The sequence below is a fragment of the Methylobacterium brachiatum genome, from assembly GCF_900113845.1.
GTDB lineage: Bacteria > Pseudomonadota > Alphaproteobacteria > Rhizobiales > Beijerinckiaceae > Methylobacterium > Methylobacterium brachiatum.
This window is the reverse complement of record NZ_FOQW01000010.1, coordinates 113850-225623: the sequence shown is the minus strand read 5'-3', so window position 1 is coordinate 225623 and position 111774 is coordinate 113850. Positions and strand designations below refer to the sequence as shown.

The 111774-nt window shown below is 70.4% G+C and carries 103 protein-coding genes and 2 pseudogenes (2 of these 105 running past the window's edge); 50 read left to right on the top strand and 55 right to left on the bottom strand.

Going from position 1 to position 111774, the window contains the following annotated elements:
* Together BMZ47_RS15265 and BMZ47_RS15260 are read right to left on the bottom strand one after the other, a co-directional pair.
* Positions 1-121: the 5' portion of a glycosyltransferase family 2 protein gene (locus tag BMZ47_RS15265; protein WP_091863263.1), read on the bottom strand. It extends 821 nt beyond the left edge of the window; the window shows 121 of its 942 coding nt (coding positions 1-121); its start codon is at positions 119-121; its stop codon lies off the left edge, out of view.
* Entirely contained in the window at positions 118-1599 is a 1482-nt protein-coding gene (locus BMZ47_RS15260) for a lipopolysaccharide biosynthesis protein (RefSeq protein ID WP_244536825.1), read from the bottom strand. The genes BMZ47_RS15265 and BMZ47_RS15260 overlap by 4 nt, the downstream gene beginning before the upstream one ends.
* Positions 1600-1739: 140 nt before the next feature.
* Between BMZ47_RS15260 and BMZ47_RS15255 the strand changes: the two genes are divergently transcribed.
* Entirely contained in the window at positions 1740-2351 is a 612-nt protein-coding gene (locus BMZ47_RS15255) for a serine acetyltransferase (RefSeq protein ID WP_007566300.1), read from the top strand.
* A gap of 50 nt (positions 2352-2401) precedes the next feature.
* Entirely contained in the window at positions 2402-2974 is a 573-nt protein-coding gene (locus BMZ47_RS15250; protein ID WP_230366689.1) for a serine O-acetyltransferase, read from the top strand.
* A gap of 22 nt (positions 2975-2996) precedes the next feature.
* Here the strand turns inward: BMZ47_RS15250 and BMZ47_RS15245 are convergent, their stop codons facing one another.
* The gene (locus BMZ47_RS15245; protein WP_244536824.1) at positions 2997-4190 is read right to left on the bottom strand and encodes a DUF1972 domain-containing protein; all 1194 of its coding nucleotides are present in this window, start codon (positions 4188-4190) and stop codon (positions 2997-2999) included.
* Between the two features lie 24 nt (positions 4191-4214).
* On the opposite strand from BMZ47_RS15245, the gene BMZ47_RS15240 reads away from it, so the two are divergent.
* Positions 4215-4952 carry a class I SAM-dependent methyltransferase gene (locus BMZ47_RS15240; protein WP_091863260.1) on the top strand — a complete coding sequence of 246 codons (738 nt, stop codon included), beginning with the start codon at positions 4215-4217 and terminating at the stop codon, positions 4950-4952.
* A 13-nt stretch (positions 4953-4965) separates the two neighbouring features.
* Here the strand turns inward: BMZ47_RS15240 and BMZ47_RS15235 are convergent, their stop codons facing one another.
* From BMZ47_RS15235 to BMZ47_RS15215, 5 genes are read right to left on the bottom strand one after another with little or no spacing between them, the layout of a single operon-like run.
* Entirely contained in the window at positions 4966-5898 is a 933-nt protein-coding gene (locus BMZ47_RS15235) for a glycosyltransferase family 2 protein (protein WP_091863259.1), read from the bottom strand.
* Positions 5895-7409 carry an O-antigen ligase family protein gene (locus tag BMZ47_RS15230; RefSeq protein ID WP_091863258.1) on the bottom strand — a complete coding sequence of 505 codons (1515 nt, stop codon included), beginning with the start codon at positions 7407-7409 and terminating at the stop codon, positions 5895-5897. Before BMZ47_RS15230 ends, BMZ47_RS15235 begins: the two co-directional genes overlap by 4 nt.
* Entirely contained in the window at positions 7406-8044 is a 639-nt protein-coding gene (locus BMZ47_RS15225) for a CpsD/CapB family tyrosine-protein kinase (protein ID WP_091863257.1), read from the bottom strand. The genes BMZ47_RS15230 and BMZ47_RS15225 overlap by 4 nt, the downstream gene beginning before the upstream one ends.
* Positions 8041-9615: a Wzz/FepE/Etk N-terminal domain-containing protein gene (locus tag BMZ47_RS15220; RefSeq protein WP_091863256.1), complete on the bottom strand. Its 1575-nt coding sequence runs from the start codon at positions 9613-9615 to the stop codon at positions 8041-8043. The genes BMZ47_RS15225 and BMZ47_RS15220 overlap by 4 nt, the downstream gene beginning before the upstream one ends.
* A complete protein-coding gene (locus tag BMZ47_RS15215; protein ID WP_091863255.1) occupies positions 9612-10784 on the bottom strand; it encodes a polysaccharide biosynthesis/export family protein in 1173 nt (390 codons plus the stop codon). Before BMZ47_RS15215 ends, BMZ47_RS15220 begins: the two co-directional genes overlap by 4 nt.
* Before the next feature lie 554 nt (positions 10785-11338).
* Here BMZ47_RS15215 and BMZ47_RS15210 point away from each other — a divergent pair.
* From BMZ47_RS15210 to BMZ47_RS15190, 5 genes are all read left to right on the top strand, one after another.
* Complete coding sequence (locus tag BMZ47_RS15210; RefSeq protein ID WP_091863254.1) at positions 11339-12442, top strand: helix-turn-helix transcriptional regulator; 1104 nt, start codon at positions 11339-11341, stop codon at positions 12440-12442.
* Between the two features lie 152 nt (positions 12443-12594).
* Positions 12595-12795 carry a hypothetical protein gene (locus BMZ47_RS15205; RefSeq protein WP_007566321.1) on the top strand — a complete coding sequence of 67 codons (201 nt, stop codon included), beginning with the start codon at positions 12595-12597 and terminating at the stop codon, positions 12793-12795.
* A 284-nt stretch (positions 12796-13079) separates the two neighbouring features.
* A complete protein-coding gene (locus BMZ47_RS15200) occupies positions 13080-13289 on the top strand; it encodes a hypothetical protein (RefSeq protein ID WP_007566324.1) in 210 nt (69 codons plus the stop codon).
* Between the two features lie 154 nt (positions 13290-13443).
* A complete protein-coding gene (locus BMZ47_RS15195) occupies positions 13444-13974 on the top strand; it encodes a GNAT family N-acetyltransferase (protein ID WP_091863253.1) in 531 nt (176 codons plus the stop codon).
* A gap of 211 nt (positions 13975-14185) precedes the next feature.
* A complete protein-coding gene (locus tag BMZ47_RS15190; RefSeq protein ID WP_007566328.1) occupies positions 14186-14800 on the top strand; it encodes a DUF2147 domain-containing protein in 615 nt (204 codons plus the stop codon).
* Positions 14801-14816: 16 nt separating this feature from the next.
* On the opposite strand, the gene BMZ47_RS15185 is transcribed toward BMZ47_RS15190, so the two are convergent.
* Positions 14817-16040, bottom strand: coding sequence for a serine hydrolase domain-containing protein (locus BMZ47_RS15185; protein WP_091863252.1), 1224 nt, complete (start codon positions 16038-16040; stop codon positions 14817-14819).
* A 58-nt stretch (positions 16041-16098) separates the two neighbouring features.
* A complete protein-coding gene (locus tag BMZ47_RS15180) occupies positions 16099-16608 on the bottom strand; it encodes a DUF427 domain-containing protein (protein WP_091863251.1) in 510 nt (169 codons plus the stop codon).
* Between the two features lie 119 nt (positions 16609-16727).
* On the opposite strand from BMZ47_RS15180, the gene otsB reads away from it, so the two are divergent.
* Together otsB and BMZ47_RS15170 are read left to right on the top strand one after the other, a co-directional pair.
* The gene (otsB, locus tag BMZ47_RS15175) at positions 16728-17471 is read left to right on the top strand and encodes a trehalose-phosphatase (protein WP_091863250.1); all 744 of its coding nucleotides are present in this window, start codon (positions 16728-16730) and stop codon (positions 17469-17471) included.
* A 132-nt stretch (positions 17472-17603) separates the two neighbouring features.
* Positions 17604-18611, top strand: coding sequence for a glucokinase (locus BMZ47_RS15170; RefSeq protein WP_091863249.1), 1008 nt, complete (start codon positions 17604-17606; stop codon positions 18609-18611).
* A 49-nt stretch (positions 18612-18660) separates the two neighbouring features.
* Here BMZ47_RS15170 and BMZ47_RS15165 read toward each other — a convergent pair whose 3' ends face one another.
* Positions 18661-20133 (bottom strand): MFS transporter, encoded by a 1473-nt coding sequence (locus BMZ47_RS15165; protein ID WP_007566341.1) that lies wholly within the window; start codon positions 20131-20133, stop codon positions 18661-18663.
* A 159-nt stretch (positions 20134-20292) separates the two neighbouring features.
* On the opposite strand from BMZ47_RS15165, the gene BMZ47_RS15160 reads away from it, so the two are divergent.
* Together BMZ47_RS15160 and BMZ47_RS15155 are read left to right on the top strand one after the other, a co-directional pair.
* A complete protein-coding gene (locus BMZ47_RS15160; protein ID WP_007566343.1) occupies positions 20293-20583 on the top strand; it encodes a hypothetical protein in 291 nt (96 codons plus the stop codon).
* 81 nt (positions 20584-20664) lie between these two features.
* Positions 20665-21606: a 2-hydroxyacid dehydrogenase gene (locus tag BMZ47_RS15155; RefSeq protein ID WP_091863248.1), complete on the top strand. Its 942-nt coding sequence runs from the start codon at positions 20665-20667 to the stop codon at positions 21604-21606.
* 213 nt (positions 21607-21819) lie between these two features.
* On the opposite strand, the gene BMZ47_RS15150 is transcribed toward BMZ47_RS15155, so the two are convergent.
* Positions 21820-23799 carry an acyl CoA:acetate/3-ketoacid CoA transferase gene (locus tag BMZ47_RS15150; RefSeq protein WP_091863247.1) on the bottom strand — a complete coding sequence of 660 codons (1980 nt, stop codon included), beginning with the start codon at positions 23797-23799 and terminating at the stop codon, positions 21820-21822.
* A gap of 430 nt (positions 23800-24229) precedes the next feature.
* Between BMZ47_RS15150 and BMZ47_RS15145 the strand changes: the two genes are divergently transcribed.
* Entirely contained in the window at positions 24230-26191 is a 1962-nt protein-coding gene (locus BMZ47_RS15145; protein WP_091863246.1) for a cytochrome C oxidase Cbb3, read from the top strand.
* Positions 26192-26210: 19 nt separating this feature from the next.
* On the top strand, positions 26211-27056 hold the full coding sequence (locus tag BMZ47_RS15140) for an oxidoreductase (protein WP_091863245.1): 846 nt from the start codon (positions 26211-26213) through the stop codon (positions 27054-27056).
* Positions 27057-27289: 233 nt separating this feature from the next.
* Here BMZ47_RS15140 and BMZ47_RS15135 read toward each other — a convergent pair whose 3' ends face one another.
* The 9 genes from BMZ47_RS15135 to urtA all read right to left on the bottom strand — a co-directional run bounded on the left by BMZ47_RS15135 (position 27290) and on the right by urtA (position 36257).
* Positions 27290-27859 (bottom strand): ClpP family protease, encoded by a 570-nt coding sequence (locus BMZ47_RS15135; RefSeq protein ID WP_007566353.1) that lies wholly within the window; start codon positions 27857-27859, stop codon positions 27290-27292.
* A gap of 57 nt (positions 27860-27916) precedes the next feature.
* On the bottom strand, positions 27917-28972 hold the full coding sequence (locus tag BMZ47_RS15130) for an aliphatic amidase (protein WP_007566355.1): 1056 nt from the start codon (positions 28970-28972) through the stop codon (positions 27917-27919).
* A gap of 249 nt (positions 28973-29221) precedes the next feature.
* The gene (locus tag BMZ47_RS15125) at positions 29222-29539 is read right to left on the bottom strand and encodes an FmdB family zinc ribbon protein (RefSeq protein ID WP_091863244.1); all 318 of its coding nucleotides are present in this window, start codon (positions 29537-29539) and stop codon (positions 29222-29224) included.
* A gap of 86 nt (positions 29540-29625) precedes the next feature.
* Positions 29626-30855: a formamidase gene (gene fmdA / locus BMZ47_RS15120; RefSeq protein ID WP_091863243.1), complete on the bottom strand. Its 1230-nt coding sequence runs from the start codon at positions 30853-30855 to the stop codon at positions 29626-29628.
* Positions 30856-31084: 229 nt separating this feature from the next.
* Entirely contained in the window at positions 31085-31849 is a 765-nt protein-coding gene (gene urtE, locus BMZ47_RS15115; protein WP_244536823.1) for an urea ABC transporter ATP-binding subunit UrtE, read from the bottom strand.
* Positions 31850-31851: 2 nt separating this feature from the next.
* A complete protein-coding gene (gene urtD, locus BMZ47_RS15110) occupies positions 31852-32637 on the bottom strand; it encodes an urea ABC transporter ATP-binding protein UrtD (protein WP_091863242.1) in 786 nt (261 codons plus the stop codon).
* Between the two features lie 7 nt (positions 32638-32644).
* A complete protein-coding gene (gene urtC / locus BMZ47_RS15105) occupies positions 32645-33817 on the bottom strand; it encodes an urea ABC transporter permease subunit UrtC (protein WP_091863241.1) in 1173 nt (390 codons plus the stop codon).
* 10 nt (positions 33818-33827) lie between these two features.
* The gene (gene urtB / locus BMZ47_RS15100; protein WP_007566366.1) at positions 33828-34754 is read right to left on the bottom strand and encodes an urea ABC transporter permease subunit UrtB; all 927 of its coding nucleotides are present in this window, start codon (positions 34752-34754) and stop codon (positions 33828-33830) included.
* 234 nt (positions 34755-34988) lie between these two features.
* Positions 34989-36257, bottom strand: coding sequence for an urea ABC transporter substrate-binding protein (gene urtA / locus BMZ47_RS15095; protein WP_007566368.1), 1269 nt, complete (start codon positions 36255-36257; stop codon positions 34989-34991).
* Between the two features lie 255 nt (positions 36258-36512).
* On the opposite strand from urtA, the gene BMZ47_RS15090 reads away from it, so the two are divergent.
* The 4 genes from BMZ47_RS15090 to BMZ47_RS15075 all read left to right on the top strand — a co-directional run bounded on the left by BMZ47_RS15090 (position 36513) and on the right by BMZ47_RS15075 (position 41584).
* Positions 36513-39887, top strand: a complete 3375-nt coding sequence (locus BMZ47_RS15090; RefSeq protein ID WP_091863240.1) for a hybrid sensor histidine kinase/response regulator — start codon at positions 36513-36515, stop codon at positions 39885-39887.
* Complete coding sequence (locus BMZ47_RS15085) at positions 39880-40800, top strand: response regulator transcription factor (protein ID WP_091863239.1); 921 nt, start codon at positions 39880-39882, stop codon at positions 40798-40800. The genes BMZ47_RS15090 and BMZ47_RS15085 overlap by 8 nt, the downstream gene beginning before the upstream one ends.
* Before the next feature lie 172 nt (positions 40801-40972).
* Positions 40973-41185: a hypothetical protein gene (locus tag BMZ47_RS15080; protein WP_082316903.1), complete on the top strand. Its 213-nt coding sequence runs from the start codon at positions 40973-40975 to the stop codon at positions 41183-41185.
* A 33-nt stretch (positions 41186-41218) separates the two neighbouring features.
* A complete protein-coding gene (locus BMZ47_RS15075) occupies positions 41219-41584 on the top strand; it encodes a DUF6894 family protein (protein WP_007566376.1) in 366 nt (121 codons plus the stop codon).
* 7 nt (positions 41585-41591) lie between these two features.
* Here the strand turns inward: BMZ47_RS15075 and BMZ47_RS15070 are convergent, their stop codons facing one another.
* Positions 41592-42035 carry a DUF488 domain-containing protein gene (locus tag BMZ47_RS15070; protein WP_039903617.1) on the bottom strand — a complete coding sequence of 148 codons (444 nt, stop codon included), beginning with the start codon at positions 42033-42035 and terminating at the stop codon, positions 41592-41594.
* Positions 42036-42237: 202 nt separating this feature from the next.
* Between BMZ47_RS15070 and BMZ47_RS15065 the strand changes: the two genes are divergently transcribed.
* Complete coding sequence (locus BMZ47_RS15065) at positions 42238-43119, top strand: glycoside hydrolase family 25 protein (RefSeq protein ID WP_091863238.1); 882 nt, start codon at positions 42238-42240, stop codon at positions 43117-43119.
* A gap of 136 nt (positions 43120-43255) precedes the next feature.
* Positions 43256-44068 carry a Crp/Fnr family transcriptional regulator gene (locus BMZ47_RS15060; RefSeq protein ID WP_091863237.1) on the top strand — a complete coding sequence of 271 codons (813 nt, stop codon included), beginning with the start codon at positions 43256-43258 and terminating at the stop codon, positions 44066-44068.
* A 12-nt stretch (positions 44069-44080) separates the two neighbouring features.
* On the opposite strand, the gene BMZ47_RS15055 is transcribed toward BMZ47_RS15060, so the two are convergent.
* Positions 44081-44467 (bottom strand): VOC family protein, encoded by a 387-nt coding sequence (locus BMZ47_RS15055; RefSeq protein ID WP_091863236.1) that lies wholly within the window; start codon positions 44465-44467, stop codon positions 44081-44083.
* Positions 44468-44672: 205 nt separating this feature from the next.
* Here BMZ47_RS15055 and BMZ47_RS15050 point away from each other — a divergent pair, with 205 nt between their 5' ends.
* Positions 44673-45611: a DnaJ C-terminal domain-containing protein gene (locus BMZ47_RS15050; protein ID WP_007566381.1), complete on the top strand. Its 939-nt coding sequence runs from the start codon at positions 44673-44675 to the stop codon at positions 45609-45611.
* A 126-nt stretch (positions 45612-45737) separates the two neighbouring features.
* Positions 45738-46562, top strand: a complete 825-nt coding sequence (fabI, locus tag BMZ47_RS15045) for an enoyl-ACP reductase FabI (protein ID WP_007566382.1) — start codon at positions 45738-45740, stop codon at positions 46560-46562.
* Here the strand turns inward: fabI and BMZ47_RS15040 are convergent.
* Both BMZ47_RS15040 and BMZ47_RS15035 read right to left on the bottom strand, forming a co-directional pair.
* On the bottom strand, positions 46559-47713 hold the full coding sequence (locus BMZ47_RS15040; protein ID WP_091863235.1) for an AAA family ATPase: 1155 nt from the start codon (positions 47711-47713) through the stop codon (positions 46559-46561). The genes fabI and BMZ47_RS15040 overlap by 4 nt on opposite strands.
* Before the next feature lie 15 nt (positions 47714-47728).
* The gene (locus BMZ47_RS15035) at positions 47729-48721 is read right to left on the bottom strand and encodes a polyphosphate kinase 2 family protein (RefSeq protein ID WP_091863234.1); all 993 of its coding nucleotides are present in this window, start codon (positions 48719-48721) and stop codon (positions 47729-47731) included.
* A gap of 99 nt (positions 48722-48820) precedes the next feature.
* On the opposite strand from BMZ47_RS15035, the gene BMZ47_RS15030 reads away from it, so the two are divergent.
* The 4 genes from BMZ47_RS15030 to BMZ47_RS15015 all read left to right on the top strand — a co-directional run bounded on the left by BMZ47_RS15030 (position 48821) and on the right by BMZ47_RS15015 (position 55519).
* Entirely contained in the window at positions 48821-49408 is a 588-nt protein-coding gene (locus tag BMZ47_RS15030) for a histidine phosphatase family protein (protein ID WP_007566387.1), read from the top strand.
* A gap of 194 nt (positions 49409-49602) precedes the next feature.
* On the top strand, positions 49603-53685 hold the full coding sequence (locus tag BMZ47_RS15025; RefSeq protein ID WP_091863233.1) for a Pls/PosA family non-ribosomal peptide synthetase: 4083 nt from the start codon (positions 49603-49605) through the stop codon (positions 53683-53685).
* A gap of 418 nt (positions 53686-54103) precedes the next feature.
* Positions 54104-55252, top strand: a complete 1149-nt coding sequence (locus tag BMZ47_RS15020; protein WP_091863232.1) for a GGDEF domain-containing protein — start codon at positions 54104-54106, stop codon at positions 55250-55252.
* A gap of 60 nt (positions 55253-55312) precedes the next feature.
* Positions 55313-55519, top strand: coding sequence for a SlyX family protein (locus BMZ47_RS15015; protein ID WP_007566394.1), 207 nt, complete (start codon positions 55313-55315; stop codon positions 55517-55519).
* Positions 55520-55561: 42 nt separating this feature from the next.
* On the opposite strand, the gene BMZ47_RS15010 is transcribed toward BMZ47_RS15015, so the two are convergent.
* Both BMZ47_RS15010 and BMZ47_RS15005 read right to left on the bottom strand, forming a co-directional pair.
* Positions 55562-56995, bottom strand: a complete 1434-nt coding sequence (locus BMZ47_RS15010) for an NAD-dependent succinate-semialdehyde dehydrogenase (protein ID WP_091863231.1) — start codon at positions 56993-56995, stop codon at positions 55562-55564.
* A gap of 122 nt (positions 56996-57117) precedes the next feature.
* The gene (locus tag BMZ47_RS15005; RefSeq protein WP_007566399.1) at positions 57118-57906 is read right to left on the bottom strand and encodes a class II glutamine amidotransferase; all 789 of its coding nucleotides are present in this window, start codon (positions 57904-57906) and stop codon (positions 57118-57120) included.
* Between the two features lie 321 nt (positions 57907-58227).
* On the opposite strand from BMZ47_RS15005, the gene BMZ47_RS15000 reads away from it, so the two are divergent.
* Complete coding sequence (locus BMZ47_RS15000; protein ID WP_007566401.1) at positions 58228-58620, top strand: response regulator; 393 nt, start codon at positions 58228-58230, stop codon at positions 58618-58620.
* 380 nt (positions 58621-59000) lie between these two features.
* Here BMZ47_RS15000 and rpsU read toward each other — a convergent pair whose 3' ends face one another.
* Complete coding sequence (rpsU, locus tag BMZ47_RS14995) at positions 59001-59336, bottom strand: 30S ribosomal protein S21 (RefSeq protein ID WP_007566403.1); 336 nt, start codon at positions 59334-59336, stop codon at positions 59001-59003.
* A 322-nt stretch (positions 59337-59658) separates the two neighbouring features.
* On the opposite strand from rpsU, the gene BMZ47_RS14990 reads away from it, so the two are divergent.
* Positions 59659-60705 (top strand): threonine aldolase family protein, encoded by a 1047-nt coding sequence (locus tag BMZ47_RS14990; RefSeq protein WP_091863230.1) that lies wholly within the window; start codon positions 59659-59661, stop codon positions 60703-60705.
* Positions 60706-60770: 65 nt separating this feature from the next.
* Here BMZ47_RS14990 and BMZ47_RS14985 read toward each other — a convergent pair whose 3' ends face one another.
* A complete protein-coding gene (locus BMZ47_RS14985; RefSeq protein ID WP_091863229.1) occupies positions 60771-61958 on the bottom strand; it encodes a DUF1501 domain-containing protein in 1188 nt (395 codons plus the stop codon).
* A complete protein-coding gene (locus BMZ47_RS14980; protein ID WP_091863228.1) occupies positions 61955-63478 on the bottom strand; it encodes a DUF1800 domain-containing protein in 1524 nt (507 codons plus the stop codon). The genes BMZ47_RS14985 and BMZ47_RS14980 overlap by 4 nt, the downstream gene beginning before the upstream one ends.
* 190 nt (positions 63479-63668) lie before the next feature.
* On the opposite strand from BMZ47_RS14980, the gene BMZ47_RS14975 reads away from it, so the two are divergent.
* Positions 63669-65282 carry a peptide chain release factor 3 gene (locus BMZ47_RS14975; protein ID WP_007566411.1) on the top strand — a complete coding sequence of 538 codons (1614 nt, stop codon included), beginning with the start codon at positions 63669-63671 and terminating at the stop codon, positions 65280-65282.
* 357 nt (positions 65283-65639) lie between these two features.
* Here the strand turns inward: BMZ47_RS14975 and BMZ47_RS14970 are convergent, their stop codons facing one another.
* Both BMZ47_RS14970 and BMZ47_RS14965 read right to left on the bottom strand, forming a co-directional pair.
* Complete coding sequence (locus BMZ47_RS14970; RefSeq protein WP_007566413.1) at positions 65640-66098, bottom strand: response regulator; 459 nt, start codon at positions 66096-66098, stop codon at positions 65640-65642.
* 8 nt (positions 66099-66106) lie between these two features.
* Entirely contained in the window at positions 66107-66574 is a 468-nt protein-coding gene (locus tag BMZ47_RS14965) for a BLUF domain-containing protein (RefSeq protein ID WP_007566415.1), read from the bottom strand.
* Positions 66575-66872: 298 nt separating this feature from the next.
* Here BMZ47_RS14965 and BMZ47_RS14960 point away from each other — a divergent pair, with 298 nt between their 5' ends.
* From BMZ47_RS14960 to BMZ47_RS14940, 5 genes are all read left to right on the top strand, one after another.
* Positions 66873-68264, top strand: a complete 1392-nt coding sequence (locus BMZ47_RS14960; RefSeq protein ID WP_091863227.1) for a flagellar hook protein FlgE — start codon at positions 66873-66875, stop codon at positions 68262-68264.
* A 34-nt stretch (positions 68265-68298) separates the two neighbouring features.
* On the top strand, positions 68299-70233 hold the full coding sequence (gene flgK / locus BMZ47_RS14955; RefSeq protein ID WP_091863226.1) for a flagellar hook-associated protein FlgK: 1935 nt from the start codon (positions 68299-68301) through the stop codon (positions 70231-70233).
* A gap of 2 nt (positions 70234-70235) precedes the next feature.
* Positions 70236-71837, top strand: a complete 1602-nt coding sequence (locus BMZ47_RS14950; RefSeq protein WP_091863225.1) for a flagellin — start codon at positions 70236-70238, stop codon at positions 71835-71837.
* A 102-nt stretch (positions 71838-71939) separates the two neighbouring features.
* Positions 71940-72200, top strand: coding sequence for a hypothetical protein (locus tag BMZ47_RS14945; protein ID WP_091863224.1), 261 nt, complete (start codon positions 71940-71942; stop codon positions 72198-72200).
* Between the two features lies 1 nt (position 72201).
* A complete protein-coding gene (locus tag BMZ47_RS14940; protein WP_091863223.1) occupies positions 72202-72531 on the top strand; it encodes a hypothetical protein in 330 nt (109 codons plus the stop codon).
* Positions 72532-72539: 8 nt separating this feature from the next.
* Here the strand turns inward: BMZ47_RS14940 and BMZ47_RS14935 are convergent, their stop codons facing one another.
* The 3 genes from BMZ47_RS14935 to BMZ47_RS14925 all read right to left on the bottom strand — a co-directional run bounded on the left by BMZ47_RS14935 (position 72540) and on the right by BMZ47_RS14925 (position 74580).
* On the bottom strand, positions 72540-73013 hold the full coding sequence (locus BMZ47_RS14935; RefSeq protein ID WP_050733131.1) for a hypothetical protein: 474 nt from the start codon (positions 73011-73013) through the stop codon (positions 72540-72542).
* Positions 73000-73359, bottom strand: a complete 360-nt coding sequence (locus tag BMZ47_RS14930; protein ID WP_007566429.1) for a rod-binding protein — start codon at positions 73357-73359, stop codon at positions 73000-73002. Before BMZ47_RS14930 ends, BMZ47_RS14935 begins: the two co-directional genes overlap by 14 nt.
* A gap of 81 nt (positions 73360-73440) precedes the next feature.
* Positions 73441-74580, bottom strand: a complete 1140-nt coding sequence (locus tag BMZ47_RS14925) for a flagellar basal body P-ring protein FlgI (RefSeq protein WP_091863222.1) — start codon at positions 74578-74580, stop codon at positions 73441-73443.
* A 242-nt stretch (positions 74581-74822) separates the two neighbouring features.
* Here BMZ47_RS14925 and BMZ47_RS14920 point away from each other — a divergent pair, with 242 nt between their 5' ends.
* Positions 74823-75251 carry a flagellar assembly protein FliX gene (locus BMZ47_RS14920; protein WP_091863221.1) on the top strand — a complete coding sequence of 143 codons (429 nt, stop codon included), beginning with the start codon at positions 74823-74825 and terminating at the stop codon, positions 75249-75251.
* 116 nt (positions 75252-75367) lie between these two features.
* Here the strand turns inward: BMZ47_RS14920 and BMZ47_RS14915 are convergent, their stop codons facing one another.
* Entirely contained in the window at positions 75368-76864 is a 1497-nt protein-coding gene (locus BMZ47_RS14915) for a helicase HerA domain-containing protein (protein ID WP_050733128.1), read from the bottom strand.
* Positions 76865-77029: 165 nt separating this feature from the next.
* On the opposite strand from BMZ47_RS14915, the gene BMZ47_RS14910 reads away from it, so the two are divergent.
* On the top strand, positions 77030-78277 hold the full coding sequence (locus tag BMZ47_RS14910; RefSeq protein ID WP_091863220.1) for an Hsp70 family protein: 1248 nt from the start codon (positions 77030-77032) through the stop codon (positions 78275-78277).
* 7 nt (positions 78278-78284) lie between these two features.
* Here the strand turns inward: BMZ47_RS14910 and BMZ47_RS14905 are convergent, their stop codons facing one another.
* Together BMZ47_RS14905 and BMZ47_RS14900 are read right to left on the bottom strand one after the other, a co-directional pair.
* Positions 78285-78728 carry a type II toxin-antitoxin system VapC family toxin gene (locus BMZ47_RS14905; protein WP_091863219.1) on the bottom strand — a complete coding sequence of 148 codons (444 nt, stop codon included), beginning with the start codon at positions 78726-78728 and terminating at the stop codon, positions 78285-78287.
* Positions 78725-78979 (bottom strand): type II toxin-antitoxin system Phd/YefM family antitoxin, encoded by a 255-nt coding sequence (locus tag BMZ47_RS14900; RefSeq protein WP_007566439.1) that lies wholly within the window; start codon positions 78977-78979, stop codon positions 78725-78727. Before BMZ47_RS14900 ends, BMZ47_RS14905 begins: the two co-directional genes overlap by 4 nt.
* Positions 78980-79235: 256 nt before the next feature.
* On the opposite strand from BMZ47_RS14900, the gene BMZ47_RS14895 reads away from it, so the two are divergent.
* From BMZ47_RS14895 to dksA, 3 genes are all read left to right on the top strand, one after another.
* Positions 79236-80609: an MBOAT family O-acyltransferase gene (locus tag BMZ47_RS14895; RefSeq protein ID WP_091863218.1), complete on the top strand. Its 1374-nt coding sequence runs from the start codon at positions 79236-79238 to the stop codon at positions 80607-80609.
* A gap of 2 nt (positions 80610-80611) precedes the next feature.
* The gene (locus tag BMZ47_RS14890; RefSeq protein WP_091863217.1) at positions 80612-81628 is read left to right on the top strand and encodes a hypothetical protein; all 1017 of its coding nucleotides are present in this window, start codon (positions 80612-80614) and stop codon (positions 81626-81628) included.
* A gap of 171 nt (positions 81629-81799) precedes the next feature.
* On the top strand, positions 81800-82219 hold the full coding sequence (gene dksA, locus BMZ47_RS14885) for an RNA polymerase-binding protein DksA (RefSeq protein ID WP_007566446.1): 420 nt from the start codon (positions 81800-81802) through the stop codon (positions 82217-82219).
* Between the two features lie 134 nt (positions 82220-82353).
* Here the strand turns inward: dksA and BMZ47_RS14880 are convergent, their stop codons facing one another.
* The 3 genes from BMZ47_RS14880 to BMZ47_RS14870 are packed head-to-tail and all read right to left on the bottom strand — an operon-like array spanning position 82354 to position 85230.
* Positions 82354-84066 carry a pilus assembly protein gene (locus BMZ47_RS14880; RefSeq protein ID WP_091863216.1) on the bottom strand — a complete coding sequence of 571 codons (1713 nt, stop codon included), beginning with the start codon at positions 84064-84066 and terminating at the stop codon, positions 82354-82356.
* On the bottom strand, positions 84050-84697 hold the full coding sequence (locus tag BMZ47_RS14875) for a TadE/TadG family type IV pilus assembly protein (protein ID WP_091863215.1): 648 nt from the start codon (positions 84695-84697) through the stop codon (positions 84050-84052). Before BMZ47_RS14875 ends, BMZ47_RS14880 begins: the two co-directional genes overlap by 17 nt.
* Positions 84691-85230 carry a TadE family protein gene (locus BMZ47_RS14870; RefSeq protein WP_091863214.1) on the bottom strand — a complete coding sequence of 180 codons (540 nt, stop codon included), beginning with the start codon at positions 85228-85230 and terminating at the stop codon, positions 84691-84693. The genes BMZ47_RS14875 and BMZ47_RS14870 overlap by 7 nt, the downstream gene beginning before the upstream one ends.
* 308 nt (positions 85231-85538) lie before the next feature.
* Between BMZ47_RS14870 and BMZ47_RS14865 the strand changes: the two genes are divergently transcribed.
* Positions 85539-85955, top strand: coding sequence for a hypothetical protein (locus BMZ47_RS14865; protein ID WP_091863213.1), 417 nt, complete (start codon positions 85539-85541; stop codon positions 85953-85955).
* On the top strand, positions 85952-86422 hold the full coding sequence (locus BMZ47_RS14860) for a hypothetical protein (protein ID WP_091863212.1): 471 nt from the start codon (positions 85952-85954) through the stop codon (positions 86420-86422). The genes BMZ47_RS14865 and BMZ47_RS14860 overlap by 4 nt, the downstream gene beginning before the upstream one ends.
* A 4-nt stretch (positions 86423-86426) precedes the next feature.
* On the opposite strand, the gene BMZ47_RS14855 is transcribed toward BMZ47_RS14860, so the two are convergent.
* The gene (locus tag BMZ47_RS14855) at positions 86427-87698 is read right to left on the bottom strand and encodes an NAD(P)/FAD-dependent oxidoreductase (RefSeq protein WP_091863211.1); all 1272 of its coding nucleotides are present in this window, start codon (positions 87696-87698) and stop codon (positions 86427-86429) included.
* A gap of 150 nt (positions 87699-87848) precedes the next feature.
* Here BMZ47_RS14855 and gltX point away from each other — a divergent pair, with 150 nt between their 5' ends.
* The gene (gene gltX, locus BMZ47_RS14850; RefSeq protein WP_091863210.1) at positions 87849-89189 is read left to right on the top strand and encodes a glutamate--tRNA ligase; all 1341 of its coding nucleotides are present in this window, start codon (positions 87849-87851) and stop codon (positions 89187-89189) included.
* A gap of 3 nt (positions 89190-89192) precedes the next feature.
* Here the strand turns inward: gltX and BMZ47_RS14845 are convergent, their stop codons facing one another.
* The 4 genes from BMZ47_RS14845 to BMZ47_RS14830 form a co-directional block, all read right to left on the bottom strand.
* Positions 89193-90479, bottom strand: a complete 1287-nt coding sequence (locus BMZ47_RS14845) for a hemolysin family protein (protein WP_091863305.1) — start codon at positions 90477-90479, stop codon at positions 89193-89195.
* A 445-nt stretch (positions 90480-90924) separates the two neighbouring features.
* On the bottom strand, positions 90925-91692 hold the full coding sequence (locus tag BMZ47_RS14840; RefSeq protein WP_091863209.1) for a class I SAM-dependent methyltransferase: 768 nt from the start codon (positions 91690-91692) through the stop codon (positions 90925-90927).
* Positions 91693-91708: 16 nt separating this feature from the next.
* Positions 91709-92917 carry an MFS transporter gene (locus BMZ47_RS14835; RefSeq protein WP_091863304.1) on the bottom strand — a complete coding sequence of 403 codons (1209 nt, stop codon included), beginning with the start codon at positions 92915-92917 and terminating at the stop codon, positions 91709-91711.
* Between the two features lie 131 nt (positions 92918-93048).
* Positions 93049-93645, bottom strand: coding sequence for a TetR/AcrR family transcriptional regulator (locus BMZ47_RS14830; RefSeq protein WP_091863208.1), 597 nt, complete (start codon positions 93643-93645; stop codon positions 93049-93051).
* A 136-nt stretch (positions 93646-93781) separates the two neighbouring features.
* On the opposite strand from BMZ47_RS14830, the gene BMZ47_RS14825 reads away from it, so the two are divergent.
* Complete coding sequence (locus BMZ47_RS14825; protein WP_244536822.1) at positions 93782-94963, top strand: MFS transporter; 1182 nt, start codon at positions 93782-93784, stop codon at positions 94961-94963.
* Positions 94964-94972: 9 nt separating this feature from the next.
* Here the strand turns inward: BMZ47_RS14825 and BMZ47_RS14820 are convergent, their stop codons facing one another.
* Both BMZ47_RS14820 and BMZ47_RS14815 read right to left on the bottom strand, forming a co-directional pair.
* Entirely contained in the window at positions 94973-97030 is a 2058-nt protein-coding gene (locus tag BMZ47_RS14820; RefSeq protein WP_091863206.1) for an OmpA family protein, read from the bottom strand.
* 77 nt (positions 97031-97107) lie between these two features.
* Entirely contained in the window at positions 97108-98175 is a 1068-nt protein-coding gene (locus BMZ47_RS14815; RefSeq protein WP_091863303.1) for a DUF2865 domain-containing protein, read from the bottom strand.
* A 159-nt stretch (positions 98176-98334) separates the two neighbouring features.
* Between BMZ47_RS14815 and BMZ47_RS14810 the strand changes: the two genes are divergently transcribed.
* Entirely contained in the window at positions 98335-98850 is a 516-nt protein-coding gene (locus BMZ47_RS14810; protein ID WP_007566473.1) for a CreA family protein, read from the top strand.
* A 22-nt stretch (positions 98851-98872) separates the two neighbouring features.
* Here the strand turns inward: BMZ47_RS14810 and BMZ47_RS14805 are convergent, their stop codons facing one another.
* Entirely contained in the window at positions 98873-99220 is a 348-nt protein-coding gene (locus BMZ47_RS14805) for a hypothetical protein (RefSeq protein ID WP_050733113.1), read from the bottom strand.
* Between the two features lie 309 nt (positions 99221-99529).
* Here BMZ47_RS14805 and cysS point away from each other — a divergent pair, with 309 nt between their 5' ends.
* Both cysS and BMZ47_RS14795 read left to right on the top strand, forming a co-directional pair.
* Positions 99530-100912 (top strand): cysteine--tRNA ligase, encoded by a 1383-nt coding sequence (cysS, locus tag BMZ47_RS14800; protein ID WP_091863302.1) that lies wholly within the window; start codon positions 99530-99532, stop codon positions 100910-100912.
* An 85-nt stretch (positions 100913-100997) separates the two neighbouring features.
* Positions 100998-101771 (top strand): trypsin-like serine protease, encoded by a 774-nt coding sequence (locus BMZ47_RS14795; RefSeq protein WP_091863205.1) that lies wholly within the window; start codon positions 100998-101000, stop codon positions 101769-101771.
* A gap of 126 nt (positions 101772-101897) precedes the next feature.
* On the opposite strand, the gene ctrA is transcribed toward BMZ47_RS14795, so the two are convergent.
* On the bottom strand, positions 101898-102599 hold the full coding sequence (gene ctrA, locus BMZ47_RS14790) for a response regulator transcription factor CtrA (RefSeq protein WP_007566477.1): 702 nt from the start codon (positions 102597-102599) through the stop codon (positions 101898-101900).
* 419 nt (positions 102600-103018) lie between these two features.
* Between ctrA and fliI the strand changes: the two genes are divergently transcribed.
* The 3 genes from fliI (at position 103019) to BMZ47_RS14775 (ending at position 106185) form a co-directional block, all read left to right on the top strand.
* A complete protein-coding gene (fliI, locus tag BMZ47_RS14785; RefSeq protein WP_091863204.1) occupies positions 103019-104371 on the top strand; it encodes a flagellar protein export ATPase FliI in 1353 nt (450 codons plus the stop codon).
* A gap of 149 nt (positions 104372-104520) precedes the next feature.
* Positions 104521-104928, top strand: coding sequence for a flagellar export protein FliJ (gene fliJ / locus BMZ47_RS14780; protein ID WP_007566480.1), 408 nt, complete (start codon positions 104521-104523; stop codon positions 104926-104928).
* Positions 104929-105123: 195 nt separating this feature from the next.
* Positions 105124-106185 (top strand): lysylphosphatidylglycerol synthase domain-containing protein, encoded by a 1062-nt coding sequence (locus BMZ47_RS14775; protein ID WP_091863203.1) that lies wholly within the window; start codon positions 105124-105126, stop codon positions 106183-106185.
* An 85-nt stretch (positions 106186-106270) separates the two neighbouring features.
* On the opposite strand, the gene BMZ47_RS28980 is transcribed toward BMZ47_RS14775, so the two are convergent.
* From BMZ47_RS28980 to flhA, 4 genes and pseudogenes are all read right to left on the bottom strand, one after another.
* A complete protein-coding gene (locus BMZ47_RS28980) occupies positions 106271-106441 on the bottom strand; it encodes a hypothetical protein (protein ID WP_244536821.1) in 171 nt (56 codons plus the stop codon).
* Positions 106442-106447: 6 nt separating this feature from the next.
* Positions 106448-106717, bottom strand: a pseudogene (locus BMZ47_RS29330) (hypothetical protein); the annotation flags it as partial.
* Between the two features lie 107 nt (positions 106718-106824).
* Positions 106825-107292 (bottom strand): annotated as a pseudogene (locus BMZ47_RS29325) (IS110 family transposase); the annotation flags it as partial.
* Positions 107293-107727: 435 nt separating this feature from the next.
* Positions 107728-109890 carry a flagellar biosynthesis protein FlhA gene (gene flhA / locus BMZ47_RS14765; protein ID WP_091863202.1) on the bottom strand — a complete coding sequence of 721 codons (2163 nt, stop codon included), beginning with the start codon at positions 109888-109890 and terminating at the stop codon, positions 107728-107730.
* A gap of 192 nt (positions 109891-110082) precedes the next feature.
* Here flhA and BMZ47_RS14760 point away from each other — a divergent pair, with 192 nt between their 5' ends.
* Complete coding sequence (locus BMZ47_RS14760; RefSeq protein ID WP_007566486.1) at positions 110083-110649, top strand: hypothetical protein; 567 nt, start codon at positions 110083-110085, stop codon at positions 110647-110649.
* A gap of 63 nt (positions 110650-110712) precedes the next feature.
* On the opposite strand, the gene BMZ47_RS14755 is transcribed toward BMZ47_RS14760, so the two are convergent.
* Positions 110713-111774: the 3' portion of a KpsE/RkpR family capsule polysaccharide export protein gene (locus BMZ47_RS14755; protein WP_091863201.1), read on the bottom strand. The gene runs 180 nt beyond the window's last position; the window shows 1062 of its 1242 coding nt (coding positions 181-1242); its start codon lies off the right edge, out of view; the stop codon is at positions 110713-110715.

Genomic DNA, 111774 nt, shown 5'->3' with positions numbered 1-111774 from the left:
AGACCACGATCTCGAACGGGACGTCGGTCGTCTGCCGATCGAAGGCCCGCAGGCACAGGCGCAGCGTATCGGCGCGGTTGTAGGTCGGGATGACGACCGAGAGCACGGGGACGTCGCTCATGACGAAGCTTCCGGGATCGACAGGGCAAGGGGATCGGTGGGCGGATCGGCGGGGGCGCGCCGGCGCAGGCACAGCCACGCGGCCGCCGCGGCGGAGAGGCCCGCGGCGGCCGGCACCGTGAGCGGCACGAGCGCCGCCGGGCCGGCGGCCCAGACGAGGGCCGTGACGAGGCCGGGCCCCAGCACGGTCGGTACGTCTGCCAGGGCCAGGGGCGGTCCCGCCTCCCGCCAGAAGGCGTGGGCGACCACCGCCAGCATCGCGACCTCGGCGAGGAGTGCGGCCCAGGCCGCGCCGAGCAACGGATCGAGGGGGATCAGCACCGCGCAGGCCGCCAGGTTCGTGGCGCAGGCCGCCGCGCTGCCGCGGACCGCGAAGCCGGTCCGGCCGAGCGGCACGAGCCCGGCGAACAGGACCGTGGCGGCGATCAGCAGGGCGCTCATGGCGGCCGCGATGCGCAGGACCGGCGCCGCGGCGGCGAAATCCGGTCCGAAGACGAAGCGGACCAGGGGCTCGGCGACGGCGCAGGCCGCCACGGTCCCGGCGATCGCTGTTGCGAGGATCAAAGTCAGCGCCGGGCGCACGCTGGCGCGGAGGCGGTCGGTGCCGGCTCGCGGCCGGCCTGCCTCGAGGGGCCCGACCGCGCGTCCGAAGACCGGCACGAGCGGGGCGCACAGGGTGATCGCCACCGCGGCGCCGAGCTCGAAGAACCGGAAGCCGGCGGTGAACTGACCGAGCTCGGCCGCGCCGGCCAGGGCCGCCAGCATGATCAGGCTGATGCGGCCGTTGAGCGAGCCGAGCGCGTTCGAGACGCCGACGCCCGCCGCGGCCCGAATGGTCGCCCAGCCATGCGCCACGGAGGCGGGGCGCACGGGTACGAGCCGGGCCGCCAGGACGAGGCCGACCGCGCCGTAGACGATGCCGGAGGTCACCGCGACGACGCTCAGCGCTGCCTCTGGCCATTGCAACCAAAGCGCGAGTGCCGTGCCACCGACCAGGGTTGCTGCGTTGGCCAGGGACGGCCAGACCGACCAGCCGGGCCGGCCGCAAACCTGGAACAGGGAATCGAGAAAGCGCGCGGCCGCCAGCGGCATCAGCACGGCCGCGAGCCCCAGGGCCGGCCGGATCTCAGCGGGCAGGAGCGGCAGGGCGCCGAGCAGCAGCGCCCCGGTGGTGACACCGAGGAGCAGGCGCGCCGAGATCATGCGGCCGAACTCGACCGCGCGCATCTCCGGCGCCCCGGCCCCGAGGCGCGCGCCGAAGGTCAGCGTCGTGCCGAAATCGGCGGCGATGAGCGCCACCGCCAGCACCGCCAGGGCGAGCCCGTAGCGGCCGAGCGCCTCCGGGCCGACAGCATGGCCGACCATCACGAAGGCGGCGAAGCCCGCGGCCAGATAGACGCCGCGCCCGGCGGCCTGCCCGAGCAGATTGGCGCCGTAGCGCAGGCCGCCGGTGCGACCCCGTCCACGCAATCGATTCACCAACCGGTACATCTCTCGGTGAAGCCCTGCTGAAATCCGCGACCTACGATTGCATCGTGGCAGGCTGCGTATGGCTTGCAACCGCATCTTCAATTTATGGTTGCAGAGATAGAGCGTCTGAGGAAACCGGAGGACTGCGTATGTCCGAGCGCGCCGAGACTGCAGCCCGAGGGATCCACCTCGCGGGCGCATCGGGATCCGCTGGGGAGCGACGGCCGAGCTGGGCGCAGATCCGCGCCGCCCTGGCGGCGGACCGCGCGCACTGGCATCGCCGGGGTCACGGCTCGGCGACCCTGCGCCGGGGCTATCACGCGGTCTGGCTCTACCGGCTGTCGCGCTACAGCCACGAACGCGGCTGGCGGATGGCGGCCTGGCTGCTGTGGCTGGTCAACGGCTGGTGGACCGGCGCCGACATCCCGCCCTCGAGCCGCATCGCCGGGGGGTTGTTCCTGCCCTATCCCCACGGTGCCGTCATCGCCGGGGCCGTGGGGCACGATGTGGCCTTCGGGCTCCAGGCCTCGATCGGCGGCCTGCTGAAGGAGCCCGATCAGGATATCGGCGGCGGTCCGGGCCTGCCGGTGCTGGGGGACGGCGTGGTGCTGGAGGCCGGCGCGATCGTGCTCGGCGCGGTGCTTGTCGCCGACCGGGCTCGGATCGGCCCGCGCACCATCATCCTCAAGGATGTCCAGATCGGCGAGACGGTGATGCCGCAGCCCTGGCGTCCCCTGCCGGGTCGCGGGGCCGCCGCGTGACCGGCGCCGCTTCGACCACAGAGGCGGGCGGCCCTCCCGCTGCGACCGGGTTGGCGGAGCTGCGTCGCCTCCTGGCGGCGGATTTCGCCCGCGTCCTGCGCCAGACAACCGGCGGCAAGCCGACCTCGCGGCTGCGCCGCCTGATGCACCTCACCCTGCCGGCGATGCAGGTCGCGATCTGCCACCGCACCGCCCATCTGCTCTACGGCCGCGGCTGGCGGCGCTCGGCTGCCCTGGTCTCCGACCTGTCGCTGCGGCTGACCGGCGCGAGCCTGCATCCGGGCTCGTCGATCGGTCCCGGCCTGTTCGTGCCGCATCCGGCCCGGGTGGTGTTCTGCGCCAGCGCGGGGACCGACCTGATCCTGCTACCCGGGACCCTCGTGGGTCCGCGGGACTGGGTGTTCCCCGGGCAGCCGTTTCCGGCGGACGCGCCGCGCCTCGGCGACGGGGTGGTGGTCGGCGCCCACGCCGCCATTCAGGGCGCGGTCACGGTCGGCGCCGGGGCGACGATCGGGATCGGCGTCTGCACCCTGCGGGACGTGCCGGCCGGCACCGTGACGATGCTGGCCCAGCGGCAGATCCGCAGCCTCCAGGCGGGGCCGGAGGGCGCCGATGCAGCCTAGCCCGGAACAGCCGGTCCGGCGCTCAGGCCGGCCCGTGCTCGTGCCGGCGCAGCGCCTCCCGGCCCCGGCGGGCGGCCCGCCGGGACGGGAGCTGGCGCCGGAGCACGTCCTCGTAGGCATCGAAGATGCCGCGCCAGCCGAAGGCGTCGGCGTGCCGCTCCCGGGAGGCTGCCGACAGGGCGTCGAGCCGGCTCGGCGCGGCGCGCACGAGGTTCAGGATGCCCCGGCGCAGCTCGGTCTCGTCGCCGAAATAGACCGCGCCGTCGCCCGCCACCCAGCGGTTGAACGGATTGTCGTGGGCGAGGATCGGGGAGCCGGCGCCGAGCGCCTCGACCAGCGACGGGTTCGTCCCGCCGACGGTGTGGCCGTGGATGTGGAAGCGGGCATGCAGCCGCAGGGCCGCCACCCGCTCGGCTTCGTAGATCGCGCCGGCGAAGATCACGTCGGGGCCGCCCGCGGCCTTCACGACCCGGTGGTAGGGATCGGACTCGATCAGCTTGCCGAGCACGACCAGAGGCAGGCCGGGGCGGATCTCGCTCCAGGCGCGCACGATCTGGAGCACGAGGTTCTCGGGCACCACCCGGGCGATCAGCAGCCCGTAATCGCGCGGGCGCACCTTCAGGTCGGCCAGCGGGGCGGTCGATGCCTCCAGCACCGGGTCGGCGCCGTACGCGATGGTGGTGATCCGCTTCGCCGAGGTGTTGCGGGCGAGGTGCCGGGCGATCTCCGGATGGTCGGCGACCAGATGCGTGGAGAACAGGCTGCCGAGGCGCTCGTTCAGCCAGAACCACGCCTTGGCGGGCTTCGACCACCGGTCGCGCTTCCACTCGATCCCGTCCATGTTCATCACGCTGCGCTTGCCCGTGAGCCGGTACAGGATCGAGAACGCGGCGGTGTTGTAGCCGAGGACCAGCGGCAGGGCCGGCCGGAACGCCGCCTTCAGCGTGCATTTCAGGTCGAACACGATGGTCGCGAAGGCGCCGTCGCCGCGGACCGCCACCGGGATCAGCGCGATGCCGCGCCAGACGCTCGGCGGGGTCGGTTTGCCGACCTGGCAATAGACCTCGACCCGCCAGCCCCGCTCGACGAGCTCCAGCGCCAGGCGTTCGGCCAGCGTCTCGAATCCCCCATGCGCGGCCGGCACGCCGCGGGTGCCGAGGATCGCCACGGCCGGACGCCCGTCCGGCTCGCCCCCCTTCACAACCACCGCGCGCACCGCGCCGTCAGAGGAGCCTGAAGAATGGTCACCGTCGAACAGCGCCTGTTCCGGGAGATGGGCGCCGGGGGTTATTCCCGGCAGGACCACCGGATGGAGTACATCGTCCGCGTCAACGCGCTGCTCCGGCCGGATATGCGGGTGATGGAGTTCGGGGCCGGGCGCGGCAAGTGGAGCGATGACCCGGTTCCACTGCGCCGGCACCTCGGCGACTTCCGCGGGCGCTGCGCCCACGTCATGGCCTGCGACGTGGACGAGGCGGTCCTCGAGAACAAGTCGGCCGACGAGGTTCGGCTGATCGGTCACGACGGGATCCTTCCATTCCCGGACGCGAGCTTCGACCTGATCTCGGCGTTCTCGGTCCTCGAACATATCGAGCATCCCGAGGTCACCGCGTCCGAGCTCGGCCGGGTCCTCGCCCCGGGGGGCTGGCTCTGCGCCTGGACGCCCAATCGCTGGGGCTATGTCGGGGTCGGCGCGCGGCTCATCCCGAAGCGGCTGCACGCGCAGGTCCTGCGCTGGGTCGAGCCGCGGCGGGTCGAGATCGACTCGTTCGTGCCGCTCTACACGATGAACACGGAGGCGGCGCGGAAGCGGCTTTTCCCAACTGATCGGTTCGAGCACTTCACCTACAGTTTTGACGGGCAGCCGTTCTATCATGGCGAGAACATCGTCCTGGGCAAGTTCTGGGAGCTGCTGTTCCGGCTGACGCCGGGTCCGTTGAAGGGCTATCACATGGTCTTCATCCGCAAGAAGGCTTGATGCCGGTGTGAAGTCAGCTTCGAAGACTGCGCAGGTGGGCGGAGAACCTGCGCATGTCTTCGGCCTTCCGGGCCAGTTCCGGCTGCCGTTTCAGCCGGCCGGCGAGCCCGTAGGCCAGTGCCCGCAGGGTGAAGCCGAGTTGCAGCGGGCCCGAGAAGAAGGCCGGCGAGGACAGGAGCCGGCCAGCATTGCGCAGGCGGTAGATTCCGGCCAGCCCGTCGAGCCACCGGGCCGAGCGCGTGCCCGCCGATCCGCCTTGGAGATGGACGACCGCGATCCCCGGCAGGTAGGCGACCCGCCAGCCGGCATCGCGCAGCCGGCAGCCCCAGTCGACATCCTCGCCGTAGAGGAACATCGGGCTCTCCAAGCCGCCGATCGTCTCGATCGCCGCCCGGCGCATCAGCACGAAGGCGCCGCAGACCCAGTCCACGTCGAGGGCGGCGCGACCTCTGGCCTGTCGGCTCGCCAGGTAGAGGCCGCGCAGGCCGAAGCGCCCGGACAGCCCCGCGGCATGGACCAGGGTCGAGAGCGGGCGCGGCTCGTAGCCGGCATCGCCGACCTGGTGCCGGCCGTCCGGGAAGGTCAGCCGGGGCCCGACCGCGCCGACATCCGGATGCGCGTCGAGATGGGCCAGCGCTGTAGCCAGCGCCTCCGGGTCGCGCAGGAACGCGTCGGGGTTGAGCAGCAGGATCGTGTCGCCTTGTGCCGCCGCCAGGGCCACGGCGTTGCCGCCCGCGAAGCCGTGGTTGGTCCGCTCCGCGATCAGCCGCACCCAGGGGAAGCCGCGGGCGACCCGCTCCGGCGTCCCGTCGGACGACGCGTTGTCGACCAGGATCACCTCGTAGGGACGGTCGATTCGGCTGGCCGCGAGGAGCTGCAGGCAGGTCTCGATATCGGCGCCGGCGTTGTAGGTGACGATCAGGACGCTGAGGCGGATGCCGCTCATGGTCCGTATCCTTCCCGATACCGTTCGGCCGCAGCCCGTCTCTGCGCCGCCCGCACGCCCGCGATCAGGCCGAGGCCGGTGTAGAGGAGCTCGGCGATGCCGAGATTCAGGCGGAAGCCCGGGTCGACGAGCCCGTGCAGGAGATGGGCGATCAACCCGATCGCGCACGCGGCCGCGATGGCGGCGAGGGGATCCCCCACCGGCGCGCGCCAGGCCGCCCGGAAACCCCGGACGATGCCGACCAGGAAGACCAGGGCGAAGGCCGCGTAGCCGACGATCCCGACCTCGGTGAGGATCAGGATGTGCAGGTTGTGCACCACGTGGTTCGAGCGGTCGAACAGGCCGGTGAGGCGGGACAGGCCGGTCTGGTCGAGCACCGCGAATTGATTGCCGAAATTGTTCAGCCCGACGCCGAAGATCGGGAATTGCGCGAACAGCGCCAGGGCAGCCGCGTTGAGCGGCCCGCGCTGGGCCGCCGAGCCGCCATCGTCCGCGGTCAGGCGCTCCCAGACCAGCGGCCCGGCATAGATCGCGCCGATCCCGGCCACCACGACGAGCAGCGCGAACACGATCAGGCTCGCCCGGGAGAACAGCCGGTCCCGGTAGACCAGCAGGATCACCAGGGCGGCCGAGAGCGGGTAGGTCAGCCAGGAGGCGCGCGACAGGGTCAGCACCACGCCGACGACGGCCGAGCCCGCTCCGGCCGCCCCGACGAGGCGCAGGAGCTTTGGGCCCCGCGACAGGGCGAGGGCCAGGGCGAGCGGCCAGACGAACTCGTAATAGTAGCCGAGGATGTTCGGGTGGACCTTCAGCCCGCCGGCCCGGCGCTGCGCGGTGAAGTTGATGTTCTCCTCGACGATCTGCTCCTCGCCGAGCACCGAGAGGCCGAGTTCGGAGCCGGAGACGTATTGCAGCCCCGCCACCGCGGTCTGCACCAGGCACAGGGCGCAGATCGCCAGGGCCAGGGTGCGGATATCGGTGCCCGACAGGTTCGAGACCGCGACCGAGACCAGGAGGAGGCCGAGGAATCGCCAGGCATCGAACCACAGATAGGCGGTGTCGGTGGCATTGCTGAGGGAGAGCAGGCCGGCGATCAGGAATCCGAGCTGGGTCAGCACGAGCGGCCGGTCGAGGCGCAGGCCGGGGACGCGCTCGCCGATGCCGGTCAGCTTGGATAGGATCAGCGTCAGCGCCACCAGGAGGGCGACGCTGACCGTCAGCCCGGCCCCGCCGCCGATGCTCGGCAGGTATTGGCCGACCGCCTCGAAATGCTGGAAGAAGCTGACATCGAGCTTCACCGTCAGGCCGACCGCCAGGGCGACGAGCAGCAGGGGCGTCAGGCGGTACCGCTGTCCGGCGATCAGGGCGCCGACCCCGCCGAAGGCCGCCGCCAGACCGACGACCGCGAATTTCAGCGGCGCCGCGCTCAGCGCCACCGCACCCGCCGCCGCGGCGAGGCCGAGCCCGGCGACCGGCAGGGCACGGAGCGCGCGAAGCGGGGCGCCGCTCATCCGAGCCACCGGTACAGCCATTTCGGGATCGGCCGCCGGGTGCCGTTGAGGACGATGCCGAGCGGTGCGCCGCCGGCGGCCTTGAGGTCGGCCAGCGCCCGCTGCGCCACGGCGCGCCGGGTGCGCTCGGCGCCGATCACCACGACGAACCCGTCCACGAAGGGCGAGAGCGCCGCGGCGTCGCCGATCTCGGTGATCGGCTCACAATCCAGGATCGCGAGGTCGAAGCGCTCGTCGACCAGTGCCAGGAAATCCTCGACCCGGCCGTCCTCCAGGGTCGCCCGCCGGATCGCCGCCGGGTTGCCGGCCGGCACGACGCTGAGGCCATCGGCCACCGGGTGGACCCCCAGGCTCGGCGCGACATCGCCCGCGATGATGTCGGCAAAGCCCGGCCGGCCGACGAGGCCGAAGGCGTCCGCGAGGGACGGCCGCGACCAGTTCGCCTCGATCAGCGCGGCGGTGCGGCCGCGCCGGGCATAGGCGCCGGCAAGCTCGCGGGCGAGCGTGCTCACCCCCTCGCCGGGCTGGACCGCGGTGATCCCGACCCGGCGGAGCCGGGTCTCGTGGCGGCTGAGCTGGACGAGTGCCGGCTCGAGCACGGCCGGGTCGATCATCGGGGCATGGGCGGCGATCATGCGACGGCTCCACCGAAACGCGGCCGCCGCTCGGCGCTCGTGCGCAGCGGAACCGCCGCCAGGACCGGCACGCGCAGCGAGCGCGCGACCTCGGACGGGCTGCGATAGGTCTGGGCGAGGATCTCCGCGAGCGCCACGTAGGCCAGGGCGGCGAGCAGCCCGAGCCCGGCCGCCAGGCCGAGGATCAGCGGGCGGTTCGGGCCGGAGGGCAGCCGCGGGGGCACGGCGCGCGCCACCAGCGCGGAGGAGGTCACGGCCTGCGCGTCGAGCCCGGTGCCGGTGCGCAGGGCGTCGATCCGCTTCTGGGTGTCGGTGATCTCGTCGGTGAGCAGGCCCTTCTGTTGCACGAGCCGGCCATAGGCCAGGGCCGCGTCGCTCTGGCCGATGGCGGCCTTGCGGCGGCTGGCCTCGATCCCCGTGATGGTCTGGATCTTCTCCGCCAGCACCGCGAGGCGGGCCGTGTCGGCGGCGATCAGCGCCTGGTACTTCTGCCGGGTCAGGGCGGTGAGATCCCGGTCGAGGCTCACGAATTCCGGCGCGGTCGGCCGGAACCGAACGGCGAGCTCGGCCCGCTTGGTCCGGAGATCGGCCCAGCGCGTGTCGAAGGCCGCCACCGTCGGGTCGGCGTCGGGGGGCGTCGGCTGCCAGCGGTCGGGGCCGGTCTCGCGGGTGCGCTTGAGCCGGGACTCGACGCCCTCGCGCTCGATCTGGGCCGCCGACTTCTGGCGGGCGAGGTCCGAGAGGGTGCCGAGATCGTTCTGCTGCTCGATCTCGAAGCTCGCGGTGTTGTTGCCCTTCAGGGATTTCGCCAGCTGCGTGTCGATGGTGGCGAGGTCGGCCTGCGCCCGCTCCAGCTTGCTCTGGTAGAAGGCCGCCGGGGTCTCGTCGGCGTACACCTCGACGTGGCGGCGCTTGTAGGCGTCGAGGAGCCGGTTCAGCGCCTGGGCCGCGAAGGTCGGGTCGGTCCAGGTGAAGCCGGTCAGGATCACGTCCGTCTCCTTGACGAACACCACCTTGAACGAGGCGAGATAGGCCTCGAACAGCTTCTCGTCCGGGCTGAGATGGCGCAGCAGGCCGAGCGCCTCGAAGGGGATGCGGACCGTGTCGACCACCCAGGTCTTGACCGCCTTGGCCCCGCGCATGGCGACGCGGCCCTGGTAGATCAGCCAATCCATCCACTCCTCGGGGGGCGGCCCGAGATCGCCGACCGGGGTGATCGCCTTCAGGGCCGCGAACTCGCCGCGCACGATGCTCGGGTCGCGCAGGATCTCGACCTCGTTGTTCACGTTCTGCGCGCGCTCGGAGAACATGTAGTTCTGGTTGGCGCCGCCCTGGACCGGGGCGGCGGCCTTCTCGCGGCCGAGACGGATGATCAGCTTGGCGTCGGCCGTGTATTCGGCCGGCGTCAGCAGCAGGTAGATGCCGGCACCGAGGATCGCGGCCGCCAGGATCAGCAGCGCCGGCCGGATGTGCCGGAACAGGGCCGCCAGGGCGTCGCGGAGATCGAAGGCGCTATCCGCGACGGCGTCGGGCGCGGTCCGGTCGAAGCGGGACAGGTCGGACTTCGTCACGTCCCGGACCTCACGGTGGCGCTGGTGGAGGTGTTGGCGGACGGGCCGGTGATGTAGTTCACCCCGAAGCCGGTGCCGTTGAAGAGCAGGATCTGGCGGACCACGAGGTCGACGGCGCGGGCGGTCTTGGCCAGCAGCGAGGGCGGCACGTAGACCGTGGCGTTCGGCGGCACGATGATCGTGTCGGCGAGCCCCGGCTGGCCGATATCGACGATGCGGACGCTGCCCGCGGCTTCGGCGTCGAACCGGATGATCCGCACCGCGTCGCCCGCGGCGGTCGGCAGGATGCCGCCGGCCGAGCCCAGGACCTGCGCCAGGGTGCGGGCGCCCTGGAGGGTGACGGGACCCGGGGCCCGGACCTCGCCGAACACCATGGTGTTGGCCGGCACCAGGCTCGCGAGCCGCACGCTCGTGCTCACCGTGGCGAGCTGGCGGTGGTAGGCCGCCGTGAGGTTGCCGGCGAGCTCAGCTACGGTCTTGCCGGCGGCCTGGACGGGGGGCACCATCGGCAGGTTGATCTTGCCGTCCGGCTCGATCGCCAGCACCTTCACGCGGCCCATATCGGCCCGCTGGGTGAGCTCGCGGAAATCATCGGTCACGGTGCGGAACTTGCGCAGCATGATCGTGACGACCGGGTCGATCAGCACGTCGTCGTAGGTGCTCTTGATCAGCGCGGCCGCGGCCTCGGGCGACAGCCCGGCGACCTTGATGCCGTTCTTGCCCGGCAGCGAGATCCGGCCGTCCGGGCGCACCAGCACCGTACGGTTGTATTCCGGGTGGGTGCGGAAATCGACGTCGAATTCGTCGCTCGGGTTGAGCCGATAGGTCGGCTGGACCACGCTCGAGTCGATCAGGAACGACACTTCGAGGTTGTCGCCGACATTGAGCCGGTAATTGGCCAGGCCCAGGCGCATGGTGCGCCCGACCTCCTCCTGGGCGGCCGCCACCACGGCGGGCGGGAGACCGTCGGGGATCGAGCCGGTCTGCGTCACGTCCGGGCCGGACCGCGCGGATGACGGCGACTTGCCGGACATGCAGCCGGTCAGCAACGGGGCGCAGGTCAGGACCGCCAGCGCGGCGGTGCGACCTCGCGGATGATCCGCGATGCTGGATGCCCGGGAGACGCGCCGGGTCGCCGCGGCAAGGAACGCAGACAGGAAAAACGCCATCGACCTTCAGCCGCACCATGCTCGACTGCGCCCGTCCGATGACAACCCGTGATCGAACCGCGCAGAGCGATACAATCGACGGGTTTGGTTAACGACGCTTGAACCCGGCCCGCCAGAACTCTATCAGAAGTTGTGAAGGCGGCCCTGTGGCAAAATGCGGAGTCGCAGAGCGCGGCTGCCGCAGCCGGAGGGACCGCATCGGGCGCCGCGACGTCGCTTCGGCGATGCCCGCACAACCCCCAGAATAGCGATTGCGGTTGCGCCCCCGCCGCGCCTCCAGAAACCGCTCCGCCAAAGCGTCGCGGATCTCGCTGACGGGCGGCTCGCGCGCGGAATGCCGCTGCGCCGAAATCAACATTCGACGCAGCCGCGGATTTTGCGGTGAACTGTCGATCGCGCGGGTTTCGCAATCTACAGCGCTAGCTCTTCAAGTGCTTGCTTGCGATTGATGGTTTGATTAGCTGGGGTATCGAGCGAATCGCCGCCGATATGCTGATGAGGCCGGGGCGATGCGGTCCTGATCGCCGGTATCCGCCGGCCCGGAGTCGAGCGCCATGCCCGGCCTGAATCCCGCGCTGTTCGCCCGCCTCCACGACGACCTGGAGGCGGGCTTTCAGGAGGATCTGGAGGAGGCGGTGGTCGATCCGGCGCGCTGGCCGGACCTGATCGAGCGGGTCTCGCTGGCCTCCGGAAGCGAAGGCGCGCTGCTTCTGCGGACCGATCGGACGGCGCTGAATGCGCTCACCACGGCGTCGCTCGCCGAGTCGTCGAAGCGCTATTTCGAGGAAGGCTGGCACCGGGAGGATCATCGGTTCCGCGGCCTGCCGATGATGCGCGCCCGGGGCATCGCGGTCGACCAGGATTTCACCACACCCGACGAGATCGCGCGGCTGCCGTTCTATCAGGACCTACTCGCCTCCAGCGGCCTGCGCTGGTTCGCCGGGGTCGGCTTCGAGGTGAAGGGGCGGCTCTGGTGCCTGGCGCTCCAGAGGACGGTGGCGCAGGGTCTGTACGAACCGCACGAGCAGGCGCGCCTCGCCACCCTGTCGCCGCTGCTGCGGCGCGCGGGCCTTCTCACCGCGATGATCGAACAGGCGCGGCTCGCCGGACTGGCCGAGGCCTTCGACGTGATCGCGCGCGCCGCCATGATCCTCGATTCCGAGGGCCGCGCCCTGCGCTGGAACGCCGCGTTCGGGGCCCTGTTCGGTCCCGACCTGAAGCTCGCGGGCGGCCGCCTCGCCGTCGAGGAGGGTGAGGCCGCCCGGCAGCTCGAGGCGCTGTCGCGACCATCCGGCCGGGCGCCGATTTCCGCGATCGTGGTGGCGCGCCGCGACGCCGCGCCGATCGCAATCCATGTCGTGCCGCTCGTCGGCCCGACCCGCGGCCTGTTCGCGGGCGCAAGCACCTTGCTGATCGCCAGCGTTCCAGGGAGCGCGCCGGTCCCCGCGGCCACCATCCTTCAGACCGCGTATCGCCTGACCCCCGCGGAAGCGCGCCTCGCTCAGACCCTGTCCGGCGGCCTCACCCTGGCCGAGGCGGCGAGCCGCTTCGCGATCACCGCCGCCACCGCGCGGTCGCAGCTGAAGGCGATCTTCGCCAAGACCGGCGCGACCCGGCAATCGGATCTGATCCGGCTGGTCACCGGGCTCGCCCGCTAGAGTCACGCGATCGATCGGGATGCGGATGCCGGCGGGATCCCACGGCCCGGCGCGATCCAGGCATCGCCGCACCCTGCGGTACGGCGGCGGAGCGCCGGGGGAACGTGTCGGGTCGTGCAGCCGTTTGCAGGGACACGAATGGAGTGAACACGATGACCTATCGGATCGCACTGGCCTCCGCGCTGACCATCGGCGCTCTCGTCGTCGGCGCGCCCGCCGAGGCGAAGGGCTGTCTCAAGGGGGCGGTGGTCGGCGGTGTTGCCGGTCACATGGCCGGGCACGGCAAGATGGGCGCCGCCGCCGGCTGCGCCGTGGGTCATCACCGGGCCAACAAGAAGGACAAGCAGGGCTGATCGCGCCGTCCGATCCACCGCTCGCGCCGCATCCGGCGGGGGCGGTCATCCGAGACGACGCACGGCCTCGTGAAGCCGGGTCCCCGATCGGGGCCCGGCTTCACGCATTTTAAAAGCCGGTGTTTCGCTCACCGAGACCGACCGAGGCCGATCAGGGAGCGGGGGCGGGGCCGCATCGGGCCGAACCCTTGACCCTTCATTGGAGTTGTTCTAATTAACAACTGTGAGCAGGCGGCCAGCCTTTTCGGTCGCCTCCGAAGCCTTCACGACGACGGAGAGATACGATGACCGGTACCGCGAACGCCGCCTGCGAGAGCTGCCGCTTCTTCGACGATCACAAGCTCAACGGCGCCCAGGCGCAGGGCGACGAGGGTCTCTGCCGCTTCAACCCGCCGGTCAGCCAGCCGGCCCCGCAGTCGAAGGGTCTGTGGCCGGTGGTCGCGTCCCAGGATTGGTGCGGCCACTTCACCGCCGAGATGACCGCCGCCGAGTAATCGGAGCAGGCCACGTCGATTGCGGGACGGCCGAGCGTCCATCCCCGCGCCGTCCGGCCCGGCGATCGATCCATCTCGAAATGCGCGCGATCACCCGGCCCCACGGGGTGGTCGCGCGCATTGCCGTTCGGGCCGGCGCACGTATGCTTGCGCCGTGACCCACACGATTCGTCCCGCCACCGAGGCCGACATCCCGGCCATCGCAGCCATCTACGACGAGGCCGTCCGCACCAGTACGGTGAGCTTCGAGCTGGAGCCGCCGGGCGTCGCGGAGATGGCCCGCCGCTTCGCGCTCCTGCGGGAGGGCGGCTTCCCGTATCTCGTGGCCGTCGGGAACGGTACCGTTGCCGGCTACGCCTATGCCGGACCCTATCACCAGCGCGCGGCCTACCGATCGACCGTCGAGGATTCGATCTACGTGGCGCGCGCGGCCCGGGGCGCGGGCGTCGGGCGGGCCTTGCTCACGGCCTTGATCGCCGAAGCCGAGCGGATCGGCGCCCGGGCGATGATCGCGGTCATCGCGCAGAGCGATACGGCGGCCTCCGTCGCGTTGCATGCCGGCCTCGGCTTCACGCCGGTCGGCACCCTGGTCGGCGTGGGCTACAAGCACGAACGCTGGCTCGACGTCACCCTGATGCAGCGCGCGCTCGGACCCGGCCGGAGCACGAAGCCGACGCGCGTCTGAACCGCCAGGCGCCGCAACGAAGACTATCCAATACCTCTCAGCCCTAGGCTGCGCCGTCATGATGCGGACAACTTCGCGCGAGAGACGGCGGGCAGGACGCGCAAGCCGCCGGGTTGTCGACCCGGCGAGAGCGCGATGACGCGAGCGAGGGGGCCTTCCGCACGGCGGGCGGTCCTGGCCTCCAGGGCTCGCGAGGCAGGGGAGTTCGGGTATGACGATGTCTTCGATCGGTCGGCGGTTCGCGCCGCTCGCGGCCTTGGCGCTGGCCGCGCTGTCGGCTCCGGCGCATGCGGCGGCCCCGGCCGACCCCAGCGGCACCTACCTGACCGAGGACGGCCGCGCCCGCGTCCGCCTCGAGAAGTGCGGGCCGGCCAACGACCGGCTGTGCGGCTACGTGGTCTGGCTGAAGGTCCCGCTCAACGACAAGGGCGAGCCGCGGGTCGACTTCAAGAATCCCGATCCGAAGAAGCAGGCGCGCCCCTCGCTCGGCCACCAGCTGATCATGGGCCTGAAGCCGAATGCCGACGCCCATTACGAGGGCAAGATCTACAATTCCGAGGACGGCAAGTCCTACGACGTCACGATCTGGACGGATGCCCCCAACGAGCTGACCGTGCGGGGCTGCCTGATCGCCTTCCTGTGCAAGTCGCAGACCTGGAACAAGGTCGTCGACCTCGCCCCCGGCCAGCTCGCCGGCCCGACCAACGGCCCGAACGGCCCGCGCAGCGACCCGGAATTCGCCACCGGGTCGCCCAAGCCCACCGCCAAGGCGGGCGCCAAGGCGGCGCCGAAGCCGGCCGCCGCGGATGCCCCCGCCGCGCAATGAGCCGGGACGGCGGCCCTCAATCGTCGAGGGCCGCGTAGGTCAGGACGCGCAGCTCGCGCCGGATCGGCAGCGCCGAGGACGGCACGAGCTGCGTCATGAGCACGACCGAGAGATCCTCGGCCGGATCGACCCAGAAGGCCGTCGAGGCCAGGCCGCCCCAGGCGACCTCGCCGGGCGTGCCGAGGATCTGGGCCCGGGCCGGGTCGAGCATCACCGAGAAACCGAGGCCGAAGCCGATCCCGGTGTAGGAGGTCTCGGCGAAGCGCGGCGTGCCCATGGAAGCGAGATCCCCCGTCAGGTGGTTCGCCAGCATCAGCGCGACGGTCTTGCGGCCGAGCAGCCGGTTGCCGTCGAGCGTGCCGCCGTTGAGGATCATCCGGCAGAAACGCTGGTAGTCGGCCGCCGTCGAGACGAGGCCGCCGCCGCCGGAGGCGATGGCCGGAGGCCGCGCGAAGCTGGTTTCCACGGAATCGTCGAACAGTTTGAGCTGCCGCGCCCGGTCATACGTGTAGGTCGCGCAGAAGCGCGGCATGAGCTCCGGCCGGACCTGGAAGTCGGTGTCGACCATGCCGAGGGGCGCGATGACCGCCTCGCGCAGGTACTGGTCGAAGGGACGGCCGGTGAGCGCCGCCACGTACTGGCCGAGCACGTCGGTGGCCACGCTGTAATTCCAGGCGCTGCCGGGTTGCGCGAGCAGGGGCAGCGCCGCGACCCGGCGGGTCATCTCGGCGAGGCTGCCCTCGCGGGCCAGGAAGTCGATCCCGTGCTCGCGATACTGCGCGTCGACGAGGGTCGCCTCCATGAAGCCGTAGGTCAGGCCGGCCGTGTGGGTGAGGAGGTCGCGCACGGTGATGCCCCGGCGCGCCGGCTCGGTCTCGATCTTCGACCGGTTGCCGCCCACGGCCACCCGCATCTCGGCGAAGTCCGGCAGCACCCGCGCGATCGGATCGTCGAGCTGGAACCGGCCCTGCTCGTAGAGCTGCATGACCGCCACCGAGGTGAGCGGCTTGGTCATGGAGTAGATCCGGGTCACCGTATCCAGGGTGAACGGGGTGCCCTGGGCGAGGTCGGCCTGCCCGCAGGCGCGGGCGAAGGCCACACGGCCCCTGCGCGCCACCGTGACCGACAGGCCGGCAAGCCGGCCCTCCGCCACAAGTCGGTCCATCCAGGGCGCGATCCGCGCGAGCGCGTCCGGGTTGAGCCCCGCGCCCGTCGGGTCGATCTCGGTCAGCGCGCTCATAGCGTCTCCTTCGGCCGGCAAGGCTCGATCCGGGACGATAGAGTGCGCAGGCGCGGCGTTACCAGCCCATCGTGCCGGGGCCGCCCTTGAACGGGCCGACAATCCCGGGCGTGATCCAGCCGCCGTAGAAGGTGCCGGGCTGGGGCGTGACCCGCGCGTCGCCGACGAAGCAGGCATCCATCGGCAGCGCGTAGAACGCGACATAGCCCGCGATGGCGTCGAAACCCTGCGTCGGCTCCGGGTAGGACCAGGCGGCGCTGGGCGCCAGCCGGTCGCCGCCATGCACATCGAACAGCACGGCCTGTCCCTTCCATTCGCAGATGCCGCCCCGGCGCGGTCCCGAGAGGACGCCGGCGCTCACGTCGCCCGGCGGCAGGTAGTAGGTCGGGGGATGGGCCGTCTCCAGAACCCGGTAGCCGGCTTTCGATTCCGCGATCACCGCGCCGCCGAGGATCACCCGCAGCGTTTCGGCGACGCGCTCCAGCCTGGGCGGCCGCGGATAGTCCCAGACACTCTCTTGGCCGGGCTGGATCGGTTCGGGGACGGGGCGTGCGAGCGGACGGGCCATTATGAAGCCGGCGTATATCGTATCCACAATGAACGCTAGGTTGATGCCGGGCGCCGTTCCGCGAACGATCGTCGCGTGGTAGCCCGGCCCCCCAGAGTCACGGCCCGGGAAAGACCGCGATGGACATAGCCCTCTTCCTCGACTTCGACGGCACCCTCGCGGAGATCGCCCCGCGGCCGGACGCGGTGCAGGTCGAGCCCGGTTTGGTCGCAGACCTCGAGCGGCTGCGCGACCGGCTCGGTGGGGCGCTGGCTATCGTCACCGGCCGGCCGGTCTCGGTGATCGACGGGTTCCTGGCGCCTGCACGCCTCGACGCGGCCGGGCTGCACGGCGTCGAGCGCCGGGTCGGCGGGGCTTTGTCGGGCGGCGGCGCGGAGGATCATCCCGCGCTGCGCCGTCAGGTCGAGCGCCTGCATGCCGAGAGCCGGCCGCTGGCCAACGTGCTCATCGAGGACAAGGGCGCCTCGGTGGCGGTGCATTGGCGCCTCGCGAACGCCGAGGACGCCGCTCGGGCCGAGGCGCTGGTCAAGGACGCGGCCGAGGCCCTCGGGAGCGCCTATCGGCTCCAGCTCGGCAAGGCGGTGGGCGAGATCGTGCCGGCGCAGGCGACCAAGGCCCACGCGATCCGCGCCTTCCTGGAACAGCCCCCCTATGCCGGGCGCCGGCCGGTCTTCTTCGGCGACGACCGGACGGACGAGATCGCGTTCGCGTCGGTGAACGAGGATGGCGGCATCGCCGTCCGGGTCGGCGACGGCGACACCGTGGCGAGCCGGCGCCTGCCCGATCCGGCCGCCGTCCGCGCCCTGGTGCGAATGTGGGCCGAGGGCGGAAGGATCGACCCCGAGGCCCTGCCGCCGGCCTGAGCCCGCCCTATCCTTCGTGGAACGCCGGTCGGCACGCGACCTGCCTGGGGCATCATCCCGAACGGTGGCTGCCGGTGTTCGGAATACGATGCTGCACACACAGAAGCCCGCTCAGGAAAAGGCCTTTCGTCGATGTTCGAGTTTCCGGTTCTGATCGGTGACATCGGTGGCACGAACGCCCGCTTCGGTCTGATCACCGAGAAGGGCGCGGAGCCTCGGCTTCTCTCGCACGAGGCGACGGCCGAGCATCCCGATCCGTCCCACGCCATCAGGGCGGCTTTGGCCAAGGGCGGGGATGCCCTGCCGCCCCCGCGCTCGACCATCCTGGCGATGGGCGGGCGGGTCGACGGCCCCGAACCGCAGCTGACCAACGCGGACTGGCGGATCGGCGGCGAGCGCATCGCGAAGGATTTCGGTCTCTCCTCGGCGGTGGTGGTGAACGATTACGTGCCGGTCGCGGCCGGGGCTGCCGATATCGAGCCCCACGACCTCACGCCGGTCGGGCCCAGCCCGACGATTCCGGGGGGCGCCCGGGTCGTACTGGGGCCCGGCACCGGTTTCGGGGCGGCGGCCCTGGTGCCGTACGCGGCCCACCTCGCCATCGTCTCGACCGAGGCCGGCCACACCGATTTCGGCCCGACGACCGATTTCGAGGAGAAGGTCTGGCACGCGCTGGAGCGGGTCGAGGGGCGGATCACCGTCGAGGCGGTGCTGTCCGGGCCGGGCCTGGCGCGGCTGCACGCGGCGGTGGCGCATGTCCGCACCGGCCAGCCGCACGAGAAGATCGATCCGGCGGCGGTGACCGAGGCCGGGCTCAAGGCCTCCGATCCGCACGCCGCGGAGGCCTTGGAGCTGTTCGGGCGCCTGCTCGGCCGCGTCTGCGGCGACCTCGCCCTGACATTCCTGGCCACCAGCGGCGTCTATATCGGCGGCGGCATCGCGCCCCGCATCGTCAAGGTGCTGGAGGAGAGCGGGTTTCGCGAGGCGTTCGAGCGCAAGGCGCCCTTCGAGGAGATGATGCGCCAGATCCCGACCAGCGTCATCACGGTCCACGACCCGGCCTTCAAAGGCCTCGCCGCCCTCGCCAACGAGGGGCGGCGCTTCGTCTACCACGGGCAGGTTTGGCGGAAGGAGAGCTGACCAGATACCGTCAAGGCGGCCCAACGGCCGCCGTGACGGGCTTTGATCCTCACGCCGCCGCCAGCGGCTTCGACACGTCCTCCAGGGACTTGCCCTCCGCGGCCGTGCCCCAGATCCCGCCGACCACCGCGGCGATCAGCATCAGCGCGGCGCCGATCCCGTAGCCGAACAGGACCCAGTCCCGGGAGCCGGTCTCGACCAGGCTGCCGAACAGCAGCGGGCCGGAGACGCCGCCGATGCCGGTGCCGACCGCGTAGAACGCCGCGATGGCGAGCGCGCGGATCTCCAGCGGGAAGGTCTCGGAGACGGTAAGGTAGGCCGAGCTCGCCGCGGCGGACGCGAAGAAGAACACCACCATCCAGGCCGCGGTCTGCCCCACCGGCCCGATCACGTCGAGGCGGAACAGGAGGCCCACGGCGACCAGCAGCACCGCCGAGATGCCGTAGGTGAAGGCGATCATCTGGCGCCGGCCGATCGTGTCGAACAGCCGCCCGAGGAGCAGCGGGCCGAGGAACGAGCCGAGCGCGAAGGGCAGCAGGTACCAGCCGACGCTGTTGCCCGGCACGTCGTAGAACCGCTCCAAAACCAGCGCGTAGGTGAAGAACAGGGCGTTGTAGAAGAAGGCCTGCGCCACCATCAGGGCGAGGCCGACCATCGTGGCCAGCCGGTTCGTGACGAACAGGGCGTGGAACACCTCCGAGAGGGGGGTGTGGTCGCGGGTGCGGACCTTCATGCGCTTGGTCTCGTCGATCGGCGGCAGCGTGACCCCCGCATCGGTGAAGCGCTTCTCGATGCCGGTCACGACCCGGTCGGCCTCCGCGGCGTAGCCGTGGGTGGCGAGCCAGCGGGGGCTCTCGGGGATCCAGGTGCGTAGCAAAAGGATCACCAGGCCGATGGCGCCGCCGGTGAAGAAGGCGACGCGCCAGCCCCAGGCCGGATCGATCACCTCGGGCTTCAGCAGCACGATCGACATGAACGAGCCGAGCGCCGCACCGATCCAGAACGAGCCGTTGATGACCAGGTTGGTCCAGCCGCGGACCCGGGCCGGGACCAGCTCCTGGATGGTCGAGTTGATCGCCGTGTACTCGCCGCCGATGCCGGCGCCGGTGAGGAAGCGGAAGAAGCAGAAGCTCGCGACGTTCCAGGACAGGCCCGTGGCCGCGGTGGCGATCAGGTAGAGGGCGAGCGTGATGAAGAACAGCTTCTTGCGGCCGATCCGGTCGGTCAGCCAGCCGAAGCCGAGAGCGCCGGTCACCGCACCGACGAGGTAGCAGGAGGCTGCCAGCCCGACATCGAATTCCGAGAACGACATCGGCGCCTTGCGCAGGGCGCCGACCAGCGAGCCGGCGAGCGTCACCTCCAGCCCGTCGAGCACCCAGGTGATGCCCAAAGCCACGATGACGAGCACGTGGAAGCGGCCCCATGGCAGCCGGTCCAGCCGCGCGGAGATGTCGGTGTCGATGACGCGGCCGATCTCCGCGCGCTCGGGTGTCCCGGCGCTCCCCTCAACCTTGCTCGCCATGCCCGCGCATCCTCCCGATTCGTTCGTTTACCGTGCCTCAAGACCCGGCGTTTACCGCAAGACCAGACAGGTGTTGGGAACGGGTTGGGAATCGATTCGGTTCGATCCCGTCTTCATCCCCGGCAGGCAGAACGAGCGTGTCCACGCGGGTTCTCTGCCATGTCCTCCCCCTCACTGCGCTCCCGACCGTCGCGCCGGTATCGCTACGGCCTCCTCGCGGTCATCACCCTGGCCGGGCTCGCCACCGTACCCACCGAGGGCGCGGACCGGCATCTCGAGCGCCCGAAGCCGCCGGTCCCGATGGCGAGCGCCGAGCGCTGGCGCCTGCGACCCACCGAGGTGGCGGTGCCAGCCACCACCGGCAGCCTGCGCCGGCGCGCCGCGACCGCGATTCCCGAGGATCGGCGCAACGTCCGCCTCGTCTACCCGGCCCTCGTCGAGGCGCGCTGACTTGGCGAAACCGTCGCGAGCCGGCACAGCGCCTGCATCGCCCTGAGCGGGCGTGGCCCGGGACGCGTACGGAGTTCGAGGATGGCGGAGGTTGTCGCGCTGGTCGGGTGCAAGGGCCCGGCCCAGGAGGCGGAGTACCTGCAGATCCTCACGGCGGCGTTGCCCGGTGAGCGGCTCGTCCCGTTCCGCACCATGAACGAGGCCGAGCGCGCCCAGGCGCAGGTCGCCATCGTGGCAAATCCCGATCCCGCCGAGGTCGCCGCGCTGCCGGGCCTCGTCTGGGTGCAGAGCCTGTGGGCCGGCGTGGAAAAGCTCGTCGGCGCCTTCGACCGGCCGCTGCCGATCGTCCGTCTGGTCGACCGCGAGATGGCCCGCGCCATGGCCGAGGCGGTGCTGGCCTGGACCACCTACCTTCAGCGCGACATGCCGGCCTATGCCCGCCAGCAGCGCGAGCGGGTCTGGAAGCCGCATCCCTATCGCAAGCCCGCCGATACCCATGTCGGCCTGCTCGGCCTCGGGGCGCTCGGCACCGCGGCGGCGGAGCGGCTGACCGGGGCGGGGTTCTCCGTCACCGGCTGGAGCCGGACGCCGAAAACCATCGCGGGGATCGAGACCGTCCACGGGGCGGACGGCCTCGCGCCGATGCTCGGGCGCTGCGACATCCTCGTCTGCCTCGTGCCGCTCACCTCCGAGACCCGCGGCCTCGTGAATGCCGACCGGCTCGCGGCGCTCAAGCCCGGGGCGGCGCTGATCAACTTCGCCCGGGGCCCGATCGTGGTGACCGCAGACCTGATCGCGGCGCTCGATGCCGGCCACCTGTCTCATGCCGTGCTCGACGTGTTCGATGTCGAGCCCCTGCCGGCCGGCTCGCCGCTCTGGACCCATCCCGGCGTGACCGTGCTGCCGCACATCTCCGGCCCCACCGACATGGATTCGGCCGCCGCGACCGTGGCCGCCAACCTGCGGGAATACCGCAGCACCGGGCAGCCGCCGCAGGGCGTCGATGCCGGGCGGGGGTATTAGGGACTGTTTGGCGAGCGAGCATCTACCCCTCGACCTCATCCTGAGGAGCTTGCGTGTAGCGCAAGCCTCGAAGGAGCCCTCCGGCAGCCGCGCGATCCCTGGAGGCCTCCTTCGAGGCCTCCGCTGCGCTCCGTCACCTTAGGATGAGGGGGTTGGAATGGAGGAGGTGGGATCAGACAGAGGCCTCGATCAAGATGCTGACGCCTCGATGCCCTAAGCCGCCGAGGCGACCGCCGGGGAGATCCGCTTGCGCGCCTTCTTGTCGGTGCTGCCGAGGAAGGCCTGGGCCTCCTCCTTGCGCTCGAACACGTGAGGGGCGACGCCGCGCTTGGTCAGCGCCTCCTCCATCTTCAGGCGCAGGAACGCGCTGGTGACGTAGCGGGTCGTGGTCGCGTAGTAATTCGCCTGGAGATACTGGATCATCCCGGCGTAATCGTCGATCAGGTTCTCGTTGAGCCGGAAGCCGTCGTGGTTGATCACGGCGTTGACCCGCTGGCCGGCCTTGCGGCAGGCCTCGACGATGGTCATGCGCAGCTCGTCCATGTCGCTCTTCACCCGGCAATACCAGCCTTCGAGGTTGATGAAGAGGATGTTGCGCTCGCCGTCGTAGCTGATCCGCGAGGCCAGATCGAGATTGAGCAGATCGGAGAGCAGCTCCATCGGTTCGTCGCGGAAGATGCGCGGGTCCATCGGCACCGGATTGCGCACCACCGGCTTGAAATCCATGTGGGCGAGGATGTCGCGCTCGATGTCGATGCCCGGCGCCACCTCGATCAGCTCCAGCCCGTCGGCGGTAAGCTGGAAGACGCAGCGCTCGGTCACGTAAAGGACCGGCTGCGCCCGCTCCACCGCGTAGGGCCCCGAGAAGGTGTTCTGCTGGACCTGGGTCACGAACTTGCGCGCGCGGCCCTCGCTCACGATCCGGACCACGCCGTCATCGACGGCGATCTCCAGCCCGCCCGCCGTGAAGGTGCCGGCGAACACCACGGTGCGGGCGTTCTGCGAGATGTTGATGAAGCCGCCGCAGCCGTTGAGCTTGCCGCCGAACTTCGAGGTGTTGACGTTGCCGGCCGCGTCGCACTCGGCCATGCCGAGGCAGGTCATGTCGAGGCCGCCGCCGTCGTAGAAGTCGAACATCTGGTTCTGGTCGATGATGCAGTCGGCGTTGGTCGCTGCGCCGAAGCTCGATCCCGAGGCCAGCACCCCGCCGACCGCACCCGCCTCGGTGGTGAGCGTGATGTAGGGGGTGATCTTCTCCTCGTTGGCCACCGACGAGATGCCCTCCGGCGCACCGACACCGAGATTGACCACGCCGTTCGGCGGCAGCTCGAAGGCGGCCCGGCGGGCGATGATCTTGCGCTCGTTGAGCGGCATCCGCTTGATGCCGGTGACGGGGACGCGGATCTCGCCGGCCAGAGCGGCGTCGTGCATGACGCCGTAATTCATCCGGTGCATCTCCGGCTCGGCGACCACCACGCAGTCCACCAGGATGCCGGGGACGCGCACGTCCTTGGGCAGCAGGTAGCCGTCGTCGACGATGCGCTCGACCTGGGCGATGACGATGCCGCCGTTGTTGCGGGCCGCCATGGCCTGGGCCAGGCAATCGAGGGTCAGCGCCTCCTTCTCGTAGGACAGGTTGCCCGACGGATCGGCCGAGGTGGCGCGGATGAAGGCCACGTCGATCTTGGTGGCGGTGTAGAACAGCCACTCCTCGCCATCGACCTCCACCAGCTTGACGATGTCCTCCGTGGTCAGGGTGTTGACCTTGGCGCCGCCGTGGCGCGGGTCGACATAGGTCTGCAGCCCGACCTTCGAGAACAGGCCGGGCTGGCCTGCGGCGCAGGCCCGGTAGAGCTGCGAGATCACCCCCTGGGGCAGGTTGTAGCCGCGGATCAGGTTGTTCTGCGCGGCCTGCGCCACCTTCGGCATCCGGCCGAAATTGGCGGCGATCACCCGCGCGAGCAGGCCGTCGTGATGCAGGCGGCCGGTGCCGAGGCCTTTGCTGTCGCCCGCGCCCGCGGTCATGATCAGGGTCAGGCCGCGGGGCGATCCGGTCTCGACGAAGCGCTTCTCCAGGGCGGCGTGCAGCGCCTCCGGGATGCAGCTCTGGACGAAGCCCGTGGTGGTCACGACGTCGTTCACGCGGATCAGCGCGATCGCCTCGTCCGCCGTGATGACCTTGTTCTTCCTCATGAAGCCCACGATCCTCCCTCCGGCCCGGATGTCCGGCCGGCCTCGGCGCCGGCCGTCCCCGAACCTGTTATCGGCCGGCCGCCCGGCGCTGGAATAATTCCAGCTGCCCGATCAGCGACGTTTCGCCTGTCATCGCGGGTGCGCTGCAGCAAAGATTTGCGGCATTGCAGTCAATGCAGGTCGGCTACACCATGCTAACGCATAATCAGCCGACAATGCTGCTGAAAAAGTCTTTGGTGTGAGGTCAGAAAAATTACGCGGCCGCGCTGGATAAGGCCAACGCGTATCCGGCCCCCGTCGCCCACTGTCGAAACCGTGACAGCCAGTCCCGCCTTACGGCGTGAACCTCGGCGGCGAATCGCCGTTGATCGCCGGCCGTCGATCCCCGCATGCCTGCCGGGTGGCGGGCCGAGGCTATCGAAGACGATCCATGGGTTGGTCCCGCCGCATCCTCGTCACCGCCGGCCTCGCGACCGTCGCGGCCGGTGCCACGCTCGGCCTCGGCCGGTTCAGCTACGCGCCGATGCCGGACCGGGCGGACCTGCTCAACCCGGACCGTTACCCGATCCAGACCGCCTTCGACGTCCTCGGGCGCCGGGTCTCGCGCGCGGAGGCAGATCGGCTGAACGCCACCGAGGCGGGTCGCAAGGAGCTCTCGGCGGCCAGCGGCGCGGTGGCGATCGATCCCGCCATGGTCGAGCGCGGGCGGCAGGCCTTCTACCAGGAGACGTTCGGCAACGAGGTCTTCCTCACCGACGTGATGGGCATGCTCGACGGCGGGCTGACGCCCACCGCGGTGGCGCTGGCGGTAGCTAAGCTCGGCGGGCAGGGCACAACCAACCTTCAGGTCGCCCTGGCGCGCGACGTCCGCATCGGTGATCGGACCTACCGCACGGGCGAGCTGGTCCCGACCGGTCTCGACGTGCCGAAGGGCGGCGCCTTCATCATCGGGATCAAGACCTTCTCCGACCGCGGCCACCTGCGCATGGGCATCACCTGCGCCCTGTGCCACGCCGCGGTCGATCCCGGGACCGGCAAGGTCGTGGAGGGGGCGCCCAACACCGATCTCAATGCCGGGCTGCTGATGGCGCTGGCCAGGAATTCCTCCGCCTACTTCATGCATGCCAGCGTGCCGGAGGCCGACGCCAAGCCCGCGACCGAGCCCGAGCATACTGGCTCCACCGGCAAAGGGCCGGCCCTGCCGGACGCCGAGGCGGTCGAGGCCGCCACCAAGGTCCAGGTGGCGAGCTGGCCGCCGGGCAGCTTCGATTCCTCCGCCGACCGGGTGACCAACCCGACCTCGATCCCGTCGAGTTTCTCGGCCCATGGTGAGCCTTATAGCTGGAGCGGGCGCGAGGCCGTCGGGCCGTTCGCGGGCCTGTCCTCGCTCAACAACAACGTCCACGCCGCCAATTCCGATACGACCCAGCTCGCCGCCGCCGCACCCTGGCTGTTCGGTATGGATGCGGAGACCTATCTCGGCATCGTCCTGCGCGGGGCGGCGACCGAATCCTTCCGGTACCGGTCCGGCGGGTCCTGGACGCCCTCGGAGGTGCTGCGCAGCGTCGACCCCACGCCGGCCGCGCCGGGGCTCAACAGCTACGCGGTGCTGCCGACCTATCCGGCGACCAACTACGTGACCGACAACGGCCTGTTCACCTCGGTGCCCGGGGAGCCGGTCAACCACGCCAACAACGCCATGTCGGCGTTCCAGAATCTGCTCCACCCGCCCGCTGCCAAGCGGGATTCCGCCACGCTGCAGGCCGGGCGCGCGGTGTTCGAGAAGGCCGGCTGCGGCGGCTGCCATTCCGGGCCAGCGCTCACCAACCACCGGATCATTCCGGCCGCGGAGATCGGCACCGAGCCGACCCGGGCCAGGGCCGGCGCCAAGATGGAGGCGCGACTCTCGGCCCCCAGCCTGTTCGCCACCGACACGCCGTTCCCGCTGCCCGCCGACCCGGTGATCGTCCCGGTGCCGCTCGCGGGCGACACGCTCGCCCAGGTCCAACTCGCCTGGGGGCAGGGGGGAACCGAAGGCGGCTACAAGGTTCCGAACCTCGTGGGCTTGGCCTGGACGGCGCCCTACCTGCACGATTCCGGGATCGCGGTCGGCCCCGATCCGGCGACTCAGTTGGGCGTTCCGGGCACGCTCGCGCGCGGTATCGCCCCCGATCCGTCGAATAGCCTGCGCAGCTTGGTTGACCGGGACCTGCGGGCAAAGGTCGTCGCTGCGAACAAAGCCTCGGATACGGCGCGGATCGCGCGCGTTACCGGCGAGGGGCACGCCTACTGGGCGGATGCCGGCACCGGCGTCTCGCGCCGGGACCAGGATGCGCTGATTGCCTACCTGCTGTCGATCGATACGCTGACCGAGCCGGCGGCGACGCCCTGATCACGACGGAACGGATCCCATGCCAAACACCCAACCGGTCTGGTTCATCACCGGCTGCTCCACGGGCTTCGGCCGGGAGCTCGCCAAGCTGGTCATCGCCCGGGGCTGGCGGGCGGTGGTGACGGCCCGGGATCGAGCCAAGGTCGCCGACCTGGCGGAGGGCGCGACCGACCGGGTCCTGGCCCTGGCGCTGGATGTCACGGATGCGAGCCAGATCGCCCGGGCGGTGAGAGAAACATCGAAACAGTTCGGGCGGATCGACGTGCTGGTGAACAATGCCGGCTACGGCTACCAATCCTCGGTCGAGGAGGGCGAGGAGGACAAGATCCGCGCCCAGTTCGATGCCAACGTGTTCGGCCTGTTCGCCTTGACCCGCGCCGTGCTGCCCCTGATGCGGGCGCAGCGCGCCGGCCATGTCCTGAACGCGACCTCGGTGGCCGGCTTGGTCGGCTTCCCGGCCTCCGGCTACTACGCGGCGACCAAGCACGCTGTGGAGGGCTTTTCCGACGCGCTGGCCGCCGAGGCCGGGCCGCTCGGCATCAAGGTCACCTGCATCGAGCCGGGCCCGTTCCGGACCGACTGGGCCGGCCGGTCCCTGATCCAGACGCCCAGCACGATCCCCGACTACGCCGAGACCGCGGGCGCCCGCCTCAAGGCCACGGCGGAGAAGAGCGGCACCCAGGCCGGCGATCCGATCCGCGCCGGCGAGGCGATGATCCGGGTGACCGAACTCGACAACCCGCCGCGCCACCTCGTGCTCGGCGCCTGGGGCTACGAGGCGGTGACGAGCCGGCTCAAGCAGCGCCTGGCCGAGATCGAGGCGTGGCGCGAGACCAGCCTGGGGGCGGATTACCCGGAGGGGTGAGTTAGCCGCGACCGCAACATCGCGGTTGGGTCAGGATCGATACGGCTCGGGACGGATCGCTCGCCCCGAGCCGTCATCGCGCGCGCAGCGAAGCGACCCCGGGGCGGCGCGCGATTGTTGTACCTGGCGCGTCCCTGGGTTGCTTCGCTGCGCTCGCAATGACGGTGTGGGCTGTGGACTTCCGTCTTGCTGGCCGAGCTCGCATCCCGTGACGCGATCGCGGACAAGAGCTCTCAGATCACCGCCTCTATCAGGCCCCGCCGCTTCGCCTCCTGCGCCTCCAGGTACCAATTTGCGGGCGCCTTCTCCAAGACCTCGTCGAGGCTCACGTCCGAGCCCTGGATGAGGTTCGCAAAGCCCTCGTTCTGGATCACGATCGAGCACTCGATCTCGTGCAGGGTTGCCTTCACGGAGGCGATGCAGGTGGTCAGCGGGCCCTGGACCTGAAGCTGCTTGTTCATCTTGCGCTCGTGGATCATCAGCCGCGTGCCCCGGGTGAGGTAGCGGTTCGGCCGGGCGAAGAAGCTCATGAAGGTGGTGCCGGCCGAGTAGATCGCGGCCTTGCCCAGGAAGACGAAGCGGCGCTCCGGGCTCGTCTCGGTGTGGTAGCGGATGTCCTCGCCCATCATCCGGGCGACCTCCGGGTCGCCGCCCAGCGTCGAGAGTTCGATCACGACGAGGTCGCGCTCGGCGGCCGCAGCGAATTGGCGGCGGAACTCCTTGTACATGTCGTAATCGACCGGGCCGGACAGCAGCACGGCGGGGCTGCGGAACGCGGTCGGGTCGAGGGGCGTGGTGTCCATGGGGGTCCTGGGCGTTGCGCCGGCCTGCGCCCGAAGACGGGAGCGGGCCGGGGGAAATCATCGGACCGGGTCTGGCGCGCCCTGGCCCTTGCCGACGAACGGGATGCCCTCGATCGGGCATTCCTCGGTGCCGACGCTCTGGCGGGTAATGGCCCGAACGGCGTCGCGGGTTCCGTCGGGATCCTCGATCCAGCGCCGGTAGAACTCGTAGGGGCATTCCGACATCCCGTGCCGGTTCTCCTTCGAGTTGATCATGCCGGTATAGCCGCGGTGCAGCAGCTTGAAGAGGTGGTTCTCGGACTGGCCGTGGGCGCGGAAATCGCGGATCAGGAACTTCGAGAGCGCCGCGTACTGGATGCCCATCTCCTCCTCGCCGCACTCGCCGAGCGTCCGCCCGTCGAAGCCGATGATCGCGGAATGGCCGAAATAGGTGTAGACGCCGTCGAATCCGGCGGCGTTCGACACGGCCACGTAGGTGTTGTTGGCGAACGCCATCGCCTTCGAGATGACGATCTGCTGCTCTTTCGCCGGGTACATGTAGCCCTGGCAGCGGATGATCAGCTCGGCGCCCCGCATGGCGCAGTCGCGCCAGATCTCCGGGTAATTGCCGTCGTCGCAGATGATCAGGCTGATCTTCAGGCCCTTCGGCCCGTCCGAGACGTAGGTCCGGTCGCCCGGATACCAGCCCTCGATCGGCGTCCAGGGCATGATCTTGCGGTACTTCTGAACGATCTCGCCCTGGTCGTTCATCAGGATCAGGGTGTTGTAGGGCGCCTTGTTCGGGTGCTCCTCGTGGCGCTCGCCGGTGAGCGAGAACACGCCCCAGACCTTGGCCTCCCGGCAGGCGGCGGCGAACACCTCGGTCTCCGCGCCCGGCACCGAGGAGGCGGTCTCGTACATCTCGGCGGCGTCGTACATGATGCCGTGGGTCGAATATTCGGGGAAGATCACCAGGTCGAGACCGGGCAGGCCGGTCTTCATGCCGATGATCATCTTGCCGATTGCCTTGGCGTTCTCGAGCACCTCGGCGCGGGTGTGGAGACGCGGCATCTTGTAGTTGACGACGGCGACGCCGACGCTGTCCTGGCTGGACGAGATGTCTCCGTGCATCATGGCGTGATGTCCTTCCGCTGTTAGGCTCTCAACGCGCCGTTTCTTTACGCCGCAGGGGCACCGTGCCCTCACTCGAGCGGTGAAGGCCGCGACGGGCTCCCTCTCCCGTGCGGGAGAGGGTTGGGGTGAGGGATCAGCTCCGTCCGGAGAGGTCGCCCCCCTCACCCTGTCCCTCTCCCGCACGGGAGTGGGGACCGGCGCCGCGTTCGTGAGCGTGTGAGTTCGCAAGTTCGCGGCGGGGGAGGGGGATCAGTGGCTGATCATCCAGGGCCGTGCGCTCGGGAAGCTCTTGGCCGCGGCGGGGGCCGCATTCGTCTTCTTCGGCGCGCAGCAGCCGCAGCCGGCGCCATGGCCCGAGGAGCGCCGGGGCGCGTGCCGGCTGCGCTCATTGGTGGCGTGGGCGGCCCTGAGCCCGGCATCCATGCCGGAGATCCGCGGCGCGGTGAGGAAGGCCCGCTGGCAGGCCTCCCCGCAATCCGGGCAGGCGTGCGGATCCTTGAACTCCGCCATCGGCCGCATGGCGGTGAACGGCCCGCAGGCCGTGCAGGCGTAATCGTAGACGGGCATTTCGAGGCTCCCGGCGAAATGTAAGGGCGCGGGTTCCCTCTCCCGTGCGGGAGAGGGGGCAGGTCGCGTCCGTGACCGGCGGCAGATCAGAGATCCGGCGAGAGCGGCATCTGGATCGAGCCGTCGAGGAACTTGGTCGGTCCGTCGGCACCGGGATTGATGTCGAACTCGAAGATCTTGGTGGGAATCCACAGGGTCGCGCAGGCGTTCGGGATGTCGACCACCCCCGAGATGTGCCCCTGCACCGGCGCCGTGCCGAGGATCGAGTAGGCCTGCGCGCCCGAATAGCCGAACTTCTTCAGGTACTCGATCGCGTTGAGGCAGGCCTGCCGGTAGGCGATGTGCACGTCGAGGTAATGCTGGCCGCCGTGCTCGTCGACCGAGATGCCCTCGAAGATCAGGTGATCGTCGAATTTGGGCGTGATCGGCGACGGCTTGAAGATCGGGTTCTTGATCCCGTACTTCGCCATGCCGTCCTTGATCAGCTCGACCTTGAGATGGACCCAGCCGGCCATCTCGATGGCGCCGCAGAAGGTGATCTCGCCGTCGCCCTGGCTGAAGTGGAGGTCGCCCATCGAGAGCCCGGCGCCCGGCACGTAGACCGGGAAGTAGATCTTCGAGCCGCGGGACAGATCCTTGATGTCGCAATTGCCGCCGTGCTCGCGCGGCGGGACCGTGCGGGCGCCGGTGGCGGCGGCCGCGTCCTTCGCCTCGCCCGTCAGCCGGCCCATATGGGCGGTCGGCCCGAAGGGCAGGGTGGCGAGCGCCGGCACGCGGTCTGGGTTGGTGTCGTAGAGCGCCTTCTCGCGGGTGTTCCAGGTCTCCAGCATCTTCGGATCGGGCAGGCAGCCGATCAGGCCGGGATGGATCAGGCCGGGGAAGCGCACGCCCGGCACGTGGCGGGATTTCGTGAACATGCCCTCGAAGTCCCAGATCGACTTCTGGGCCTGGGGGAAGTGCTCGTCGAGGAAGCCGCCGCCGTTCTTCTTTGAGAAGAAGCCGTTGAAGCCCCACTGGCTCTCGGGCTTGGCGCCGATATCGAGTAGGTCGACCACCAGCAGGTCGCCCGGCTCAGCGCCCTCAACCCCGATCGGGCCCGAGAGGAAGTGGACGATCGACAGGTCGATGTCGCGCACGTCGTCGGCGGAATCGTTGTTCTTGATGAAGCCGCCGGTCCAGTCGTAGGTCTCGACGATGAAGTCCGCGCCCGGCTTGACGTAGGCGACCATCGGGATGTCCGGGTGCCAGCGGTTGTGCACCATGTCGTTGTCGTAGGCCGATTGCGTGAGATCGACCTTGATCAGCGTCTCGGGCATTTTTTATCACTCCCTGCTGCGATCTTGATTGCCAAGTCTTCACGGACGGCCGCACGGGATTGTCCGGCGCGACATGCCCCCTCTCCCGTTCGGGAGAGGGCTGGGGTGAGGGAGGAGAACCCTCCGGAGAGGGCACGCCCCTCACCCTGTCCCTCTCCCTCAGGAGAGGGGACCCGCGTCCGACCCGGGACCGGGCATTGCCTTCGCTGGCGTCGAAGCCGGCGGATCCTCACACCGACAGGAACCGGGCGACGGCCGCCTCGTCGATGCCGTCCCGCGGCGCCTCGTGGACGATGGCGCCGTTCTCCATCACGATCACCCGGTCGGCGACGTCGAGGGCGAAGCTGAGGACCTGCTCGGAGACCACGATGGAGAGGCCGCGGTCGTCGCGGATCTTCTTCAGCGTCCGGCCCATCTCGCGGATGATCGAGGGCTGGATGCCCTCCGTGGGCTCGTCCAGCAGCAGCACCTTCGGGCGGCTGGCGAGCGCCCGGGCGATGGCGAGCTGCTGCTGCTGGCCGCCCGACAGGTTGCCGCCGCGCCGGCCCTTCATCTCGAGCAGGACCGGGAACATGTCGTAGAGGTCCTGCGGTACCTTGCGGGCGCCGGTGACCGTCAGGCCCGTCTCGATGTTCTCCTGGACCGTCATGGTCGAGAAGATCATGCGGCCCTGCGGCACGTAGGCGAGGCCCTTGGCGACCCGGGCATGGCTCTTGAGCCCGGCCACCGCCTCGCCCTCGACCCGGATCGCCCCGGACTTGACCGGCACGAGGCCCATCAGGGTCTTCATCAGGGTGGTCTTGCCCATGCCGTTGCGGCCCATCACGGCGACGATCTCGCCGGGCGCCACTGAGAAGGTCAGCCCGTGCAGGACCTCGCTCTGGCCGTAGGCGGCGTGCAGGTCGTGGACGTCGAGGGCCGGGGCCACGTCCGGGATCGCGACGCGCGGGGGCGCCTTGGCGAGGGGCGGGTGCGCGGTCTGGAGCGACGCCATCGTCAATGTCCCAAATACACTTCGATGACCTTCGGGTCGTTCTTGACCCGCTCCATCGAGCCTTCGGAGAGGACCTTGCCCTGGTGGAGCACGGTGACCCGGTGGGCGATGTCCTCGACGAACTTCATGTCGTGCTCGATCACCAGCACCGAGCGGCCCTTGATGATCTGGTTGAGCAGCTCGGCGGTCTTGATCCGCTCGCCGACGCTCATCCCGGCCACCGGCTCGTCGAGCATCAGCAGCTCCGGATCCTGGATCAGCAGCATGCCGATCTCGAGCCACTGCTTTTGGCCGTGGCTCAGGAATTCGGCCCGCTCCCTGAGCTGGTCCTTCAGGAAGATCGTCTGCGCGATCTCGTGGATCCGGTCGCGGACCTCGGCGTCGCGCTTGAAGGTGAGGGCGCCGAACACCGAGCGCCCGCGGGGGAACGAGATCTCCAGGTTCTCGAACACCGTGAGGTCGTCGTAGATCGACGGCGTCTGGAACTTGCGGCCGACCCCGGCCTGCACGATCGCGCTCTCGGTGAGCTTGGTCAGCTCCTGGCCCTTGTACTTGATCGATCCGGCGCTGGCCCGGGTGCGCCCGCAGATCAGGTCGAGCACCGTGGTCTTGCCGGCGCCGTTCGGGCCGATGATCACCCGGATCTCGTCCGGGTCGACGTAGAACGACACGTCGTTGACCGCCTTGAAGCCGTCGAACGAGACGGTCAGCGCCTCGACGGCGAGGAGGTAGTCGGGCGGAGCCGCCTCGGCGCCGACCACGGGGGAGGAGAGGATCGCGGCGTTCATGACATTCTCACTCGGCCGGGGCGCTGTGGGGCGGGGCGATGGCGGACGGGGGCGCGCGCAGGCCCTTGACCCGGCGGGTCAGGCGCGGCTCGATCTGCTCGCGCCAGATGCCGGCGAGACCGTTCGGGAAGGCGAGCACCACCGCGATGAACAGGGCGCCGAGGCCGAACAGCCAGAGATCGGGAAAGCTCTCGGAGAAGCTGGTCTTGGCCCAGTTGACCAAGAGCGTGCCCCAGACCGCGCCGAACAGGGACAGGCGCCCGCCGACGGCGGCGTAGATCACCATCTCGATCGAGGGCACGATGCCCACGAAGGACGGGGACATGAACCCGACCTGCAGGGTGAACATCGCCCCGCCGATCGCCGCGAAGCCGGCCGCCAGGCAGAAGGCGAAGACCTTGAAGCCGGCCACCGAGTAGCCCGAGAACCGGACCCGGTCCTCCTTGTCGCGCATGGCGACCAGGATCCGGCCGAGCTTCGACTTCTTCACGTATTGCGCCGCCAGGATGCAGGCGATGAGCAGGCCGCCGTTGACGAAGTACAGGATCACCTTGGCGTGGTCGGTGCGGATATCCCAGCCGTGGAGGGTGCGCAGATCCGTGATGCCGTTGATGCCGCCGGTATAGCCTTGCTGGCCGACGATCAGGATCGTCAGGATCGCGGCGATCGCCTGGGTGATAATGGCGAAATAGGTGCCGCCGACCCGGCGCTTGAACATCGCGTAGGAGATGATCAGCGCGAACAGGACCGGGACCGCCACCACCAGGATCAGCGTCAGCGGCAGGCTCTTGAACGGCTGCCAGAACCACGGCAACGCGGTGATCTGGTTCCAGTCCATGAAGTCCGGGATGCCCGGAGTCGACTGAATTTTTGTATTTTCGACACTCGAAGCTTCGAGCTTCAAGTACATCGCCATGCAATAGCCGCCGAGCCCGAAGAACACTCCCTGGCCTAAGGACAAAATACCGGCATAGCCCCAGCAGATCACCAGCCCGAGGGCCACGAAGGCGTAGGTCAGGTACTTGCCGACGAGGTTGAGGCGGAAGCCGTCGAGGGCGAGTGGCAGGACCACCAGGATCACCCCGGCGAGCAGCAGCAGGCTCAGCCACTCCACCGGCTTCATGAACGGGTTGTCGTTGACGGTGACCGACTTGGTCAGGGTCTGGACCGGATTGGTCATCGGGAAATCCTCAGCGCCGGACCTTGAGGGTGAAGAGGCCCTGCGGCCGCAACATCAGGATGCCGACCACCGCGAGCAGGGTGATCACCTTGGCCATCGAGCCGGAGAGGAAGAACTCCAGGGTCGACTGGGTCTGGGAGATCGAGAAGGCCGACGCGATGGTGCCCAAGAGGCTCGCGGCGCCGCCGAACACGACGATCAGGAAGGTGTCGACGATGTAGAGCTGGCCGGAGGTCGGCCCCGTCGAGCCGATCATCGTGAAGGCCGAGCCGGCGACGCCCGCGATGCCGCAGCCGAGGCCGAACGTGTAGCGATCGACCTTCTCGGTATCGATGCCCACCGCCCCCGCCATGGCGCGGTTGGCCATCACGGCCCGGACCTGCTGGCCGAAGCGCGAGCGGAAGATCAGCAGGGCCACGCTCACGGTGATCAGGATGGTCACCGCCATGACGAACAGGCCGTTGACCGGGATCTCGATCGTGTCGGTGACCTGCACCGAGCCGATCAGCCAGGACGGCAATTCGACGCCGACCTCGCGGGCCCCGAAGATCGACCGGTAGGCCTGCTGCAGGATCAGCGACAGGCCCCACGTGGCGAGCAGGGTGTCGAGGGGGCGCTTGTAGAGGAACCGGATCAGGCTCCACTCCACCAGCATGCCGAGCGCCCCGGAGGCGAGGAACGCCAGCCCCATCGCGACGAAGAAGTAGACCGGGAACAGGGCCGGCAGGTAGCTCTGGCAGAAGGCCGAGCAGAGATAGGTGACGTAGGCCCCGAGGATCATGAACTCCCCGTGGGCCATGTTGATCACGCCCATCTGCCCGAAGATGATCGCCAGCCCCAGCGCCATCAGCAGGTAGACCGAGAACAGGATCAGGCCGGCAAAACCCTGCATGGCGAAGATCGCGCCGAGGTCGCCGAGGGAGTAGTCGCCGAGCATGTCTTTGTCTTCCGCTGCAGATCGGGGCGGAGGGCGAGCGTCCTCCGAGCGGATTGTTCGGTGCCGGTTCTGAAGTCCGCGACGGACTCCCTCTCCCGTTCGGGAGAGGGTTGGGGTGAGGGATGTGCCTTCTCCGGAAGGACCTGGTCCCTCACCGTGTCCCTCTCCCGCACGGGAGAGGGGACCCGCGTTCCATCCGGTGAGCGGCGGCGCGGACTGTGTGCGGGCCTGGGGCTACTGGTAGCCCTTAGGGAACGGATCCGGCTTGATCAGCTCCGGGCTGGTGTAGACGATCTCGAACTGGCCGTCGGGCTTGGCCTTGCCGACCCGGGTCTTCGACCAGAGGTGATGGTTCTCGTCGATCTTGACGTAGCCCTCCGGCGCGCCCTTGAATTCCAGGCCCGGCGAGGCCGCGACCACCTTGTCGACGTCGAAGGATCCGGCCTTCTCGCAGGCCATCTTCCACAGGAACGGGCCGAGATAGGCCGCCTGGGTGACGTCGCCGATGACCGTCTTCTCGCCCCACATCTTCTTGAAGGCGGCCACGAACGCCTTGTTGTTCTCGTTGTCGATCGACTGGAAGTACTTCATGCAGGCATAGGCGCCGGCAATGTTCTCGCCGCCGATGCCGTCGATCTCGTCCTCGGTGACCGAGATCGTCATCAGCACTTGCTTCGACAGGTCGATGCCGGCCGCCTTCAGCTGCTTGTAGAACGCCACGTTCGAGCCGCCGACCACGTCGGTGAAGATCACCTTCGGCTTGGTCAGCTTGATCTTGTTGATCACCGAATTGAACTGGGTGTGGCCGAGCGGGAAGTATTCCTCGCCGACCACCTTGCCCTTGAGCACGTTCTCGACGTGCTTGCGGGCGATCTTGTTCGAGGTGCGCGGCCAGATGTAGTCCGAGCCGATGAAGTAGAAGCTGTCGCCGCCCTTCTCCTTGTGGACCCAGTCGAGCCCGGCGAGGATCTGCTGCGTCGCCTCCTGGCCGGTGTAGAAGACGTTCTTGGACTGCTCCAGGCCCTCGTAGAAAGTCGGGTAGTACAGGAGGCCGTTATACTGCTCGAAGACCGGCAGCACCGCCTTGCGCGAGGCCGAGGTCCAGCAGCCCATCACGGCGGCGCAATGGTCGTTGACGAGAAGCTTCTTGGCCTTCTCGGCAAAGGTCGGCCAGTCGGAGGCGCCGTCCTCCTGGATGATCTTGATCTTGCGGCCGAGCACGCCGCCGGCCTCGTTGATCTGGGCGATGGCGAGCTTCTCCGCCTCCTGGGCGCCGGTCTCGGAGATCGCCATCGTGCCGGTGACCGAGTGCAGGATCCCGACCGTCACCTCGGTGTCGGTCACGGCGAGCCCGGTGGTGTTCACCGCCGAGGTGGGCGCGGCGGCCCAGGCGCCGCGGGGCATCAGGGCGAGGGCCGGTGCGCCGGCCAGACCCATCAGCAGCCTGCGCCGCAGCGGGGAGCGCAAGCCGTTCGTCGCGCCGGTCTCGGTGTCGTCAGCCATCGTGCCTGCCCTGGTTCGCGTCCGGGCCTCGAGAGGCGGCCCCGGATCGACCAGTCCAGGCTAGGTCTTCGGCTACGCTACGGCCTATACGATGTTTTGCGTATGGCCGTTCTCTTGCATCGGGCGCACCATCGCGGCGCAGAAGTCTGAGGGATCGTTGGAAGCGAGGGCGGAGAGCGTGGGCGGCGCCCGGGCGGCGGAGTGTGTCCGCGCGCGCGCGCGCGGACGAAGCCCCATGCGCCGGACCGGGCTGCGATGAGCGGTCCCCAGCGCATCATCCCGATCCGCCGGGACTACAACCGCTTCGTCGCCGACGAGACGCTGGAGGATTACGCCCTCCGCTTCACCGCCAAGAAGGCCCGGCGCTGGTCCGGCTTCCAGGTCGCTCAGACGGCGCTCGGCTCGGTCTCGTTCCTGGCGCTGGAGGCGATCGGCGGGACGCTGGCGCTCACGGCGGGCTTCCCCAACACGCTGGCGGCGGTGCTGGTCGTCGGCCTGATTATCTTCGCCACCGCGGCGCCGATCACGGTCTATGCCGCCCGCTACGGGCTCGACATGGACCTGCTGACCCGGGGCGCCGGGTTCGGCTATCTCGGCTCCACGGTCACGTCGCTGATCTACGCGAGCTTCACCTTCCTGTTCTTCGCCATCGAGGCGGCGATCATGGCGCTGGCGCTGCAGCTCTGCTTCGGGCTGCCGCTCGGCATCGGCTACCTCGTCTGCGCCGCCGCCGTGATCCCGCTGGTGGTCTACGGCATCCGGCTGATCAGCCGATTCCAGATCTGGACGCAGCCGCTCTGGGTGGCCTTGAGCCTGCTGCCGCTGGTCTTCGTGGCGGCCCAGGGCGCCGCGCCGCTTCACGCGCTCGCGGCGTTCCCGGGCCTCGACGGCGGCGGGGCGGCCTTCGACATCGGCCGGTTCGGGCTCGCCACCGGTGTGCTGCTGGCCCTGCTCGCCCAGGTCGGCGAGCAGGTCGATTTCCTGCGCTTCGTCCCCGAGCCGGCGGGCGAATGCGACTGGCGCTGGTGGCTGGCGGTGCTGTCGGGGGGCGCCGGCTGGATCGTGCCCGGCATGCTCAAGATCCTGCTCGGCGCCGGCCTCGCGGTCCTGGCGCTCGGGCACGGCGTCCCGCCCGAGCACGCCGCCGAGCCGACCCGGATGTACGCGGTGGCGTTCGGTTACGTGACCGGGGAGGGCGGCCGGGCGGCGCTCCTGCTCACCGGGCTGTTCGTCCTGGTCTCGCAGCTCAAGATCAACCTGACCAACGCCTATGCCGGCTCGATCGCGTGGTCGAACTTCTTCTCCCGACTGACCCACAGCCATCCGGGCCGGGTGGTCTGGCTGGTGTTCAACGTCGCCATCGCGGTGCTCCTGATGGAGCTCGGCATCGACAAGACCATCGAGAGCACGCTGCCGCTCTACGCCTCCGTGGTCTCGGCGTGGGTCGGGGCGCTGGCCGCGGATCTCGCGGTGAACAAGCCGCTCGGGCTCTCGCCCGAGGGCATCGAGTTCAAGCGCGCGCATCTCTACGCCATCAATCCCGTGGGGACCGGCGCCATGGCGCTGGCGCTCGCCCTCGGCGGCCTCGCCTATGCCGGCCTGCTCGGCCACGCGCTCCAGCCCTTCGCGCCGCTCCTGACCCTGGCCGCAGCCTTCGCGACGGCCCCGGTGATCGCCTGGGCGACGGGCGGCCGCTGGTACCTCGCCCGGATTCCGAAGCGGGATTGGGGGGCGGGCGAGGTCACCTGCCGGGTCTGCGAATTGCCGTTCGAGGGCGAGGACATGGCCCATTGCCCGGCCTACGACGCCCCGATCTGCTCCCTGTGCTGCTCGCTCGACGCCCGCTGCGGCGACCTGTGCAAGCCGCACGGCCGGCTGGAGGCTCAGGCACAGCAGACGCTCGGCCGAATCCTGCCCGGCCGCACCGCCGCCTGGATCGGCGCGCCGCTCGGGCGCTACCTCGCGGTCATGCTGACCCTCTGCGCGGTGATCGGCCTGATCCTCGGGATCGTGCATGCGGGGGCGACCATCGCGCATCCCGAGCATCGGGCGGTCCTGCGCACGGCGCTCACCAGCGTGTTCTTCATCCTGGTGGTGATCCTCGGCGTGGTCGCGTGGCTGTTCGTGCTCGCCCAGGAGAGCCGGCGGGTCGCCCAGGCCGAGACCATGCGCCAGACCGCGCTCTACGAGGCCGAGATCGCCGCCCACAAGCTCACCGACGCCAAGCTGCAGGAGGCCAAGGAGCGGGCCGAGGCCGCCAACCAGGCCAAGAGCCGCTACGTCGTCGGCATCAGCCACGAATTGCGCACGCCGCTCTCCACCGTGCTCGGCTACGCCCAGCTCCTCGAATCCGACCCCGCGATCCCCGCCCAGCGCCTCAACGGAATCCGGGTGATCCGGCGCAGCGCCCAGCACCTGTCCGGCCTGATCGACGGCCTCCTCGACATCTCGCGGATGGAGGCCGGGCGGCTCGAGATCCACCGGGACGAGGTCCGGCTGACCGAGTTCCTCGATCAGCTGGTCGACATGGTCCGGCTCCAGGCCCGGGAGGCGGGCCTCGAATTCCGGTTCTCCCGGCCGGAGATCCTGCCCGCGGTGGTCGCCACCGACGAGAAGCGCCTGCGCCAGGTGCTGCTCAACCTCCTGTCCAACGCGATCAAGTTCACGCCCTCCGGCACGGTCACGCTGGACCTGAGCTATCGCAGCCAGATCGCGATGTTCACGATCCGCGACACCGGCCCGGGCATCCCGGAGGCGGATCTGGCGCGGATCTTCCAGCCGTTCGAGCGGGGCTCGACCCCGGCCGCCCGCAGCACCCCGGGGACGGGGCTCGGGCTCACCATCGCGGACCTGCTGGCGCAACTGCTCGGCGGTGAGATCACCGTGGCGGCGGCGCCCGGCGGCGGCACCCAGGCGCGGCTGCGCCTGATGCTGGCCTCCGTCGCGCAGCCCGCCCCGATCGTGCTGCCGGCCCCGGCCTCCGCGCCGGAGCGGGCCTATGCCGGCGCCCGCCGCACGATCCTGGTGGCCGACGACGACACCGCCCACCGGGCCCTGATGCGGGCGATCCTGGAGCCGCACGGGATCTCCGTGCTCGAGGCCGGCTCGGGGCCGGAATGCCTGGCGGCGGTGGCCCGGGGCGGGATCGACCTGATCCTGCTCGACATCGCCATGCCGGGAATGAGCGGCTGGGCCGCCGCCGCGACGCTCCGGGCGGAGGGGCATACCGGGCCGATCGCCATGATGTCGGCCAATGTCCACGAGATCAGCCCCGTGCGCGGCGACGACGCCCCCCACGACGCGATCTTCGCCAAACCCTTCGACCTGCGCGACGTGCTGGAGCGGATCGGCAAGCTGCTGCACCTCGAATGGACCGACGCGGCGACGCCCGCCCTGCGCGAGCCCGCCCCGGCGCTCGCCGAGATCGGCCATCCCGGGCCCGAGCATGTCGGCGAGTTGCTGCGCCTCGGCCGGATCGGCCATATCCGGGCGATCGAGGCCAAGCTCGCCCAGATGGAGGGCGATTCGACGGTGCCGCCCGCCTTCGTGGCCCAGATGCGCGGGCTGGTGGAGGGCTACGACCTGCGCCGCTACCTCTCGGTCCTGCAAGGACTCGCCCGCCATGGCTGAGGCGCCGACGAACCAGCCGAGCCGCGACGTCGTCCTGGTCGTGGACGATTCGCCCGACACGCTGAGCTTCCTCACCGAGGCGATCGAGCGCTCGGGCGCCACCGTGCTGGTGGCGGTGGGCGGCGACCTCGCCCTGGCGCTCGTCGACGAGATCACCCCGGACGTGATCCTGCTCGACGCGGTGATGCCGGGCATGGACGGGTTCGAGACCTGTCGGCGGCTCAAGGCCAAGCCGCAGCTCGCCGGGGTGCCGGTGATCTTCATGACCGGGCTCAGCGAGACCGAGCATATCGTGAAGGGGCTCAGCGCCGGCGGGATCGACTACGTCACCAAGCCGATCGCCCCGGACGAGATCCTGGCCCGGATCCGCGTGCACCTCGCCAGCGCCCGGGCCGCGCAGAGCGCCCGCGCCGCCCTCGACACCGCCGGGCGCACCCTGTTCGCCGTCTCGGAGGCCGGGGCGGTGCTGTGGTCGACCCCGCAGGCCGGGCGCCTGCTCGCCGGGCTCGGCGCCGACCCGGCCGGCGCCCTCGAACTGCCCGCCCGCGCCCGGGACTGGCTGCGCGGCTGCCTCGCCGGGGCCTCGGCCAACGCGCTGACGCTCACCGGCCCCGACGGCACCGCCTACACGCTCAGCTTCATCGGCCGCACCCCGGACGAGATCCTGCTGCGCCTGTCGCGCGAGGAGGGCTCGGGCGCGGTCGAGCGGCTGCGGGCGCGGCTCCCGGTCACCGGGCGCGAGGCCGAGGTGCTGCTCTGGCTGTCCCGGGGAAAATCGAGCCGCGACATCGGCGAGATCTTAGGGCTGAGCCACCGCACCGTGACCAAGCACCTGGAGGGCATCTACGCCAAGCTCGGCGTCGAGAATCGCACCGCCGCCTCGATCATCGCGGCCCGACACCTGCAGGATTGAGTCGCCGCTCGACTCGCTTGCTGCCGATCCAGAGGACGGCTCGGCGTCCGCGCGCGGGGTGAATCCACGGCCCCGACCGTTGTCCACAGGCATCGCTGCAGCGCGAAACCCGTTGGTAAGCGGCATCCCACCACGGTCCGCGCACAGACGAACCAATTCGGGAACGGATGCGATGATGACCAGCCACCAGCTCGCCGACGAACTGAGGCGGGTCGCCACCACGCAGGTCAGCGACATCACCCGCGCGGTCAAGGAAGGCCAGAAATCGATCGCGCTGAACGAGGTGCGGGACATGGCCCGCCGCCTCAGCCTCCTGGCGGACGCCTTCGATCCGAAATCGGCGACCGAGAAGGCCGAGCCCCAGGACGGCGCCCAGGCTGCCTGACGATTGCTGCCCGATCCGCCCCGGAGCGCCACCATGGTCCGCGCCTACTTCTACATTCGCCTCGACGGCGCCTACCTGGCCGCGCCGACGGCGCAGGACATCGCCGATATGGATGCGGCCCGGGTCGCCGCGCGCACGATCGTCCGGGGGCTGATGCGCCAGCACGGCGGCGACCCGCGCCTGCTCGACGCCGCCCTGGTGATCGCCGACGAGGCCGGCACGACACTCCTGGAGATGTCGTTCCTCGAAGCCCTGTACCTCCCGGTCGAGCCGGTGAACGACCCCAATCGCCGCCGGCCGATCCCGCGGGAATTCGGAGCGCTCCGCACGCCGCGGATGCTGTTCAGCGCCGCCATGGCCCCGATCCGGCGCTTCGCCGCCGGGCGGGCGATGCGCTGAGCCGGCCTCAGCCGAACAGATCGGTCGTCACGAAACCCCGCTCCGCCAGCCGCTCGGCCAGGACGCGCCGGTGGCAGCGGGCGGGATCCCGCTCGAAGCACAGCAGGCAGATCGGGGACGCCTCCGCCAGGGCGGCGAGCTCGTCGAGGGCGACGCCGCCGGCCGCCGTATCGAGCACCTCCTCGCAGTAGATCTTGCGCATCAGCGCCGCATCGTCGGCCCGGGCCGCCTCGCGCCCGGATTTCGGCGTGCCCAGGCTGCGCAGATGCACGTAGCCGAGCCCGGCCTCGACCAGCCCGGTCCCCAGCGCGCCCTTCGAGAAGCCGCGCTTGCGCGAGTTCGCCACCGCCCGCACGTCGGCCAGGACCGAAACGCCCGCCGAGCGCAGCGCATCCGTAAGGCGCTCCGGGTCGAGCCCTTCGTAACCTATGGTGAATAATTGCTTGCTCACGGGACCGTGACGGGACTCGCGTTGCGGGACGGGCACTTAGCCGGATCGCGGGCTGTGCACCAACCGGGGATTGATGCGGTATGTCGCGGCGGCGCAACGCATCCCGGAATTCCGCCGCAAAGATCGCAAAGCTCCGTTAACTGCGTCAGGGCCATCGATTACGCCTGACTTTGGCGCTTCTTCGGTGGCGGGCTGAACACTGATGGTGCGGGATTACAAGCTTTCGCAGGTTCCGTCCGCCGAGCGCGGCCGTTGCGTCGGCCCCCTGAGGGGCGTCCGGCGAATCGCCACCCGGGTGCTGGCCATCGCCGCGCTGGCGGGATTAGCGGCCTGCGCCTCGAGCACGAATTTCTACCCGACCAAGGGCGACGCGAAACCCCATCCGGGCGTGGCCAAGGCCAAGCAGCACCCGATCCAGGGCATCGACATCTCGAAGTGGCAGGGCAACGTCGACTGGGCCTCGGTCCGGGCGGCGGGTACCCAGTTCGCCTTCATCAAGGCGACCGAGGGCGGCGACCACGTCGACGAGCGCTTCCGGACCAACTGGGATGGCGCGGCCCGGGCCGGCGTGCCGCGGGGCGCCTACCATTTCGTGTTCTGGTGCCGCTCCGCCCGGGACCAGATGGAGTGGTTCAAGCGCAACGTCCCGAACGACCCGACGGCCCTGCCGCCGGTGCTCGACGTCGAGTGGAACGGCCACTCGCAGACCTGCCCGAAGAAGCTGCCCAAGGCGCAGGCCCTGGCGATGGTCACCGAGATGCTCGAGGAGATGGAGCGCTACACCGGCAAGCGCCCGATCATCTACACGGACATCACCTTCCACAAGGATGTGCTGGAAGGCGAGCTGCCCGACTACCCGCACTGGTTGCGGTCCACCGCGGCCGAGCCGGAGCAGCGCTTCGTCAACCGCAAGTGGATGCTGTGGCAGTTCACCTCGACCGGGCGCGTCCCTGGGGTGCAGGGCGACGTCGACCGCAACGCCTTCTACGGCACGCCGTCCGACTGGGCCTCGTTCCTGTCGACCGATTGTGATCCTCGCGAGCACCGGCGGCTGTCGGAACAGGGCCTGTGCACCGACAAATAATTGAGCGGGACCGATAGACTTAAGTTGGTTCACGAACACGGGGTGGGATATAAGCGTGTCCGGTTCGCCGGCTCGCAGGCGGGCAACCGGTGAGGATCCTTTCGGGAGCCTCTTGTTCCACGATCCTCATCCCGCAATGCCCGCTGACCGCGCCGCCGCCCCGACCGGCAACCTGCTCCTCGACGCGCTTCGAGGGGCCGACCGCGCGCTGATCGCGCCGCATCTCGAGCCGCTGGCGTTCGACAAGGGCGCGATCGTGTTCGAGGCGGGCTCGGACGTGACGCACATCACCTTCCCGTGCGGGCAGACCGTTGTGGCGCTGATCATCGCCACCCGGGACGGGCGCTGCGCCGAGACCGCCACGATCGGCCGCGAGGGCGCGGTCGGCGGGATCGTCAGCGCGGGCCGGGTGCCGGCCTCAACCGAGGCGATCGTGCAGATCGGCGGCCCGATGCTGCGTCTCGAGACCGACCGGCTGCAGGAGGCCAAGCGCCAATCCACCGAGATCCGCAACCTGTTCGCGCGCTACTCCGACTGCCTCCTGGCCCAGGTGCTGCAGGCGGCGGCCTGCAACGCCCTGCACCCGATCGAGCAGCGCTGCCTGCGCTGGCTGCTGACGCTCCAGGACCGGATCGGGGGCGACACGCTGCCGATCACCCACGAGTTGCTGGCCTCGATGCTTGGCGTCCAGCGCACTTATCTGACGCGGATCCTCAGCACCCTGCAGGACCAGTGCCTGATCCGGGTCGGGCGCGGGCGGATCACCGTGCTCGACCGCCGGGCGATGTCGGCGGCGGCCTGCGAGTGCCATTCCCGCGTGCAGCGGCATTTCAAGACCGTGCTCGGCGCGGTCTACACGGCGGAGGGTCTCGACCGGATCGAGCCGCCGGCCCCGCTCGATGGCGATCCGGAGCCCGCCCTAGCGTTGCGCAGCAGCGCGCACGGCTGAGCCGGGCCGGCGTCAACCGGCCGACCGGCGCTCCAGGATCTCGATCAACGCCCCGTCCGGTCCCTCCACGAAGGCGATCCGCAGGCCCGGGCCGCGCTCGGTGATGCCCGCCCGCACGGTGACGCCGCGGGCCGTGAGATCGGCTAGGGCCGCCGCGATGTCGGCGACGCGCAGGCCGATATGCTCGATGCCCAGGCAGGGCGTCTGCGTGGCGGGGGCGGTCTCGGGCGGGGCCTGCTCGATGAAGACGGTCAGGCCGCCGAGATCGAGCACCATGCGCTGCACCGGGTTGGCGCCGACGCGCTTCACTTCCCTGGCCCCGAAAGTCTCGACGTAGAAGGACGCGGCCTTCACCGCATCGCGGCTGCGCAGATGGACGTGGTCGCAGGCGTACTGCATCGCGTGTCTGTCTCCCGGGGCCCGCTCCCGGCCGGCCCGTCATGGCGTCGCCGACAAAGGGTAGGGGGTCGCGCGTCCCGGGGCGAGATCCGCCGCTTGACGCAGCGCACGAACCCGCAGACTTTCGCCGCCGCGATCGTTGCAGGGATGCAACATCCTTCCCACATCCGGGTGGAAATCCCACACCGCACAGCTCAAGAGACCGATGCGCAATCCCTACGACGTGCTGGGCGTCCCCAAGGGAGCGAGCGAAGCCGATATCAAGAAGGCTTATCGCAAGCTCGCCAAGGACTTCCACCCCGACCGCAACAAGAACGACGTGAAGGCCAAGGACCGGTTCGCGGAGGCGAACTCGGCCTACGAGATCCTGGGCGATTCGGAGAAGCGCAAGCAGTTCGACCGCGGCGAGATCGACGCCGATGGCCGGCCCCGCGCCTCCGGGTTCGAGGGATTCTCGGGCGGGTTCGGCGGCGGCCGGTCGAGCGGCTTCGATTTCGAGAACATGGCCCGCGGCCGACAGGGCGGCATGGGCGGTGGCATGGGCGGCGGCGGGATGGGCGAGGATATCTTCTCGCACATCTTCGGCGAGGCGTTCCGCGCCGGCGGCGCCGGGCCGGGCGGCGCCCGCCAGGCCGCCAAGGGCGACGACGTCGCGGCCGAGCTGTCCGTCAGCCTGGAGCAGGTCGCCAGCGAGGAGAAGCTGCGCCTGGCCCTGCCCACCGGCCGCGAGGTCGACGTGGTGATCCCCCGGGGCGTGGAGGATGGTCAGACCATCCGGCTCCGCGGCCTGGGGCAGAGCGCCGGCCCCCGCGGCGAGCCCGGCGACGCGCTGCTCACCATCCGGGTCCGGCCGCATCCCCGCTTCACCGTCGACGGGGCCGACCTGAAGACCAGCGTCGAGGTGCCGCTGGAGGATGCCGTGCTCGGCGGCACGATCCGGGTGCCGACCCTGACCGGCGCCGTCGAGATGAAGATGCCGCCCATGACCAGCTCGGGCCGCACCTTCCGGTTGCGCGGCAAGGGCCTGCCCAAGAAGGACGGCACCCGCGGCGACCTGCTCGCCACCACGGCGATCACCCTGCCGGAGAGCGAGGATCCGGCGCTCATCGAGTTCGCCCGGAGCCGGCGCGCGAAGGCCGCCTGAGCGCCTGCGTGACAGGCGCGGCCTCTCGGGCCGCGCGGCGGCCCGGTGCGGACTTCCGTCGCCGGTCCGCCTCCGCTAAGGAGACCGCCGGTGCCGCGAGGGGCCGAGAGGTTTCCAGGATCGATCATGGCGGAACACGGGCAGGGCATTCTGGCGGGCAAGCGGGGCCTCGTGCTCGGGGTCGCCAACAACCGCTCGATCGCCTGGGGCATCGCCTCCAGCGCCCGCGCGCACGGGGCCGAACTCGCCTTCACCTACCAGGGTGACGCTCTGCGCAAGCGGGTCGAGCCGCTGGCCAAGGAGCTCGACGCCCACGTCATCGGGCATTGCGACGTGACCGAGGCGGCCACGATCGACGCCGTGTTCGCGGAGGCCGCGCGGGTCTTCCCCGAGGGCATCGACTTCGTCATCCACTGCATCGCCTTCTCGGACAAGGACGAGCTGACCGGCCGCTACCTCGAGACCTCCGAGGAGAACTTCACCAAGTCGCTCCTGGTCTCCTGCTACTCGTTCACCGCGGTGGCCCAGCGCGCCGAGAAGATCATGCGCCCGGGCGGCTCCCTGGTGACGCTGACCTATTACGGCGCCGAGAAATGGATGCCGCATTACAACGTGATGGGCGTGGCCAAGGCGGCGCTCGAAGCCTCGGTGCGCTACCTCGCGGCCGATCTGGGCCCCAAGAACATCCGTGTGAACGCGATCTCGGCCGGCCCGATCAAGACCCTGGCGGCCTCGGGCATCGGTGACTTCCGCTACATTCTGAAGTGGAACGAGTACAACGCCCCGCTGCGCCGGACCGTCACGATCGGCGAGGTCGGCGAGACCGCCGCCTACCTGATCTCCGACATGTCGGCCGGCATGACCGGCGAGATCCTGCACGTGGATGCGGGCTACCACGTCGTCGGCATGAAGAACCCCGAGGCGCCGGACCTGACCCTCGACAAGGATTAGTCGTCTGCGTCGTCAGCGAAATCCCCCGAGAGTCTCAGCCCCTCGATCCAGGTCTCGCCGTCGCGCTTGACCACGACCCGCGGCCGGGCGCCGCCATGGCTCGCGATCCCGTCGGCGAGCCGCCCGGAATGGGTGACCAGCCAGATCTGGGTGCGCTGGGCCGCCCGGGCGATCAGCCGGGCCAGCGGGTCCATCAGGTCGGGATGCAGGCTGGTCTCCGGCTCGTTCAACGCGATGAACGCCGGCAGCCGATAGCCGAGCAGGGCGCCCATCAGGGCGAGGTAGCGCAAGGTCCCGTCCGACAATTCCGGGGGGCCGAAGACCCGGTTCGGAAAATCCGGCACCGTCATCCCGAAACGCGCCTCGCGGCCTGGCACCGGCACCACCAGCCGGGCGCCCGGGAACGCCTCGTCCAGGGCCTCGTCGAGATCCGCCATGTCCTGCCGGATATGGGCCAGGGTGGCGAACAGGGCCGCAAGGTCGGACCCGTCCGAGGCGAGCGTCGGCGTCGTCACCGCGAGGCAGGGGCGGCGCAGGGGTGACTCGGCGTCGGTGCGGAAGGCGTGGTGGAAGCGCCACGCCGTCATGGCGAGACGCACCAGGGCGATCTCGGGGTACAGGGTCGCGTCGAGGAAGGTGCCGAGCGCCGTCTCGGTGGGCAGCAACTCCGTGCCGAGCGAGCGCTTGCGCCCGTCCTCGTCCCGGGCGAAGCCGGTCCGGCCGTCGCGGTCGAGGATGACGGCGGTCCGGCCGCCCGTGCGCACCGACAGGCGCTCGGTCTTGACCTGCGGCTCCTGGGCGAAGGCCGCGCCGGTGGGGATGCCGTTGACCTGCGGCACCAGCCCGATCTCGACCGCGTAGGCGAAGTCCTGCCCGGTCCCGTCCTCGTGCAGGGTGGCGGACAGGCGGACCCGCGCGGCCTCCCCCTGCCGCCGACGCCCGGCCCAGAGCGCCGAATCCATCCCGCCCTCCGCGGCGAGCTCCCGGGTGAGCGTCCCCCGGGCTGCGGCCTGCAGCAATTCGAGGCCGCGATAGAGGTTGGTCTTGCCGGTGCCGTTGCCGCCCACGAACACCGACAGGCCGTCCACCGGGAAGCCGATCCGCCGGAGCGAACGGTAGCCCGAGACCGCGACCTCCCGAACCCCCAGCATGCGGCACACCTTCGTTCAGTCCGGGACCTTCAGGTCGGCGATGCCCTTGGTGGCCTTCGGGAATCGCGGGTCCATCGCCTCCAGCGTATCGGCGATCGTGCGGGCAATCACGTAGTTGCGGAACCACTTGTGGTTGGCCGGCACCACCAGCCACGGCGCGTGCGGGCTCGAGCATTGCGACAGGGCGTCCGAGAAGGCCTGCTGGTAGGCGTCCCAGGATTTCCGTTCGACCAGGTCGGCCGGGTCGAACTTCCAATGCTTCTCCGGGTCGGCGATCCGGGCCTCCAGGCGCTTCTTCTGCTCGTCCTTGGAGATGTGCAGGAAGAACTTGATCACCACCGTGCCGGATTCGGTGAGCAGACGCTCGAAATCGTTGATCAGCCGGTAGCGGCCCTGCCAGACCGCGTCCGGCACGAGGCCCTTCACCCGCACCACGAGGACATCCTCGTAATGGCTGCGGTTGAACACGCCGATCATGCCGCGCCCCGGCGTCTTGGCGTGGTAGCGCCACAGGAAATCGTGATCGAGCTCGTCGCTCGACGGTACCTTGAACGACGACACCGTGCAGCCCTGCGGGTTCACGCCCTTGAGCACGGCCCGGATCGTCCCGTCCTTGCCGCCGGTATCGATCGCCTGGAACACGAGCAGGAGGCTGCGCGCGCGCTCGGCATAGAGCCGCTCCTGCAGCGCGCTGATGCGCTCGCGCTCCTGGCCGAGGGCGTCCTTGGCCCAGAGCTTGTCGAGGCCGCCATCGGCGTCCGCGTCGACCGCCGACAGGTCGATCCGCGTCCCGGGCTCGACCGCCACGATCCCCGGGGCGGCCAGGATCGGGATCTGCCGGTGGCTGCCCAGGGCGGCCGGCACTGTCCCGGCGATCGCGTCCGCCGCCCCGGCCCAGACGGCGGTCGAGGGCGCCCGCGCCCGGGCAGCCTGGTGCCGATCCGGGCCGTCTGTCACGCTCCCGTCCTGCGAGTGGCCGGGAAGATGCTTGCCGTGCTTCTTGGACATGGGCAGGACCGTGTTGAGGGGCTTTGCCGACGAACGCGCAGAACGGTTGGCAAGCCCGGCCGTTCCGGGCGCCTGCGCAGCGACAGGATTTTGAGACGGTTGGCCACGATCTATTTCATCCGCCACGGCCAGACCGCCTGGAATGCCGAAGGCCGCCTGCAGGGCAGTCGCGACATCGACCTCAACCCGCAAGGGGAGGCGCAGGCCGTCGCCGTGGCCGAGCGCCTGGCCGCGGTGGCGGGGCCGGGCCTGGCGGAGGCCGAGTTCCTCGCGAGCCCGCTCAAGCGCACCCGGCGCACCATGGAGATCCTGCGCACCACCCTGGGCCTGCCGCCGGGCGCGTACCGGACGGATCCGCGGCTGCGGGAGATCGGCTTCGGCACCTGGGAGGGCTCGACATGGGCCGAGATCCGCCGCCGGGATCCGGGAGGCGCCTCCGCGCGCGACCGCGAACGCTGGAACCACCGTCCGCCCGGCCTCGGCGGCGAGAGCTACGCCACCCTGGTGGAGCGGGTCGGGCCGGTCCTCGCCGATCTGCAGGGGGATGCCGTGGTGGTGGCCCATGGCGGCGTCGCCCGGGCGGCCCTGGTCGCCCTCGGCCTGCTCGACGTCTACGCCGCGCCCCGCCTCGGCATCCGCCAGGGCGAGGTGCTGGTCCTGGAGCCGACCGGCTGGCGCTGGGCCTGAGCGTCTCGCGCGGGATGCCCGCGGCACGCCCGCGTGCGGTGGAAGACAGCCCGGCGGCCCGTGCGTTTGGTAAGGCGCGCTGAGCCGTCCTTCACCCAGGGTTCAAAGCCGCCTCGATAACGGCATGATCGACTGGCTATAGGGCGGTCGCCACGGTATGCGCCGACCTGTTCGGTCGGCCAGCGGAGCAGCGGATGAGCGACCTCGCCGAGAAGACCCGGTCCGGACCGGCTGCCGAGGCGCGTGAGCGTCCGGCGGACGGGGCGGCCGTGCTGCGCGGCGCGCACCGCCCCGACCTGATCCGCGACGAGGTGCTGGCCGAGATCTTTCTCACCTCGGCGCGTGCCCGGCCGGAGCATCCCTGCCTGATCGACGGTGCGCGCGTGATCGCGGGCGGCGTCCACCCCAGCCTGACCTATGCCGAGGTCGCCGCCCGCGCCGGGCGGATCGCCGCCGGCCTCGCCCATCGCGGTATCGGCCCCGGCGACATCGTCGGCCTCTGGATGGCCCGCGGTCCCGACCTTCTCGTCGCCCAGATCGGCATCACCCTGTCGGGCGCCGCCTGGCTCCCGTTCGACGCCGAGGCGCCGGCCGACCGGGTCGGGGTCTGTCTGACGGATGCCGCCGCCAAGGCGCTGCTGGTCTCGCCGGCGCTCGCCGCCGCCGCGCCCGACGCGGCGCCGGCCCTGACCCCGGCCGATCTCGATGCCGCGACGCCCGTGGATGCGGCGGTGCCGGATGCCCGCGCCGCCGGCCTGACGCCGGAGCATCCCGCCTACCTGATCTACACCTCGGGCTCGACCGGCGTGCCCAAGGGCATCGTCATCAGCCACGCCAACATCTGCCACTTCCTCCGGTCGGGGAACGCGCTCTACGGCATGCGCGCCGACGACATCGTGTTCCAGGGCGCCTCGGTCGCCTTCGACCTGTCGATGGAGGAGATCTGGGTCCCGTATCTCGTCGGCGCGACGTTGTTCGTGGCGAGCCCGGCCATGATGGGCGACGTCGAATCCCTGCCGGGCATCCTGGAGGCCGAGCGGATCACGGTGCTCGACACCGTGCCGACCCTGCTGGCGATGATCTCCGGCGACCTGCCAACCGTGCGCCTGGTCCTGCTCGGTGGAGAGGCCTTGCCCGAGCCGCTGGTCGCCCGCTGGGCCACTGGCTCGCGCCAGTTGTTCAACACCTACGGGCCCACCGAGGCGACCGTGGTCGCCACCGCGGCCGAGATGCGCCCGGGCGAGCCGGTGACCATCGGCGGCCCGATCCCGAATTACTCGGTCTATGTCGCGGGCGAGGATCTGAGCCTGCTCGGCCGCGACCAGCAGGGCGAGTTGCTGATCGGCGGCCCCGGCGTCGCCCGGGGCTACCTGGCGCGGGCCGAGCTGACCGCCGAAAAATTCATCGCCAACCCGTTCGCCTCGGACGGGACCGACCCGATCCTCTACCGCTCGGGCGATGCGGTCTCGCTCGATGCCGCCGGGCGGATCCTGTTCCACGGCCGCATCGACGACCAGGTGAAGATCCGCGGCTTCCGGGTCGAGCTTGGCGAGATCGAGGCGCGGATCCGCAGCGTGCCCGACATCAACCAGGCTGCCGTGGTGCTGCGCCAGGACGACGGCGTCGACCGGCTCGTCGCCTTCCTGATCCCCGAGCGCGGCCGGACCGTGGACACCGCCACCTTACGCCGGACGCTCGCCGGCCAGATGCCGCCCTACATGGTGCCCGGCCATTTCGAGCTGGCCGAGACCCTGCCGCGCCTGACCTCCGGCAAGGTCGACCGCAAGGCGCTGAAGATCGCCCCGCTCACGGTCGTGTCGGCCGACGGCGAGCAGGAACCCCCGGCCAACGAGACCGAGGCGGCGCTGGTCGCCGCGGCCAAGCAGGTCTTCGGCAACCAGCCGATCCCGCTGGAGGGCGATTTCTTCGCCGATCTCGGCGGGCACTCGCTGCTGGCCGCCCGCTTCGTCTCGGCGGTGCGCGAGGCCCCGGCGCTCGCCGGCATCACCCTGCCGGACGTCTACGCCCTGCGCACCATGCGGGCGATGGCCGACGCGCTGATCGCCCGCACCGGCGGCATGGGCGCGGCGGCCTCGGTCCGTGACCTGAGCTTCGAACCGCCGCCGTTGCTGCGGCGGGCCCTGTGCGGGCTGGCCCAGGCCGTCGCGCTGCCCTTCGTCATCGCGCTGGCCACCGCGCAGTGGCTCGGCATGTTCGTGACCTACCTGCTGCTCACCGGCGGCGGCCTCAGCTTCTTCGCCGAACTGGGCGTGCTGCTCCTCGTCTACATCGCGATCAACGGCGTGACCGCGGTGGTCGCGGTGGCGGGCAAGTGGCTGGTTCTCGGCAAGACCAAGCCCGGCCGCTACCCGCTCTGGGGCGCCTATTACTACCGCTGGTGGCTGGCGCAGCGCCTGGCACCCCTGGTCCACGTGAAGTGGCTCCAGGGCTCGCCAGCGATCTCGGTCTATCTGCGGCTGATGGGGGCCAAGGTCGGCCGCGACGCGCTGATCTCCGACATCGAGATCGGCGCCCCCGACCTGCTCACCATCGGCGACGGCGCGTCGCTCGGCGGCCGGCTGGTCATCGCCAATGCCGAGATCGTCGGCAACGAGCTGGTGATCGGCTCCGTCGAGATCGGCGCGGATGCCGCGATCGGCACCTCCTGCGTGCTCAGCCACGACACGGTGATCGGCGCGCAGGCCGAGATCGCCGACCTCACCACGATCCCGACCGGCACCCGGGTCGGCCCGGCCGAGATCTGGGACGGCTCGCCCGGCCGCAAGGTCGGCCTGGCGAACCCGGCCGAGCTGCCGGCGGCGGCCGAGGCCTCCTTCCCGCGCCGCGCCGCCTTCGCGGCGGCCTATATCGTGCTGCTCGGCGCGATCCCGGCGGTCGGCCTGCTGCCGATCTTCCCGGCCTTCTTCATCTTCGACCAGATCTCGGATTCGCTCTCCGACATCACCGATGTCGACTACCACTGGTACCTGCCGATCCTCACCTGGCCGACCGCCATGCTGATGACCGCCGGCACGGTGCTGCTGATCGCCGGCATCCGCTGGATCGTGCTGCCGCGGACCCGCTCGGGCACCTACTCGGTCCACTCGCTGTTCTACCTGCGCAAGTGGTCGCTGGCGCTCGCCGTCGAGGTGACGCTGGAGACGCTCTCGTCGCTGTTCGCCACGGTCTACATGCGCGCCTGGTACCGGCTGATGGGCGCCAATATGGGCCACGGCGCCGAGATCTCGACCAACCTCGCCGGCCGTTACGACCTGGCCGAGGTCGGCGCGAAGAACTTCATCGCTGACGAGGTCGTGTACGGCGAGGAGGAGATCCGCCGCGGCTGGATGCATCTCGAGCCGGTGCGCACCGGGGCGCGGGTCTTCGTCGGCAACGATGCCGTGGTCCCGCCCGGCGCCGTCATCCCGGACGACGTGCTGATCGGCATCAAGTCGAAGCCGCCGGCCAACGACGCGATGAGCCCCGGCGAGACCTGGTTCGGCTCGCCGCCGATCCGGCTGCCCGCCCGCCAGAAGGTCGATCTCGGATCGAACGCCCAGACCTACGAGCCCGGGATGTGGCCGAAGATCCGGCGCGGCGTGTTCGAGGCGTTCGCGACCTCGTTCTCGCCGATGCTCTACATCACCCTGGCGATCACCGTGATCGACTGGTACTTCTACCCGGCGATCCTGGAGAAGGACTGGACCGGGCTGGCCGTCAGCTTCGTCACGGCCAGCGTCTGCATCGCGCTGATCCAGTCCGCCGCAGTCATCGCGATGAAGTGGCTGCTGATGGGCGTCTACAAGCCGGGCATGCAGCCGATGTGGTCCTGGTGGGCGATGCGCACCGAGGCGATCGCGGTGGCCTATTGGGGCCTCGCCGGCAAGGTGCTGCTCGAGCACCTGCAGGGCACGCCGTTCCTGCCCTGGGCCCTGCGCCTGTTCGGCGTGAAGGTCGGCAAGGGCGTGTGCATGCTCACCACCGACATCACCGAGTTCGACTGCGTGTCGATCGGCGACTACGCCACGATCAACCGCGTCTCCGCGCTGCAGACCCACCTGTACGAGGACCGGATCATGAAGATCGGCCGCGTCGTGGTCGGCCGCGGCGTATCGGTCGGGTCGTTCGCGACGGTCCTGTACGACACCAAGGTCGGCGACTACGCGCGCCTGCGCCCGCTCACCATCGTGATGAAGGGCGAGTCGATCCCCGCCAACACCGAGTGGGAAGGCGCCCCGGCGGTGCCGGTGATCCACGCGGCACGCGACTTGGGATAGTGTGTCTCGGCATTGTCCCCACCCGCGCCCTCATCGTGACGTGCCCTCCGATCGCCGGGCGCCTCAGGATAGGGGCGCCGGCTCGGAGGGGGCACCGGGCAAGACCAGGCGATCCCTCGTCGTGGACCGCGACCGGCCCCCAGGAGGGCGGGCCTCGCGCCCGTTCGGTGGCGTCCAGTACTGCGCAGCATCCATGGCGCATCGGGCCTGAAGAGGCACAGCCGCTCAAGGTCTGGGCGGCCGGACCAGCCTGAGGCGTCCCGCGACATCACAACCGAAGGTTGCTATCGCGCTGAAGTGTAAGCATCGGCGCGGTATTTTCGTCGCGCCGGTGCGAAATGAGCCGGAACGTGCGTTGAGGTCCGGCCAATATCAGATGGCTCGTGCTATCGTTCGAGTCGGAGACTGATAGAACGCCGTGCATCTCGATCCAGCCACCCTGCTGATCGTTAGTTCCGTGATGACCTTGCTGGTCGGCACGCTGTTCGTTCTGTCGTGGCGGCAGGCGCCGGCGTCGCGCGCCCTGGCGCTGTGGGGCGCCGCGCATATTCTCGGTGCCGTCGGCTCCGCCGGCCTCGCCCTGCGCGGCCAGATCCCCGACCTCGTATCGATCGCGCTGTCCAACGCCGTCGTGCTGGCGGCCTATGGGCTGATCTGGAGCGGCGTCCGCTCGTTCGAGGGGCGACCGATCCGGATCGGCCTGGCGCTCGCGGGGGCCGCCATTTGGTGCGTGCTCTGCCTGGTGCCGGCCTTCTACGGATCGATGGAGGCCCGGATCGTGTACGCGTCCGCGGTGGCGGCCCTCTATTCCGCCGATTCGGCCCGCGCGTTCTGGCGCGGCCGCGACGAGCGCCTCGCGTCGCGGGTGGCGGCCGTGACCACGCTGGGGCTGCACGCCACCTTCTACCTTGTGCGCATCCCGTCGACGCTTCTGGCGCCGCCGCCGCCGAAGCTGAACCCGTTGACCTCGCCCTGGGTGGCGATCCTGTGCTTCGTCACGCTGCTGTTCTCGATCGCCCTGGCCTTCACCTGCATGGCCCTGGTCAAGGAGCGGGCCGAGCGCGAGCAGCGCCTCGCCGCGGCGACGGACCCGCTCACGGGAATCCCCAACCGGCGGGCCTTCGCCGAGGCCGCGGCGGCGGCCCTCGCCACGCGCCGGGACGTGGCCCTGCTGCTGTTCGACCTCGACCGGTTCAAGGCGGTCAACGATGTCCACGGCCACGCGGTCGGCGACGCCGTGCTGGTCGGGTTCTGCACCATGGCCGCTTCCCTGCTTCCCCGGGAGGCGGTGCTCGGCCGGCTGGGCGGCGAGGAATTCGCCTGCCTGCTGCCCGACGTCTCCCCGGCCGAGGCCCTGGCGCGGGCCGAGGAACTGCGCCGGACCTTCGCGAGCCTGTCGGTCTCGGAACTGCCGGACCTGCAGGTCAGCGTCAGCATCGGGATCGCGCAGGCCCGCGACGGGGTCGATTACGAGGCGCTGATGCGTCGGGCCGATGCCGCGCTCTACGTCGCCAAACATGGCGGGCGCGACCGGGTCGCGGTGGCGGAGCGGGTGCAGGCGGCGTAAGCCGGCGCGGTCGGAAACCGGCCGCGGATGCGGTATCGCGGGCCGGATTGGAGACCGGCCATGGACGAGCCCACCCGCATCGATCGCCTGGAGATGCGCCTCACCGAGCAGGACTCGGTCATCGAGGATCTGAACCGCACCGTCACGGAGCAGTGGCGGGTGATCGACCGGCTGGTCCGCCAGGTCGCGGCGCTGCGGGATCAGGTCGAGGAGGCGGCGGCCCGGTCCGCGCCGCGTGGGCCGGAACCGCCGCCGCCGCATTACTGACGGATGTCGGCGCGCCACTTGCGGCGACGCGCCGGGTCGGGATCAGAAGTTGGCCTGCGTGACGAACTTGGTCACCAGATAGGCGTCGAGCGCTTCCGAGCCGCCCTCGCTGCCGTAGCCGGATTCCTTGACGCCGCCGAAGGGCGTCTCCGGCACCGCGAGGCCGTGGTGGTTGATCGAGATCATCCCGCTCTCCACCGTGTTCGCCACCCGCGCGGCCCGCTCGGCCGAGCGGGTATAGGCGTAGGCCGCGAGCCCGTAGGGCAGGCGGTTGGCCTCGGTGAGCGCCTCCTCGTCCTCCGAGAACCGGTTGATCATGGCCACCGGGCCGAACGGCTCCTCGTTCATCATCCGGGCGGTCAGCGGCACCTCGGTGAAGACCGTCGGCTCGAAGAAGTTGCCGCGGTTGCCGATGCGCTTGCCGCCGGCCCGCAGCGACGCCCCGGCCGATTCGGCATCGGCGGTGAGCGCCTCGATCGCCTCCAGGCGACGCCCGTGGATCAGCGGGCCCATCTTGGTATCGGGGTCGAGGCCATCGCCGACCTTCAGGCTCTTGGCGTGGCTGGTGAAGCCCTCGACGAACCGGTCGAACACCGAATCGTGGACCAGGAACCGGGTCGGCGAGACGCAGACCTGACCGGCATTGCGGAACTTCGACGGGGCGAGGACCGAGACGGCCTTCTCCACGTCGGCATCGCCGAACACGATCACCGGGGCGTGGCCGCCGAGCTCCATCGTGGCGCGCTTCATGTGCTCGCCGGCCAGCGCCGCGAGCTTCTTGCCGATCACCGTCGAGCCGGTGAACGAGATCTTGCGGATCACCGGGTGCGGGATCAGGTAGGCCGAGATCGTCCCCGGGTCGCCGTAGACTAGCGACAGGGCGTCGCCCGGGATGCCGGCATCCAGGAAGGCGCGGACCAGGGCGGCGCAGCTCGCCGGCGTGTCCTCGGGCCCCTTGAGGATCACCGTGCAGCCGGTGCAGAGCGCCGCCGAGATCTTGCGGACCGCCTGGTTGATCGGGAAGTTCCAGGGGGTGAAGCAGGCCACGGGGCCGACGGGCTCGCGCACCACCGCCTGCAGCACGCCGTCGGCGCGGGCCGGGATGACGCGGCCGTAGGCGCGCTTACCCTCCTCAGCGAACCAGTCGATGATGTCGGCGGCCGCCAGGGTCTCGACCCGCGACTCGGCCAGCGGCTTGCCCTGCTCCTGGGTCATGATGCGGGCGATCTCGTCGGCGCGGCTGCGCAGCAGGTCGGCGGCCTTGCGCATCAGCTTGCCGCGCTCGAAGGCCGACACCTTCCGCCAGGCCGGGAAGGCACGGGCGGCCGCGGCCAGGGCCTCGTCGAGATCCGCCGTGGTGGCGACGGCGCATTGGCCGATCGTCTCGCCCGTGGCCGGATTCAGGACGCCCAGGGTCTCCCGGTCGGCGCCCGCGCGCCAGCGTCCGGCAATGTGAAGCTCGGTATCCGGATACATCGGTCAATTCCCGCCCGGCCGCATGCTCGGCCGTGGCCGACATGTGGCAACGTGGCGCGGATCGACAATCCCGCTCGCGGCATGGCTGAGGTCGGATCGGAGCGTTCGCCGCCGAAACCCGGTCAGGCGGCGCGGGAGCGGATGGCCTCGGGGCCCGAGACGATGGTGGCGCTGCCGTGCCGGGCCCGGAGGGTGCCGCCCTTCGGGACGACCTGCCAGCCTTCGCGGCAGCCGTCGATCGGCTCGGACACGACGACGATCCCGCCCGGGCCATCGCGGAAATACAGGCTCGGCGGCCGGCCGTCGCAGGCCCAGCGATAGGCGGTCAGCGTCTCGCCGTCGGTGAGCAGGGCGGTGAAGCGCAGCGGCTCCGAGACGCCCGCCTCCTTCATCAGGCCGCGGACCGTCTCCAGGGTGCGGGCCATGGCGCCGACCGGGTCCTGCTCGAGCCCGTTGGCCAGAGCCAGCAGGAAGATCGCCTCGGAATCGGTGCTGCCGCGCCGGTGATCGTAGAACGTGTCCGGAATCAGGGCCTCGAGCCGCCGCTTGATGCGGTGATAGCCGCCGATCTGGCCGTTATGCATGAACAGGTGCCGCCCGTAGACGAACGGATGGCAATTCGCCCGGGCCGTGGCGGTGCCGGTCGAAGCGCGGACATGGGCGAAGAAGGTCCGCGCACGCACCTGGCCGCACAGGTTGGTCAGGTTCTCGTCCGACCAGGCCGGGGAGATGTCGCGATAGACGCCGGGCTCCGGGCGCTCGCCGTACCAGCCGATGCCGAACCCGTCGCCGTTGGTCTCGGTCTTCCCCTCGTCGGCGTGCAGGGATTGGTGCACCAGCGAATGCGTCGGCGCGCAGACCAGGTCCGAGAGAAAGACCGGCTCACCGCTATAGGCGAGGAAACGGCACATGTCGGACGTCGATCCTTCTGTGGTCCGTGCGCGATCCGCTGAAGGTCACCCCCGGAACGGAACGGGTGCCCGCGAATGAGATTAACAGTCGGTCCACACGGGTGAACAGTTTCTTAACCGCGCCCCAGCTGCGCCATTTTCGGGCGATCCGAGCAAAAATGGCGCCGCTTGATCGCGGAGCGGGCAAGAACGGCTCGACCACGGGGACACTTGTGAGCCGGCTCCTCGCAGGTCACCATGGCCGAATCGGGGAATCAGCGGTCCATCAATGAGGCCGCGACCCGTCGAGGGGGCGAACGCAAACCAGAACAGGAGATTTACATGGATCGCGCACAGCCCGAGTGTTCCGCCCCCGTGGCCCTTGTCGTGGAGGACGACGCGGCGGTGCGCGACCTCGCGACCGCGGTCCTGGAAGAGAGCGATCTCGGCGTGATTGCCTGCGAGAGCGCCGAGGCCGCGCTCTCGGTGCTGGAGCGGTCCGACGTCACCGTGGCGCTGCTGTTCGCCGATATCCGCCTGCCGGGCGCCATGGACGGCGTGTCGCTCGCGCAGGCGGTCGAGCGCCGCTGGCCGGACGTGCGCGTGGTCGTCACCTCCGGGGCGAGCCGCGACGAACGCCTGCCCAACCAGGCGGTCTACATGCAGAAGCCCTGGCGGGCGCTCGACGTGCTGGTCCAGGCCGAGCACGCCACGATGGCCGCCAAGGCGGCCTGAAACGGGGGTGCGGCGCGCCTCCTCCCGATGAGGGGAGGGGGCCGCGTATCCGGGCTCCGCGGAGGCTCTGTCCCGGCGCAGATGCGCGAGCTGCGATTCTGCTCAGCCGCACACGATGGTTGCCGGCAGTGGGTTGCAGCCTCTTCTGCCGTCATTGCGAGCGCAGCGAAGCAACCCAGGGAACGCCACGTTCGGGAAGGGCGCGCAGCCCTGGGTTGCTTCGCTGCGCTCGCAATGACGGAGCTTGACAACGGACGGGAGGGTTACGGGTATCCGCAGCTGCGGCCGCGCCCGGAACTCTCACGCTCCAAGCGATGATCGAACGCAAAAAGCCCGGCCGCTCGCGCGGTCCGGGCTCCTGCCGTTCGGGGACGAACGTCTTAGGCGACGGGCGCCGGGTTCACCGGAACCTGGCCGGCGGCGTTGCCGCCCTGCGGGCCGGCGGCAGACGGCGACGGGAAGCCGGGGCGGCGGCTGCCGGCCGGGAAACGGGGCTTCGGCTTCGGAGCGGCGATCAGACCCTCGCGGATCGCGGTCTTGCGCGCCTGCTTGCGGGCGCGGCGGACGGCTTCCGCCTTCTCGCGCGCCTTGCGGACGGACGGCTTCTCATAAGCCTTGCGCTGCTTCATCTCACGGAAGATGCCTTCACGCTGCATCTTCTTCTTGAGGACGCGGAGCGCCTGATCGACGTTGTTATCGCGAACGAGTACCTGCAACGGACTTGATCCTCTGGACCTGGATTTGGGGCTCGCGCAGCCCGCCGCCGATCTGGAAACCGGCAACGTCCCTCGCCCGGGAGAACCCGGGAGGGACGGGAACGTCGGTTTCCGAATCGGCGTGGAGCCCACGCCTTGGCGCGCCTTCTACACCAAGCGCGAACCAGTTCCAACATCTTCGCGGCAGCGATCTTCGCCGTGGCGGTCTCGAAACCCCTGGCGGCGAGTCGGATACCGGTTCCACGCGCACCAGCCCTGCTCCGCCTCGATTTGGCGCCGAGCCCGATTGCAACGCGATCGGACGCGGATCTAGGCTGTGCCCATGCAACACGACGACTCGCAGCAATTCGCCAGTGACAACTACTCCGGCATCTGCCCGGAGGCGTGGTCCGCCATGGAGGCGGCCAATCGCGGCCACGCGCCGGCCTATGGTGAGGATGCCTGGACGGCCCGGGCCGCGGACGCGTTCCGCCGCCTGTTCGAGACCGAGTGCGAGGTGTTCTTCGCCTTCAATGGCACCGCCGCGAACGCCCTCGCTTTGGCCGCCCTGTGCCAATCCTACCACAGCGTGATCTGCGCCGATTCGGCCCATGTCGAGACCGACGAGTGCGGGGCGCCGGAATTCTTCTCCAACGGCTCCAAGCTGCTCACGGCGCGCACCGAGGGCGGCAAGCTCACCCCGGAGGCGATCCGCGGGCTCGCCACCAACCGCAGCGACATCCATTTCCCGCGCCCGCGGGTGGTCACGATCACCCAGCCGACCGAGACCGGGCAGGTCTACACGCTGGCCGAGCTGCGGGCGTTGTCGGCCACCTGCCGGGACCTCGGCCTCGCCCTGCACATGGACGGCTCGCGCTTCGCCAATGCCTGCGCCAGCCTCGGTTGCAGCCCCGCCGACATGACCTGGCGGGCCGGGATCGACGTGCTGTGCTTCGGTGGCACCAAGAACGGCATGCATGCCGGCGAGGCGGTGGTGTTCTTCGATCCCAAGCTCGCCGAGGATTTCGGCTTCCGGTGCAAGCAGGCCGGCCAGCTCGCCTCGAAGATGCGCTTCCTGTCCGCCCCCTGGGTCGGCATGCTGGAGAGCGGCGCCTGGCTGCGGAACGGCGCCCACGGCAATGCCTGCGCCCGGCGCTTCGCCGATGCCGTCGCCGGGCTCCCGGGGATCCGCGCGCTGTTCCCCGTCGAGGCCAACGCCGTCTTCCTGGCGATGCCGGCCGCGACCATGGAGCGGCTGCGGGCGCGGGGCTGGCGGTTCTACACCTTCATCGGCGGCGGGGCGCGGTTCATGTTCGCCTGGGATGCCGAGACCGCGCGCGTCGACGCCCTCGTCGCCGACCTGCGCGCCCTGGCGGCCGAGGCCGCCTGAGGCCGGGTTCCCGACCAGCTCGCCCCTTGGGCGGTTGATCGGCGCGGGGCCCCGACGGCGGCCGCTCAGATCAGCCCGAGATCGGCAGGCTCGGCGCCGGAGAAGACCCGGTGGAGGCTCGCCTGATCCAGGCCGTAGAGGCGCTGGAGCAGGCCGCCGAGCAGGGCGCGGTAGTTGGTGAGCACCGGGTAATCCCGGTTCTGGAACAGATGCGCCGCGTCGGCGCGCATCTGCGGTCCGACGATGCGGCCGCCCCGGATTCCGCCGCCCAGCACCCAGTAGACGCTGCCGTGGCCGTGATCGGTGCCGCGGTTTCCGTTCTCCCGGAAGGTGCGGCCGAACTCGGACAGCACCACCACGACGGTCTCGGACCAGCCCGGCCCGATCTCCTCGACGAAGCCCCCCAGGCCCCGGCCCAGCTCGCCGAGCCGGTCGGCGAGATAGCCGGTGCCGGCGCCCTGGTTCACGTGGGTGTCCCAGCCGCCGACATCGACGAAGCCGAGGTTGAAGGTCTCGCGCATCAGCCGGCCGATGCGCCGCGCCGAGAGCTCGAAGCCCTTCGGCGAGACCGCGCCGCGATCGGCCTGTCCGGCATGGTCCGAGATCGTGGTGTAGACCGCGTCGCGCACGCGAAACCCCTCGGCCACGGCGCCGGCCAGCTTGGTGTCGCCGTACATGGCGGCGATCAGCCTGGCCTGCCGGGCATCGAGACCCGGCTTGGCGACCCCGTTGATGGCGACGTTCGGCACGGTCTCGCCACCCCGGAAGATCAGCGGCATCTGCTCCGTGAAGGCGATCGGCCGGACCCGGGTCAGCTCCGCGGCGAGCCGCGCCATGAAGCCGGAATTGTAGTCGCGGGTGGCGCCGACCGTCTGGCCGAGCTCGATCGTGTCCTGGGTCTCGAAATGGCTGCGGGTCAGGTCGTCGGTGCCGGCGAAAGGCACGAAGGCCGCCTGGCCCTTGGCGTAGAGCGGCAGGATCGTGTCGCGCAGCGCCGGGTGGAGTCCCCAATCGGCGTCGAGCGCCAGCGCGGCGTTCGGATTGCCGGGATCGGGCCTGGCCACGGCGAGGTTGGGCCGGGCCTGGTAGTAGAACGCGCTGCCCGTGGGGATCACCACGTTGGCCGCGTCGTAGGCGCCGCGCAGGAACACGACCAGCAGGCGGGCATCCGCCTTCGGGGCCGCCCAGACGCGGCCGGCCACGGACGTGAGGCCGAGGGCCGTGGCGGCGCGAAGAAGGTCACGGCGATTCATCGCATGAACTCCGGCGAGGCGAGGTAGAGCGTGTTCCAGTCCTGCGGCGAGACCGCCTGGGCCAGCGCGTCCTTCGTGGGGGCGCTCAGCGTCCCCGACAGCGTCGAGAAGTAGAGGGCGTTGGCGAGGACCGGGAAGGCCGGCTCCTCGGGCCGGTCCGGGGCGGCCGGCTTGAACAAACCGGCCGGGCCGGAGCCGATCTGCCGGGCGATCTCGAACCGGGTGGTGAGCTGGCCCGGGCCGCTCCAGGCGGCGGCGTCGAGGGCGTAGCCGTCCGGCGTCGAGCGGTTGAACAGGCCCTCGCCCAGGCGGTTCAGCCAGCCGAGCACCGGGCCGGTGTTGAGGATCACCCGCTCGTCATAGGCCATCCGCAGGGCCGAGAAGACGTAGCGCACCGGATCCTTGAAGGCGCTGGTCTGCGCCGCCGCGAAGGCGGGCTCGCGGATCAGGGCCTCCATCACGGCGGCAATGTCGCCGTCGGTGCGGGTGAAGATCGCCGCCAGCCGGGCCACCAGCGCGTCGTCCGGCGCCTGGCCCATGAAGTAGGTGGCGAGCGCCCGGGAGACGCTGGAGGCGGTGGCGGGGTGCCGGGCGATCAGGTCGAGCGCCTCCTCGACCTCGGGCCAGCCGCGGCCGCGGATGCGCGTGCCCAGGAAGGTCTTGTCGCCGTAATCGTGCCGGTTCGGGTTGAATTCGAACAGGCCGTCCCGGATGAAGTCGGCGGCGTGCTCGGGGCGGAGCTTGGGCGATTCGGGCTTCAGGTCGATCCCGACCCCGGTGAGGATCCGCGCGAGGGCCTCGACATCGGCCTGGCTATAGCCGGAGCCGACGCCCATCGTGTGCAACTCCATGATCTCGCGGGCGTAATTCTCGTTGATGTGGCCCGCCGCGTTGGCGTCGTTGTCGAGGTAGCGCAGCATCGCCGGGTGGCGCAGGCTCGCCATCAAGAGGTCGCGGAACCGTCCGAGGACGTGGGGGCGGATCGCCGTGTCGACGTAGTCGCCCACCGCGGCGCGCAGGGTCGACTTGCCCTGGTGGACGTTGAGGCGGTTGAACCAGAACCAGGTCAGCCGTTCGCGCAGCTGGTCCGGGCTGTAGAGGGCGCGCAGCACCCAGGCGGAGGCGGCGTTCCGGGCGGCATCGTTCAGCGCGGCCTGGAACGCGCTCTGGGCGGCCTTGCGGGCCTCCGGATCGGCCAAGTCCTTGCCGGCCTTGGATTGCGCCTCGAGGGATCGGGCGCGTTCGAGCAGCGTTCCCGGGGGCGTCAGCGCGTCGACCTGCGCCTGCGCGGCGGGCGGCAGGTGCGGCTCGGCCGGCGGGTGGAGCTGCGCCTGCAGCCAGCGGGCGCGGCCCTCCCGGCGCAGCTGCGCGAAGGCCGACGGGGTGGCACCCCAGGTCAGGGCGTCGAGGAACGCGACATCGGCGGCCGGCGCCGGGCCGGTCTGCGCGGCGAGCGGCCCGGCGGCCATCAGCATCGCCGCGAAGGCCACGCGAAGGGACAGCTGTGCGGTGCGCATCATCGGTGCTCTCGCCGAAGAATTGGTCGCCCGGTCGAGCCTGATCCGGCGCGCCTGTACCGCAGATTAAGGGCTCCGGCGGCGGTTCTTTGCCAAGGCCGGGGCTTGCCGCTACACGATCCGGAGACCTTCGCCCGTGACGGCACCGCCGGGCGACGCCCCTCACGTTTTGCCGACCCAGAGCGTTCGCTCCATGCTGATGCAGACCAAGTCCGAAGCGAAGCCGGCCGATCCGGTTGCGCGGCGGCGCACCTTCGCGATCATCTCGCACCCGGATGCGGGCAAGACCACGCTGACCGAGAAGCTGCTGCTGTTCGGCGGCGCGATCCAGCTCGCCGGCGAGGTCAAGGCCAAGCGCAACCGGGTCTCGACCCGGTCCGACTGGATGGGCATCGAGAAGGAGCGCGGCATCTCGGTGGTCACCTCGGTGATGACCTTCGAGTACGGCGACTGCGTCTTCAACCTGCTCGACACGCCGGGCCACGAGGACTTCTCCGAGGACACCTACCGGACGCTGACCGCGGTCGATTCGGCCGTGATGGTGATCGACGCCGCGAAGGGCATCGAGGCGCGCACGCGCAAGCTGTTCGAGGTCTGCCGGCTGCGCGACATCCCGATCGTCACCTTCGTCAACAAGCTCGACCGCGAGGCCCGCGACCCGTTCGAGCTGCTCGACGAGATCGAGAAGACGCTGGCGCTGGACGTCGCCCCGGTCACCTGGCCGATCGGCACCGGCCGCAACTTCTCCGGGACCTATGAGCTCGGCGGCAACCGCGTGCGCCGGCTCGACGCCGCCGAGGATGCCGGCATGGTCGCGGTGTCGGGCCCCCAGGACCCGCTATTCGACGAGCTGCTCACCGAGAACGGCGCCGCCGATGCGTGGCGCGAGGAGGTGGAGCTGGCCGAGGGCGGGCTGAAGCCGTTCGATCTCGACGCGTTCCGCGAGGGCCACCTGACGCCGGTGTTCTTCGGCTCGGCGCTGCGCAATTTCGGCGTGCGCGACCTCATCGACGGCCTCGCCAAGGTGGCGCCGCCGCCGCGCGGTCAGGATGCCGACAAGCGCCTGGTCGAGCCGACCGAGCCGCGCATGACCGGCTTCGTGTTCAAGATCCAGGCGAACATGGACCCGAACCACCGGGACCGGATCGCCTTCATGCGGGTCTGCTCGGGCAAGCTCAGCCGGGGCATGAAGGCCCGGCTGGTGCGCACCGGCAAGCCGATCTCGCTCTCGGCGCCGCAATTCTTCTTCGCGCAGGACCGCGCCATCGCGGACGAGGCCTTTGCCGGCGACGTGGTCGGCATCCCGAACCACGGCACCCTGCGGATCGGCGACACGCTCACCGAGGGCGAGGATCTGCTGTTCCGCGGCGTTCCGAGCTTCGCCCCGGAAATCCTCCGGCGGATCAAGCTCACCGACGCCATGAAGGCCAAGAAGCTGCGCGAGGCGTTGCAGCAGATGGGCGAGGAGGGCGTCGTCCAGGTGTTCGTGCCCCAGGACGGCAGCCAGGCGATCGTCGGCGTGGTCGGCGCGCTCCAGCTCGACGTGCTGAAGGAGCGCCTCCAGGCCGAGTACGGCCTGCCGGTGGATTACGAGACCTCGCGCTTCTCGGTCTGCCGCTGGGTGTCCTCGGATTCCGAGGTCGAGCTCGACAAGTTCGTCGACAGCCACGGCTCGGCCATGGCCAAGGACCTCGACGGCGCGCCGGTCTTCATGGCGACCACGGCGTTCTCGCTCCGCTACGAGGAGGAGCGCTACCCGGCGGTGCGCTTCACCGACGTGAAGGATTACCAGAAGCGGGCGGCGTGATTCCTTTGGGGTGGGGGCGTCTCGCTTCCCCCTCAGGTCAGCGATGATCGGACACGGCGACCTGTGATCTGCGGCCGTACCCGGACCGCCGCTGTCACCGGATCACTTCCATCATCCCCCTGATCCTGAGGTGCCCGCGTCAGCGGGCCTCGACGGAGGCCTCCGGCCAGCCATGGGATTCCGGGAGGCGCCCTCCCCGGCTGCGGCGCCGCAGCTCGGGGTCACGGGATTGGCCGGGATAAGCCGCCGGTGCCGTGAAACCGCGGTCTGTCGGCGGTCCTGGATCCCGGGCTCCGCTGCGCGGCCCCGGGAGGACGGAGTGGATGAGCCGGCGACGGGGAAACCCTGCCAAGCGCCTCAGAACTTCCCGAGCATCGGGAAATCCACGGTGAGCGTCGATTCCGCCGCGATCGGAGCGTCGCGCTTGCGCGGCTTGCGGTTGAGCACCTGTTTCAGCTTGCTCTTCAGCACCGCCATGTCGAACGGCTTGAGGATGAAGGCGTCCGCGCCCGCCTGGTGGGCGAGGTTGATGTCCTCGAAGTCGAAGGACGATTCGGTGAGCATGAAGGGCGTGTTCATCAGCGCGTCGTCGCCGCGGATCTCGCGCAGCAGGGCCAGCCCGTCCATGGGCTCCATGGTGAGGTCGGAGATCACCAGGGCGTAGCGGCGCGTGCGCAGCCGTTCCAGGGCCTCGGCGGCCGTGGTCACCCCCTCGACGTCGGGGAAGCCGATCCGGGTCATCAGCATCACCACGAGACGCAGGAGCTTCTCCTGGTCGTCGACGATGAGGATCGGGGGCGTATCGCTCTCGGACATCGCTCGGCTCAGATGAAGAGGTGGTCGATGCCCTGGCGGGACATCGCGTCGTTCTGGAGCGCCAGGCAGAGCCCGTGGATCGCGGTCGCCTTCGGGGTCCCGCGCTGGAGCATCGGCAGCAGATTGGCCTTGGCGAACAGGCCGTCATTCGCCGTGTTGCGCTGGGCGCTCTTGAAGGAGTGGACGAATTCCCGCTTGGCGATCTCCCGCCACTCGTTGATCTGCACATCCCGGTGGCGCTGGTCGGCGCTGACCCGGTCGAAAGTCTCGTGGACCGAGGAGCGCTCGCCCTCGATCACCTGGCAGGCGAAATTGCCCTCGACGATCATGAAGCTGGTGATCACCGAGAATTCGTTCTTCTTCTGCGCGACGCGGCCGATCTCGGCGATCTGCTCCGATCGCTTCGCCGGATCCGCCGACAGAGTGAGGCGCGAGAAGTAGATGATGTGGACGAGGCTCGTCCGTTTCGCCCGCATGACCTCTAGATCCGAAATCCGTATCGCGTGTGCGTTCGGGCGGGACGCGCCCCACCCAGATTGCCCCGTCGACGATCTTCGCCCGCGCCGGATAACACCCCGTAAACGCCCGCCGGCCTGCGCGCCGGACCGGTGCAGCCTTGATCCGGCAGAATCTGCCGGGCCGGCATCCCCACTCGGCGAGGGCTGCCGGGCCGGCGGCGGCCCGTGCCTGACGAATCAAGGGCTTAGCTCTGGCACGGCGGTTGCGGTCCCTTGATCCTGCGGGCCAGTGCGGCGCGTATCGGGATCGCATGCCATGGATCTTTTTACCGCCCTGCAGACCTCGGTCTCCGGACTGCAGGCGCAATCCTACGCCATCAGCAACATCTCCGGGAATATCGCGAACTCGCAGACGACCGGATTCAAGCGAATCGACACCAGCTTCGTCGACATGATGTCCGAGACCACGCCGAAGCGCGAGGTCGCCGGCTCGGTCCTGGCGCAGTCGCAGCTGACCAACACGATCGCCGGCAACGTCGTGGCGTCGAGCGTCCCGACCAACATGGCGATCAACGGCGACGGCTTCTTCACCGTAGTGCGCAAGACCGGCGATTCGAACGGCGCGGCCACCTTCAGCGGCACGAACGTCTACACGCGCCGGGGCGACTTCGCGAAGGACAAGGACGGCTACCTGGTCAACGGCGCCGGCGGCTACCTGACCGGCACCAACCTCGATCCAGTCACCGGCCAGGCGACCAGCACCGGGCTGCTGCGGATCGGCGACACGTCGCTTCCGGCCCAGCCGACCACGTCGCTGACCTACGCGGCCAACCTGCCGGCGACGCCGGCCACCACCGCGTCGGCGACTTCCGGGTCCGACGTCTACAACCAGCTTCCGGCGGCCGTGGTCCTCACAGGCGCGACCTTGCCCGGTCCCTCGATTGATCCCAAGGTCGATCCAACGGCTCCTGGGACATTCGTCAATAACAGCATCGCGGGCCCGTCGATCACCGCCTACACGCAGACCGGAGCACCGGTAACCCTGAGCACGCGCTGGGCTAAAGTGCAGGACGCTTCGACGACACCGAAGCAGGATGCGGTCTGGAACCTCTATTACGCCTCCGACCCCACGGCCTCGGCGAATGCGACGGCCTGGCAGAATGTCGGCACGGCCTTCACCTTCGATTCCACCGGCAAGCTGACGGCGCCGACGACGAGCCCGGTCCCGCTCGGCAACGTAACGGTGGGCGACTACACCTTCGCGAACATGACCATGAATGTCGGCACGGCCGGCCTGACGCAGTACGCCGACACGTCGGGCGCCGTGACCACGAACACGCTGAGCCAGAACGGCAACAGCGCCGGCACGCTCACCAGCGTGGCGATCGGCGAGGACGGCAAGATCAACGGCACCTTCTCGAACGGCTCGGTGCTGGGGCTCGCCACGGTGGGCATCGCCCAGTTCGCCAATCCCGACGGGCTCAAGGCCGATTCGAACGGCAATTACCTCCAGACCGCCGAATCCGGGCCGGCTTTGGTCGGGCTGAACGGCAGCACGATCACGGGCGCGAGCAATGAGCAGTCGAATACCGACATTGCGAGCGAGTTCTCTAAGATGATCGTAACCCAGCAGGCCTACTCTGCGAACACGCGCGTCATGTCGACGGCCCAGACGATGATGTCTGACCTGCTCAACGTGATCCGCTGAGTGAGGACGCAATCCGAACCGCGGAGGCCGTGAGATGTCGTTGAACGCGCTTTCCACCGCGACCGCCGGCCTTGCGGCGACGCAGGCGGCGATCAACGTCGTCTCGCAGAACGTCGCCAACGCGGGCACCGCCGGCTACGTCAAGCGGACGCTCTCGACGGTCGCCACCGGGACCAACAATTCCGGTGTCGCCACCGGGGCGATCACCCGCAGCTTCGACGCCGCCGCGCTCAAGCAGCTGCGGCTCGAGACCTCGGGGGCGGCCTATACCAGCACCAAGGCCGGGATCGCCTCCCAGCTCGACGCGCTGTTCGGGGCGCCGGGCAGCGCGGCGGCGCTGGACGGCACGCTGAACACCTTCACCCAGTCGCTGCAGGAGCTGTCGGCCAACCCGACCTCCGCGGCGGCCCGCACCACCGTGCTGAGCAACGCCTCGGCGCTGGCCAGCCAGATCAACGGCGCCGCCAACGCGGTGCAGAACCTGCGCACCGGGGTGGAGGCGCAGCTCGGCACCGACACGCGCTCGGCCAGCACGCTCCTGTCCAGCGTCGCGAGCCTGAACGCCAAGATCCAGAACACCACCGACGCCGCGTCCCTGGCCGACCTCCAGGACCAGCGCGACCAGGTGATCAACACGCTGTCGGGCTACATGGACGTCCAGACCGTGGACCAGCGGGACGGGACGGTCTCGGTGCTGACCCGGTCGGGCGTGACCCTGGTCGACCGCGGCAGCGCGGCGGTGCTGACCTTCGACGGCCACGGCTCGCTCAACCCCAACTCGACCTACTCGACCGACCCGGCGCAGCGCACGGTCGGGACCATCACGGCGACGCTCCCGGGCGGCGGCAAGATCGACCTCGGCGCGCCCGGTGCCATCCGGTCGGGCAGCCTCGCGGCCGGGATCGAGCTGCGCGACCAGATCCTGCCGCAGGCCCAGCGCCAGCTCGACGACCTGGCCGGGGGGCTCGCCAGCGCACTGACCAACACCAGCGTCGGCGGCACGCTCAACACCACGACCACCAACGGTGTCACGGCCAGCGACACCACGATCACGCTGCCGAAGATGCAACCCGGCAATTCGGTGACCTTTCAGGTGACCGACAGCACGAATACGGTGCGGAACGTGACGCTGGTCGCGTCGACGACCCAGAGCAACGGCACGATCATTCCAGCCGGACAGACAACGGATGCCAGCGGCCTGACGCTGACGTTTAACGCCAGCGGCGGTCCGACCACCTACTTCACGCAGATCCAGGCCGCGCTGAACACGTTCAACAGCGATCCCGCGTCCGCCCCCTATAAGCTCCCTGCGCTCGGCGTCACAAACGGCCCTGCGACGGCGGCGAATGCGACGCTCACGCTTACGGCGGGCGGCAGGGTCGCGAGCGCCGCGACCGCCAGCATCACACAGCCGACCTCGCCGAGCGACCTGACCACGGGCTACCCGCAGCTCGCCCTGTTCACCGACGTGTCGGCGGCGCCGCCCCCGACCCCGCGGCTGTTCACCGGCTCGTTCGACAGCGGCTCGCAGCTCACCGGCTTCGCGCAGCGGATCTCGGTCAACCCGGCGCTCTCGGGCGACACCACGGCGCTCACCGCCTCCAGCGCCACCGACAAGAGCGCCTCGGGGGGCCGCGCGCAGGCGATCTTCACCGCCCTGACCTCGGCCCAGCAGACCTTCTCGTCGTCGAGCGGGATCGGGGGCGTCTCGGCGCCCTACCGGGCGAGCGTCGTCGGCTTCGCCCAGGACGTGATCGCCTCGCAGGGCGCGGCGGCCTCGAACGCCGCCGCCCTCGACGACACCCAGCAGACCGCCCTCTCGACCGCGCAGAGCCGGTTCTCCGCCGGGGCGGGGGTCAATATCGACCAGGAGATGTCGAACCTGATCGCCCTGCAGACGGCCTACGGCGCCAATGCCCGGGTGCTCACCGCCGCCCGCGACATGCTCAACCAGCTGCTGCAGATCTGACCATGACGACGATCTCCCCCTTCGCGGCCGGCTCCTACATCGCCAACCGGAACACGTCGCAGCTGCTGGCGCTGAAGAACCAGCTGAACGACCTGTCGAACCAGCTCTCCAGCGGCAAGGTCTCGCAGACCTATGGCGGGCTCGGCACCGGGCGCTCCACGGCGCTCGCCGCCCAGGCGACCCTGAGCGCGCTCGACGGCTACGGCGCCGGCATCACCGCCGCCCAGACCCGGACCAATGTCGCGGTCACCAGCCTGACCCAGGTCGCGAAGCTGGGCACCGACGCCCGCACGGCCCTGAACAACGGCCTGCAGAGCATCGCGGCCAACACCACGGCGGGCCGCTCGATCGCGCTTGCCAATCTGCAGACGGCGCTGGACACCCTCAACCAGTCGGCCGCGGGCAGCTACCTGTTCGGCGGCCGCGACGCCACCACCCAGCCGGTGCTCGACGCCGACACGATCCTCAACGGCACCACCGACAGCCAGGGCAACACGCTGGCCGGCCTCACCGCGCTGGTGAACGAGCGCGTCACCGCGGAGCTGGGCCCGGGCGGCAACGGCCGCCTGACCCAGACCGCGCCGAGCGCCACCTCCGTCCAGGTGACCGACGAGGCGAACGCCGCGACCCGGGGCCGATTCGGCTTCACCCTGTCCGGCACGCCCACCACCACCGGGACGGCGATCAACGCCGCGATCACCGGCACCGGCCCGGCCGCTCTAACCATCGGTCTGGCGGGCCAGCCGGCGGTGGGCGACAGCGTCAGCTTCGCGCTGAAGATGCCGGACGGCACCTCCACCACCGTGACCCTGAGCGCGGCCGCCAGCGCCGACTCGACCTCGACCACCAGCTTCGCCATCGGCGCCACCGCGGCCGACACGATGAAGAACCTGTCCGCGACGCTGACCAACGCCCTCAAGGGTGCGGCCACCGGCACCCTGGCGGTGAACGCCACGGCGTCCGTCACCCAGGACTTCTTCACCGGCTCGGCCCGGGGCGGTCCCTCGGGGACCGGGATCATGCCCCAGCGCATCGCGTACGATGCGGCCAAGAACCCGACCGGCTACGTGGCTGCCACCCCGACCAACACGGTGCTGTGGTACCAGGGCGAGAACACCTACACGACGCCGGCGGACCCGACCCAGGCCGTGCCCACCACGGCGCTCGACACCCAGTCGGTCCAGGTCAGCGCCACCGGCCAGGTCGGCACCGGCGCCCGCGCCAACGACAAGACGATCCAGAACGTGCTCGCGGGCCTCGCGACCATGGCGTACGCGCTGCCGACCACGAGCGACGCCAACACCAGCGCCACCTATAAGACGGTGGTCAGCAAGGCCGGGGCGCTGCTGTCGGCCTCCGACCAGACCAATCCCAGCGTCCAGGACACGGTCACGCAGCTCAGCGTCGCGGCGACGCGCCTGTCGAACGCCAAGACCACCAACACCGCCACCCAGACGACGGTCCAGAACACCCTCGACGGGATCGAGCAGGCCCCGACCGAGGAGGTCGTCGCCAAGCTGCTCGACGTCCAGAACCGGCTTCAGGCCAGCTACCAGGTCACGGCCTCGCTCTCGAAGCTCTCGCTGGTCAACTACATCAGCTGACGCCTGTATTCGGTGCCGCGACCATAGTCCTGCCGCTTTCCCGCGGTGAATCGCGCCGGACGGTCGCGCGTCGTGCGATCGCCCGATCGAGGAGAGGTCCGCATGGCGCTGTCCGAACCCGTCCACGCGATCCGCCGCCTGGGCGCCGCGGCGCAGATCGGCGCCATCGTGATGGCCGAGCAGGCGATCGACACCTATCTCGACGGTTGCCGCCGGCCCGACGACCGCGCGACTGCGCTCGACATCCTGCTGCGCGACCTCGCGCGGCTGCGGTTGCTCGAACCTGATCTCGACGGCTTCATCGGCAAGGTCGAGCGCTACATCGATCTGCTGCACCGGGACCTGTCGCGCCGGGCCGCCTGAGATGGCCGGACAGCGGATCGGCTGGGTTCTCGCCGCCGCCCTCGTCGGGGCGTCGAACGCTGCCGCCGCCCGGGAGCTCGAGAAGGCCCCGACCGCCGCGGCGGCGATGGCATGCCCGTCGAAGGGGCCGGGCTTCATGCGCCTGCCCGGCAGCGCGAGCTGCATCCGCGTGTCCGGACGGGTGATCGCGGGCGCCGACCTGCGCCCGGGACACGGCGCCGGCGCAGCGGGCCCGCCCGCGATTGCCGGCCGCCTGGCGATCGACAACCGTGCCGACACCGATCTCGGCGAGGTCCGGACCTACGTGCGGATCGGCAACGGCCGGCGCTGAGCGCGGCCCTACAGGTTCCGCGACAGAACCAACGGCCCGCTGCGGACGCCGCGCCCGTACGGGGACGGGGCGGGGGCCTGCTTGCCGTAGCCCGACGGGACCTGCGCCCGGCCGATCTCGTCCGCCAGGGACTTGATCAGCCCCTCCGAGACGGATCGCGCGCTGTCGAGGACCGACTGGTTGGCCTCGACCGCCGCGGTGAAGCGGCGATGGGCGGCCCGGAGGGTCTCGACCCCGTCCGGGTTGAAGCGCTTGAGTGCCACGGCGTTGGCCTTGGCGACTTCGAGGCCCTGCATGTAGGCCGCGGCCAGTGCCGCCTTCGGCTCGGCCGCCGCCAGGCCCTCGCGCAGGCGCCCGGCCCGGACATGGGCGGCCTCCTCGGCCAGGATCGCCTCCAGCGCGGCCATGTTGGCGAGCACGCCCCCGACCAGCGCCTCCGCGGTGACCCGGTCGCCGACGCGCAGCGGCTCAGCCCTTTGCATTGACGGCTCCATCGCTCGACGCGCCCTGCAGCTTCATGATCTCGCGGAACACCGAATCGGCGATGCCGACGCCGCCGCTCTTCACGATCTGTCCCGCATATTCCTTGGTCAGCATCGAGCGGTAGACGCCGCCGCCGGTGCCGTTCTCGCCGAGCGGGCCCTCGGTCCCCTCCGACTGCATCATCCGGTCGAGGCTGTTCTCCAGGAACATCGACTCGAACTCGGTGGCGGTCTTGTGCGCCTTGGCGGTGCTGCCGGTCTTGAGGATGCCGTCGGACACGCTCGCGGCGATGGATTTCCCGACGCCGGCGGCCGCGGTGGCCGCGAAATTGGCGAGTGGCAGCATGATTGGGCCCTCCTGTCCTTCCTGGGGCATCGTCTCGTTCCGAAAGCCGGCAACCACCTTTCGGGACGATGCACGCGACAATCACATCAGCTCGATATCGGCCTGGAGCGCCCCGGCGGTCTTGATCGCCTGGAGGATCGAGATCAGGTCACGGGGGCCGACCCCGAGGGCGTTGAGCCCGTCGACCAGCTCGCGGAGGCTCACGCCCTCCTTGACCAGCGCCAGCTTGTTGCCGTCGCCGGTATCGACCTTCAGGCTGGTGCGCGGCACGACGGTGGTGCGCCCGTTCGATAGTGGCGCCGGCTGGCTCACCTGCGGCTGCTCGGAGATCGTCACCGTCAGGTTGCCCTGCGCGATCGCCACCGTGGAGACCCGCACGTCGCGGCCCATCACGATGATGCCGGAGCGCTCGTCGACCACGACCCGGGCGGTCTGGTCCGGCTCGACCTTCAGCTGCTCCACCTCGGTGATCAGCCGGATCATGTTGCCGTTGTACTTGGCCGGGATCTGGATCGTGACGGTGGCCGGATCGGTCGGCTCGGCCGTGTCGGCGCCCATGAAGTCGTTGATCGCCGCGGCGATCCGCTTCGAGGTGGTGAAATCGGGGTTGCGCAGGGACAGGCGCAGGGCTCGGGCGTCGTTCAGCTTGAACGCGATCTCGCGCTCGATATTGGCGCCGTTGGAGATGCGGCCGTTGGTCGGCACGCCCCGGGTGATCTTGGCGGCGTCGCCTTCGGCGGAGAAGCCGGCGATCGCCACCGAGCCCTGCGCCAGGGCGTAGACCTCGCCGTCGGCGCCGAGCAGCGGCGTCACCAGCAGGGTGCCGCCCTGGAGGGACTTGGCGTCGCCCAGCGACGAGACCGTGACGTCGATGCGGGTGCCCTGCGCGGCGAACGGCGGGAGGCTCGCCGTCACCATCACGGCGGCGAGGTTCTGGGTGCGCATCGTGGCGCCCCGGGTATTGACGCCCAGCCGCTCCAGCATCGCCTGCAGGGATTGTTTGGTGAACGGGATGTTGTTGAGCGTGTCGCCGGTGCCGTTGAGGCCGACCACGATGCCGTAGCCGACGAGCTGGTTCTGGCGCACGCCCTCGATCGAGGCGAGGTCCTTCACCCGCGACAGGGCCAGCGCCGGGCTGCCGGCAGCCGCCAGCAGCAGCGCGCCGACGACCAGCGCCGCGAAGGCCGATGCGATGAGACGGAAAGGGTGGCTCGGGCGCATGCCGGGTTTTTCGAGGGTGAACGGACCTGCTCCCCTCCTGCCAGCCCCGTGCCAGCCGGACGTTTCGCCTAACTATTTGGCCGAATGGATCATTATTTGGCCGGCCTGCGGCGGGATGGTTTGATCGACCGGCACCGAACATGCCGACCCGGCAGGTTCTGCCGCCCTGTTTACCGGTGCTTAACCCTGCCGGCCGAGTGTCCGGGAAGCGCAGGGGCGCCCGGAGCGACACGAACACGATCATGCGCGTCGAGACTCGCCAGCCGATCCAGAATGCCGGTGGCGTCGCGGCCAAGGTCCGGGTCGAGGGCGGTCGCGGCTTCAGCCTCGATGCGGCGCCGGCCTCCGCCTCGGGCACCGGCGCGCCGGCCGCGGCGGCGACTCTGGCCGGGCTCGACGCGGTGCTGCTGCTTCAGGGCGAGGCCGAGACTCCGCAGGAGCGCCGCCGCCGCGCGGCCAAGCGCGGCCACGATCTCCTCGACGGCCTCGACCGGCTCAAGGCCGCGCTCCTCGGCGGCCGCGTCGCCCCGCAGGATCTGCGCGCCATCGCAGGCCGTCTGGCCGAGCGCTCGGCCTCCTCGGGCGATCCGCGGCTCGACGCGCTCATGGGCGAGATCGAGCTGCGCGCCGCGGTGGAACTCGCCAAGCTGGAAGGCCGGCGCAGCGCATAGATGCGTCGCCGTCTTTGCGAGCGGAGCGAAGCAACCCACGGCAGCGCGCGATCGCGAGATGTGGCGTGTCCCTGGCTTTCTTCGCTCCACAGCAATGACGGAGCGCTTGACGATCGCTACCCCGCCCGCCGCTTCGGCCCGGTGGGCAGCATCTGCGGCTCGCCCGGGCCGGTCTCGACCCCGAGATCCGGCACCGCGATGATCGGCGCCCCGCGCAGGTCCTTGCGGGTGACGATCGCGCCGCGCTCCTCGAGATAGGCCAGCATCCGCCGGGCGCGGCCGCCCGAGCTGGTGCCGTAGGCGTCGGCCAGCATCGCGTCGGTGGGGCAGGGGGCGCCCTCGATCGCCGCGCGGGCGACCACCAGGAACAGGCCGGCGAGGTCGTCCGGAAGGCCGGCCGCGATCTCCTGGGCCCGCTCCCAGGTGGAATTGTCGGCGACCGCTCCGCCGGCCTCGGCCCGGGCCACAGCGAGCCGGCGCTTGAATTCCGGCAGGCCCATCGTGTCGCCGCGCAGGCGGCGGATCCGGCAGCGGACGGTGAAATCCTGATAGAGCGTCGCGGGGGTGCAGGCGGCCGCGTCGGCATCGGCCAGGACCGAGGCCAGGACCTCGGCCAGGGCGGCCTCGCGGGCCTCCGGATCCATCGGCTCCTCTTCGGGCTCCTCCGCCGGGGCCGGGGGACGATAGCTCGCGAGCTGGACGAGCACGTCCGGGGCCGCCACCGGGCGCGGCTTCGGCCGGGGCATCGGCGGCGCCAGGCTGTCGGCCGGGCTCGCCGTGAGGATCAGCGCCCTTGCATCCTCGGTCGGATCGGGGAGGGGGACGAGCACCGGCGACGAGCTGCGGCTCACCGTGAGGGTCGGACCCACCGCGATGGTCAGCGGGCGCCGCGACAAAGCCGGCCCGAGCGCCACGAAATGGCCCCGGGGCAGGTCGCGGAAGGTCTCGGCCTGGCGGCGCTCCAATCCGAGCAGGTCGGCGGCGCGGGCCATGTCGATGTCGAGGAAGGTCCGGCCCATCAGGAAGTTGGAGGCCTCGGCCGCGACGTTCTTGGCGAGCTTGGCGAGGCGCTGGGTGGCGATCACGCCGGCGAGCCCGCGCTTGCGGCCGCGGCACATCAGGTTGGTCATGGCGCCGAGCGACAGGCGGCGGGCCTCGTCCGACACCTCGCCGGCCGCCGCGGGGGCGAAGAGCTGCGCCTCGTCCACCGCCACCAGCATCGGGTACCAATGGTCGCGGTCGGCGTCGAACAACCCGCCGAGGAACGCCGCGGCGGCGCGCATCTGCCCCTCGGCGTCGAGATTCTCCAGCGACAAAACCACCGAGACCCGGTGTGTGCGCACCCGGGCGGCGATGCGCTGGAGCGCCACGTCGTCGCCGTCGGCTTCCACGACCACGTGGCCGTAGCGGTCGGCGAGGCTGGCGAAATCGCCTTCGGGATCGATCACCGCCTGCTGCACGAGCCCGGCGCTCTGCTCCAGCAGGCGCCGGAGCAGGTGCGACTTGCCCGAGCCCGAATTGCCCTGGACCAGGAGCCGGGTGGCCAGCAGTTCGGTGAGGTCGAGGAGCGCCGGCTGCCCGCCGGTCAGGCCGAGATCGATATCGGAACGCATGGCGCTCCATAGCATGCCGGGACCGGATCCGGGCCTCCCCCGGACGCGCTGTCCACGCTTCCCGCGAGGCTGCCGCGCGGCTGCAATGTCGCGGCCGCGCTGGACCCGGGCGCCGCCGCCCTGTAGGGGCCGCCCTCCCTCGAAACAAACCGGATTCCTCACGCGATGGCGGCCTGCGGCCTCGATTTCGGCACGTCGAACACCACCCTGGGGCATCTCGCACCGGCGGGACCCACCCTGCTGCCGCTGGAGGGCACGCATCGGACGATCCCCAGCGCGATCTTCTTCGAGCTCGGCCAGGAGCCGCTGATCGGCCGGGCCGCGACCGCGGCTTATGTCGACGGCCATGCCGGCCGGCTGATGCGCGGGCTGAAATCGGTGCTCGGCACGCCGCTCATGGACGAGGCGACCCCGGTCGGGCGGCAGCGTCTGCGCCTGCGCGACATCATCGCCCGCTACCTCTCGGCCGTGAAGGCGCGGGCCGAGGCAGCCTGCGGGCAACCCCTCGACACGGTGGTCCACGGCCGGCCGGTCCATTTCGTCGACGGCGACCCGGAGGCCGACCGGCGGGCCGAGGACACGCTGCGCGACATCGCCCGGGACGTCGGGTTCCGCGAGGTCTCGTTCCAGTACGAGCCGATCGCCGCCGCGCTCGACTACGAGCGCCAGGTCCGCGCGGAGGAGATCGCGCTGATCGCCGATATCGGCGGCGGCACCTCGGATTTTTCCATCGTGCGCCTTTCGCCCGAGCGAAGGGGCCGCGCGGACCGGGCCGGCGACATCCTGGCCAATGACGGCGTGCGCATCGGCGGCACCGATTTCGACCGGCAGCTCAGCCTCGGCACGGTGATGCCCCTGCTCGGCCTCGGCAGCCCGATGCGGCGCAGCGACCTCGCGGTGCCGAACGCCTATTACCACGACCTCGCCACCTGGTCGGCGATCAACCGCCTCTACAATCAGAAGACCCTGCGCGAGATCGACGAGGTGATCCGCGATTGCGCCAAGCCCGACCTAGTCGCGCGCCTGCGCGCCGCGGTGGAGGGCGAGCGCGGCCACGCCCTGGCCGGGGCCGTGGAGGGCGCCAAGATCGCCGCCTCCGAGGCCGGCGCGACCGCTCTCGACCTCGGCCTGATCGAGCCGGGGCTGGCGGCCGAAGTGAGCCGCGACACCCTCTCGACGCAGACCGGCGACCTCGCCCGGTCGGTCGCCGCCCGGATCGCCCGCTGCCTCGCCCAGGCCGAGCTCGGGCCGGAGCGGATCGACGCCATGTTCCTCACCGGCGGCTCCACCGGCCTGCCGCACTTGCGCGCCGCGCTCACCGCCGCGCTGCCCGCGGCCCGGGTGGTGGAGGGCGACACGTTCGGCTCCGTGGGCCTCGGCCTGACCATCGAGGCGGGGCGGCGGGCGGGGTGAGCGCGCGTTAGCCGCCCGGGACCGACGGGCGGCTGGTCCAGGGATCGAGGATCCGCACCCCCGTCGGAGCGAAATCCACACCGTTGCGGGTGACCACCGTCATCGCGTGCACCAGAGCCGTCGCGGCGATCAGCAAATCCCGTTCGGGCCGCGGGTTCGGGACGTGGAGGGCCGCGCAGCGCAGGGCCACCGCCGTGTCGACGGGCAGGATCCGCCCGGAGAATTCCGGCAGGACCTGTTCGTTCATCCAGGCGCGCAGATGCGCGCCCTGGGCCGGGTCGCGCCGCTCGGCCAGGCGGATGCCGAGGTCCAGCTCCATCACGGTGATCGCCGACAGGTAGAAGCGATCCGCAGCCTGGGCCGAAAGCCAGCGCATCACGTTGGGATCCGCCCGGCCGTCACCGACCTTGCGCAGTTCGGACACGACGTTCGTGTCCAACAGGAACGTCACGACAGATCCGCCGCCCGTGGCAGGTCGCTGGCCGTGGGGATATCCAGCGCGATCTCCGAAAGCCCGGGCTTCGACAGCGCCTCGACGAGGCTGCGGCGCTGCCCCGTGAGCCGCCGATACTCCTCGATGCTCAAGAGCACCTGCACCGGCTCGCCGCGCCGCGTGATGAAGACGGGGCCGTGCTCGGCCGCCTTCTGCGCTTGGTTGGCGTTCTGCTGGAACGCGCGACTGGACAGGGTGGTGACGGTCATGCCCGGCCCTTGGGCGACGGAAATGTTGATACGTTAGAACCTCGGCGACCGACGGACAATCCGGATCGTGGCGCAGCGGCTCCGGTCTCTCGCTGTGATCCCGCTTCATGAGGGGACCGGCGCAGCCTCCACCCGCGATCCGCGCCCAAGGCCGGAATCCCGCGATTGACGGGCCCGCCGCGATCCCCGACAAGGCGGGCGCCTCGCGCCCGGAGAGACCGGCGGCCCATCCTTCCCCTGCGCGCCGCCCCGCCCGATGCTGTTCAACTCCTTCGTCTTCCTCCTCGCCTTCCTGCCGGCCGCGCTGATCCTGCACGCGCTGGTGGCGCGGGCAGTGCCGGCCTGGCGGCTGCCGCTGCTCGTCGTCCTGTCCTTCGTGTTCTACGGCTGGTGGGATGTCCGGTTCGTGCCGCTGCTCGCCGGCTCGATCCTGGCGAACTGGTGCGTGGCCCGCCTCTACCGGCGCCGGCCCGGGCGCTGGCTGATCCCGGGGGCGATCGCCACCAACCTTGCCCTGCTCGGGCTGTTCAAGTACTTCGACTTCTTCGCCGACCTCGCCAACCTGATCCCGGGGCTGGAGGCGCCGCGGCTCGGGCTGGCCCTGCCGCTCGGCATCTCGTTCTTCACCTTCCACCACATCATGTATCTCGCCGACCTGCGGGCCGGCCGGGCGCCGGCCTTCGGGCTGACCAAGTACGCCCTCTACATCGCCTTCTTCCCGCAGGTTCTCGCCGGCCCGCTCGTGCGCTGGAGCGAGATCATGCACCAGTTCGACGAGCAGCCCTACGCGCGGCCCGACGCCGCCGAGCGCTTCGCCCGCGGGCTGATGCTGCTCACGGTGGGTCTCGCCAAGAAGGTGTTTCTGGGCGATCCGCTCGCGGCCTACGTGAACCCGGTGTTCCAGGCGGCCGCCGCCGGCAAGGTGATCACCGTCGCGGAGGCGTGGCAGGCGACGCTGGGCTTCACCTTCCAGATCTATTTCGATTTCTCCGGCTACACCGACATGGCGCTCGGCATCGCGCTGCTGTTCGGGCTGGTCCTGCCGCAGAATTTCGATGCGCCCTATCGCGCCACCTCGCTGCGCGATTTCTGGCGGCGCTGGCACATGACCCTGTCGCGGTTCCTGCGCGACTACCTCTACATCCCCATGGGCGGGAACCGGCGCGGCCTTCTGCGGCAGGTCGGGGCGCTCGCCGCCACCATGACGCTGGGCGGCCTGTGGCACGGGGCGGGCCTGACCTTCCTGGCCTGGGGCGCCCTCCACGGGCTCGGCCTCGGCGCCGGGGTCCTGGCCCGACGGGCGCGCTTGAGCGTGCCGGCGCCCTTGGGCTGGCTGCTCACCAGCCTGTTCGTGATGCTGACCTGGGTGCTGTTCCGGGCGACCAGCTTCGAGGCGGCGCTGCTGATCTTCAAGGGCCTGTTCGGCCTCGCGCCCCACGGTTCGGGCTTCAAGTGGCGCACTATCGCGGTGGCGGCTCTGGTCGCCACGGTCGGCCCGACCGCCTGGGCGGCGGTGCACCGCCTGCCGCCCAAACGCATCCTGGCCTTCGGCTTCGCGCTCCTGTTCGTCGTCGTCCTCCTGAAGATCGGGGACGATGCGAATTACGAGTTCATCTACTTCCAGTTCTGAGGATGGCGCTCGCTCACCCCCCACAGGACCGGGCCTGGCGCGCTTTCGTCCGCACCGTGCTGCTGGCGATGGCCGGTCTGTTTGCGGCCTATCTCGGCCTGGCGGTGCTGGTCGATCCCTACGACACCGGCCGCTCGACTCTGCTGTCCCGCGGGGCCGTCCGCCCCCAAGGCCCGCGTACCGCCTCGGCGTTGCGCGGCCGCGACCCGGCCTATGCGGGGGCGGTGATCGGCAATTCCCATATCCAGCTGATCGAGCCGGCGGCCCTGACCCGGCTGACCGGCATCCCGTTCGTGCAGCTCTCGGTGCCGGCGACCGGCCCGTCCGAGCAATTCGCGCTGCTGGACTGGTATCTGAAGCACCACGCCAGACCCGAGGCGATCGTGCTCTCGTCCGACGCGTTCTGGTGCTCCGACGACCCGAGCTTCCCCAGCGAGCACGGCTTCCCGTACTGGCTGGTCGGCGACTGGCCCGCCTACCTCAAGGGCCTGCTGCGCTTCACCGCCGCGCAGGAGACGATCAACCGCCTCGGCTGGCTGCTGAACCCGCGCCGGAAGCAGGCCGCCGCCGACGGCTGGTGGGACTACGAGTCGAACTATCTGAGCCAGGGGTTCGGCCGCGACCCGGCCAAGAAGGCGGCGCTCGAACGCCCCGTCGGCCCCGAGCCCAAGCCGCATCACGGCGGCCCGTTCCCGGTCGGCGACCGGCTGCGCGCCGAGCTGGCGAAAGTCCCGGCCGAGACCGCCGTGGTCCTGGTTTTCCCGCCCGTCTACGCCCGGGCCGAGCCGCCGGCCGGCAGCCCCCGGGCGGCGGCCGAGGCCGCGTGCCGCGCCGAGGTGCGCTCGGCGCTCGCCGTGCATCCGCTGAGCACGGTCGTCGAGGGCCGCGATCGGCACCCGCAGGCCGCCGACGCCGATCTGTTCTTCGACCAGACTCATTATCGGCTGCCGCTCGCCCGATCGCTGACGGACGAGATCGCCGCCGCGATCGTCAGATTGCGCAGGCGTGCAGCAGAATAAGCCCTAGACCGTGGCTTGTTTGCCGCAGGTGCGAACGCATTCGAGACAAGTTCCGAGCCCTGCAACGCTGCGCGTTGTCGCGATTACGCACCTCGACTATACGGCACCTCACGTTATCGCCGCGCACCGGCCATCCCCTGGTGGGCGGTTATGATCCAGCGAGGGTGACGCATGGCGAAGGTGACGCTGGAGGACGGCTACGTCCCGTCCGACGACGAGCCCTTCATGAACGACCGGCAGCGCGAGTACTTCCGGCGCAAGCTCCTGAGCTGGAAGAGCGACATCCTGCGCGAGGCGCAGGACACGCTGGTCGCTCTGCAGAGCGAGAACGAGAACCACCCCGATCTGGCGGACCGCGCCTCGTCGGAGACCGACCGGGCGATCGAGCTGCGGGCCCGCGACCGGCAGCGCAAGCTCACCGGCAAGATCGACGCGGCCCTGGCCCGCCTCGAGGACGGGTCCTACGGCTATTGCGAGGAGACCGGCGAGCCGATCTCCCTCCGCCGCCTCGACGCCCGGCCGATCGCGACCCTGTCGCTCGAAGCCCAGGAGCGGCACGAGCGCCGCGAGAAGGTCTATCGGGACGATTGAGGAGCGGCTCCGGCCCGGCGCCGGATCGCATTCCGGCGCGCGCCGCCCTTGTGCGTGCCGGGAAGCAACCGAGGGCGGCGCGCGATCCCCCCGGGTGGCCTCGAGCCGCCGTCCGGATTGTCCAATTGCGTCGCCTATTGCGTCAGCCGCAGCGCGCCGATGCTCGCCTGGATCTGCTTGAACGCCTTGATCAGGTCGTCCGAGGTGTTGGCCAGGTAGAACTGGCCCGGATTCGTGGCGCAGTTTCGCAGGAGCGTCTGTCCGGCGGCGTCGATCGGGTCGGAGGGGACGCTGAAGCCGATCGTGTAGATCGCGATGTTGACCGCCTTGGCGTTCCGGCAGGCCTCCGCCGTGAGGGCGTCCAGCGCGTTGCGGGCGGACGTCGTATCCTTCACGTTCTGGTTGTTTGGCGGCAGACGCAGATTCGCGCTCGTGTCATTGGCGTTCTGGAAATAACCGGCGGCGAAATAGAGCGATCCGGTGGGGGCGCTCGCGTTGGTCGACCAACTGTTGGTGCCGTCGGTCATTAGGATGATGATCTTGTTGATGGTCGTCGAATTCGAGGCGTTCGACGCGGGCGCGTAGGCCGCGGGCGTGCTGGTCCCCGCGAAAACGCTCTTCGGCGAGAGCGTCCGCCACCCCCACATGAAGCCCTCGTGGATGTTGGTCGCGCCAAGGGGCGCCATGTTGTTGATTAGGCCCTTCAGGGCGCCGGTGTCGTTCGTCAGGGGCAGGAGCGGCCTCGTGGTGCAGCCGAAATTCGGCCCGTTCGGGATCCCGAGATAGCTGTTGGACGTGGCGTTGCGGGGGCTGGTGTACTTGCAGGCCCGACCAAGCGCGGCGTCGTACGACAAGCCCTTGACGGGGCAGGCGCCGCCGGAACTGCTGGTATCGTCGTCGATGTAACTATTGTACGATCGATAGCTGCCGTTGTTATCGCTGAAATCTCTGTATCCGCTGCTAGCGTCCCCCGGCTCATCCGGCGAGAACAGGGGGACAAAATACGAATCCTTGTTCGCCGCTGTCGGCGCGCCGTCCTGGACGTTGAGCGGGTAAGGCAAGGTTTCCAGGCATCCCGCCCAGCCCCAGCCAGAATTGGCGGCCTGCAGCTTGGCGAAGATGTCGAACCGGCTGGCGAAGCCCGATCCGCTGGCAGACAGGACATTGGTCCAGTGGAGGCTGGATTTCCCGGTCTGGTCGACCCAGCCGGCATAGCGATTGGTCACCGGATCGACCGCCACGGCGCCGGCGAACGGCACGATCGAGACCCGGGTCGCGCTGGAGAAGGCCGCGTTGGTGTAGACGTAATTGATGAAGTCGGTGGCCGCGCTCTGCACCGCCTGCAGCTTCGATTGGCCGCCGCTCGAGGCCGCCATCGATCCGGTGTTGTCGAGGACCAGCGCGATCTCGAAGGTCTTGGGCAGGGGCGTGGCGCATTGCGCGGTGGCGCCCGGGTTGATGCGGTTCGTCCCGGTCACCTTGCCGAAGAACACGGTGGAGAGCTTGTGGGCGGTCAGGGTGATCTGGCGCGGATTGCTGGTGATCGCCAGCGTGTCGACCACGAGGTCGGACGCCCCCATGGCGCCGTTCATCGCCGCCTGCGCCATCCGGTTGAGGTCGGCGTTCGAGGTGGTCAGCGGCGTCTGGCACAGGAGCAGCGCGGTCGCGTCGGTCGCGGCCTGCAGCTTGGTCTCCAGCCGGGTCGCGAAGCCGTAATCGATCGCCGCGCCGGTGAACATCAGCATCGGCACGCTCAGGACGGCGAACAGGATCGCGACGTTGCCGCCGCGTTCCCGCGCGAAGCCGAGCGACCCCGGCCGGCGGGCGCGATCAGAGTAACGGGGCATCGCAGGCCTTCTGGGTGGTGCCCGGTAGAATGACCTCGGTGTAGGTGTTCGACCCGTAGGTCGTGCCGCCGCGGGTCGGCCACGGGACGGAGGCCGAGAGGGTGATCGTGTTGCCGACGCCCTTGACCAGCTTGACCAGGGCGGAGCCGATCATCGGCGTGTAGCTGATGCTCACCTCGGCCAGCACGTAGCGCATGCCCGAAGTCTGGTAGCCCGCGGGCACGAGCAGGTCGGTGGCGGTGCCCGTCGACCGGGGCTTGGCGTTGCCGTTGGCCACGCTGGAGCAGACCTGCGGCAGGAGGTTCAGCCGCTTCAGGTCGACGCCCATCGCGCTCACGACGATCTGGACCTTGCTGGTGTCGAACGGGCGCATCACCTTGGCGGCGGAGGCGACGATGTCGGTCATCAGCGCCGGGCCGATCGGGTTCTGCGTGTCGCCCTGCGCGGTCAGGTCGGCGACGGTCCGGGCGAGCAGGGTCAGCTTGCGCCACTCATCGATAGCGTGGGCGAGCTCGGTCATCCCGGCCCAGATCGCCAGCAGCACCGGTAGGATCACGGCGAATTCCGTGAGTGCGCTGCCGCGCCGGTCCCGGCGCAGCCCCGCCGTCCTGCGGACCAGGCGCCTCAGCACGGGTTCTGCCCAGTGACTTGGTAGGGCTCGGTCCGGAACACCGCCGTGGAGGTGAGCAGGCTCGATCCGGCGCCGGCGCCGCTGGTGAACGCCTTGGTGGTGAGGCCCATCAGGTTGAACAGGGTCGGGAACTGCACCGCCGCGGTCACGATCACGATCGTGCCGGGCTTGGCGCAGGCGTAGTTCGAGCCGAATCCGGTGGTCCAGGTGCCCGTGGTGGCGTTGACCGGCGTCGCGGCGCTGGCACCGGCCATCGTGCCGGCGGTGGACACGTCGATCCTGACGGCCTGGCAGTTGAACACCGTCGGGATGGTGCCGGCGCCGGTGCCGCACATCGTAGTCTTCAGCGCCGCCAGCATCGTGGTGGCGTCGGTCTGCGCGGCATTGGCGTTCTGGAACTGGCCGGTGAAGATCGACCGGACCGCGTTCTGCAGGGCGCGGTCAAAGTTCTGGGTCGCCCAGATCTGAAACGCGATCTGGAAGACCGCCCCGACCAGCGCCAGGAACGGCAGGGCAACCAGAGCGAATTCCACAGCGGCCGCGCCGCCCGCATCCCGCCGCAGGCGCGTCAGGAGGCAACCTGAGGTAGGTTTCGCTCGTGGAACTATTTGTACTCGTCGAGTCATTGACTCAGATTGCCGCACGAAGACCATGTGATGCCGTCATGTGCGGCCAATCGTTTGCGAAACACTTAATCCGGCCAAGCAGATCACGATGAGTTCAAGTATTCTACTTGGGGTTGTGTGCATCGGTCGGGCGTGGGGTCTGCGCGGTGACGCGCTGCCATTGACGCCCGGCCCCCCGGCGCCACTTCGTCGGCGGCATCCGGCCGGAGAACCGCATGACGTCCCCTGGTAAGGCCGCGCTCGTCTCGGGGTTGATCGCGGCGCTTGCGCTTGCCGGCTGCGACGCGCCGAAGCCGGGGCCGGCCGGGCCGCCCGGTCCGAAGGGTGAGCCGGGCCCTCCGGGGCCGCAGGGGCCGCCGGGCCTGAACGGCGCCACCGGCGAGCGCGGCCCCGCGGGGGATCGCGGGCCGGCGGGCGCTGCCGGCCCTCCGGGACCGGCGATGAACACGCTGATCCGGCTCGACGTGGCCTGCCATCGCGACGAGGTGCTGATCGGTGCCTATTGCCTGGGCATGGCGGTGGTGCCGTCCGTGACCGTCACCGACGGCGTGGCCACGGTCGGCTGCCTCGACATGACCGCCAAGGCCGCCAAGGATGCCGAGCCGGTCGCCGTCTGCATGAGGAAGCCGTGAGACCTCTCGCCCTCGCTCTGCTCGCCGCCTCGGTCACGTCCGGGGCCGGCGCACAGCCGTTCCTGCCCACCGAGCGGGCCGCGATCGACCTCGTGCGCAGCCGGCACACCGACAGCCTCGCCACGGTGGACGGGACGCTCGCCTATGCCGAGCGCGCCACCGGCGGCGCGTTCACGCGCGGCGGCTACCGGGTGGTGCGCCGCCCCGGCGAGCCCTTCGCAAGGGTGCAGATCTGCTACCGGCTGGGGATCGACCCGCCGACCTGCGGGCTCGACTATCTCGTCACCGTCAATCCGCCCCATATCGAGCCGGCCCAGCGCCATGACGGCCTGGCCCGGGACCTCGAACACGGCCCCCGAGCCTTCCTGCGGGCGCTCGCCCGGGAGGCCGATCTCCAGCGGCAGCCGGCGGCCCTGCGGCGGATCGAGGCCGCGCTGGAGCCCGACAACCCCTACGATTGGCGCTAGAGGTTCAGAGCAGCCGCGGCCAGCCGAGCAGGCGCTCGGGCGCGAAGGGTGCCACCGGCACCGCCGGTTTCCGCCCGGTGGCCAGGTCGGCCACGATCTCCCCGGTGATCGGCCCGGTCGACAGGCCGATATGGCCGTGGCCGAAGGCGAAGATCAGGCCCTTGTGGCGGGGCGCCGGGCCGATCACCGGCATGCCGTCGGGGGTGGACGGGCGCGAGCCGAGCCAGGGCTCGTTGTCGAGGGGCCCGCCCAGCCGCAGGGTCTCGGCCGCCTCGCGGGAGGCGGCTTCGATCTGGGTGTGGTCCGGCTCGGCGTGGCGGGCGTTGAGCTCGACCCCGGAGAGCACCCGCACCCGGTGGTCGCCCATCGGCGACAGGATCGAGCCGGCGCCGGTATCGAGCACCGGCCGGGTCAGGGGCGGGCTCTCCGGGTGCAGGGCGTAGTGGCGATGGTAGCCGCGCTCGGCCGCCACCGCGAAGCGGTAGCCCAGGGTCCTGGCGATCGCCCCGGAGGCCGCGCCCGCCGCCAGCACCACCTGCTTGGCCCGGACCGCGCCGGCCTCGGTCACGACGCGCCAGCCCTCCGCCTCCGGCGCCAGCCGTTCGACGCTGCCGCGCAGGCGTTTTCCGCCGAGGCCCGCGAACAGGGCCTCGCAGGCCTCGACGAGGCGCCCGGGCTCGCGCACCGAGCCGGTCTCGGTGAGCAGCATTGCCCGCGCGTAGGGGCGGACCAAAGCCGGCTCCAGATCGCGGATCCCGGCGGTGTCGAGGATGTCGAACGCCACCCCGTGCCCGGAGAGGATCTCCCGCTCCAGGGCGGCGGCCTCGAAGGCGGCGTCGGTGCGGTAGGCCTTGAGCCAGCCGGTTCGCTGCAGCCGCTCGCTGGTACCGGCCCGGGCAGCCAGCCGTTCATGGGCCGGGTAGGCGGCGCTGGTCAGGGGCAGCAGGGCGGCGGCGGCCCGGCGCCAGCGCGAGGCCCGGGCGCTCGCCAGGAAATGCGCGGTGTAGGGCAGGATCCGCGGCAGGTGGCTGTAATGCAGGCGCAGGCCGCGGTCGGCATTGCGAAGATAGGCCGGGAGCTTGCCCCACAGGGCCGGGCTCGACATCGGCAGGATCGAGCCGCGGCTGACCACGCCGGCATTGCCGTAGGAGGTCCGGGCCCTGGCCTCGCCGGGATCGCACAGGACCACGTCGAGACCGCGATCCTTGAGCGCGATGGCGCAGGCCAGCCCGACCATCCCGCCGCCGACCACCACGATATCGGCCGTCTCGTCCATTCCGCTCATCCCGACCCGCACCAAGCGTGGCGTTCTGACGGGTTTTGCCGGCGGTGGGTAGCGGGCTGGTGCCGGGGCGGGGGGCGGTTCGCGCCACCCATGCGCGAGGAGACGCGCAAAACCCGGTGCGGATCGGCTACAGAGCGGATCATGACGCTCGTCCGCTTCGCTCCCTCACCCACCGGCTACCTGCATATCGGCAACGCCCGCCCGGCCTTGCTCAATGCGCTGTTCGCGCGAAAGGCGGGCGGCCGGTTCCTGCTGCGCCTCGACGACACGGATGCCGAGCGCTCCACCGAAACATTCGCCGAGGCGATCCAGGAGGATCTCGCCTGGCTCGGGATCGAGCCGGACCTGTTCGCCCGCCAGAGCGACCGCAAGGCCCAGCACGATGCCGCCGCCGACCGCCTGCGCGCGGCGGGGCGGCTCTATCCCTGCTACGAGACCCAGGAGGAGCTGGAGCGGCGGCGCAAGCGCCAGCTCGGCCGCGGCCAGCCGCCGATCTACGACCGGGCGGCCCTGCAACTCACTGCCGAAGACCGCGCCGCCCTGGAGGCCGAGGGTCGCCGGCCGCATTGGCGCTTCCTGCTGGACGCGCGCACGGTCACCTGGGACGACCTCGTGCGCGGGCCGGCCCATGTCGATTGCGCGTCGCTGTCCGACCCGGTTCTGATCCGCGCCGACGGCAGCTACCTCTACACGCTGCCCTCCGTGGTGGACGATGCCGATCTCGGCATCACCCACGTGATCCGCGGCGAGGACCACGTCACCAATACCGGCGTGCAGGTGCAGATCTTCGAGGCTCTGGGCGCCGCCGTGCCGGTCTTCGGCCATCACAACCTGCTTACCACCGCGGACGGGGAGGGGCTGTCGAAGCGGCTCGGCCACCTGTCGCTGCGGGGCCTGCGCGAGGCCGGCTACGAGCCGGCGGCCGTGCGCTCGCTCGCCGTGCTCACCGGCTCGGCCGAGTCGGTCCGCGCGGTGCCCGACCTCGACACGCTGGCGAGCCTGGTCGATCTCGGCGAGATCTCCCGCGCGCCGGCCCGGTTCGACCCGACCGAGCTCGACGGGCTCAACGCCAAGCTCGTCCACGCCATGCCGTATGCTGAGGTGGCCCCGCGCCTGGCCGATCTCGGCATCCCGCACGAGACCGCGGAGGCGTTCTGGCGGGCGGTGCAGCCCAATCTCGGCCGGGTCTCGGAGGCGCGGGACTGGTGGCAGGTCGTGGCCGGCCCGATCGACCCGGTGATCACCGAGGAAGCCGTGATCGCGGCGGCCCGGGAGACGCTGCCGGCGGAGCCGTTCGGCCCCGAGACCTGGAAGGCCTGGACCACCGAGATCCGCAGCCGCACCGGCGCCAAGGGACGGGGCCTGTTCATGCCGCTGCGCCTCGCGCTCACCGGCCTGGAGCACGGGCCGGACCTCGCCGGGCTGCTGCCGCTGATCGGGCGCGACCGGGCGGCGCGGCGTCTGGCCGGCGAGGCGGCGTAGCGCCTACTCCGCCTCGGCTTCCTCCAGCCGCGTGACCAGCAGCTTGTCCACCCGGCGACCGTCGAGATCGACCACCTCGAAGCGCCAGCCGGCGATCTCGCAGGTCTCGCCGGTCTCGGGCAGGTGCTGCAGCGCTGCGATGACCAGGCCGGCGGCGGTGGCGTAGTCGCGCGAGGGCGGCAGGCGCAGGCCGAGCTGGTCGGCCAGCTCGTCGGCGGGCATCGACCCGGCGATCAGCCAGGAGCCGTCCGGGCGGCGCACCGCGTCCGGCTCGATGCTCTCGGAATGGAACGCGCCCGCGATGGCGTCGAGGATGTCGGCGGGGGTCACCAGGCCGTCGAAATGGCCGTACTCGTCATGCACCAGCGCCATCGGCACGGGGCCCTTGCGCAGGGCGTCGAGGGCGTCGAGGGCGTCGAGCGTATCGGGCAGAACGGGAGCCCGGCGGACATGCGCCCGCAGGTTGAGCGGCTCGCCGCGTGACAGCGGGCCGATCAGGTCGCGGACCTGTACGACGCCGATCATGGCGTCCGGGCCGCCATCGGCCACCGGCAGGCGGGCATGGGGGCTCGCCAGCAGGCGCTCCCGGATGGTGTCGGGATCGTCCGAGAGGTCGAGCCATACGACCTCGGTGCGCGGGGTCATGACGCCGCGCACCAGCCGGTCGCCGAGCCGGAGCACGCCGGAGATCATCGCGCGCTCGCCGCCCTCGATGACGCCGGCGGTCTCGGCCTCGGCCACGAGGCTGCGGATCTCCTCCTCGGTAACCGCGCTGGCGCTCTCGGTCTCCTGGCCGATCAGCCGGAACACCGCCCGGGTGGAGGCGTCGAGCAGCCATACCGCCGGCAGGGCGACCCGGGCGACGAGCCGCATGCCGGGCGCCACCGCGCAGGCGATCGCCTCCGGGTTGCGCAAGGCGAGGTGCTTCGGGACCAGCTCGCCGATGATCACGGACAGGTAGGTGATCACCCCGATCACCAGGGTGTAGCCCAGCGTGTCGGCCCAACCCTTGGGCAGGCCGAGATCGATCAGCGTCAGCGCCAGACGGTCGCCGAGCGCCGCGCCCGAGACCACGCCCGACAGGATGCCGATCAGCGTGATGCCGATCTGGACCGTGGAGAGGAAGCGCCCCGGCTCCTCGGCGAGCGCCAAAGCCGCCTTCGCGCCGGGGCGGCGCGCGTCGGCATAGGCGCGCAGGCGGCTCTTGCGCGACGAGACCACCGCCAGCTCGGAGAGAGCGAAGACGCCGTTCAGTGCGATCAGCAGGACGACGGTGACGAGCTCGAGCAGGCGGGCTTGCAGAGCCGCGATCCCGCAGCGCGGGCCGGGCTTCCTCTGATGACACGGGATCCCAACATGGGGCCGCAGCCCGGACCGTTCAACGGCCAAGCCTCGAACTGTGTTTCAACGCTTGGCTGGCCCGGCTGTCCCGACCCGCGCTTCCCTCCTGACAGGCCATGCGTTTCTCGATCGGCAGACGGGCTTGCACGCCAGCAGGCGGTGCAGGCCCTCTCGTGCGGCCATGGGCGATCCAATGTCCGGACGATCAATCTTGCAACCTGGATCGCGCGTAGCCCGCTCGGGACGGGGGCGCCGTGCGCCATCCTCCGAGGATCGGACAACGCTCAGCCACCGAGGCGCCCGCTTCACGGCCAGGTCTCAGGATCTGGAAGGGACCGGGATATCCGATGATTGGAACCGTCTTTTGCCTGACCGTGCCGGGTCGAACACCCTCTCAGTGCGGGCGCGCCTCGATCAGCACCGAATCGAGCAGGAAACTGCCGTCGGCCTCGATCGAAAAATGCTCGGTCACTTCGACCGGAGCCGTGGCCTGGAGGGCGCGGATCGCCGCGACGTGGATCTCCGGCGTGCGCATCCGGGCGATCCAGCTGGAAAACTCCATGCGCGGCCGGTAAGCGGTCGCCTCGCCGGGGGCGAAGCCCGCCGCCGTCAGCATCGCGCGCCATTCCGAGACCCGATAGTCGCGCACATGCGAGGGATCGCGCAGCAGCTCCACCGCCTGGAGATGCGTGTCCAGCAGCGGCTCTTCGGGCGCCACGATATCGCAGACGACCAGCAGTCCCGCCGGCTTCAGCACCCGTCGCGCCCCCGCCAGCGCGGCCGGGACGTCGCGCCAATGGTGGGCGCTGTAGCGGGTCAGCACCGCGTCGAAGGCGGCGTCCGGGAAGGGCAGGGCCTCGGCCGCGCCCTGGCGGGTCTCGATCCGGTCGAGGCCGCGCCGCCCGGCCTCGGCCGAGACCGCCGCCAGCATCTCGGCCGAGAGGTCGTAGGCGGTGACCGCGGCGCCCGCCGTCGCGGCCGCGAAGGCGACGTGGCCGCCGCCGCAGCCGAGATCGAGCACCCGTGCGCCCGGCAGCCCGCGCACAAGCGCGCCGATCCGGTCGAGATCGGCGCCGGCGGCGTGAACCGCGCTCGTCACGTAGGCGGTGGCCTGGGCGCCGAACTGATCGACGACATGGCCGGCATGGGTGCGGGCGCTCATTGTTTCCCTCCCGAAATCAGACCGTCAGCGGTGCCAGCCGCGACAGCCGAATCGCGATGGCCAGCGCCAGACCGTAGAGGGCGCCCACGAACAGCACCACGCCGGTCCAGCCCGCATGGGCGAAGAACCAGCCGCCCGCGGTGCCGAGCACCGACGAGCCGAGATAGTACAGGCACAGATACATCGAGGAGGCCTGCGCCCGGTCGCGCAGCGCCCGCCGCCCGACCCAGCTGCTCGCCACCGAATGCGCCCCGAAGAAGCCGATGGTGACCACCACCACGCCGGCGACGATCAGCAGGATGTTGTCGGCCGCCGTCATCAGGATCCCGGCGAGCCCGAGCGCGGTGGCGAGCCACAGTACCCGGCGCCGGCCGAAGCGGCTCGCCAGCTCGCCCGCCACCGGGCTGCTGACCATGCCGGCGATGTAGACGGAGAAGATCAGGCCGATCACCGTCTGGCTCAGCGCGAAGGGCGGATCGAGCAGGCGGAAGCCGATGTAGTTGTAGATGCAGACGAAGCCGCCCATCAGCAAAAAGCCTTCCGCGAACAGCCAGGGCAGGCCGGCATCGCGAAAATGGTGACCGAAGCTGCCCGGCACGTCCCGCCAGGCCATCCGGCGCGGCACGAAGTTGCGCGCCGGCGGCAGCCAGCGCCAGAACGCCAGCGCGGCGACCAGGGCCAGGCCGCCGATCGTGGCGAGACCGATGCGCCAGTTCACATGGTCGGCCATCACGCCGCTGATCAGCCGGCCGGACATGCCGCCGAGCGCGTTGCCGCCGACCAGGAGGCCCATCGACAGGCCGATCGCCTGCGCGTCCATCTCCTCGGCGAGATAGGCCATCGCCACCGCGGGCAGGCCGCTGGCGGTGAGCCCGGACAGCGCCCGCAGGACCAGGAAGCCGTGCCAGCTCGGAACCAGGGCGGCCACGATGGTCAGCACCGCCGAGGCGAACAGGGAGGCCAGCATCACCGGCTTGCGGCCCCAGATTTCCGAGAGCGGGCTCACCACCAGCAGCGCCACCGCCAGCAGCCCGCAGGGCAGCGACAAGGCGAGGCTGCTCTCGGCCGGCGAGACGCCGAATTCCTCGGCGAAGATCGGCAGCAGCGGCTGCACCGCGTAGAGCACCGCGAAGGTCGAGAACCCCGCGGCGGCGAGCGCCAGGGCCGTGCGGCGGAAGACCGGCGTGCCCGACCGGATCAGCCCCCCGTTGCTGTCGATCGCCATCACCGTCCCGCGCTGCGAAAGCATCATCCCGAACGGTGGTTGCCGGCTTCCGGGATGATGCGCCATCCGGTGGTGCGGTGCGGGCCAGCCGGCGTCAACCGCAGGCGGCGCGGTCTCGCCATGCGGGTGGATCAGTCGGGATCGAGGGCGCGGAGCGCCGGATCGATCAGCGCCAGCAACTCCGCCCGGGTCGCCCCGTCCCGCGCCTGGAACGAGATCGCCTGCATGATCCCGTGAAAGAACGCGGCGAGCCGCGCGATGTCCGTGCCCGCCGGTAACTCCCCGTCCGCAACGCCGCGCCGGAGCCGGTCCGCCACGATCGCGACGGTCTTGCGCCGGGCGTTCAGGAGATGCGCGCGCGCCGCCTCGTTTGCCGGCAGGCAATTGACCACGCCGAGGATCAGCAGGCAGCCGCCGGGCTTTGCCGAGAGCGCGACTTCGACGCTACCCTCTAGCATCGCCCGCAGACCCGCGCGGACCGTCGCCGCCGCGTCGAGCGCGCGCATCGGGGCCGCGCCGATCGTGGCGATGTACAGGTCGATCGCCTCGCGGAACGCCGCCTCCTTTGAGCCGAAGGCCGCGTAGAAGCTCGGCGGCTTGACCCCGATCGCTGCGGTGAGGTCGTTGAGCTGCGCACCCTCGTAGCCCTTGGCCCAGAACACCTGCATCAGGCGCTCCAGGGCCAGATCGCGGTCGAAGCCGCGGGGCCGTCCTCGCGCGGGAGCCATCACACACCTTTCTGTAGCAGGATTTATAGAATGGCTTGACCGCCCGCGGCAAGCGCGCTTACCCATTCTGTAGTCGAGTTTACAGAAATGGGGGCCGACGATGCGGGCAGCGGAGACAACGGTCGAATCACGGGACGTGACTGGTGCGGTCGAGCCCGGCGCCGCCACGATCCCGCCCTGGGTTTATCTCCTGAGCGCGACGATCTTCGTGATCACCACGGCGGAGTTCATGGTCGCCGGGCTGATGCCGTCTTTGGCCGCGGCCTTTGCGGTCTCGGTGGGCGAGATCGGCAACCTGATCGCGCTCTTCGCCCTCGGCATGACCTTCGGTGGCCCGCTGGTGATCGCCCTGCTCCTGCGGCTCGGCGTGTCGAACAAGGACGCGCTGCTGTGGCTGCTCGGCGTGTTCCTGATCGGCAGCACGCTGGCCGCCATGGCGCCGAGCTACGCGGTGATGGCCCTCGCCCGCACCCTGCAGGGCGTGACCAGCGCCGCCTGTTTCGGGATCGGCCTGACGCTCTGCGCCGAATCGGTCCGGGCTGACCTCCGCGGGCGCGCCGCCTCCCTGGTCCTGGCCGGGCTGATGATCGCGCCGGTGGTCGGCGTGCCGGCCGCGGCGCTGATCAACGACCTGTTCGGCTGGCGCACCAGCTTCTGGCTGATCGTCGGCCTGACGGCCCTGTGCATCGCCATCGTCGGACCGACGATCCCGAGGCCAGCCCGCGGCACGCAGGTCGACCTGGCGTCCGGTCTGGCCGAGCTGCGCAACACCCGCCTCTGGGCCGCCTACGCGACGAGCGGGCTGATCATCGGGGCGACCTTCGCGGCCTTCAGCTACGTCACGGCCATCTTCACCGTGGTGACCGGGCTGGCGCCGCGGCTGATCCCGATCGTGCTCGCCGCCTACGGCGTCGCGACGGTGATCGGCAATCTGATCGTCGGCCGGCTGGCGGACCGCCACACGATCCCCGTCCTGGCCATCGGCCTCGTCGTCCTGGCCGCGGCCCTGGCGAGCTTCGCGGCTGTCCCGACCGATGCGGCCGTCAGCGTCGCCGCCTTCCTGGTGATCGGCCTGACCGGCGTCTCCCTCAACCCGGCCATGGTCGCCCGGGTGATGCGGGTCGCCCATCCCGGGCCGCTGGTGAACAGCCTCCACACCTCGGTGATCACGGGCGGGCTGGCTTTCGGGACCTGGCTCGGCGGCCTCGCGATCGACCGGGGCTACGGCCTCGCGGCCCCGCTCTGGATCGGCGCGGGGCTCGCGGTGCTCGGGCTGCTCAGCCTAGTCCCGCGCCGGGCGCGGGACCTGACGGCGTGACGGATCCGCTCAGCGCGGCGCGGCCTGCGCCGTCCCCTGCTGCAGCAGCGGCGTGATCCGCCGGACCGTGACACGCCGGTTCTCCCGGGCGGCGCCCTGCGTGTTCACCTTCAGGTACTGCTCGCCGTAGCCCTGCGTGGTCAGGTTCTCCGGCGGCACCTGGAACTGCTGGGTCAGCACGGTCGCCACCGATTGCGCCCGGCGGTCCGACAGGGACAGGTTGTCGATGTCGGAGCCCACCGCGTCGGTGTAGCCCTCGATCAAAAACACCTCCTGCGGGTTGGCGCGGATCGCCCGGTTGATCGCGGCCGCGATCACCGACAGCCGGGCCGCCTGGTCCGGCGTCACCGTGAACGAGGCCGTGTCGAACGTGATCGTGTCGATATCCACCGAGCGCATCCGGGCCCGCAGGTCCGGGCTGTAGCGGACCTGATCCAGGGTGTAGCGGCGGTCCACGGCGACGACCGGCGGGGCGGTCAGCGCCTCGTAGACCGCGCCCTCGTCCGCCTGCTCGTACTCGACCACGTACCGGTCGCGGGGGATGCGGATGTCGGGCGGCGGCAGCACGACCACGTCGTCGTAGATCGGGCGCGGCGGCCCGGCATAGCTGTTGTCGATGATCACCACCTCCCGGCCGTCGCGGAAGCGGCGGTAGCGGCGCAGCAGCCGGCCGTCATCGTCCGTCACGGTGACGATCTGCTCGCCGCCCGGCCGGTCGATGAAGCTGTAGAAGTCGGCGCCGCGCCGCTCGGACCGGAAGCCCCGCGGGTCGAGGTCGCGGAACCGCTCGTTCTCGTCGTGGCGGATCAGGTAGCCGTCGCGGTCCCGGACGATGATGCGGCCGGGCTCCCGGTAGAAAGTCCGGCCGCCCTCGCTGAACTCGCGCCGGTCGCGCCGGACCTGATCGTAGTCGCGCACGTCGTCATCCGCGCGGAAACCGCCCGGGACGTAGCCGGGCTGGCCCGGCGTGTTGAACGCGCCGCGTCCGCCCGGCCCGCCGGCGGGCGGCTGGCCCGGCTGTGCGCCAAGCGGCGGGGGCGGGGCGTTCGGGTCGGGCGGCGGTCCCGGCGGCTGGACGGGGCGGCCGGGCACCCCCGGCGCCATGTTGGGCGGCAGCGGGCGTGCGGGCTCGGCGCCCGGCTGTGTCTGAACGCCGGGCTGGGCATCCGGACGCTGCACGGGACGGCCGGGCACGCCCGGTGCCATGTTGGGCGGCACGGGACGTCCGGGCTCCGCATTCGGCGGCGGCGCGGCGCCGGGCTGGGCATCGAGGCGCTGGACCGGACGGCCCGGAACGCCGGGTGCCGCGTTGGGCGGCGGTGCGGCGTCGGGGCCACCGGGGCGCTGCGTGGGTGCCCCGCGATCCGGGGCGGGATCACGGCGCCGCGCGGGCGCGTCCGGCGCAGCGTCGGGGGCCGCGCGCTCCTCGCCCGGTGCCCGGCGCTCCTGATCGGGAGCCCGCTGGAGCTGGGCGGGTGGGTTCGGCGCGGTGCGGGGGGCGGCCCGCTCCTGATCCGGTGCCCGGCGGTCCTGATCCGGCCCGCGCTGCGGCTGGGCGGGACGCTCGGGCGCTGCCCGCGGCGCGGGTGCCGGATCGCGCGGCGGCGGCCGGTCGGGATCCCTCCGGTCCGGCCCGGGACGATCGGCGGGGGGACGCTCGGGCGTGCGCCGCTGCTCCGGCGCCGGACGCTCCGGTGCCGCGCGCTCCTGGATGTCCGGTTGCCGGTCCGGCCGGCGCTCGGGCGCGCGCTCGCGCGGGGGCGGCTCGGCCTGGGGCTGCCGCTGGGCCGGCGGTTCGGGACGTTCGCGCGGCGGCGGGGCGCGCTCCGGCCGCGGCTCGGGCCGCTCGCGCGCGGCAGGCGGCGGGCCTGGCGGCGGACCCGGACGCTCCTGCGGCGGCCGTTCCGGACGCGGGCCGCCATGTGGAGGCTCGCCGCCGCGCGGGCCGCGCTCGTCGGGGCCGCCCTGCGCCATGAGGATCGGGCCCGGGGATGCGCCCGCGGGCTGCATCAGGGCGAGGCCCGGGAGCACCGTACCGGTGAGAAGGATCAGTCGCAGCAGCCGCATCGAGGCCTCGTTTCGGATCGAGCCGACCCGAACCCGCTCAACGGCCCATGGTTCCGCGCCCGCCGCTCAAGACTCCGTCAGGGCGTCAGCCGCTGGGGCACCGCGATCATGTCCGGGGCGATGATCCGCACCGCGACGTGATCGGGCTTGGCGCCGGCTGCCTTGGCCTCGCCCGGCTTCGCCTCACCGGCCTTCTCGCCCGCACCGGCATTCATATCGACCCCCGCGCGTCCGGCGGCGTCGGCGGCGAGCTCGGCCGCGGTCCGGTCGGCCCGGCCGACCAGGGTCAGGCGCACCTTCGGACGCGACAGGGCCTCGGCCTGCATGGGCGTGACGAAGATATCGCCCTTGTGCCGCACCAGCATGCTCTCGGCCTTCACGAGCGACTGCGCCCAGGTCTGGTTCTGGGGCTTGCAGGAGCAGTTCGGGACGAATTCCTTGCGGAACTTGAACGCGTTAGCGAGGCTCACATAGGCGCGGCTGCCCTTCACCGAGGCGGCGTGCTTCAGGGCCTCGTCGCCGTAGGGCATCGAATAGGCCTGCGCTTCGGTGCCGGGGCAGAGCGCCTGGCACATCTCGTCGGCGCCGCCGCGGCCCTCGGGCAGGTTGCGCATCGGGAAGAAGCCGCCGTCGCAGGTCCGCACGCAAACCGTCTGCGGGCCGCCCTTGGCGTAGGTCTCGCCGGTGCCGGCATAGGTTTCCCGGGCCGGGCAATTGGCGGTGACGAGCCCCTGCAGCTCGCGCTTGCGGGCGCCGCTGTCGTCGAACACCGCGCCGCCATAGGTGGCCTTGAGCGCGCGGATGCGCTGCTCCACGGCGCCGCACTGGGGCGGGCGCGTGTCGAAGAAGAGGAACTTGCCGCCCTCGCAGTTCAGCCCGCGGAAATAGGCTTCCAGCCGCCCGATCTCGTCGTTGAGCGCGCGGGTCGTGCTGGCACCGTTCTGGACGGAGGCGAGCTCGGCCCGGTAGCGCCGGCAGGCGGGCGAGGGCAGTTGCGGCGCGCCGGGCTTCGCCTCCCCGGCGACGGGCTGGCCGACCGGAGCGTCCTGCGCCCGGGCGGTATCGAGACTCTGGGACAGACCGAACGCAAGCGCCGCGCTCAAGATGAGGCGGCCGAGCGAACGGACGATCGGGCGGTCAAGCATCGGCTGCATCGCGGTGGTCGGAAATGCGGCGGTCCCCTCGGTCGGGTGCTGTCCTGCCCCGGCCTCGGGACCGAAGCAGCTTGAGTGTACGCCCCCTCGTAAGCGGGTGACACCCCTCCTACATCCGGGCCGCGCGCTTGAGCAGGGAATTGACCCGTGATGTGGTTTCGGAGTCTCACCTATGTTGGGCTTGTCGCCCTCGGCCTCTCGGCGGCCGGACCGGCCTCGGCTCAGGAGCCGGACCGGATCTTCTCCAAATCCACGGTCTGGCGGCCCCTGACCCCCAACGACAAGCTCGTGGTCTACGGCATCGACGACCCGGCGGTGTCGGGGGTCGCCTGCTGGTACACGCAGCCGGAGAAGGGGGGCATCAAGGGGACGCTCGGCCTGGCCGAGGACGTCTCCGATATCTCGCTGGCCTGCCGCCAGACCGGGCCGATCGCCTTCAAGGGCAAGCTGAGCCAGGGCGAGGTCGTGTTCAGCGAGCGGCGTTCGCTGATCTTCAAGTCGATGCAGATCGTGCGCGGCTGTGATGCCCAACGCAATACGCTGATCTACATGGTCTATTCGGATAAGGTCATCCAGGGATCGCCGAAGAACTCGACGTCGGCGGTGCCGCTGGCGCCCTGGGGCACCGAGCCGGCACCGAAATGCGCGGACTTCGTGAAGGGCTGACGGCACGCGGCCGGGGCGCCCGTCAGTCCCGGCAGGTGATGCGGATCGGGCGCTCCGACGGGGTCGAGACCGGCTGCTCGATGGCGCCGGTATACTCGTCGGCGGCGGCGATCCCGAACGTGTTGGCGGCGGCGTAGCCCTGGGCCTCGCACCAGGCATTGGCGACGACCTGGCCGCACTCGCTGCCGGGCGTCGTCAAGCAATCGCCGACGCCGTAGCCGTCGCTCGACGGGATCAGGAACGTCTTCTCGACATGGGCCGGCACCTTCGCGGGCGTCTCGCCGTCGCTGCCGGCGAACGCGCCTTGCGCGAGGCAAGCCGTGGCCAGGGCAGCGGCGATGACGAAATATCCGGCGGCCGTGCGTCGCATCGAAGATCCTTGGGCACAGTATCTTGGGTGTGAGGAGCTTGGTCCGGACGGTCCGACGGCGCGGTTAAGGAAGGCTTACCCGGCACGTGCGAGGGCCATCTCGAATTCCTCACGCTTTTGCGTTAGCCCCATCGGGCGCGCGGCACCGTCGCCGCAGTGCAACAGCGGGCCCCTGTGGCAGGGCCGGAGGCGCCAAGGTTCGGCCGTTCTTCGCCTCGCAGGGCCCGCAGGTCGTTGAAGGCAGGGCCGGTTTTCCGGCGACGGCGCGGCGTCGATCATCGGCCGCGGCGCCGGAAGGGGATGGGTTTCATGGCGCCGATGTTGCGGCTCTACAACACGCTCAGCGGTGCCAAGGAGGCGTTCGCGCCGATCGATCCCGCCCAGGTGCGGATGTATGCCTGCGGCCCGACCGTTTGGGACTTCGCGCATATCGGCAACGCGCGCCCGATCATCGTCTTCGACCTGCTGTTCCGGCTGCTGCGCCACCTCTACGGGCCGGCACACGTCACCTACGCCCGCAACGTCACGGACGTGGACGACAAAATTAATGTCCGCGCGGCCGAGCGCGGCATCACCATCCGCGAGCTCACCGACAGGACGCTGGAGCAGTTCCACCGGGACATCCGTGATCTCGGTATCCTGATGCCTGAGGACGTGAACGTGCCGGGCGAGCCGCCCCGCTTCATCGAGCCCCGGGCCACCGATCACATCGGCGAGATGCGCGCGATGATCGACGCGCTGGTCGCGGGCGGCCACGCCTACGTGGCCGAGGGGCACGTGCTGTTCGACGTGCCGGCCATGCCGGATTACGGCCGCCTGTCGAAGCGTCCGCTGGACGAGATGGAGGCCGGCGCCCGGGTCGAGGTCGCGCCCTACAAGCGCTCGCCCCTCGATTTCGTGCTGTGGAAGCCCTCGAAGCCCGGTGAGCCGTCCTGGCCGTCACCAGCCAGCATCGCCGAGCCGGGGCGCCCGGGCTGGCATATCGAGTGCTCGGCCATGTCGGCCAAGCACCTCGGAAAAACCTTCGACATCCATGCCGGCGGCATCGACCTGATCTTCCCCCACCACGAGAACGAGGTGGCGCAATCGCGCTGCTGCTTCGGGACGCCGGTGATGGCCAATGTCTGGCTGCACAACGGCTTCCTGCAGGTGGAGGGCGAGAAGATGTCGAAGTCGCTCGGCAACTTCATCACCATCCGCGACGTGCTGAAGGACTGGCCGGGGGAAGTGGTCCGCCTGACCATGCTGAAGACGCATTACCGGCAGCCGATCGACTGGACCCTGCGCGGTCTCGAGGAATCGAGCCGGGTGCTCGACCGCTGGTACAATGCCGCCGGGGATACACCGGCCGCCGAGACGGTGCCGGCCACGGTGCTCGACGCGCTGTGCGACGACCTTAACACGCCGGCGGCGATCAACGCGCTGCACGGATCCGACGAGGCGGCTTCGCTGCGGGCCGGCGCGAACCTGTTCGGCCTGCTCACGCGCACCCGCAGCGACCGCGAGCAGGATCAGGTCGCCGCGGCCGGGATCGATGTCGCCGCCGTCGAGGCGCTGATCGCCGAGCGCCGGGCCGCCCGGGCCGCCAAGGACTGGGCGGCCTCCGACCGGGCCCGCGATGCGCTCGCCGCCATGGGCGTGTCGGTGAAGGACAACAAGGACGGCACCAGCACCTGGACCGTGGCGCGCTGAGCGGACCGCGTCCACGCGCCCGCTTGCGTCGGCCGCTCCGTGCCGCATCTGTGGTTGCGGGGGCTCGGGCAGTTAAGGTTCGCGCGTGACGACCACCACAATCAGGACCATCGGGACGCGGCTCGCAGGGGCGGCGCTCGCAGCGACGATCGGGTTCGGGTCGGCCGGCCCGGCCGCCGCCATCGACGGCGGGGCGCCCGCGGGGCGGGACGCGCTGGCGCAGGCCACCGTCGCCATCGGGACGATCACCCAGCCCGAGGAGGCGCAGAGGCTCACACGCTGCACCGGGATCCTGATCGCCCCGGACCTCGTGCTCACCGCGGCGCATTGCGTGAACGGCGATCCGCTCGGCGCGCTGGTCGTGTTCTTCCGCGGCACCGAGCCGGCGCGGCCGGTCTACGGCGCCCGGGTCGCGGCGCGCTACAGCCCCGATCCCGGCGAGATGCTGCCGAACGCGGCGCCCGACGTGAGCCTCGCCGACCTGTCCCTCGATCTCGCGGTTCTGCGCCTGACCGAGCCGGTGCGCGACCGGCGCCCGGTGCCGCTCGCGGCCGATCCCCGCCGCCTGCCGAAGTCGCTTCGGATCGCGGGGGCCGGCCTGTCCGGGCGGGGCGTCGGGCGGTTGCGCACCGCGACCCTGACCCCGGTGGCGGCCAGCAACACCGGCCTGACCATCGCCCGGGCGAACGGCGCCCGGATCTGCTTCGGGGATTCCGGCGGACCCGTCGTCGCGCAGGATCGCGGCGGGACCTATGTCTGGGGCGTCGCCAGCGCGGTGATCACCCGGACCGCGCCCTGCGGCGGCTACGTCGTGGTCGCCCCGGCCGCCCAGATCTTTTCCGCGACCGGGGTTCGGTAGGGCTCAAGTCGGCAGCGTCTTTTTCCGAAAGCCGGCAGCCACCTTTCGGGACGATGCGCAAAAAACGAAAACCCCGCGCGGCCGAGCCGCACGGGGTTTTTCGAGAGGCACGCTGACCCGGGTGGATCAGACCGCCATGCGCTCCTCGGCGTCCATCGGCTCGCGCAGCACGTAGCCGCGGCCCCAGACGGTCTCGATGTAGTTCTTGCCCTGGCTGGCGTTGGCGAGCTTCTTGCGCAGCTTGCAGATGAACACGTCGATGATCTTCAGCTCGGGCTCGTCCATGCCGCCGTAGAGATGGTTGAGGAACATCTCCTTGGTGAGCGTCGTGCCCTTCCGGAGCGAGAGAAGTTCCAGCATCTGGTACTCCTTGCCGGTCAGGTGCACCCGGGCGCCGCCGACCTCGACGGTCTTCTGATCGAGGTTCACGATCAGGTCGCCGGTCGTGATCACCGACTGGGCGTGGCCCTTCGAGCGGCGCACGATGGCGTGGATCCGGGCCACCAGCTCGTCCTTGTGGAACGGCTTGGTGAGGTAATCGTCGGCCCCGAAGCCCAGACCCTTCACCTTGTCCTCGATCCCGGCCATGCCGGAGAGGATCAGGATCGGCGTCTTCACCTTCGCCACCCGCAGGTTGCGCAGGACCTCGTAGCCCGACATGTCGGGCAGGTTCAGATCGAGGAGGATGATGTCGTAATCGTAGAGCTTGCCGAGGTCGATGCCCTCTTCGCCCAGGTCGGTGGTATAGGTGTTGAAGTTCTCGGACTTGAGCATCAACTCGATGCTCTGCGCGGTCGCGCTATCGTCCTCGATCAAAAGTACCCGCATCGTCGGTCCCCAGCCCAGCCGGCCGCATCAGCGCGCAGACACGTCCCCACCGATCACCCGCCACCGGCCTGTGGACGGGCGCTCCGTCGCTCTTGACGTGGAACGCTATGGATTAATCGTTAACAAAACCTGATTCCCACCCGCAAGCGTCTCGTTCACCGGCCCGTGAGCTTGACGGGAGGAATAGGGTTCCTCCACGGCGCTCGGGGCCATGATTCCGCTCCATTCGCGACCGGGACGCCCACGCGTTTGGGCGTAAGTGTCTCCCCCGAAACGACCCGGTCCCGGCTGTGTCCCTGCGGACACAGCCCCACGACTTCGTGAAGTCCGGCTGACGCCGGAGCTCGGACCGGGCCGCTACGAGCCCGATGACCGCAGTGTTAAGGAGGCCGGTAAACGAAGCGTTGAGAGCCACGCCGATGACACAGGATCCGGCAAGGTCCGTTACCAACCTCGCCGCGGCCCAGGCGGCCCTCGACCGGATCGAGGTGCTCGAGACCTTCGGCCGGGTCGTGGCGATCCGCGGGCTCCTGGTCGAGGTCGCGGGGCCTGTGGCCGCCATGCGGCTCGGCGGCCGGATCGACGTGGAGGGCGCCAACGGCCTCGGGCTGGTGCCCTGCGAGATCATCGGATTCCAGGGCGACCGCGCGCTCGCGATGCCGTTCGGCTCCCTGGAAGGCGTCCGCCGCGGCTGCCCGGCCTATGTGCGCGACGAATCGGCGGGGGCGATCCGGCCGTCGAGCGCCTGGCTCGGGCGGGTGGTCGACGCGCTCGGACGCCCGGTGGACGGGCTCGGGCCCCTGCCGCAGGGACCGGACGTCTATGCGCTGCGCGCCGACCCGCCCCCGGCCCATGCCCGCACCCGGGTCGGCGGACCGCTGGACCTCGGGGTCCGGTGCATCAACACCTTTCTGACCATGTGCGCCGGCCAGCGGATGGGCATCTTCGCCGGCTCCGGTGTCGGCAAGTCGGTGCTGCTGTCGATGCTGGCCCGCTACACCGCCGCCGACGTGGCGGTGATCGGCCTTGTGGGCGAGCGCGGCCGCGAGGTGCAGGAATTCCTGCAGGACGATCTCGGCGCCGCCGGCCTGGCCCGCTCCGTGGTCGTGGTGGCGACCTCGGACGAGCCGGCGCTGATGCGCCGCAACGCCGCCTACGTGACCCTCTCGGTCGCCGAGCATTTTCGCGACCAGGGCGCGAAGGTGCTGTGCATGATCGATTCGATCACCCGCTTCGCCATGGCCCAGCGCGATATCGGGCTGGCCGCCGGCGAGCCGCCCACCGCCAAGGGCTACACGCCCACGGTCTTCTCGGAATTGCCGCGGCTTCTGGAGCGCGCCGGACCCGGGGTCGGCCTCGGCACGATCTCGGCCCTGTTCACCGTGCTGGTCGAGGGCGACGACCACAACGAGCCGGTGGCCGACGCGGTCCGCGGCATCCTCGACGGGCACATCGTGATGGAGCGGGCCATCGCCGAGCGCGGGCGCTATCCCGCGATCAACGTGCTGCGCTCGGTCTCCCGGACCATGCCGCGCTCCTGCGATCCGGCCTATTTGCCGGTGGTCCGCAGGGCTCGCCGGGTGCTCTCGACCTACGCCGACATGGAGGAGCTGATCCGGCTGGGCGCCTACCGGGCGGGCTCGTCCCAGGAGGTCGACGAGGCGGTGGCGCTCATGCCGGATCTTGAGGCTTTTCTGGGGCAGGGTAAGGAAGAAGCAACGTCCATCAGCGATGGTTACGCCCGGCTCAGCCAGATCGTCGGCGGGGCCTAGGCATCATGCAGCGAAGCGGTAACCGCTTGGGTGCATTGAGTGATGCGGAACCAGGGTCTGAGCAGGTTCGCCGTCGCGATCCTGCTTAGGGCACGGGCCGGGCATGGTCCCTGGCGCGGCCCCGAGCGTTGCGTGGAGTGAGCGTCCCAATGAAATCGCGTGACACGCTGATCCGGCTGCGTCGCTTCCAGGTTGATGAGAAGCGGCGGCGTGTGACCCAGATCGAGATGATGATGGCCGACTTCCAGCGCATGGCGGTGGAGCTCGACCGGGAAGTCGCCGTCGAGGAAGCCCGCGCCGGCATCACCGATGTCGGGCATTTCGCCTACCCGACCTACGCGCGCGCCGCCGCCGGCCGCCGGGACAACATGCGCCAATCCGCCCAGGCGCTCGAAGGCCAGCTGGCCGAGGCCAAGGCCGAGCTCGGCGAGGCCTTCGAGGAGCTGAAGAAGGTCGAGATCCTGAACGACCGGGAGCGCACCGCCGAGCGCGCCGCCGAGGCGATCCGCGACCAGGCCGCGATGGACGGAATCGGCCTCAACCGCGCCCGCGGCTGAGACGCCCGATCGGGCCTCGCGCACCCGCGCGTTGCGCCCTCCGAGCGCCTTTTCGCCCAGTCCGTGTGTGATGTGCCGGCAACGCGGCACGAAACCGTCACGATCACCTGACAAGGGGGATCGCGATGGCCTCGATCCGCTTGCGGCGCATTGCATGGCGGCGCATCAGGGGCTCTCCCCGGGGCGTCGGTGTACATGAAGAAGCTCAGCGAGTTCATCTGGCCGTTGATCGGCCTCGCAGCGGTCGTGGTATCGGGCTACTTTCTCTACCAAGAGCTGAAGACCACATCGCTGGCGGCGATCTGGTCCGCGATCCTGGCGATCCCCCCGCATCGCATCCTGCTGGCGGCGATCTCGACCCTCGTGGCCTACGCGGCCCTCGCCTGGTACGACCGGATCGCCCTGCTGCATCTGGGCGTGCGCCACATCTCGTGGCTGTTCGTCTCGCTCTGCTCCTTCACCACCTACGCGCTGTCGCACAATATCGGCGCCTCGGTCTTCTCCGGCGCCCTGGTGCGCTACCGGGCCTACACGGCCAAGGGCCTCTCGGCCGCCCAGGTCGCCGTGCTGGTGGCCCTGTGCTCCTTCACGTTCTTCCTCGGCACGGTCCTGCTCGGCGGCTTCACCCTGGTGGTGGACCCGAACCTGCTGACGCGCCTCGAGGGCAAGCTGCCGGGCTTCCTGACCGATCCGAAGACGGCGCTGGTCGTCGGGTTCTGCATGCTGGGTTTCGTGGCGCTCTACGTGCTCGGCTCGATCCTGCGCCTGCGGCCGTTGCATATCCGCTCGTTCAAGCTCGAATATCCCCGGCCCGGCATCATGGCGCGCCAGCTGCTGGCGGCGCCGCTGGAGCTGCTGGGTGCCGCGGGCATCATCTACTTCGCCCTGCCGGAGGCGATGAACCCCGGCTTCATCCCGGTCCTCGCGATCTTCCTCGCCTCGTTCTCGGTGGCGCTCGCCTCGCACGCCCCGGGCGGCCTCGGCGTGTTCGAGATCGTGTTCATCACGGCGATGCACATCACCGACGACGCCCAGAAGGACGCGATCATCGCGGCGGTGATCATCTTCCGGATCTTCTACTTCTGGATCCCGGCGCTGATCTCGGTGATCGTTGTGGTGCTGTTCGAGCGCTCGCGCCTTGCCGCCGCCATCGCGGCACCCGCCTCGGTGCCCTCGACCGTGCCGGAGCCGCCGGTGGTCGTGCCGGGGCTCGACGCGCACGAGCTGGAGCGCGAGCTGAAGCAGAAGGCGGTCTGAGGCCGGCGGGCCGGGGGCGAGCGCTTGGCTCACGGCCTCTGCTGAACCTCGTCCCGATCGACGGATCATCCACTGCGTCATCAACTCAGTTGGCGGCGGCTTGAGCGTATGCGTCGCGCAGGCGTGCGTTTGCGATGACGATGAGGCGTCGCATGAGGGCTGTGATGGCGACGATGGGCTTCTTTCCGGCGTCGCGCAGGCGCCGGTAGGCGTCCCGGAGGATGGGGTTGTGGCGGCTGGCCGCCATCGCGGCCATGAACAGGGTGCGCTTGACCTCGGGCCTGCCGCCGCGGGTTCGGCGATAGGCGTCGGTGGCGCCGCTCTGGTTGGTGGATTTTCTCCGGCCAGGGCGGCGGCCTGACGGCGGTCGATGCGGCCGAGTTCGGGCATGAGACCGATCAGGGCGGCGGCGGTGGTGGCGCCGATGCCCGGGATGGCGCGCAGGACCCGCTCGGCGCGGACGAGTTCGGCGGCGGCGCGCACCAGCGCGGCGATGGCGGCGTCGAGGGCCTGGATCTGGGTGTCGAGGCAGGTTCGCAGCGCCTCCAGGCAGGTCCGCACCGGCTCGGCGCCGGGGGCGGCCAGACGGTTGGTGCAGGCGGTGCGCTGGGCCACCAGGTCGGTTCGGGTGAGCACCAGGGTCTGCAGGCGTTCGCGGTCCGGGTCGGGGGCCTGCCAGCGGGCGAGGCGTGCGTGGCGTTCCTGGGCGTCGTGGGCGAGCGCGCGAGCATCGAGGGTGTCGCTCTTGGCCAGGGTGCCGAACGAGCGGATGAAGGCCTTGACCTTGCGGGCGTCGGCCCGGTGGGCGGGGCATCCGGCCGTGAGCAGAGCGGCCAGAAGGGCGTCCTCGTAACCGCCGGTGGCCTCGCACACGACCAGGCAGGTCGGGTCGAGGCCGGCCGCGAAGGCGGCGAGGCTGTCGGGTTGGTTGGGCAGGGTCCGGAGGCTGGCATCGCGGCTGTCGAACACCACGATGCCGGCCTTGCCGACATCGCAGCCGAGGAAGCGGGTGGGGATCGGCGGGGCGGCGGATGCGGTGTCGGGCTGGACGGCGGCCTGGACGGCGAATCTCGGGGCGGGCTCGGGTGTGTTGGCGGCGGCCGGCATGGGGGCTATCTTGGGATGGCTTGCGATTGTCTGCGGGCGTCAGGCCGGCTGGCCGAGGGGCCCAGGCAACTCATCAAGCGTGACACGGGAAGCGAAGCGCCGACCGAGATGACGACGGGCGTTGCAGCCCTATTCCGGGACGGTCGGCGCTTCGCGCCTGGTCCGGGTGGCCACCCGGACCAGGCATCCCGCTGGCGCGGAACACCCCCAAACTAGCAGACCTCCAACAGACAATTCCGGGGCGCCCGAGGCGAGCCCGGAATCCAGATACGCCGACGGTGCCGGGTTTCGATCTGTCAGCGGTTATGGATCCCGGGTTCCGCTGCGCGGCCCCGGGATGACAAGGCGCCTGTTTCGCCGTCCGTCCAACTCTCAAATCGTTGGGCGACGAGCTTTGCCCGGTGCGCTGCCGGTTAGCCCCCAGCCCGCCACCCCTCAGATCGACCCCACCGTGCGCAGCCGCGCCCGCGGGTGGATCTCTGCCTGGCTCATCACCGGGGTTTCGCGGCGGAAGCGCTCGATGATCGAGCGCACGAACGGCCGGGACTGGGCCGAGGTGACCAGAACCGGCATCTCGCCCTGGCGGGCGGCGGCCTCGAAGCGGTCGCGGACCGCGGTGACGAACTCGCTGAGCTTCGAGGGCTGCATCGCGAGGTAGCGCTCCTCGCGCTCGCCGACGATCGATTCCATGAAGGCCTGCTCCCAGGCCGGCGACAGGGTGATGATCGGCAGGGTGCTGTTCTGGTCCTGGTACTGGGCGCAGATCTGCCGGCCGAGCCGGGCGCGGACATGCTCGACCACGTCGCGCGGGTTCTTTACCGCGCCGGCGACTTCCGCGATCCCCTCCACGATCGCCCCGAGATCGCGGATCGACACGCGCTCGGAGAGCAGGAACTGCAGCACGCGCTGCACGCCGGTGGTCGAGATCTGCGAGGGCACGATCTCCTTGAGCAGCTCGGCATGCTCCTTGGGCAGCTCGCGCAGCAGCTTCGAGACCTCGACATGGTTGAGGAGCTCGGAGACATGGGCCTTGATCACCTCGGTGAGGTGGGTCGAGACCACGGTGGCGGCATCCACCACCGTGTAGCCCTTGAGCTGCGCCTGGTCGCGCAGGGACGCGTCGATCCATGTGGCGGGAAGGCCGAAGGTCGGCTCCAGCATGTGCTGGCCGGGCAGCTGGACCTGGCCGCCCATCGGATCCATGGCCATGAACTGGCCCGGGAAGATCCGGCCCGTGCCGGCCTCGATCTCCTTGACCCGGACCACGTAGGAATTGGCGTCGAGCTGGACGTTGTCGAGGATCCGCACCGACGGCATCACGAAGCCCAGCTCGGCCGCGAGCTGGCGGCGCAGCGCCTTGATCTGGTCGGTGAGCCGGTCCTGGCCCTCGCCGTTGACCAGGGCGAGGAGCGCGTAGCCCATCTCGAGCTTGAGGTCGTCGAGCTTGAGCAGGTCGGTGACCGTCTCCTCCTTGGCGGCGGTCGCGGCGGCCGCGACCGCCTTGGCGTCCATCGGGGCGCCCTGGGCGTCCAGCGGCGGGGCCTCCTTGGCGGTCTTGTTGGTGCGCCAGGCGGCGTAGCCGGCTCCGCCGCCGAGCAGCAGGAACGGCAGCATCGGCATGCCGGGCAGGAGCGCGATCAGGAACATCACGGCCGCCGACATGCCGAGCGCCTTGGGGTAATGCGCGAGCTGCTTGCCGAGCGCCTTGTCGGCCGAGCCGCGCACGCCCGCCTTCGAGACCAGGATGCCGGCCGCGGTGGAGACGATCAAGGCCGGGACCTGGCTCGCCAGCCCGTCGCCGATGGTGAGCAGGGTGTAGCTCTTGGCGGCGTCGCCGAAGCTCATGCCCTGCTGCGCCACCCCGATGACGATGCCGCCGACCACGTTGATGAAGGTGATCAGCAGGGCGGCGACCGCGTCGCCGCGGACGAATTTCGAGGCGCCGTCCATGGCGCCGAAGAACGAGGATTCCTCCTCCAGGGCGGCCCGGCGGGCTTTGGCGACCTTCTCGTCGATCAGGCCGGCCGACAGGTCGGCGTCGATCGCCATCTGCTTGCCGGGCATCGCATCGAGGGTGAAGCGGGCCGCGACCTCGGCGATGCGGCCCGAGCCCTTCGTGATGACCACGAAGTTCACGATGATCAGGATCGCGAACACGATGATCCCGATGACGAAGTTGCCGCCCATCACGAAGTTGCCGAAGGCCTCGATGACGTGGCCGGCCGCCGCCGTGCCCTCGTGGCCATGGCCCAGGATCAGGCGGGTCGAGGCGAGGTTCAGCGCCAGCCGCAGCATCGTGGCGATGAGCAGCAGCGTCGGGAAGACGGTGAATTCCAGCGGGTTGTCGATCGACAGGCCGGTCATCATGATCAGCACCGAGGTGATGATCGAGACCGCCAGCAGCAGGTCGAGCAGCACCGCCGGCAGCGGGAAGATCAGGACCGCCAGGATGCCCATGACGCCCGTGGCGAACATGAGGTCCGAGCGCTTGGACAGCGCGTGGAGGTCGCCGCGGGTCGGCAGCGCGAGCTGACTCAGGACCGAGGCGGCCCCGCCCATCGCCCCGCCCCTGGCCGGCGCGCTCGCCGTCTCCGCCATCGTTCTCGATCCATCGCCGTCCGCCCGGGGGAATCCCGGGGGCGGACCCGGCAAGATCTGCCGAGCGGATGGTTAGCGCGCCGTTAAGAACCGGGCCGGCGTGGGCGGAACCCGCATGGCTTCAGCCGCTTGTCCCGCCGCGGCATCGTCGTCGCGCAACCGGGCGGCAGCCCACCGATCGAGGGATCCCGCATGGCCGCCCGTGTCCTGACCGCCCTGTTCGACGAGTACGACACCGCCGCCGGCGTGGTCGACCAGCTGGAGGCCGCGGGCGTGCCCCATGCCGATATCAGCATCCTGGCGAACCGGGCGGGATCGGATACGCCCCGGGATCAGCCCTTCGGCGATCCGAAGCCCGACGTGGTCGATCCGGTGGACGCCGCCGGGACGGGCGCGACCGTCGGCACGGTGCTCGGGGGCGGCGCCGGATTGCTGGCGGGGCTCGGGCTGCTGGCGATTCCCGGCCTCGGGCCGGTGGTCGCGGCGGGCTGGCTGATCGCGGCCGTGACGGGTGCGGGCGTCGGCGCCGCGGCGGGCGGGCTGATCGGCGGCCTCACGGGCGCCGGACTCACCGAGGGCGAGGCCGAGACCTATGCCGAAGGCGTGCGCCGCGGCGGGACCCTCGTGACGGTGCGGGCCGAGGACCACCAGGCCGACCGGGTGATGGCGATCCTCGATCGCGCCGGCTCGATCGACCTCGACGAGCGGGCCGAAGGCTGGCGCGCCGAGGGCTGGACCGGCGCGGCGGTACGCGGCTGAGCCGGGCCGAGCGCCGCGTCTCCTTCGACGCGGCGCAGAGTGCTTCGTCGAAGGCGCTCCGGCTCAGTTCATCATCTTCCGGGCGAACATCGAGGCGGCGAACAGCACGGCCGCGCCCGCGGTGACCAGGCTGATCAACAGGATCCGCCGCGGCTCCACCGAGGATTCCGCCTTCACGGGCTCGACGATCGGGCTGAAGAACTCGATCTGCCGGGCGGCGACGATGCGGGCGCGCTCGTGGGCGGTCAGCACCTGCTGGTAGTACTTCTCGGCGTTCTTGCGGTCGTTCTCGAGGGCCTCGAACCGGGTGAGCGCGTCCGAGAGCAGGCGCTTCTGCTCCGGATCCTGGCTGGCCGATTGCCGCTCGATCCGGGCGATGTTCTCGTCGAGATCCTTGATCTGCTGCTTGATGTCGATGATGCGGCGCGATTCCGGACCGAGGTCGCGCTGGCCGATGGCGAGCTGGACCGCAAGGTTGATGCGGGCCGCCCGCAGCTCGGACACGATCTTGAGGTTCGCCTCGTTCGACTTCTGGGCATCGAGCACGCCTTCGCGGTTGCGCAGGTCGCGCATCGCCAGGCGGATCTTGGTCATGCGATCTTCGGCGATTTTCAGCTCGCGGGAGCTCTCGGCGACCGCATCCTCGCGCGCCTTCACGCTGAGGTCGTTCACCATCCGCTCCGCCTCGGTCATCACGGCTTTCGCGATGGCGAGGGATTCGTCGGGGTCGAAGGCCTCGACCGTCAGCGACATGATGCCGGAGCCGGATTCGACGTCGACGCCGACACGCCGCTTCCAGTAGCGAAGGAACTTCTCGATCGGCTTCTCGGCGTCGAAGCGCGAGAAATAGTCGATGCTGTCGCGGCTGAACCACTCGCGGATCGGCAGCTTCGCCTCGATCGCCTCGATCATCGGCCGGCTGTGGATGTATTCGTTGGTGATCAGCGTGTCCTGCGCCACCATCTGGCTCGGGACACCCGACGAGGTGCCGACCGAATCCGGCGCCGCCTTGTCGGCCGTGCCGAGTGCCGGGCGAATCGCGAACCGGGCCTCGCTGACGTAGCGGTCGGACGCGATCAGACCGAAATAGACCGCCCCGACCAAGGTCGGCAGCACGAAGCAGAT

Bases quoted from the DNA above. Each gene is read 5' to 3' on its own strand.
- BMZ47_RS15255 (WP_007566300.1), top strand. From the start codon at position 1,740: ATGTCCGAGCGCGCCGAGACTGCAGCCCGAGGGATCCACCTCGCGGGC.
- BMZ47_RS15240 (WP_091863260.1), top strand. From the start codon at position 4,215: ATGGTCACCGTCGAACAGCGCCTGTTCCGGGAGATGGGCGCCGGGGGT.
- BMZ47_RS15235 (WP_091863259.1), bottom strand. From the start codon at position 5,898: ATGAGCGGCATCCGCCTCAGCGTCCTGATCGTCACCTACAACGCCGGC.
- BMZ47_RS15230 (WP_091863258.1), bottom strand. From the start codon at position 7,409: ATGAGCGGCGCCCCGCTTCGCGCGCTCCGTGCCCTGCCGGTCGCCGGG.
- BMZ47_RS15225 (WP_091863257.1), bottom strand. From the start codon at position 8,044: ATGATCGCCGCCCATGCCCCGATGATCGACCCGGCCGTGCTCGAGCCG.
- BMZ47_RS15215 (WP_091863255.1), bottom strand. From the start codon at position 10,784: ATGGCGTTTTTCCTGTCTGCGTTCCTTGCCGCGGCGACCCGGCGCGTC.
- BMZ47_RS15210 (WP_091863254.1), top strand. From the start codon at position 11,339: ATGCCCGGCCTGAATCCCGCGCTGTTCGCCCGCCTCCACGACGACCTG.
- BMZ47_RS15205 (WP_007566321.1), top strand. From the start codon at position 12,595: ATGACCTATCGGATCGCACTGGCCTCCGCGCTGACCATCGGCGCTCTC.
- BMZ47_RS15200 (WP_007566324.1), top strand. From the start codon at position 13,080: ATGACCGGTACCGCGAACGCCGCCTGCGAGAGCTGCCGCTTCTTCGAC.
- BMZ47_RS15190 (WP_007566328.1), top strand. From the start codon at position 14,186: ATGACGATGTCTTCGATCGGTCGGCGGTTCGCGCCGCTCGCGGCCTTG.
- BMZ47_RS15185 (WP_091863252.1), bottom strand. From the start codon at position 16,040: ATGAGCGCGCTGACCGAGATCGACCCGACGGGCGCGGGGCTCAACCCG.
- BMZ47_RS15180 (WP_091863251.1), bottom strand. From the start codon at position 16,608: ATGGCCCGTCCGCTCGCACGCCCCGTCCCCGAACCGATCCAGCCCGGC.
- otsB (WP_091863250.1), top strand. From the start codon at position 16,728: ATGGACATAGCCCTCTTCCTCGACTTCGACGGCACCCTCGCGGAGATC.
- BMZ47_RS15170 (WP_091863249.1), top strand. From the start codon at position 17,604: ATGTTCGAGTTTCCGGTTCTGATCGGTGACATCGGTGGCACGAACGCC.
- BMZ47_RS15165 (WP_007566341.1), bottom strand. From the start codon at position 20,133: ATGGCGAGCAAGGTTGAGGGGAGCGCCGGGACACCCGAGCGCGCGGAG.
- BMZ47_RS15160 (WP_007566343.1), top strand. From the start codon at position 20,293: ATGTCCTCCCCCTCACTGCGCTCCCGACCGTCGCGCCGGTATCGCTAC.
- BMZ47_RS15155 (WP_091863248.1), top strand. From the start codon at position 20,665: ATGGCGGAGGTTGTCGCGCTGGTCGGGTGCAAGGGCCCGGCCCAGGAG.
- BMZ47_RS15150 (WP_091863247.1), bottom strand. From the start codon at position 23,799: ATGAGGAAGAACAAGGTCATCACGGCGGACGAGGCGATCGCGCTGATC.
- BMZ47_RS15145 (WP_091863246.1), top strand. From the start codon at position 24,230: ATGGGTTGGTCCCGCCGCATCCTCGTCACCGCCGGCCTCGCGACCGTC.
- BMZ47_RS15140 (WP_091863245.1), top strand. From the start codon at position 26,211: ATGCCAAACACCCAACCGGTCTGGTTCATCACCGGCTGCTCCACGGGC.
- BMZ47_RS15135 (WP_007566353.1), bottom strand. From the start codon at position 27,859: ATGGACACCACGCCCCTCGACCCGACCGCGTTCCGCAGCCCCGCCGTG.
- BMZ47_RS15130 (WP_007566355.1), bottom strand. From the start codon at position 28,972: ATGATGCACGGAGACATCTCGTCCAGCCAGGACAGCGTCGGCGTCGCC.
- BMZ47_RS15125 (WP_091863244.1), bottom strand. From the start codon at position 29,539: ATGCCCGTCTACGATTACGCCTGCACGGCCTGCGGGCCGTTCACCGCC.
- fmdA (WP_091863243.1), bottom strand. From the start codon at position 30,855: ATGCCCGAGACGCTGATCAAGGTCGATCTCACGCAATCGGCCTACGAC.
- urtE (WP_244536823.1), bottom strand. From the start codon at position 31,849: ATGGCGTCGCTCCAGACCGCGCACCCGCCCCTCGCCAAGGCGCCCCCG.
- urtD (WP_091863242.1), bottom strand. From the start codon at position 32,637: ATGAACGCCGCGATCCTCTCCTCCCCCGTGGTCGGCGCCGAGGCGGCT.
- urtC (WP_091863241.1), bottom strand. From the start codon at position 33,817: ATGACCAATCCGGTCCAGACCCTGACCAAGTCGGTCACCGTCAACGAC.
- urtB (WP_007566366.1), bottom strand. From the start codon at position 34,754: ATGCTCGGCGACTACTCCCTCGGCGACCTCGGCGCGATCTTCGCCATG.
- urtA (WP_007566368.1), bottom strand. From the start codon at position 36,257: ATGGCTGACGACACCGAGACCGGCGCGACGAACGGCTTGCGCTCCCCG.
- BMZ47_RS15090 (WP_091863240.1), top strand. From the start codon at position 36,513: ATGAGCGGTCCCCAGCGCATCATCCCGATCCGCCGGGACTACAACCGC.
- BMZ47_RS15085 (WP_091863239.1), top strand. From the start codon at position 39,880: ATGGCTGAGGCGCCGACGAACCAGCCGAGCCGCGACGTCGTCCTGGTC.
- BMZ47_RS15080 (WP_082316903.1), top strand. From the start codon at position 40,973: ATGATGACCAGCCACCAGCTCGCCGACGAACTGAGGCGGGTCGCCACC.
- BMZ47_RS15075 (WP_007566376.1), top strand. From the start codon at position 41,219: ATGGTCCGCGCCTACTTCTACATTCGCCTCGACGGCGCCTACCTGGCC.
- BMZ47_RS15065 (WP_091863238.1), top strand. From the start codon at position 42,238: ATGGTGCGGGATTACAAGCTTTCGCAGGTTCCGTCCGCCGAGCGCGGC.
- BMZ47_RS15060 (WP_091863237.1), top strand. From the start codon at position 43,256: ATGCCCGCTGACCGCGCCGCCGCCCCGACCGGCAACCTGCTCCTCGAC.
- BMZ47_RS15055 (WP_091863236.1), bottom strand. From the start codon at position 44,467: ATGCAGTACGCCTGCGACCACGTCCATCTGCGCAGCCGCGATGCGGTG.
- BMZ47_RS15050 (WP_007566381.1), top strand. From the start codon at position 44,673: ATGCGCAATCCCTACGACGTGCTGGGCGTCCCCAAGGGAGCGAGCGAA.
- fabI (WP_007566382.1), top strand. From the start codon at position 45,738: ATGGCGGAACACGGGCAGGGCATTCTGGCGGGCAAGCGGGGCCTCGTG.
- BMZ47_RS15040 (WP_091863235.1), bottom strand. From the start codon at position 47,713: ATGCTGGGGGTTCGGGAGGTCGCGGTCTCGGGCTACCGTTCGCTCCGG.
- BMZ47_RS15035 (WP_091863234.1), bottom strand. From the start codon at position 48,721: ATGTCCAAGAAGCACGGCAAGCATCTTCCCGGCCACTCGCAGGACGGG.
- BMZ47_RS15025 (WP_091863233.1), top strand. From the start codon at position 49,603: ATGAGCGACCTCGCCGAGAAGACCCGGTCCGGACCGGCTGCCGAGGCG.
- BMZ47_RS15015 (WP_007566394.1), top strand. From the start codon at position 55,313: ATGGACGAGCCCACCCGCATCGATCGCCTGGAGATGCGCCTCACCGAG.
- BMZ47_RS15010 (WP_091863231.1), bottom strand. From the start codon at position 56,995: ATGTATCCGGATACCGAGCTTCACATTGCCGGACGCTGGCGCGCGGGC.
- BMZ47_RS15005 (WP_007566399.1), bottom strand. From the start codon at position 57,906: ATGTGCCGTTTCCTCGCCTATAGCGGTGAGCCGGTCTTTCTCTCGGAC.
- BMZ47_RS15000 (WP_007566401.1), top strand. From the start codon at position 58,228: ATGGATCGCGCACAGCCCGAGTGTTCCGCCCCCGTGGCCCTTGTCGTG.
- BMZ47_RS14990 (WP_091863230.1), top strand. From the start codon at position 59,659: ATGCAACACGACGACTCGCAGCAATTCGCCAGTGACAACTACTCCGGC.
- BMZ47_RS14985 (WP_091863229.1), bottom strand. From the start codon at position 61,958: ATGAATCGCCGTGACCTTCTTCGCGCCGCCACGGCCCTCGGCCTCACG.
- BMZ47_RS14980 (WP_091863228.1), bottom strand. From the start codon at position 63,478: ATGATGCGCACCGCACAGCTGTCCCTTCGCGTGGCCTTCGCGGCGATG.
- BMZ47_RS14975 (WP_007566411.1), top strand. From the start codon at position 63,669: ATGCTGATGCAGACCAAGTCCGAAGCGAAGCCGGCCGATCCGGTTGCG.
- BMZ47_RS14970 (WP_007566413.1), bottom strand. From the start codon at position 66,098: ATGTCCGAGAGCGATACGCCCCCGATCCTCATCGTCGACGACCAGGAG.
- BMZ47_RS14965 (WP_007566415.1), bottom strand. From the start codon at position 66,574: ATGCGGGCGAAACGGACGAGCCTCGTCCACATCATCTACTTCTCGCGC.
- BMZ47_RS14960 (WP_091863227.1), top strand. From the start codon at position 66,873: ATGGATCTTTTTACCGCCCTGCAGACCTCGGTCTCCGGACTGCAGGCG.
- flgK (WP_091863226.1), top strand. From the start codon at position 68,299: ATGTCGTTGAACGCGCTTTCCACCGCGACCGCCGGCCTTGCGGCGACG.
- BMZ47_RS14950 (WP_091863225.1), top strand. From the start codon at position 70,236: ATGACGACGATCTCCCCCTTCGCGGCCGGCTCCTACATCGCCAACCGG.
- BMZ47_RS14945 (WP_091863224.1), top strand. From the start codon at position 71,940: ATGGCGCTGTCCGAACCCGTCCACGCGATCCGCCGCCTGGGCGCCGCG.
- BMZ47_RS14940 (WP_091863223.1), top strand. From the start codon at position 72,202: ATGGCCGGACAGCGGATCGGCTGGGTTCTCGCCGCCGCCCTCGTCGGG.
- BMZ47_RS14935 (WP_050733131.1), bottom strand. From the start codon at position 73,013: ATGCAAAGGGCTGAGCCGCTGCGCGTCGGCGACCGGGTCACCGCGGAG.
- BMZ47_RS14930 (WP_007566429.1), bottom strand. From the start codon at position 73,359: ATGCTGCCACTCGCCAATTTCGCGGCCACCGCGGCCGCCGGCGTCGGG.
- BMZ47_RS14925 (WP_091863222.1), bottom strand. From the start codon at position 74,580: ATGCGCCCGAGCCACCCTTTCCGTCTCATCGCATCGGCCTTCGCGGCG.
- BMZ47_RS14920 (WP_091863221.1), top strand. From the start codon at position 74,823: ATGCGCGTCGAGACTCGCCAGCCGATCCAGAATGCCGGTGGCGTCGCG.
- BMZ47_RS14915 (WP_050733128.1), bottom strand. From the start codon at position 76,864: ATGCGTTCCGATATCGATCTCGGCCTGACCGGCGGGCAGCCGGCGCTC.
- BMZ47_RS14910 (WP_091863220.1), top strand. From the start codon at position 77,030: ATGGCGGCCTGCGGCCTCGATTTCGGCACGTCGAACACCACCCTGGGG.
- BMZ47_RS14900 (WP_007566439.1), bottom strand. From the start codon at position 78,979: ATGACCGTCACCACCCTGTCCAGTCGCGCGTTCCAGCAGAACGCCAAC.
- BMZ47_RS14895 (WP_091863218.1), top strand. From the start codon at position 79,236: ATGCTGTTCAACTCCTTCGTCTTCCTCCTCGCCTTCCTGCCGGCCGCG.
- BMZ47_RS14890 (WP_091863217.1), top strand. From the start codon at position 80,612: ATGGCGCTCGCTCACCCCCCACAGGACCGGGCCTGGCGCGCTTTCGTC.
- dksA (WP_007566446.1), top strand. From the start codon at position 81,800: ATGGCGAAGGTGACGCTGGAGGACGGCTACGTCCCGTCCGACGACGAG.
- BMZ47_RS14880 (WP_091863216.1), bottom strand. From the start codon at position 84,066: ATGCCCCGTTACTCTGATCGCGCCCGCCGGCCGGGGTCGCTCGGCTTC.
- BMZ47_RS14865 (WP_091863213.1), top strand. From the start codon at position 85,539: ATGACGTCCCCTGGTAAGGCCGCGCTCGTCTCGGGGTTGATCGCGGCG.
- BMZ47_RS14855 (WP_091863211.1), bottom strand. From the start codon at position 87,698: ATGGACGAGACGGCCGATATCGTGGTGGTCGGCGGCGGGATGGTCGGG.
- gltX (WP_091863210.1), top strand. From the start codon at position 87,849: ATGACGCTCGTCCGCTTCGCTCCCTCACCCACCGGCTACCTGCATATC.
- BMZ47_RS14840 (WP_091863209.1), bottom strand. From the start codon at position 91,692: ATGAGCGCCCGCACCCATGCCGGCCATGTCGTCGATCAGTTCGGCGCC.
- BMZ47_RS14835 (WP_091863304.1), bottom strand. From the start codon at position 92,917: ATGGCGATCGACAGCAACGGGGGGCTGATCCGGTCGGGCACGCCGGTC.
- BMZ47_RS14830 (WP_091863208.1), bottom strand. From the start codon at position 93,645: ATGGCTCCCGCGCGAGGACGGCCCCGCGGCTTCGACCGCGATCTGGCC.
- BMZ47_RS14820 (WP_091863206.1), bottom strand. From the start codon at position 97,030: ATGCGGCTGCTGCGACTGATCCTTCTCACCGGTACGGTGCTCCCGGGC.
- BMZ47_RS14815 (WP_091863303.1), bottom strand. From the start codon at position 98,175: ATGCTTGACCGCCCGATCGTCCGTTCGCTCGGCCGCCTCATCTTGAGC.
- BMZ47_RS14810 (WP_007566473.1), top strand. From the start codon at position 98,335: ATGTGGTTTCGGAGTCTCACCTATGTTGGGCTTGTCGCCCTCGGCCTC.
- BMZ47_RS14805 (WP_050733113.1), bottom strand. From the start codon at position 99,220: ATGCGACGCACGGCCGCCGGATATTTCGTCATCGCCGCTGCCCTGGCC.
- cysS (WP_091863302.1), top strand. From the start codon at position 99,530: ATGGCGCCGATGTTGCGGCTCTACAACACGCTCAGCGGTGCCAAGGAG.
- ctrA (WP_007566477.1), bottom strand. From the start codon at position 102,599: ATGCGGGTACTTTTGATCGAGGACGATAGCGCGACCGCGCAGAGCATC.
- fliI (WP_091863204.1), top strand. From the start codon at position 103,019: ATGACACAGGATCCGGCAAGGTCCGTTACCAACCTCGCCGCGGCCCAG.
- fliJ (WP_007566480.1), top strand. From the start codon at position 104,521: ATGAAATCGCGTGACACGCTGATCCGGCTGCGTCGCTTCCAGGTTGAT.
- BMZ47_RS14775 (WP_091863203.1), top strand. From the start codon at position 105,124: ATGAAGAAGCTCAGCGAGTTCATCTGGCCGTTGATCGGCCTCGCAGCG.
- BMZ47_RS28980 (WP_244536821.1), bottom strand. From the start codon at position 106,441: ATGGCCGCGATGGCGGCCAGCCGCCACAACCCCATCCTCCGGGACGCC.
- flhA (WP_091863202.1), bottom strand. From the start codon at position 109,890: ATGGCGGAGACGGCGAGCGCGCCGGCCAGGGGCGGGGCGATGGGCGGG.
- BMZ47_RS14760 (WP_007566486.1), top strand. From the start codon at position 110,083: ATGGCCGCCCGTGTCCTGACCGCCCTGTTCGACGAGTACGACACCGCC.